94 protein-coding genes (1 of these 94 running past the window's edge) are annotated in these 115,343 nt (G+C 54.7%); 66 read left to right on the top strand and 28 right to left on the bottom strand.

Features of this window, described 5'->3' with window-relative positions; all coding sequences use genetic code 11:
- On the top strand, positions 1-326 hold the 3' end of the coding sequence (locus ABVN44_RS18830) for a transketolase family protein (RefSeq protein WP_000593026.1). 628 nt of this gene lie to the left of the window's left edge; the window shows 326 of its 954 coding nt (coding positions 629-954); the start codon falls outside the window, past its left edge; its stop codon occupies positions 324-326.
- 48 nt (positions 327-374) lie between these two features.
- On the opposite strand, the gene yfcC is transcribed toward ABVN44_RS18830, so the two are convergent.
- The 3 genes from yfcC to ackA form a co-directional block, all read right to left on the bottom strand.
- Positions 375-1,895 (bottom strand): putative basic amino acid antiporter YfcC, encoded by a 1,521-nt coding sequence (gene yfcC, locus ABVN44_RS18825; RefSeq protein WP_000117932.1) that lies wholly within the window; start codon positions 1,893-1,895, stop codon positions 375-377.
- A 213-nt stretch (positions 1,896-2,108) separates the two neighbouring features.
- Positions 2,109-4,253 (bottom strand): phosphate acetyltransferase, encoded by a 2,145-nt coding sequence (pta, locus tag ABVN44_RS18820; RefSeq protein ID WP_000086692.1) that lies wholly within the window; start codon positions 4,251-4,253, stop codon positions 2,109-2,111.
- A 76-nt stretch (positions 4,254-4,329) separates the two neighbouring features.
- On the bottom strand, positions 4,330-5,532 hold the full coding sequence (gene ackA, locus ABVN44_RS18815; protein WP_000095692.1) for an acetate kinase: 1,203 nt from the start codon (positions 5,530-5,532) through the stop codon (positions 4,330-4,332).
- A gap of 339 nt (positions 5,533-5,871) precedes the next feature.
- Here ackA and yfbV point away from each other — a divergent pair, with 339 nt between their 5' ends.
- The 4 genes from yfbV to ABVN44_RS18795 all read left to right on the top strand — a co-directional run bounded on the left by yfbV (position 5,872) and on the right by ABVN44_RS18795 (position 9,477).
- Positions 5,872-6,327 carry a terminus macrodomain insulation protein YfbV gene (gene yfbV / locus ABVN44_RS18810; RefSeq protein ID WP_000106617.1) on the top strand — a complete coding sequence of 152 codons (456 nt, stop codon included), beginning with the start codon at positions 5,872-5,874 and terminating at the stop codon, positions 6,325-6,327.
- An 82-nt stretch (positions 6,328-6,409) separates the two neighbouring features.
- On the top strand, positions 6,410-6,904 hold the full coding sequence (locus ABVN44_RS18805) for a YfbU family protein (RefSeq protein WP_000426135.1): 495 nt from the start codon (positions 6,410-6,412) through the stop codon (positions 6,902-6,904).
- Positions 6,897-7,574, top strand: a complete 678-nt coding sequence (locus ABVN44_RS18800) for a sugar phosphatase (protein ID WP_001555201.1) — start codon at positions 6,897-6,899, stop codon at positions 7,572-7,574. The genes ABVN44_RS18805 and ABVN44_RS18800 overlap by 8 nt, the downstream gene beginning before the upstream one ends.
- Positions 7,575-7,650: 76 nt before the next feature.
- The gene (locus ABVN44_RS18795; RefSeq protein WP_001012857.1) at positions 7,651-9,477 is read left to right on the top strand and encodes an SLC13 family permease; all 1,827 of its coding nucleotides are present in this window, start codon (positions 7,651-7,653) and stop codon (positions 9,475-9,477) included.
- 90 nt (positions 9,478-9,567) lie between these two features.
- Here the strand turns inward: ABVN44_RS18795 and yfbR are convergent, their stop codons facing one another.
- Both yfbR and alaA read right to left on the bottom strand, forming a co-directional pair.
- Positions 9,568-10,167, bottom strand: a complete 600-nt coding sequence (yfbR, locus tag ABVN44_RS18790) for a 5'-deoxynucleotidase (protein ID WP_000813882.1) — start codon at positions 10,165-10,167, stop codon at positions 9,568-9,570.
- A 93-nt stretch (positions 10,168-10,260) separates the two neighbouring features.
- Positions 10,261-11,475, bottom strand: a complete 1,215-nt coding sequence (gene alaA, locus ABVN44_RS18785) for an alanine transaminase AlaA (protein WP_000074540.1) — start codon at positions 11,473-11,475, stop codon at positions 10,261-10,263.
- Positions 11,476-12,406: 931 nt separating this feature from the next.
- On the opposite strand from alaA, the gene lrhA reads away from it, so the two are divergent.
- From lrhA to ABVN44_RS18700, 17 genes are all read left to right on the top strand, one after another.
- Positions 12,407-13,345 carry a transcriptional regulator LrhA gene (lrhA, locus tag ABVN44_RS18780; protein ID WP_000606288.1) on the top strand — a complete coding sequence of 313 codons (939 nt, stop codon included), beginning with the start codon at positions 12,407-12,409 and terminating at the stop codon, positions 13,343-13,345.
- A gap of 79 nt (positions 13,346-13,424) precedes the next feature.
- Positions 13,425-13,577, top strand: coding sequence for a hypothetical protein (locus ABVN44_RS18775; RefSeq protein WP_001121022.1), 153 nt, complete (start codon positions 13,425-13,427; stop codon positions 13,575-13,577).
- A 394-nt stretch (positions 13,578-13,971) separates the two neighbouring features.
- On the top strand, positions 13,972-14,415 hold the full coding sequence (gene nuoA, locus ABVN44_RS18770) for an NADH-quinone oxidoreductase subunit NuoA (protein ID WP_000062993.1): 444 nt from the start codon (positions 13,972-13,974) through the stop codon (positions 14,413-14,415).
- A 15-nt stretch (positions 14,416-14,430) separates the two neighbouring features.
- The gene (gene nuoB, locus ABVN44_RS18765; protein ID WP_000386728.1) at positions 14,431-15,093 is read left to right on the top strand and encodes an NADH-quinone oxidoreductase subunit NuoB; all 663 of its coding nucleotides are present in this window, start codon (positions 14,431-14,433) and stop codon (positions 15,091-15,093) included.
- Positions 15,094-15,179: 86 nt separating this feature from the next.
- The gene (gene nuoC / locus ABVN44_RS18760) at positions 15,180-16,982 is read left to right on the top strand and encodes an NADH-quinone oxidoreductase subunit C/D (protein WP_000247855.1); all 1,803 of its coding nucleotides are present in this window, start codon (positions 15,180-15,182) and stop codon (positions 16,980-16,982) included.
- A gap of 2 nt (positions 16,983-16,984) precedes the next feature.
- Entirely contained in the window at positions 16,985-17,485 is a 501-nt protein-coding gene (nuoE, locus tag ABVN44_RS18755) for an NADH-quinone oxidoreductase subunit NuoE (RefSeq protein ID WP_000545038.1), read from the top strand.
- Positions 17,482-18,819 (top strand): NADH-quinone oxidoreductase subunit NuoF, encoded by a 1,338-nt coding sequence (gene nuoF / locus ABVN44_RS18750; protein WP_000800048.1) that lies wholly within the window; start codon positions 17,482-17,484, stop codon positions 18,817-18,819. Before nuoE ends, nuoF begins: the two co-directional genes overlap by 4 nt.
- A 30-nt stretch (positions 18,820-18,849) precedes the next feature.
- Entirely contained in the window at positions 18,850-21,576 is a 2,727-nt protein-coding gene (nuoG, locus tag ABVN44_RS18745; protein ID WP_001728014.1) for an NADH-quinone oxidoreductase subunit NuoG, read from the top strand.
- Positions 21,573-22,550 (top strand): NADH-quinone oxidoreductase subunit NuoH, encoded by a 978-nt coding sequence (nuoH, locus tag ABVN44_RS18740; RefSeq protein ID WP_000118515.1) that lies wholly within the window; start codon positions 21,573-21,575, stop codon positions 22,548-22,550. Before nuoG ends, nuoH begins: the two co-directional genes overlap by 4 nt.
- A 14-nt stretch (positions 22,551-22,564) precedes the next feature.
- Positions 22,565-23,107 (top strand): NADH-quinone oxidoreductase subunit NuoI, encoded by a 543-nt coding sequence (gene nuoI / locus ABVN44_RS18735; protein WP_000172747.1) that lies wholly within the window; start codon positions 22,565-22,567, stop codon positions 23,105-23,107.
- Between the two features lie 10 nt (positions 23,108-23,117).
- Positions 23,118-23,672, top strand: a complete 555-nt coding sequence (gene nuoJ, locus ABVN44_RS18730) for an NADH-quinone oxidoreductase subunit J (protein WP_000393522.1) — start codon at positions 23,118-23,120, stop codon at positions 23,670-23,672.
- Positions 23,669-23,971: an NADH-quinone oxidoreductase subunit NuoK gene (gene nuoK, locus ABVN44_RS18725; protein ID WP_000612687.1), complete on the top strand. Its 303-nt coding sequence runs from the start codon at positions 23,669-23,671 to the stop codon at positions 23,969-23,971. The genes nuoJ and nuoK overlap by 4 nt, the downstream gene beginning before the upstream one ends.
- Positions 23,968-25,809, top strand: a complete 1,842-nt coding sequence (nuoL, locus tag ABVN44_RS18720) for an NADH-quinone oxidoreductase subunit L (protein WP_001056582.1) — start codon at positions 23,968-23,970, stop codon at positions 25,807-25,809. Before nuoK ends, nuoL begins: the two co-directional genes overlap by 4 nt.
- A 76-nt stretch (positions 25,810-25,885) precedes the next feature.
- A complete protein-coding gene (gene nuoM / locus ABVN44_RS18715) occupies positions 25,886-27,415 on the top strand; it encodes an NADH-quinone oxidoreductase subunit M (RefSeq protein WP_023232196.1) in 1,530 nt (509 codons plus the stop codon).
- A gap of 6 nt (positions 27,416-27,421) precedes the next feature.
- On the top strand, positions 27,422-28,879 hold the full coding sequence (nuoN, locus tag ABVN44_RS18710; RefSeq protein WP_000156667.1) for an NADH-quinone oxidoreductase subunit NuoN: 1,458 nt from the start codon (positions 27,422-27,424) through the stop codon (positions 28,877-28,879).
- Positions 28,880-29,487: 608 nt separating this feature from the next.
- A complete protein-coding gene (locus ABVN44_RS18705) occupies positions 29,488-38,418 on the top strand; it encodes an autotransporter-associated beta strand repeat-containing protein (RefSeq protein ID WP_140044783.1) in 8,931 nt (2,976 codons plus the stop codon).
- Between the two features lie 718 nt (positions 38,419-39,136).
- Positions 39,137-40,927, top strand: coding sequence for a VWA domain-containing protein (locus ABVN44_RS18700; protein ID WP_023232214.1), 1,791 nt, complete (start codon positions 39,137-39,139; stop codon positions 40,925-40,927).
- Positions 40,928-40,967: 40 nt separating this feature from the next.
- On the opposite strand, the gene ABVN44_RS18695 is transcribed toward ABVN44_RS18700, so the two are convergent.
- Positions 40,968-41,969 (bottom strand): chemotaxis protein, encoded by a 1,002-nt coding sequence (locus ABVN44_RS18695; RefSeq protein WP_000368560.1) that lies wholly within the window; start codon positions 41,967-41,969, stop codon positions 40,968-40,970.
- Positions 41,970-42,034: 65 nt separating this feature from the next.
- Positions 42,035-42,952, bottom strand: coding sequence for a ribonuclease BN (gene rbn, locus ABVN44_RS18690; RefSeq protein ID WP_000419093.1), 918 nt, complete (start codon positions 42,950-42,952; stop codon positions 42,035-42,037).
- Positions 42,953-43,012: 60 nt separating this feature from the next.
- Here rbn and ABVN44_RS18685 point away from each other — a divergent pair, with 60 nt between their 5' ends.
- The 9 genes from ABVN44_RS18685 (at position 43,013) to pmrD (ending at position 51,294) form a co-directional block, all read left to right on the top strand.
- A complete protein-coding gene (locus ABVN44_RS18685; protein WP_000568155.1) occupies positions 43,013-43,474 on the top strand; it encodes a GNAT family N-acetyltransferase in 462 nt (153 codons plus the stop codon).
- Positions 43,475-43,528: 54 nt separating this feature from the next.
- Positions 43,529-43,834 (top strand): stress response protein ElaB, encoded by a 306-nt coding sequence (gene elaB / locus ABVN44_RS18680; protein ID WP_001519663.1) that lies wholly within the window; start codon positions 43,529-43,531, stop codon positions 43,832-43,834.
- Positions 43,835-43,934: 100 nt separating this feature from the next.
- A complete protein-coding gene (menF, locus tag ABVN44_RS18675) occupies positions 43,935-45,230 on the top strand; it encodes an isochorismate synthase MenF (RefSeq protein ID WP_000555674.1) in 1,296 nt (431 codons plus the stop codon).
- 85 nt (positions 45,231-45,315) lie between these two features.
- A complete protein-coding gene (gene menD, locus ABVN44_RS18670) occupies positions 45,316-46,986 on the top strand; it encodes a 2-succinyl-5-enolpyruvyl-6-hydroxy-3-cyclohexene-1-carboxylic-acid synthase (RefSeq protein ID WP_000116395.1) in 1,671 nt (556 codons plus the stop codon).
- The gene (menH, locus tag ABVN44_RS18665; RefSeq protein WP_000979144.1) at positions 46,983-47,741 is read left to right on the top strand and encodes a 2-succinyl-6-hydroxy-2,4-cyclohexadiene-1-carboxylate synthase; all 759 of its coding nucleotides are present in this window, start codon (positions 46,983-46,985) and stop codon (positions 47,739-47,741) included. The genes menD and menH overlap by 4 nt, the downstream gene beginning before the upstream one ends.
- A 14-nt stretch (positions 47,742-47,755) precedes the next feature.
- A complete protein-coding gene (gene menB, locus ABVN44_RS18660; RefSeq protein ID WP_000640013.1) occupies positions 47,756-48,613 on the top strand; it encodes a 1,4-dihydroxy-2-naphthoyl-CoA synthase in 858 nt (285 codons plus the stop codon).
- Positions 48,613-49,575, top strand: a complete 963-nt coding sequence (menC, locus tag ABVN44_RS18655) for an o-succinylbenzoate synthase (protein ID WP_023232213.1) — start codon at positions 48,613-48,615, stop codon at positions 49,573-49,575. Before menB ends, menC begins: the two co-directional genes overlap by 1 nt.
- Positions 49,572-50,939: an o-succinylbenzoate--CoA ligase gene (gene menE, locus ABVN44_RS18650; RefSeq protein ID WP_048348908.1), complete on the top strand. Its 1,368-nt coding sequence runs from the start codon at positions 49,572-49,574 to the stop codon at positions 50,937-50,939. Before menC ends, menE begins: the two co-directional genes overlap by 4 nt.
- A 97-nt stretch (positions 50,940-51,036) precedes the next feature.
- Positions 51,037-51,294 (top strand): signal transduction protein PmrD, encoded by a 258-nt coding sequence (pmrD, locus tag ABVN44_RS18645; protein WP_000455132.1) that lies wholly within the window; start codon positions 51,037-51,039, stop codon positions 51,292-51,294.
- On the opposite strand, the gene arnF is transcribed toward pmrD, so the two are convergent.
- The 7 genes from arnF to arnB are packed head-to-tail and all read right to left on the bottom strand — an operon-like array spanning position 51,289 to position 58,641.
- A complete protein-coding gene (arnF, locus tag ABVN44_RS18640; RefSeq protein WP_000538694.1) occupies positions 51,289-51,666 on the bottom strand; it encodes a 4-amino-4-deoxy-L-arabinose-phosphoundecaprenol flippase subunit ArnF in 378 nt (125 codons plus the stop codon). The genes pmrD and arnF overlap by 6 nt on opposite strands.
- Positions 51,666-52,001, bottom strand: a complete 336-nt coding sequence (arnE, locus tag ABVN44_RS18635; RefSeq protein WP_000579484.1) for a 4-amino-4-deoxy-L-arabinose-phosphoundecaprenol flippase subunit ArnE — start codon at positions 51,999-52,001, stop codon at positions 51,666-51,668. Before arnE ends, arnF begins: the two co-directional genes overlap by 1 nt.
- Entirely contained in the window at positions 51,998-53,644 is a 1,647-nt protein-coding gene (gene arnT, locus ABVN44_RS18630; protein ID WP_052908332.1) for a lipid IV(A) 4-amino-4-deoxy-L-arabinosyltransferase, read from the bottom strand. Before arnT ends, arnE begins: the two co-directional genes overlap by 4 nt.
- Entirely contained in the window at positions 53,641-54,540 is a 900-nt protein-coding gene (gene arnD / locus ABVN44_RS18625) for a 4-deoxy-4-formamido-L-arabinose-phosphoundecaprenol deformylase (protein ID WP_023232118.1), read from the bottom strand. The genes arnT and arnD overlap by 4 nt, the downstream gene beginning before the upstream one ends.
- Positions 54,537-56,519 carry a bifunctional UDP-4-amino-4-deoxy-L-arabinose formyltransferase/UDP-glucuronic acid oxidase ArnA gene (gene arnA / locus ABVN44_RS18620; protein ID WP_000648764.1) on the bottom strand — a complete coding sequence of 661 codons (1,983 nt, stop codon included), beginning with the start codon at positions 56,517-56,519 and terminating at the stop codon, positions 54,537-54,539. The genes arnD and arnA overlap by 4 nt, the downstream gene beginning before the upstream one ends.
- Complete coding sequence (gene arnC, locus ABVN44_RS18615) at positions 56,516-57,499, bottom strand: undecaprenyl-phosphate 4-deoxy-4-formamido-L-arabinose transferase (RefSeq protein ID WP_023232117.1); 984 nt, start codon at positions 57,497-57,499, stop codon at positions 56,516-56,518. Before arnC ends, arnA begins: the two co-directional genes overlap by 4 nt.
- Positions 57,500-57,501: 2 nt before the next feature.
- Positions 57,502-58,641 (bottom strand): UDP-4-amino-4-deoxy-L-arabinose aminotransferase, encoded by a 1,140-nt coding sequence (gene arnB / locus ABVN44_RS18610; protein ID WP_001279284.1) that lies wholly within the window; start codon positions 58,639-58,641, stop codon positions 57,502-57,504.
- A gap of 298 nt (positions 58,642-58,939) precedes the next feature.
- Between arnB and pmrG the strand changes: the two genes are divergently transcribed.
- Positions 58,940-59,545, top strand: a complete 606-nt coding sequence (pmrG, locus tag ABVN44_RS18605) for a lipopolysaccharide core heptose(II)-phosphate phosphatase PmrG (protein ID WP_000879258.1) — start codon at positions 58,940-58,942, stop codon at positions 59,543-59,545.
- A gap of 44 nt (positions 59,546-59,589) precedes the next feature.
- On the opposite strand, the gene nudI is transcribed toward pmrG, so the two are convergent.
- Complete coding sequence (gene nudI / locus ABVN44_RS18600) at positions 59,590-60,015, bottom strand: nucleoside triphosphatase NudI (protein ID WP_001249902.1); 426 nt, start codon at positions 60,013-60,015, stop codon at positions 59,590-59,592.
- Between the two features lie 278 nt (positions 60,016-60,293).
- On the opposite strand from nudI, the gene ABVN44_RS18595 reads away from it, so the two are divergent.
- The 7 genes from ABVN44_RS18595 to ABVN44_RS18565 all read left to right on the top strand — a co-directional run bounded on the left by ABVN44_RS18595 (position 60,294) and on the right by ABVN44_RS18565 (position 66,754).
- Complete coding sequence (locus ABVN44_RS18595; RefSeq protein WP_001670658.1) at positions 60,294-60,836, top strand: YfaZ family protein; 543 nt, start codon at positions 60,294-60,296, stop codon at positions 60,834-60,836.
- Positions 60,837-60,950: 114 nt separating this feature from the next.
- Positions 60,951-62,147 carry a nicotinamide mononucleotide deamidase-related protein YfaY gene (locus ABVN44_RS18590; RefSeq protein WP_023232116.1) on the top strand — a complete coding sequence of 399 codons (1,197 nt, stop codon included), beginning with the start codon at positions 60,951-60,953 and terminating at the stop codon, positions 62,145-62,147.
- 249 nt (positions 62,148-62,396) lie between these two features.
- Positions 62,397-63,179 (top strand): IclR family transcriptional regulator, encoded by a 783-nt coding sequence (locus tag ABVN44_RS18585; RefSeq protein WP_021000541.1) that lies wholly within the window; start codon positions 62,397-62,399, stop codon positions 63,177-63,179.
- 13 nt (positions 63,180-63,192) lie between these two features.
- Entirely contained in the window at positions 63,193-64,398 is a 1,206-nt protein-coding gene (gene rhmD, locus ABVN44_RS18580) for an L-rhamnonate dehydratase (protein ID WP_001530644.1), read from the top strand.
- Between the two features lie 55 nt (positions 64,399-64,453).
- Positions 64,454-65,743 (top strand): MFS transporter, encoded by a 1,290-nt coding sequence (locus ABVN44_RS18575; RefSeq protein WP_052908333.1) that lies wholly within the window; start codon positions 64,454-64,456, stop codon positions 65,741-65,743.
- A gap of 25 nt (positions 65,744-65,768) precedes the next feature.
- Complete coding sequence (gene yfaU / locus ABVN44_RS18570) at positions 65,769-66,572, top strand: 2-keto-3-deoxy-L-rhamnonate aldolase (protein ID WP_000992941.1); 804 nt, start codon at positions 65,769-65,771, stop codon at positions 66,570-66,572.
- Positions 66,573-66,577: 5 nt separating this feature from the next.
- Positions 66,578-66,754 (top strand): hypothetical protein, encoded by a 177-nt coding sequence (locus ABVN44_RS18565; protein ID WP_001112766.1) that lies wholly within the window; start codon positions 66,578-66,580, stop codon positions 66,752-66,754.
- A 233-nt stretch (positions 66,755-66,987) separates the two neighbouring features.
- On the opposite strand, the gene sseL is transcribed toward ABVN44_RS18565, so the two are convergent.
- The 4 genes from sseL to glpA all read right to left on the bottom strand — a co-directional run bounded on the left by sseL (position 66,988) and on the right by glpA (position 72,500).
- Positions 66,988-68,010: an SPI-2 type III secretion system effector deubiquitinase SseL gene (sseL, locus tag ABVN44_RS18560; protein WP_023232115.1), complete on the bottom strand. Its 1,023-nt coding sequence runs from the start codon at positions 68,008-68,010 to the stop codon at positions 66,988-66,990.
- A 425-nt stretch (positions 68,011-68,435) separates the two neighbouring features.
- Positions 68,436-69,626, bottom strand: coding sequence for an anaerobic glycerol-3-phosphate dehydrogenase subunit GlpC (gene glpC, locus ABVN44_RS18555; protein WP_048348907.1), 1,191 nt, complete (start codon positions 69,624-69,626; stop codon positions 68,436-68,438).
- A complete protein-coding gene (gene glpB, locus ABVN44_RS18550; protein WP_000667152.1) occupies positions 69,623-70,882 on the bottom strand; it encodes a glycerol-3-phosphate dehydrogenase subunit GlpB in 1,260 nt (419 codons plus the stop codon). Before glpB ends, glpC begins: the two co-directional genes overlap by 4 nt.
- The gene (gene glpA / locus ABVN44_RS18545; RefSeq protein WP_000857207.1) at positions 70,872-72,500 is read right to left on the bottom strand and encodes an anaerobic glycerol-3-phosphate dehydrogenase subunit A; all 1,629 of its coding nucleotides are present in this window, start codon (positions 72,498-72,500) and stop codon (positions 70,872-70,874) included. The genes glpB and glpA overlap by 11 nt, the downstream gene beginning before the upstream one ends.
- A gap of 272 nt (positions 72,501-72,772) precedes the next feature.
- Here glpA and glpT point away from each other — a divergent pair, with 272 nt between their 5' ends.
- The gene (glpT, locus tag ABVN44_RS18540; protein WP_000948739.1) at positions 72,773-74,131 is read left to right on the top strand and encodes a glycerol-3-phosphate transporter; all 1,359 of its coding nucleotides are present in this window, start codon (positions 72,773-72,775) and stop codon (positions 74,129-74,131) included.
- A 4-nt stretch (positions 74,132-74,135) separates the two neighbouring features.
- Complete coding sequence (gene glpQ / locus ABVN44_RS18535; RefSeq protein WP_000858952.1) at positions 74,136-75,206, top strand: glycerophosphodiester phosphodiesterase; 1,071 nt, start codon at positions 74,136-74,138, stop codon at positions 75,204-75,206.
- Between the two features lie 115 nt (positions 75,207-75,321).
- Here the strand turns inward: glpQ and ABVN44_RS18530 are convergent, their stop codons facing one another.
- Positions 75,322-76,200, bottom strand: a complete 879-nt coding sequence (locus ABVN44_RS18530; protein ID WP_000176719.1) for a LysR family transcriptional regulator — start codon at positions 76,198-76,200, stop codon at positions 75,322-75,324.
- Between the two features lie 161 nt (positions 76,201-76,361).
- On the opposite strand from ABVN44_RS18530, the gene ABVN44_RS18525 reads away from it, so the two are divergent.
- Complete coding sequence (locus tag ABVN44_RS18525; protein ID WP_000660247.1) at positions 76,362-77,552, top strand: MFS transporter; 1,191 nt, start codon at positions 76,362-76,364, stop codon at positions 77,550-77,552.
- 1 nt (position 77,553) lies between these two features.
- Here ABVN44_RS18525 and yfaE read toward each other — a convergent pair whose 3' ends face one another.
- The 5 genes from yfaE to ABVN44_RS18500 form a co-directional block, all read right to left on the bottom strand.
- Positions 77,554-77,808 carry a ferredoxin-like diferric-tyrosyl radical cofactor maintenance protein YfaE gene (gene yfaE, locus ABVN44_RS18520; protein WP_000533921.1) on the bottom strand — a complete coding sequence of 85 codons (255 nt, stop codon included), beginning with the start codon at positions 77,806-77,808 and terminating at the stop codon, positions 77,554-77,556.
- Positions 77,808-78,938, bottom strand: coding sequence for a class Ia ribonucleoside-diphosphate reductase subunit beta (nrdB, locus tag ABVN44_RS18515; RefSeq protein WP_000332026.1), 1,131 nt, complete (start codon positions 78,936-78,938; stop codon positions 77,808-77,810). Before nrdB ends, yfaE begins: the two co-directional genes overlap by 1 nt.
- A gap of 112 nt (positions 78,939-79,050) precedes the next feature.
- A complete protein-coding gene (gene nrdA, locus ABVN44_RS18510; RefSeq protein ID WP_001076494.1) occupies positions 79,051-81,336 on the bottom strand; it encodes a class 1a ribonucleoside-diphosphate reductase subunit alpha in 2,286 nt (761 codons plus the stop codon).
- A 355-nt stretch (positions 81,337-81,691) separates the two neighbouring features.
- On the bottom strand, positions 81,692-82,420 hold the full coding sequence (ubiG, locus tag ABVN44_RS18505; RefSeq protein ID WP_001091009.1) for a bifunctional 2-polyprenyl-6-hydroxyphenol methylase/3-demethylubiquinol 3-O-methyltransferase UbiG: 729 nt from the start codon (positions 82,418-82,420) through the stop codon (positions 81,692-81,694).
- A gap of 82 nt (positions 82,421-82,502) precedes the next feature.
- Positions 82,503-83,387, bottom strand: coding sequence for a GntR family transcriptional regulator (locus ABVN44_RS18500; RefSeq protein WP_000944714.1), 885 nt, complete (start codon positions 83,385-83,387; stop codon positions 82,503-82,505).
- A gap of 49 nt (positions 83,388-83,436) precedes the next feature.
- Between ABVN44_RS18500 and ABVN44_RS18495 the strand changes: the two genes are divergently transcribed.
- From ABVN44_RS18495 to rcsC, 4 genes are all read left to right on the top strand, one after another.
- A complete protein-coding gene (locus ABVN44_RS18495; protein ID WP_000098078.1) occupies positions 83,437-84,762 on the top strand; it encodes an MFS transporter in 1,326 nt (441 codons plus the stop codon).
- 14 nt (positions 84,763-84,776) lie between these two features.
- Positions 84,777-85,979 (top strand): mandelate racemase/muconate lactonizing enzyme family protein, encoded by a 1,203-nt coding sequence (locus ABVN44_RS18490; protein ID WP_000705581.1) that lies wholly within the window; start codon positions 84,777-84,779, stop codon positions 85,977-85,979.
- A gap of 409 nt (positions 85,980-86,388) precedes the next feature.
- Positions 86,389-89,025, top strand: a complete 2,637-nt coding sequence (gyrA, locus tag ABVN44_RS18485; protein WP_001281271.1) for a DNA topoisomerase (ATP-hydrolyzing) subunit A — start codon at positions 86,389-86,391, stop codon at positions 89,023-89,025.
- A 117-nt stretch (positions 89,026-89,142) separates the two neighbouring features.
- Entirely contained in the window at positions 89,143-91,989 is a 2,847-nt protein-coding gene (rcsC, locus tag ABVN44_RS18480; protein WP_000876084.1) for a two-component system sensor histidine kinase RcsC, read from the top strand.
- A gap of 102 nt (positions 91,990-92,091) precedes the next feature.
- Here the strand turns inward: rcsC and rcsB are convergent, their stop codons facing one another.
- Both rcsB and rcsD read right to left on the bottom strand, forming a co-directional pair.
- Entirely contained in the window at positions 92,092-92,742 is a 651-nt protein-coding gene (rcsB, locus tag ABVN44_RS18475) for a response regulator transcription factor RcsB (protein WP_001061919.1), read from the bottom strand.
- Positions 92,743-92,758: 16 nt separating this feature from the next.
- Positions 92,759-95,428: a phosphotransferase RcsD gene (gene rcsD, locus ABVN44_RS18470; protein ID WP_023232546.1), complete on the bottom strand. Its 2,670-nt coding sequence runs from the start codon at positions 95,426-95,428 to the stop codon at positions 92,759-92,761.
- 728 nt (positions 95,429-96,156) lie between these two features.
- Between rcsD and ABVN44_RS18465 the strand changes: the two genes are divergently transcribed.
- The 5 genes from ABVN44_RS18465 (at position 96,157) to ABVN44_RS18445 (ending at position 101,974) form a co-directional block, all read left to right on the top strand.
- A complete protein-coding gene (locus ABVN44_RS18465) occupies positions 96,157-97,293 on the top strand; it encodes a porin OmpC (protein WP_000865526.1) in 1,137 nt (378 codons plus the stop codon).
- 114 nt (positions 97,294-97,407) lie between these two features.
- On the top strand, positions 97,408-98,460 hold the full coding sequence (gene apbE, locus ABVN44_RS18460; protein ID WP_000784307.1) for an FAD:protein FMN transferase ApbE: 1,053 nt from the start codon (positions 97,408-97,410) through the stop codon (positions 98,458-98,460).
- Positions 98,461-98,540: 80 nt separating this feature from the next.
- Entirely contained in the window at positions 98,541-99,602 is a 1,062-nt protein-coding gene (gene ada / locus ABVN44_RS18455) for a bifunctional DNA-binding transcriptional regulator/O6-methylguanine-DNA methyltransferase Ada (protein ID WP_048348906.1), read from the top strand.
- A 2-nt stretch (positions 99,603-99,604) separates the two neighbouring features.
- Positions 99,605-100,255 (top strand): DNA oxidative demethylase AlkB, encoded by a 651-nt coding sequence (gene alkB, locus ABVN44_RS18450; protein ID WP_023232547.1) that lies wholly within the window; start codon positions 99,605-99,607, stop codon positions 100,253-100,255.
- 75 nt (positions 100,256-100,330) lie between these two features.
- Positions 100,331-101,974, top strand: a complete 1,644-nt coding sequence (locus tag ABVN44_RS18445; RefSeq protein WP_000421589.1) for a multidrug ABC transporter permease/ATP-binding protein — start codon at positions 100,331-100,333, stop codon at positions 101,972-101,974.
- A gap of 208 nt (positions 101,975-102,182) precedes the next feature.
- Here ABVN44_RS18445 and eco read toward each other — a convergent pair whose 3' ends face one another.
- A complete protein-coding gene (eco, locus tag ABVN44_RS18440) occupies positions 102,183-102,677 on the bottom strand; it encodes a serine protease inhibitor ecotin (RefSeq protein ID WP_023232548.1) in 495 nt (164 codons plus the stop codon).
- 413 nt (positions 102,678-103,090) lie between these two features.
- Here eco and napF point away from each other — a divergent pair, with 413 nt between their 5' ends.
- From napF to ABVN44_RS18365, 15 genes are all read left to right on the top strand, one after another.
- The gene (napF, locus tag ABVN44_RS18435) at positions 103,091-103,582 is read left to right on the top strand and encodes a ferredoxin-type protein NapF (RefSeq protein WP_000228069.1); all 492 of its coding nucleotides are present in this window, start codon (positions 103,091-103,093) and stop codon (positions 103,580-103,582) included.
- Complete coding sequence (gene napD, locus ABVN44_RS18430; RefSeq protein WP_001260058.1) at positions 103,572-103,835, top strand: chaperone NapD; 264 nt, start codon at positions 103,572-103,574, stop codon at positions 103,833-103,835. Before napF ends, napD begins: the two co-directional genes overlap by 11 nt.
- The gene (gene napA, locus ABVN44_RS18425; protein ID WP_000778097.1) at positions 103,832-106,318 is read left to right on the top strand and encodes a nitrate reductase catalytic subunit NapA; all 2,487 of its coding nucleotides are present in this window, start codon (positions 103,832-103,834) and stop codon (positions 106,316-106,318) included. The genes napD and napA overlap by 4 nt, the downstream gene beginning before the upstream one ends.
- A 6-nt stretch (positions 106,319-106,324) precedes the next feature.
- Complete coding sequence (gene napG, locus ABVN44_RS18420) at positions 106,325-107,020, top strand: ferredoxin-type protein NapG (RefSeq protein WP_000091679.1); 696 nt, start codon at positions 106,325-106,327, stop codon at positions 107,018-107,020.
- The gene (gene napH / locus ABVN44_RS18415) at positions 107,007-107,876 is read left to right on the top strand and encodes a quinol dehydrogenase ferredoxin subunit NapH (RefSeq protein WP_000013528.1); all 870 of its coding nucleotides are present in this window, start codon (positions 107,007-107,009) and stop codon (positions 107,874-107,876) included. The genes napG and napH overlap by 14 nt, the downstream gene beginning before the upstream one ends.
- 115 nt (positions 107,877-107,991) lie before the next feature.
- Positions 107,992-108,441, top strand: coding sequence for a nitrate reductase cytochrome c-type subunit (gene napB, locus ABVN44_RS18410; RefSeq protein ID WP_000835182.1), 450 nt, complete (start codon positions 107,992-107,994; stop codon positions 108,439-108,441).
- Between the two features lie 9 nt (positions 108,442-108,450).
- Positions 108,451-109,053 carry a cytochrome c-type protein NapC gene (gene napC / locus ABVN44_RS18405; RefSeq protein ID WP_000431778.1) on the top strand — a complete coding sequence of 201 codons (603 nt, stop codon included), beginning with the start codon at positions 108,451-108,453 and terminating at the stop codon, positions 109,051-109,053.
- A 20-nt stretch (positions 109,054-109,073) separates the two neighbouring features.
- Positions 109,074-109,691, top strand: a complete 618-nt coding sequence (gene ccmA, locus ABVN44_RS18400) for a cytochrome c biogenesis heme-transporting ATPase CcmA (RefSeq protein WP_000888530.1) — start codon at positions 109,074-109,076, stop codon at positions 109,689-109,691.
- Complete coding sequence (ccmB, locus tag ABVN44_RS18395) at positions 109,688-110,347, top strand: heme exporter protein CcmB (protein ID WP_000990033.1); 660 nt, start codon at positions 109,688-109,690, stop codon at positions 110,345-110,347. The genes ccmA and ccmB overlap by 4 nt, the downstream gene beginning before the upstream one ends.
- A 51-nt stretch (positions 110,348-110,398) precedes the next feature.
- Complete coding sequence (locus ABVN44_RS18390; RefSeq protein ID WP_000265997.1) at positions 110,399-111,136, top strand: heme ABC transporter permease; 738 nt, start codon at positions 110,399-110,401, stop codon at positions 111,134-111,136.
- Complete coding sequence (gene ccmD / locus ABVN44_RS18385; RefSeq protein ID WP_000074113.1) at positions 111,133-111,345, top strand: heme exporter protein CcmD; 213 nt, start codon at positions 111,133-111,135, stop codon at positions 111,343-111,345. Before ABVN44_RS18390 ends, ccmD begins: the two co-directional genes overlap by 4 nt.
- Positions 111,342-111,821: a cytochrome c maturation protein CcmE gene (gene ccmE / locus ABVN44_RS18380; RefSeq protein WP_001053607.1), complete on the top strand. Its 480-nt coding sequence runs from the start codon at positions 111,342-111,344 to the stop codon at positions 111,819-111,821. The genes ccmD and ccmE overlap by 4 nt, the downstream gene beginning before the upstream one ends.
- Positions 111,818-113,749 carry a heme lyase CcmF/NrfE family subunit gene (locus tag ABVN44_RS18375; RefSeq protein ID WP_001522061.1) on the top strand — a complete coding sequence of 644 codons (1,932 nt, stop codon included), beginning with the start codon at positions 111,818-111,820 and terminating at the stop codon, positions 113,747-113,749. Before ccmE ends, ABVN44_RS18375 begins: the two co-directional genes overlap by 4 nt.
- A complete protein-coding gene (gene dsbE, locus ABVN44_RS18370) occupies positions 113,746-114,303 on the top strand; it encodes a thiol:disulfide interchange protein DsbE (RefSeq protein ID WP_000828304.1) in 558 nt (185 codons plus the stop codon). Before ABVN44_RS18375 ends, dsbE begins: the two co-directional genes overlap by 4 nt.
- Positions 114,300-115,343: a cytochrome c-type biogenesis protein CcmH gene (locus tag ABVN44_RS18365; protein WP_052895192.1), complete on the top strand. Its 1,044-nt coding sequence runs from the start codon at positions 114,300-114,302 to the stop codon at positions 115,341-115,343. The genes dsbE and ABVN44_RS18365 overlap by 4 nt, the downstream gene beginning before the upstream one ends.

Genomic DNA, 115,343 nt, shown 5'->3' with positions numbered 1-115,343 from the left:
CGGAGGCGCTGGAGGCGGCGCGCCAACTGGAGCAGGAAGGTGTGAGCGCCGCGGTCATTGATATGTTCACCTTAAAGCCTATCGATCGTATGTTGGTGAAAAACTACGCGGAAAAAACGCGGCGTATCGTCACGTGTGAAAACCACAGCATCCATAATGGACTGGGGTCAGCGGTGGCGGAAGTGCTGGTGGAAAACTGTCCGGTGCCGATGCGCCGTGTTGGCGTCAAAGAGCGTTATGGGCAGGTAGGAACGCAGGATTTCTTACAACAAGAGTACGGACTCACCGCCGAAGCGATTGTAGAAGCCGCGAAATCACTGCTTTAATCATGGAGATATTGCCGGATGGCGCTGATGCTCATCCGGCATTTTGGATCAATGATATCCCATCATCTGCGCGCCAATGACGACCACGCTGGACATAATAAACAGTAGTCCCAGCAGTGACGCCCCCACTTTCAGCCAGTTGCGAAAATCGACCCGGCACACGCCCAGCGTGGCCATCAGCGAGGCCGATGTCGGATAGATAATATGGCTGAAGCCATCGCCAAACTGGAAGGCCAGAACAGTCACCTGACGGTTAACGCCGACCAGATCGCCGAGCGGCGCCAGTAATGGCATGGTTAACGCCGCCTGGCCCGAACCGGACGTGACAAAGAAATTAAATACCGCCTGGAAGAGCAGCATAAACCAGGCGGCGATAGCATTATTAAGCCCGCTGATGCCATGCGCGATACTGTTAAGCAACGTATTGAGCACGCTGGGTTCCCCAGCTTCGCCGTTGCCGACCAGCAGCAGAATTCCTTTGGCAAAACCCACCAGCAAGGCGGGCGCGATCATCATCCTCGCCCCTTCGGTGAATGAGGACGCCATCACGTTGACCGTCATACCGTTGAGGCGGAAGATAACGCCGATGAGGCCGATCACCACGCCCATGGTGAAAAACTGGCTGGCGATCTCCGGAATAAACCAGGCGTGGACAATCACGCCCCAGACGACCCAAATCATTACGCCGGTCAGGACCAGCAGTACCAGCCAGTCACCAAAGGTGAAAGGGCGCTGGACGACTTCATCCTGCTGTTCGCGGAAATAGCGATCGGATTCGTGGACGCGGGACAGCAGCGGATTCTTTTTCACGCGTGAGGCGTAGACCAGCGTAAAAACCAGCCCAATCAGCGTGGCGACAATCCAGACCACAATACGCAGCCCGGAGCCGGAAAGTACCGGCACGCCGGCAATCCCCTGGGCGACGACTACGCAGAAAGGGTTCATCCACGAACTGGCAAAGCCAATTTGGGTGGCGATATAGGTCACCAGGACGGTGGTAATGCTGTCATAGCCCAGCCTGACCATCAGCGGGGCTATGATAATTGCAAAGGCGACCGCCTCTTCGCCCATGCCAAATACGGCGCCCCCTAACGAAAAGAGGACAAATAGCACCGGAATAAACAGGACTTCGTTGCCCCGCGTGTGGCGAATAAGCGCCAGAATGCCGTTATCCACGGTGCCGGTACGCATCACGATGCCGAATGCGCCGCCAATCACCAACATAAACATAATGATGCCGACGGCAGTGCCAAATTTCGATCCGGATGTTAACCCTTCAAACGGAAAATTCATCAGCCCTGGTCTTTCATCGCCGGTAGTGAAAAATTGTACGCGATGATACTGCGCTTCCCCGGCCTCATTGGTCACAATGCGAAAAGAGTGCGGGTCGACGACTTTGCGGGTTTTTGTCTGACCATCGACCTGATACTGCACTTCCTGGCTATCAAACATCCCAACGGGTACGACCCAGGTGGCGATACTGGTTAAAATGGCGACAAAAAAGATGATGACCAGCGTATCGGGCATTGCCCATTTTCTGGCTGTTTTTGATTCTGTAACGACAGACATGACAGACTATCCCTGTTGCAAAGCAAAGAGGCTAAGTATGAGAAGAAGGGAATAGTTATTCATTGATGCAGCGCAGTTAAGCAAAAAATTCCGCTTTGCAGGGTAAATAGCAGAATGCCGGATGGCGATGCTAACGCCTTGTCCGGCCTACAACGGTATCTCACCTGTAGGCCGGACAAGGCGTTCACGCCGATCCGGCATTAGCTTTTACTGTTACTGCTGCTGTTGGGAAGCCTGGATCGCCGTCAGGGCGATGGTATAGACGATATCGTCAACCAGCGCGCCACGGGACAGGTCGTTCACCGGCTTGCGCATACCCTGCAGCATCGGCCCGATGGAGATCAGGTCGGCAGAACGCTGTACCGCTTTGTAGGTGGTGTTACCGGTGTTCAGATCCGGGAAAATGAACACGGTAGCGCGACCCGCAACCGGCGAGTTCGGCGCTTTGGATTTCGCTACGTCAGCCATGACCGCGGCGTCGTACTGCAACGGACCGTCGATCATCAGGTCAGGACGTTTTTCCTGCGCCAGACGCGTCGCTTCACGTACTTTCTCTACGTCGCTGCCCGCGCCAGAGGTGCCGGTGGAGTAGGAGAGCATTGCCACACGTGGTTCGATGCCGAAGGCAATGGCGGAATCCGCAGACTGAATCGCGATTTCTGCCAGCTGCTCTGCAGTCGGGTCTGGGTTGATTGCGCAGTCGCCGTAAACGTAAACCTGCTCCGGCAGTAGCATAAAGAACACAGAAGAGACCAGGGAGCTACCCGGCGCCGTTTTAATAAGCTGCAGCGGCGGACGGATGGTGTTGGCGGTGGTATGAACCGCGCCGGAAACCAGGCCGTCGACTTCGTCTTGCTCCAGCATCAGCGTGCCGAGCACCACGTTGTCTTCCAGCTGCTCGCGGGCAACCGGTTCGGTCATGCCTTTGCTCTTACGCAGCTCAACCAGGCGAGCGACATAGCTTTCACGCACCACTTCCGGATCGACGATTTCAATACCTGCGCCAAGCTCAACGCCCTGAGATGCCGCGACGCGGTTGATTTCATCCGGGTTGCCCAGCAGAACGCAAGTGGCGATGCCGCGTTCAGCGCAGATTGCCGCCGCTTTGACGGTACGCGGTTCGTCGCCTTCCGGCAGCACTACGCGTTTACCGGCTTTACGCGCCAGCTCGGTCAGTTGGTAGCGGAACGCCGGCGGAGAGAGACGACGGCTACGCTCGGAAGTGGCGGTCAGCGACTCGATCCACTCAGCGTTAACGTAGTTCGCGACGTATTCCTGAACTTTCTCGATGCGCTCATGGTCATCAACCGGGACTTCCAGATTGAAGCTTTGCAGGCTCAGCGAAGTCTGCCAGGTGTTGGTGTTCACCATAAAGACCGGCAGACCGGTAGCGAATGCGCGTTCGCACAGTTTAGAAATGCGCGCGTCCATTTCATAGCCGCCGGTCAGCAGCAGGGCGCCGATTTCTACGCCGTTCATCGCGGCCAGGCAAGCTGCGACCAGTACGTCCGGACGGTCAGCGGAGGTCACTAACAACGAGCCTGCGCGGAAATGTTCCAGCATATGCGGAATACTACGCGCGCAGAACGTAACGGATTTAACGCGGCGGGTTTTGATATCGCCTTCGTTAATGATGGTGGCGTTCAGGTGACGCGCCATATCGATAGCGCGGGTCGCAATCAGATCGAAGCTCCACGGCACCGCGCCCAGAACCGGCAGCGGGCTGGATTCCTGCAGTTTAGCAGGATCGATTTTGATCACCTGCGCTTTGGAAGAGTCGTCAAAGATCTCCGACAGATCCGGGCGAGTACGGCCTTGTTCATCAACCGGCGCATTCAGTTTGTTGATGATAACGCCGGTGATGTTGGTGTTTTTCGCGCCGCCGAAGCTGCTGCGCGTCAGTTCGATACGTTCGTTCAGCTGTTCTGGCGTGTCGGTACCCTGAGACATGACAAAAACGATTTCCGCATTCAGCGTTTTCGCGATTTCATAGTTCAGAGACTGAGCGAACTGATGTTTACGGGTCGGAACCAGACCTTCAACCAGCACCACTTCCGCGTCTTTGGTATTCGCATGGTAGTTCGCGATGATCTCTTCCATCAGCACGTCTTTCTGGTTGCTGGAGAGCAGAGATTCAACGTGGCTCATCTTCAGCGGTTCAGCCGCCGGCAGGGTAGAGTTCGCGCGAACGATAGTGGTGGTCTGGTCAGGCGCATCGCCGCCAGCGCGAGGCTGGGCGATAGGCTTAAAGACGCTCAGACGAACGCCTTTGCGTTCCATAGCACGGATGACGCCGAGGCTGACGCTGGTCAGGCCGACGCTGGTTCCGGTAGGGATCAGCATAATAATACGGGACACGGTTTATCCTCTTTCGTTACCGTCTTTTGGGGACGGGTTACAAAACAGCACCGCCAGCGAGGCTGGCGGTGTGAAATCAGGCAGTCAGACGGCTCGCGTCCTGCGCGATAACCAGTTCTTCGTTGGTTGGGATCACCACCGCCGGACGGGTACCTTCTTTGTTGATGAAACCAGATTTGCCGAAGCGGGCCGCCAGGTTACGTTCGTGGTCGACTTCAAAGCCCAGTACGCCCAGTTTGCCCAGAGACAGTTCGCGAACCATCGCGGCGTTTTCACCGATACCGCCGGTGAACACGACTGCATCCAGACGACCGTCCATCAGAGCGGTGTAAGAACCGATGTATTTCGCCAGGCGGTGGCAGTAAACGTCCATCGCACGTTTAGCGTCTTCTTTGGTGGTGTAGTTGTCTTCAACATAACGGCAGTCGCTGGTCACTTCAGTCAGACCCAGCAGACCGGACTCTTTGGTCAGCATTTTGTTGATCTGATCCACGCTCATGCCCAGAGTGTCGTGCAGGTGGAAGATAATCGCAGGGTCGATATCGCCGGAACGGGTACCCATGACCAGGCCTTCCAGCGGGGTCAGACCCATAGAGGTATCCACGCATTTACCGTTACGGATAGCGGAAACAGAACCGCCGTTGCCCAGGTGGCAGGTGATAATGTTCAGTTCTTCTACCGGCTTGTTCAGCATTTTTGCCGCTTCCTGAGTTACATAGAAGTGGCTGGTGCCGTGTGCGCCATAGCGACGAACGCCGTGTTCTTTATACAGGCTGTACGGCAGGGCATACAGGTAAGATTCTTCCGGCATGGTCTGATGGAAGGCGGTGTCGAATACTGCAACGTTTTTATCTTTCAGCTGCGGGAAAGATTTCAGCGCTTCGGCGATACCAATCAGGTGAGCCGGGTTATGCAGCGGTGCGAAAGAGGCGGAATCTTTGATGCCCTGAATGACGGACTCATCAATGACTACGGAGCTGGTATACTTCTCGCCGCCGTGTACGATACGGTGACCAATTGCAGTTAACTGCGCAGACAGTTCTGGTTTTTGTGCCAGAATAGTGTTAACGATAAAGTTCAGCGCTTCACTGTGAGCGGCGCCTGCACCTAAAGCCGCTTCTTGTTTACTGCCGTCCATTTTCCATTTGATGCGTGCTTCTGGCAGATGGAAACATTCGGCTAAACCAGAAAGGTATTCATCACCATTAACTGCATCAATAATTGCAAATTTCAGTGAAGAACTACCGCAGTTCAGAACCAGTACTAACTTACTCGACATGGAAGTACCTATTTATGATACGTGGCTAAAAAAACGTCAGTGAGCCATAGAGCGTAGCGCATGATAGCCCTGACATTTATGATTAACATCATGCGCAGGAGTTTTTTTGGGCATGATGGAAGAAATACCTTTGAGTCTATGCCATTTTGCGTATTTTTCAGCCAATGGCATACTATGTGTAATATTGACGACTCAATGATTTTAAACTACCGGCCTTTGACAGGCCGACACAGGATACCTGATAGTGGGTATCGAAGACAAAATGTTTTGAACGTTGTCCCTCGCAGTTGTTGTTTTGCACAAATTTTTTAAATTTTATATGTGAAGTTGAGGTAGGCCATGTCGACACCGGATAATCGCTCCGTAAATTTTTTTAGCTTATTTCGCCGGGGGCAGCACTACGCGAAGACGTGGCCGATGGAAAAACGGCTGGCGCCCGTTTTCGTCGAAAACCGCGTCATTCGTATGACGCGCTATGCCATACGATTTATGCCGCCTGTCGCCGTCTTTACATTATGCTGGCAGATAGCGCTGGGCGGTCAGTTAGGTCCGGCCGTGGCGACCGCCCTGTTCGCCCTGAGCTTGCCCATGCAGGGATTATGGTGGTTAGGGAAACGTTCCGTGACGCCATTGCCGCCTTCAATCCTCAACTGGTTTTACGAAGTTCGCGGTAAATTGCAGGAGGCTGGACAAGCGCTGGCGCCGGTAGAAGGAAAGCCGGATTACCAGGCATTAGCTGACACGCTTAAGCGCGCCTTCAAACAACTGGATAAAACTTTCCTGGATGATTTGTAATTGACCCCGGATTACGCATATAAAAGAAGGCATACCAATGCCTTCTTTTTTTCATCGCCATAGCGTGATACAGGAGTTCAAAATGGAAATGACCAACGCGCAACGTCTGATTTTGTCTAACCAGTACAAAATGATGACGATGCTCGATCCCACCAACGCCGAGCGTTACCGTCGCTTACAAACAATTATTGAACGCGGCTACGGCCTGCAGATGCGCGAGCTGGATCGCGAGTTTGGCGAGCTGACGGAAGAGACCTGCCGTACCATCATCGATATTATGGAGATGTACCATGCGCTGCACGTCTCCTGGACCAACCTCAAAGATACGCAAGCCATCGACGAACGTCGCGTCACCTTCCTGGGGTTTGACGCCGCGACGGAAGCGCGCTACCTCGGCTATGTCCGTTTTATGGTGAATATAGAAGGACGCTACACTCACTTTGACGCCGGGACACACGGCTTTAATGCCCAGACGCCGATGTGGGAAAAATACCAGCGGATGTTGAATGTCTGGCATGCCTGCCCGCGTCAGTACCACCTGAGCGCGAATGAAATCAATCAAATCATTAATGCCTGAGGAGGCTCGCGTGCAGTGTAAAGGTTTTCTGTTTGATCTGGATGGAACGTTGGTTGACTCATTACCTGCTGTCGAACGCGCGTGGTGTAGCTGGGCCGATCGTTTTAACCTTGCTCATGATGAGGTGCTGGGCTTTATTCATGGCAAACAGGCGATCACCTCGTTGCGGCATTTTATGGCGGGTAAATCGGAGGCGGAAATTGCCGCTGAGTTTACGCGCCTGGAGCAAATAGAAGCCACTGAAACCGCAGGGATCACCGCGTTGCCGGGGGCAGTCGATTTACTCAATCACCTGAATAAAGCGGGCATTCCGTGGGCTATCGTCACCTCCGGTTCAATGCCGGTCGCGCGTGCGCGCCATCAGGTCGCGGGCCTTCCAGCGCCAGAGGTGTTTGTCACCGCCGAACGAGTCAAACGCGGCAAACCGGAGCCGGATGCGTATTTGCTGGGCGCACAACTGCTTGGCCTGGCCCCTCAGGAGTGCGTCGTAGTAGAAGATGCCCCGGCTGGCGTGCTGTCCGGGCTGGCTGCGGGTTGCCACGTCATTGCGGTCAATGCGCCGGCCGACACGCCGCGTCTGGCGGATGTTGATTTTGCGTTGGATAGCCTGACGCAATTATCGGTCGCTAAACAACCAAACGGCGATGTGGTAGTGTTAAGAAAGACCTGATCATGATATCGCCCCGCTTTGGCGGGGCATATTTATGGCAGAATCGCGTTATCTTCTCATCTGACAAGGATATGTTGTGAACGGTGAATTGATTTGGGTTCTCTCTTTACTGGCGATTGCCGTCGTGTTGTTTGCGACGGGCAAAGTACGTATGGATGCGGTGGCTTTATTCGTCATTGTTGCTTTTGTCCTTAGCGGTACCTTGACCCTTCCGGAAGCCTTCTCCGGCTTTAGCGATCCGAATGTCATTCTTATCGCCGCCTTATTTATTATTGGCGACGGCCTCGTGCGCACCGGCGTTGCGACGGTGGTCGGTACCTGGCTGGTTAAAATGGCGGGCAGCAGTGAAATCAAAATGCTGGTTTTACTGATGATCACCGTCGCCGGACTTGGCGCTTTCATGAGTTCAACCGGCGTGGTGGCGATCTTTATCCCCGTTGTTCTTAGCGTTTCTATGCATATGCAGACCTCGCCTTCGCGCCTGATGATGCCGCTGAGTTTTGCCGGGCTTATCAGCGGAATGATGACGCTGGTGGCGACGCCGCCGAACCTGGTGGTTAACAGTGAACTGCTGCGTGAAGGCCTGCACGGGTTCAACTTTTTTAGCGTGACGCCGCTGGGGATAGTGGTGTTGGCGCTCGGCATTGTTTATATGCTGGTGATGCGCTTCATGCTAAAAGGCGATGCGCCCGGACAACAGGCCGGTAAGCGGCGCACTTTCCGCGATCTTATCCGCGAGTACCGTCTGACGGGGCGCGCTCGTCGTCTGGCGATTCGCCCCGGTTCGCCAATGGTGGGACAGCGGCTGGACGACCTTAAACTGCGCGAACGTTACGGCGCCAATGTCATCGGCGTTGAACGCTGGCGGCGCTTTCGGCGGGTTATCGTCAATGTGAACGGCGTATCGGAGTTTCGCGCTCGCGACGTTCTGCTGATTGATATGTCGGCGGCGGAGGTCGACCTCAGAGAGTTCTGCGCCGAGCAACTGCTGGAACCGATGGTATTGCGTGGAGAATATTTTTCCGATCAGGCGTTGGATGTCGGGATGGCGGAAATTTCGCTTATTCCGGAGTCTGAACTGATTGGCAAGTCGGTGCGTGAAATCGCTTTCCGTACACGTTACGGGCTGAATGTGGTCGGCCTGAAACGCGACGGCGTCGCGCTGGAAGGGTCGCTGGCCGATGAGCCGTTATTGATGGGCGATATCATTCTGGTCGTGGGGAACTGGAAGTTAATCAGCCTGCTGGGGCAAAAAGGCCGCGACTTTGTGGTGCTGAATATGCCGGTCGAGGTCAGCGAAGCCTCTCCTGCGCACAGCCAGGCGCCGCACGCCATTTTCTGCCTGGTACTGATGGTGGCGCTGATGTTGACCGATGAAATTCCCAACCCGATCGCGGCGATTATCGCCTGCCTGCTGATGGGAAAATTTCGCTGTATTGATGCTGAAAGCGCGTATAAAGCGATCCACTGGCCGAGTATTATCTTGATTGTGGGTATGATGCCGTTTGCGCAGGCGTTGCAAAAAACCGGCGGCGTCTCTCTGGTCGTGCAAGGGTTAATGAATATCGGCGGCGGCTATGGGCCATATATGATGCTGGGATGCCTGTTCGTGCTGTGTGCCGTCATAGGACTGTTCATTTCTAACACGGCAACGGCGGTGCTGATGGCGCCGATTGCGCTGGCGGCGGCGAAATCGATGGGGGTGTCGCCCTATCCGTTTGCGATGGCGGTGGCGATGGCGGCATCCGCCGCCTTTATGACGCCGGTTTCATCGCCGGTCAATACTCTGGTTCTGGGGCCGGGAAACTATAGCTTTAGCGATTTTGTGAAGCTTGGCGTGCCGTTCACGCTTATTGTGATGGCGGTTTGTATTGTGATGATTCCGATGTTGTTTCCGTTTTAACCCAGGCTGGAAAAGGCCTGATGGCGCTACGCTTATCAGGCCTACGGGAAGAACGGTAGGCCGGATAAGGCGTTAGCCGCCATCCGGCAACTAAAGCGGTGAATCCTGGCTTATCTCGTCAAGAGAAAGATGGAAACTTGGTACGAACACCGCCATAAAATAGTCCATCTCCTGGCTGCGACGTAATTCCAGCGTTTTTTCCAGCCGCGTTTTTGCCAGTCCAAACTCATTGTTTCCCGCCGATAGCTCCTCCAGGCATTTCAGGTAGGCGCAAAGCGCATCGGCCTGTTTTACGATTGCCTGTTCTTCTTCGCTCCAGGCATTCTCATCAATAAGCGGTGCGAAAATATCGCGTAATTCATCCGGCGCCATATCAACCAGCTTTTGCTGGGCGATTTTTTCGATCGCTTTATATTCCTGGGCTATCTGGGAATTAAAATATTTTACCGGCGTCGGCAGATCGCCGGTCAGTACTTCCGAGGCATCATGATACATCGCCAGAAGCGCGATGCGTTCAGCATTGAGCTGACCGCCAAATTTACGGTTTTTTATCGCCGCCAACGCATGGGCGACCATCGCCACCTGCAGACTATGTTCGGAGACGTTTTCCGTACGCACGTTACGCATCAGCGGCCAGCGGTTAATCAACTTCATGCGGGAGAGATGGGCGAAAAAATGGCTCTGCTTCATAGATTACCTTTTGTTTTCACTGCGGCAGACTTCATTGTGCGGGGAGGGGGATGAAGATGCAATTCAGGCTACCGAAGTAGCCTGAATTTAAGATTATTGATGGTAACCTGAGAGGAAACGCCCAAAACGGTTGATGGCCATCTCCAGGTCATCTTCACGCGGTAGCGTCACAATGCGGAAGTGATCCGGCCACGGCCAGTTAAAGGCGGTACCTTGCACCAGCAGCACCTTTTCCTGTAGCAGGAAGTCCAGCACCATCTTCTGGTCGTCGTGAATATTAAAACGTTTAGCGTCGATCCTGGGGAACATGTACAACGCGCCGCGCGGTTTTACGCAGGAAACGCCGGGAATATCGTTAATCAACTCCCAGGCGCGGTTACGCTGTTCATACAGTCGACCGCCCGGCAGAATAAATTCACTAATGCTTTGATAGCCGCCGAGCGCGGTCTGAATAGCATGTTGCGCCGGGACGTTGGCGCACAGGCGCATTGAGGCTAACATCTCCAGCCCTTCAATATAGCCCTTCGCATGTTTTTTCGGCCCGTTCAGCACCATCCAGCCCTGGCGGAAGCCGGCGACGCGATAGGTTTTAGACAACCCATTAAAGGTGATGGTCAGCAGATCAGGCGCCAGTGCGGCGATAGAGTGATGCTCGGCATCGTCATAGAGAATCTTGTCATAAATTTCATCGGCGAAGATGATGAGATTATGCTCGCGCGCAATGTTGACAATTTCCATCAACAATTCTTTAGAATAGACGGCGCCAGTAGGGTTGTTTGGATTAATAATGACAATACCACGCGTACGTGGGGTGATTTTGGCGCGGATATCGTCAAGGTCCGGGAACCAGTCGGAAGATTCATCGCAAAGATAATGTACCGCCTTGCCGCTGGAGAGCGATACCGCCGCTGTCCATAACGGATAATCGGGCGCGGGAACCAGCATTTCATCGCCACTGTTAAGCAACGCCTGCATCGCCTGAACGATCAGCTCGGAAACGCCGTTACCGATATAGATATCTTCCACGGTTACATCGCGCATTCCACGGGCCTGATAATGCTGCATAATCGCTTTACGGGCGGAATAAAGCCCTTTCGAGTCGCAATATCCTTGCGCCGTCGGCAAATTACGAATGACATCGACCAGAATTTCGTCCGGCGCTTCGAATCCGAAGGGGGCGGGGTTGCCGATATTCAGTTTAAGAACTTTATTACCTTCTTCCTCAAGGCGTTTCGCTTCTTTCAGAACGGGGCCACGAATGTCATAACAGACATTTTCGAGTTTGCTGGATTTTTCAATGGGGGACATGAATCTTGACCTTTTAGCTGTTATTGCCACTCCCTGCCGTGGAAGTCAGCACGAAACAATGTACTCCCACGACGGTGAGTTTTGAAGAGTGAACAGAAGAAGATTTTGTTTATTTTTAACGCGCTTTCGTACTGTTTAAAACTTCATAAAATCACTTAGTTAGATGCATTTTCTATTTTTGTCTCTATGTATAGTGTTTTGTTCTATGTGATTGCGCGTAATGTGGTTTTTTATGTTGTCAGAAATTATCTGTTTTATGAGAGATAAGCATTCATCATTAGTGTCGCGCTGGCTATTTCGGAAATACTGAGTATTAAAGGTAAAATGAGAAGGTTAGACCTTTCCGGCGGCGGGGGGTGTGAAACTATTGTTAAGTATAATTAATGAATGGTAGAAATCTTAATTAATTATTATTTAATATTTAAAAAGCATTTACTAAAGTCGTAATAATATCTTTCTGGTCCGATTAGTATAACATATCCCAGGTTAAGATTATTCGTAATAATACTTATAAATATAGCGGTTTTAGGTTAAGATAATGATCCGAAACGGGGGCGTAGTCTGCGTTGTCTGCTAATTATCATGACGCGATTTTATACATAACCTATTGTTCAATATATTGTTTTTGTATCTGTGCGTCTTGGGAAACTATTTGACGCTGTTACAAGATTTACACGTCCATCATTAGCAGAAATCTGTAGACGCCTAAAGGTATGACACATTCTCTTTGATATATCCCGATCAGTTGCATTTGGTATTATATCAGTAAGTAAGAGAAGTGTTTTGGTCGTATTTTCAATTACATTCTAACATTTACCTGGGTAACCAGGCGGTACTGCGAAGGATGCACATTACAAATGGAATTGCTTGTTTCTGAATGCACAGCATTAACCAGGTCAGCCCGATATGACCCGCCAGTAAGTGAAAAATTATGATAAATGCAAATCGTCCGATAATTAACCTCGATCTCGATCTGCTGAGAACGTTCGTGGCCGTTGCCGATCTGAACACCTTCGCCGCGGCGGCGGCGGCGGTATGTCGTACTCAGTCTGCGGTCAGTCAGCAAATGCAGCGTCTTGAGCAACTCGTGGGAAAGGAATTGTTCGCCCGCCATGGCCGTAACAAACTTTTGACCGAACACGGTATCCAGCTTCTGGGGTACGCCAGAAAAATCCTGCGTTTTAATGATGAGGCGTGTTCATCATTAATGTTCAGTAATCTTCAGGGAGTGTTAACAATCGGCGCTTCTGATGAATCAGCTGATACTATCCTGCCTTTTTTGCTTAGCCGAATCAGCTCGGTTTATCCAAAACTCGCGCTTGATGTACGGGTAAAACGCAACGCCTATATGGTGGACATGGTTAAATCGCAGGAAGTAGATTTGGTGGTGACGACTAACCAACCTCATTCGCTGGACTGTCTGAATTTGCGGACCTCGCCCACCCATTGGTATTGTGCGGCTGAGTATGTTTTGCAAAGGGGAGAGCCCGTACCATTAGTCCTGCTGGACGATCCCAGCCCATTCCGCGATATGGTGCTGGAGACGCTAAATGCAGCGGGTATTCCCTGGCGGCTGGCCTATGTGGCGTCTACATTACCGGCGGTACGCGCGGCCGTTAAAGCCGGTCTTGGCGTAACGGCTCGACCTGTCGAAATGATGAGTCCCGACCTTCGCGTGCTGGGCGCCGCAGACGGATTACCGCCTTTGCCGGATACGGAATATCTGTTGTGCCGCGATCCCAATAGCCAGAACGAGCTGGCGATGGTGATTTTCCATGCGATGGAAAGCTATCAAAACCCATGGCATTACAACCAGTTTTCTGCAGAGGGCGGAGATGATCCGCTGATGGTGGAAGGGGGTTTTGAGTAGCTCGCAGGCAAAAGGCGCTAAGTCGTAAATGTAAAAAAGAGCCGCTGGCGATGAAAAAACGCTCAGTGGCTCTTTTTTTGTGCCCATCTGTACGCGCTTAACCGCACAAATTGTAAAAGTTGCGGTAAATCAGCCAGTAGCGATTCGCAGTTCAATGTGGGTAAAAAATAACCAGAACATCCATTTTATGAATTTGCATGTTAAAAAACTAGAGAAATTGTTGCTGTTTTAGGGGGTGAATTAACAAAAGCGTGTCACAGATCAAGAAAATACTCCCATTTAGGGGGAGGCATCTTCACAAATTCCTGTCAAAATAGGTGTGTGTTATTTCTTTTGCTTCACAACGGACACGATTCAACAACATAAAATCCCCCCTGGCCGAAGAGTCATTTTCTCCAGGATGGCACTTAATGTTAATGGTGATGAATTGATGTAAATTAATGTGAAGGAACTTTTGTTAAAGTTGACAAAAGGTTATAGAAAGGAGTAAAAAACCACATCAATTAGCTGTTTTTATCATTTTCTACAGTAATTGTAGGGTTTTTTTTATTCCTCCCCATGAATCGATGTGGCGCCCATCTGCCGTAAAGAGCAGAGAAACTGGCGCTACTTTTGATGAGTAAGCAATGAGTATGTCAACATCCACTGAAGTCATCGCTCATCACTGGGCATTCGCTATCTTTCTTATCGTTGCCATTGGCCTGTGCTGCCTGATGCTGGTAGGCGGTTGGTTTTTGGGCGGTCGCGCACGCGCGAGGCACAAGAACGTTCCGTTTGAATCAGGTATCGACTCGGTCGGCACCGCCCGCTTACGCCTGTCTGCCAAGTTTTACCTGGTAGCCATGTTCTTCGTTATCTTCGACGTTGAAGCGCTGTATCTGTTCGCATGGTCAACTTCTATCCGCGAAAGCGGCTGGGTTGGCTTTGTGGAAGCTGCAATTTTTATTTTTGTGTTACTGGCTGGTCTGGTTTATCTGGCGCGTATTGGCGCGTTGGACTGGACGCCCGCGCGTTCACGCCGCGAGCGTATGAACCCGGAAACGAACAGTATCGCTAATCGTCAACGCTAACCGCGAGGCATTAAGATGGATTATACGCTCACCCGCATAGATCCTAACGGTGAGAATGACCGTTACCCCCTGCAAAAACAGGAGATCGTAACCGACCCCCTGGAGCAGGAAGTTAACAAAAACGTGTTCATGGGCAAACTGCATGACATGGTTAACTGGGGCCGTAAAAACTCAATTTGGCCCTACAACTTCGGCCTTTCTTGCTGCTATGTAGAGATGGTGACCTCTTTTACCGCAGTGCATGACGTTGCCCGTTTCGGCGCGGAAGTGCTGCGTGCGTCGCCACGTCAGGCTGACCTGATGGTGGTGGCCGGTACCTGCTTTACCAAAATGGCCCCGGTTATTCAGCGTCTGTATGACCAAATGCTGGAGCCAAAATGGGTCATTTCTATGGGCGCCTGCGCCAACTCCGGCGGCATGTACGATATTTATTCGGTAGTGCAGGGCGTTGATAAGTTCATCCCGGTGGATGTGTATATCCCTGGCTGTCCGCCGCGTCCGGAAGCGTATATGCAGGCGTTGATGCTGCTGCAAGAATCGATTGGCAAAGAGCGCCGTCCGCTCTCATGGGTGGTGGGCGATCAGGGCGTGTATCGCGCCAATATGCAGCCAGAACGCGAACGTAAACGCGGCGAGCGTATTGCCGTCACGAACCTGCGTACCCCGGACGAGATTTAATTTGCGCCTGTCGGCAGCAGCACTTCACTTCGCTAACCACTATTTTAATAGCGCGAAGCACTGCCGACCACCACGGACCATTTGCAATGGTGAACAATATGACCGACTTAACCGCGCAAGACGCTGCATGGAGTACCCGCGATCATCTTGATGATCCGGTTATCGGCGAACTGCGCAACCGTTTTGGGCCGGATGCCTTTACCGTTCAGGCGACCCGCACCGGTATCCCCGTTGTTTGGGTCAAGCGTGAACAACTACTGGAGGTTGGCGATTTCTTAAAGAAACTGCCGAAACCTTACGTCATGCTGTTTGACTTACACGGCATGGATGAACGCCTGCGTACGCACCGTGACGGGTTACCCGCCGCGGATTTTTCCGTTTTCTACCACCTGATTTCCATTGAGCGTAATCGCGATATCATGCTCAAGGTGGCGTTGTCTGAAAACGACCTGCGCGTGCCGACCTTCACTAAACTTTTCCCTAACGCCAACTGGTACGAGCGTGAGACCTGGGAGATGTTTGGTATTGATATCGAAGGCCACCCGCACCTGACGCGCATCATGATGCCGCAAACCTGGGAAGGCCATCCGCTGCGTAAAGATTATCCGGCGCGCGCGACCGAATTCGACCCGTTTGAGCTGACCAAAGCCAAGCAGGATCTGGAGATGGAAGCGCTGACCTTTAAGCCGGAAGACTGGGGGATGAAGCGCGGGACTGACAACGAGGACTTTATGTTCCTCAACCTCGGCCCGAACCACCCGTCTGCGCACGGTGCGTTTCGTATTATCCTGCAACTTGACGGTGAAGAAATCGTCGACTGCGTGCCGGATATCGGCTATCACCACCGCGGCGCCGAAAAAATGGGCGAGCGCCAGTCCTGGCATAGCTACATTCCCTATACCGACCGTATCGAATACCTCGGTGGTTGCGTCAATGAAATGCCGTACGTGCTGGCGGTAGAAAAGTTGGCAGGGATCACCGTCCCGGATCGGGTGAACGTCATCCGCGTGATGCTCTCCGAACTGTTCCGCATTAACAGTCATCTGCTGTACATCTCGACCTTTATTCAGGACGTCGGCGCGATGACGCCGGTCTTCTTTGCCTTTACCGACCGGCAGAAAATTTATGACCTGGTGGAAGCCATTACCGGTTTCCGTATGCACCCGGCCTGGTTCCGTATCGGCGGCGTCGCGCACGACTTGCCGCGCGGTTGGGATCGCCTGCTGCGAGAGTTCCTTGAGTGGATGCCGAAGCGTCTGGATTCTTACGAGAAAGCCGCGCTGCGTAACACCATTCTGAAAGGGCGTTCGCAGGGCGTTGCCGCTTACGGCGCGAAAGAGGCGCTGGAGTGGGGCACCACCGGCGCAGGGCTGCGCGCGACCGGGATCGACTTCGACGTACGTAAATGGCGTCCATACTCTGGCTACGAAAACTTTGACTTTGAAGTGCCGGTGGGCGGCGGCGTTTCCGACTGCTATACCCGCGTGATGCTGAAAGTGGAAGAGCTGCGCCAGAGTCTGCGCATTCTTCAGCAGTGCCTCGATAACATGCCGGAAGGCCCGTTCAAAGCGGATCACCCGCTGACCACGCCGCCGCCGAAAGAGCGCACGCTGCAACATATCGAAACCCTGATCACCCACTTCCTGCAGGTCTCCTGGGGCCCGGTGATGCCGGCGCAGGAGTCCTTCCAGATGGTGGAAGCGACGAAGGGGATTAACAGTTACTACCTGACCAGCGACGGCAGCACCATGAGCTACCGTACCCGCGTGCGCACGCCGAGCTTTGCGCACCTGCAGCAGATTCCCTCGGCGATCCGCGGTAGCCTGGTCTCCGACCTGATTGTCTATCTGGGTAGTATCGATTTTGTTATGTCAGATGTGGACCGCTAATTATGCACGAGAATCAACAACCACAAACCGAGGCTTTTGAGCTGAGTGCGGCAGAGCGTGAAGCGATAGAGCACGAGAAGCACCACTACGAAGACCCGCGTGCGGCGTCCATTGAAGCGCTGAAAATCGTTCAAAAGCAGCGTGGCTGGGTGCCGGACGGCGCGATCTACGCTATTGCCGATGTGCTGGGTATTCCGGCGAGCGACGTCGAAGGCGTCGCCACATTCTACAGCCAGATCTTCCGTCAGCCGGTCGGTCGCCACGTGATTCGCTACTGCGACAGCGTGGTGTGCCATATCACCGGCTATCAGGGGATTCAGGCCGCGCTGGAAAAAAATCTCAACATCAAACCGGGGCAGACGACCTTTGATGGTCGCTTTACGCTGCTGCCGACCTGCTGCCTGGGGAATTGCGATAAAGGGCCGAACATGATGATTGATGAGGATACTCACAGCCATCTGACCCCGGAAGCCATTCCTGAACTACTGGAGCGGTATAAATGAAAAACGTTATCCGTACTCCCGAAACCCATCCGCTGACCTGGCGTCTGCGCGATGACAAACAGCCGGTCTGGCTGGATGAATATCGTAGCAAAAACGGCTACGAAGGCGCGCGTAAGGCGCTGACCGGCCTGTCTCCGGATGAAATCGTCAGCCAGGTAAAAGACGCCGGTCTGAAAGGGCGCGGCGGCGCGGGCTTTTCCACCGGTCTCAAGTGGAGCCTGATGCCGAAAGATGAATCCATGAACATCCGTTACCTGCTGTGTAACGCCGATGAAATGGAACCGGGCACCTATAAAGACCGTCTGCTGATGGAACAGCTGCCGCACCTGCTGGTGGAAGGCATGCTGATCTCCGCGTTCGCGCTGAAAGCGTATCGTGGTTACATCTTCCTGCGCGGCGAATATATCGAAGCGGCTGTACATCTGCGCCGTGCGATTGCTGAAGCAACCGAGGCCGGGCTGCTTGGCAAAAATATCATGGGCACCGGGTTCGACTTTGAACTGTTTGTCCACACCGGGGCAGGGCGTTACATCTGTGGTGAAGAAACGGCGCTGATTAACTCCCTCGAAGGCCGCCGCGCGAACCCACGCTCCAAGCCGCCCTTCCCGGCGACCTCCGGCGTATGGGGCAAACCGACCTGTGTGAATAACGTCGAAACGTTGTGCAACGTCCCGGCAATCCTCGCCAACGGCGTGGAGTGGTACCAGAACATCTCGAAAAGCAAAGATGCGGGTACCAAGCTGATGGGCTTCTCAGGCCGCGTGAAGAATCCGGGCCTGTGGGAATTACCGTTCGGCACCACCGCGCGCGAGATCCTCGAAGACTACGCGGGCGGTATGCGCGATGGCCTGAAATTCAAAGCCTGGCAGCCGGGCGGGGCGGGAACCGACTTCCTGACCGAGGCGCATCTTGACCTGCCGATGGAGTTCGAAAGCATCGGTAAAGCAGGCAGCCGTCTGGGCACCGCGCTGGCGATGGCGGTAGACCACGAAATCGGCATGGTGTCGCTGGTGCGTAACCTGGAAGAGTTCTTTGCCCGCGAATCCTGCGGCTGGTGTACGCCATGCCGCGACGGGTTGCCGTGGAGCGTGAAAATTCTGCGCGCGCTGGAGCGTGGCGAAGGCCAGCCGGGGGATATCGAGACACTTGAGCAACTGTGTCGTTTCCTCGGACCGGGTAAAACCTTCTGCGCGCATGCACCGGGCGCGGTTGAGCCACTGCAAAGCGCAATTAAGTATTTCCGCGAAGAATTCGAAGCTGGCATCAAGCAGCCGTTCAGCAATACCCATTTAATCAATGGTATTCAGCCGAACCTGCTCAAAGAGCGCTGGTGAGTTAACGATTTTTAATTTGGAAGCATGCTAATGGCTACGATTCATGTAGACGGCAAAGAATACGAGGTCAACGGCGCGGACAACCTGCTACAGGCATGTCTGTCCCTCGGCCTTGATATTCCGTATTTTTGCTGGCACCCGGCGCTGGGAAGCGTCGGTGCTTGCCGCCAGTGTGCGGTGAAGCAATACCAAAACGCGGAAGATACGCGTGGTCGCCTGGTGATGTCCTGTATGACGCCAGCCACCGACGGTACCTTTATCTCTATTGACGACGAAGAAGCGAAACAGTTCCGTGAAAGCGTGGTGGAGTGGCTGATGACTAACCACCCGCACGACTGTCCGGTCTGTGAAGAGGGCGGTAACTGCCATCTTCAGGATATGACCGTGATGACGGGTCACAGTTTCCGCCGCTACCGTTTCACCAAACGTACCCACCGCAACCAGGATCTGGGGCCGTTCATCTCGCACGAAATGAACCGCTGTATCGCCTGCTACCGTTGTGTGCGTTACTACAAAGATTATGCCGACGGCACCGATCTGGGCGTCTATGGCGCGCATGACAACGTCTACTTCGGGCGTCCGGAAGACGGTACGCTGGAAAGCGAATTCTCCGGTAACCTGGTCGAGATTTGCCCGACCGGCGTCTTCACCGATAAAACGCACTCCGAGCGTTACAACCGTAAATGGGACATGCAGTTTGCGCCGAGCATCTGCCAGCAGTGTTCCATCGGCTGTAACATCAGCCCGGGCGAGCGCTATGGCGAATTACGCCGTATCGAAAACCGTTACAACGGTACCGTTAACCACTACTTCCTCTGCGACCGCGGTCGTTTCGGCTATGGCTATGTGAACCTGAAAGACCGTCCGCGTCAGCCGGTTCAGCGCCGCGGCGATGACTTTATTACTCTCAACGCCGAGCAGGCGATGCAGGGCGCGGCGGATATTCTGCGCCAGTCGAAGAAAGTGATCGGTATCGGTTCGCCACGCGCCAGCATTGAGAGCAACTTTGCGCTGCGTGAGCTGGTTGGTGCGGAAAACTTCTACACCGGTATCGCGCGCGGCGAGCAGGAACGTCTGCAACTGGCGCTGAAAGTGCTGCGTGAAGGCGGCATTTACACCCCGGCGCTGCGGGAGATCGAATCTTATGACGCGGTACTGGTACTGGGCGAAGACGTTACCCAGACCGGCGCGCGCGTTGCGCTGGCGGTACGCCAGGCGGTGAAAGGTAAAGCGCGTGAAATGGCGGCGGCGCAGAAAGTGGCCGACTGGCAGATTGCGGCCATTCTTAACATCGGCCAGCGTGCCAAACATCCGCTGTTCGTGACCAACGTGGACGACACCCGTCTGGATGATATCGCCGCCTGGACCTATCGCGCGCCGGTGGAAGATCAGGCGCGCCTGGGCTTTGCGATTGCTCATGCGCTGGACAATACAGCGCCTGCGGTTGACGGTATCGACAGCGACTTACAAAACAAAATTGATGTCATTGTGCAGGCGTTGGCCGGCGCGAAAAAACCGCTGATTATCTCCGGCACTAACGCCGGTAGCAGTGAGGTGATTCAGGCGGCCGCCAACGTGGCGAAAGCGCTGAAAGGCCGTGGCGCCGACGTCGGTATTACTATGATTGCTCGCTCCGTGAACAGCATGGGGCTGGGAATGATGGGCGGCGGTTCGCTTGACGATGCGTTGGGCGAGCTGGAAACCGGCAACGCGGACGCGGTGGTGGTGCTGGAAAACGATCTCCACCGTCATGCAAGCGCTACGCGCGTGAACGCCGCGCTCGCCAAAGCGCCGCTGGTGATGGTGGTTGACCATCAGCGCACGGCGATTATGGAAAACGCGCATCTGGTGCTTTCCGCGGCAAGCTTCGCCGAAAGCGATGGTACGGTCATCAACAACGAAGGCCGCGCGCAGCGCTTCTTCCAGGTTTATGATCCGGCCTACTACGATAACAAGACGATTATGTTGGAAAGCTGGCGCTGGCTGCATTCGCTGCACAGCACCGTCGAAAACCGCGAAGTGGACTGGACTCAGCTTGACCACGTGATCGACGCGGTCATTGCCGCCATGCCGCAATTTGCCGGCATTAAAGACGCCGCGCCGGATGCGACCTTCCGCATTCGTGGGCAGAAGCTGGCGCGCGAACCGCATCGTTACAGCGGTCGTACGGCGATGCGCGCCAATATCAGCGTGCATGAACCACGTCAGCCGCAGGATAAAGACACCATGTTCGCCTTCTCGATGGAAGGGAATAACCAACCGACTGCCCCGCGATCTGAAATTCCGTTCGCCTGGGCGCCGGGCTGGAACTCCCCGCAGGCGTGGAACAAATTCCAGGATGAAGTGGGCGGCAAACTGCGTCACGGCGATCCGGGCGTGCGTTTGATTGAAGCGACTGAGGGCGGTCTGGATTATTTCACTACCGTGCCGGCAAGCTTCCAGGCGCAGGACGGTCAGTGGCGTATTGCGCCGTATTACCACCTGTTTGGCAGCGACGAATTGTCTCAGCGTTCTCCGGTCTTCCAGAGCCGTATGCCGCAGCCGTATATCAAACTTAACCCGGCGGATGCCGCGAAGTTGGGCGTCAATGCCGGGACGCGCGTCTCCTTTAGCTACGATGGCAATACGGTGACGCTGCCGGTTGAAATCTCTGAAGGGTTAGCGGCAGGGCAGGTAGGGCTGCCGATGGGTATGCCTGGCATCGCGCCGGTTCTGGCTGGCGCGCGTCTTGAGGATCTGCGGGAGGCGCAACAATGAGTTGGATTACACCGGATCTGATTGAGATCCTGCTGAGCATTCTCAAAGCGGTGGTGATTCTGCTGGTGGTTGTCACCTGCGGGGCCTTCATGAGCTTTGGCGAACGTCGTCTGCTGGGTCTGTTCCAGAACCGTTATGGACCAAACCGCGTTGGCTGGGGCGGCTCGCTCCAGCTGGTCGCGGATATGATCAAGATGTTCTTTAAAGAAGACTGGATCCCGAAATTCTCGGATCGCGTCATCTTTACCCTGGCGCCGATGATCGCGTTTACTTCGCTGCTGCTCTCCTTCGCCATTGTGCCGGTTAGCCCTAATTGGGTGGTGGCCGATTTAAACATCGGGATTTTGTTCTTCCTGATGATGGCCGGTCTGGCGGTTTACGCGGTACTGTTCGCCGGGTGGTCGAGCAACAACAAATACTCGCTGCTGGGCGCGATGCGCGCGTCTGCCCAGACGGTGAGCTACGAAGTGTTTCTTGGTCTTTCCCTGATGGGCGTGGTGGCGCAGGCCGGTTCATTTAATATGACCGATATCGTCAATAACCAGGCGCATCTGTGGAACGTGATTCCGCAATTCTTTGGGTTTGTTACTTTCGCCATCGCGGGCGTAGCGGTCTGTCACCGTCACCCGTTTGACCAGCCGGAAGCCGAGCAGGAACTGGCGGACGGTTACCACATCGAATATTCCGGTATGAAATTCGGTCTGTTCTTCGTGGGGGAGTACATCGGTATCGTCACCGTTTCCGCGTTGATGGTAACGCTGTTCTTCGGTGGCTGGCATGGCCCGTTCTTACCGCCATTCGTCTGGTTCGCGCTGAAAACCGCGTTCTTCATGATGATGTTCATTTTGATTCGTGCGTCGTTACCGCGTCCGCGTTATGACCAGGTAATGTCCTTCGGCTGGAAAGTTTGCCTGCCGCTGACGCTCATCAACTTGCTGGTAACGGCGGCTGTCATTCTGTGGCAGGCGCAATAAGGGACACAAAGACCATGACCTTAAAAGAATTATTAGTGGGTTTCGGCACTCAGGTACGCAGTATCTGGATGATCGGCCTGCATGCGTTCGCCAAACGCGAAACGCGGATGTATCCGGAAGAGCCGGTCTATTTACCGCCCCGTTACCGTGGTCGTATCGTGCTCACGCGCGACCCGGACGGTGAAGAGCGCTGCGTTGCCTGTAACCTGTGCGCGGTAGCCTGTCCGGTAGGCTGTATCTCTCTGCAAAAAGCAGAGACCAAAGACGGCCGCTGGTATCCGGAATTTTTCCGCATTAACTTCTCACGCTGCATCTTCTGCGGCCTGTGCGAAGAAGCGTGCCCGACCACGGCGATTCAGTTGACCCCGGACTTCGAACTGGGCGAATACAAACGTCAGGATCTGGTGTACGAAAAAGAGGATCTGCTGATTTCCGGTCCGGGCAAATACCCGGAATATAACTTCTACCGGATGGCGGGTATGGCAATCGACGGCAAAGATAAAGGCGAAGCAGAGAACGAAGCCAAGCCTATCGACGTCAAGAGCCTGTTACCGTAAGGAGAGGGCAATGGAATTCGCTTTTTATATCTGTGGCCTGATAGCCATCCTCGCGACCCTGCGAGTGATCACCCATACCAATCCGGTACACGCGCTGTTGTATCTGGTGATATCGCTACTGGCGATTTCCGGGGTGTTCTTTTCGCTGGGCGCTTATTTTGCCGGTGCGCTGGAAATTATCGTCTACGCAGGCGCCATCATGGTGCTGTTTGTGTTCGTGGTGATGATGCTCAACCTCGGCGGCAGCGAAATCGAACAGGAACGCCAGTGGCTGAAGCCGCAGGTGTGGATTGGTCCGGCGGTTTTGTCGGCCATTATGCTGGCGGTCATTGTGTACGCCATTCTGGGCGTTAACGACCAGGGCATCGACGGCACGCCGATTAGCGCGAAAGCGGTGGGCATTACGCTGTTCGGGCCTTATGTTCTGGCGGTCGAACTGGCGTCGATGCTGCTGCTGGCAGGCCTGGTGGTGGCGTTCCACGTCGGTCGTGAAGAGCGTGCGGGCGAAGTGCTAAGCAACCGCGCCGATGACCGCGCGAAAAGAAAAACGGAGGAGCGCGCATGATCCCCTTAACACACGGACTGATCCTCGCTGCGATTTTATTCGTCCTGGGTTTAACCGGTCTGGTTATCCGCCGCAATCTGCTGTTTATGCTGATCGGGCTGGAAATCATGATTAACGCCTCCGCGCTGGCCTTTGTGGTCGCCGGGAGCTACTGGGGCCAGACCGATGGTCAGGTGATGTACATTCTCGCCATCAGCCTTGCGGCTGCGGAAGCGAGTATTGGACTTGCGCTGTTGCTGCAACTCCATCGCCGTCGCCAGAACCTGAACATCGATTCAGTAAGTGAGATGCGTGGATGAACATGCTTGCCTTAACCATTATTCTGCCATTGATTGGCTTTGTACTGCTGGCGTTCTCTCGCGGACGCTGGTCGGAAAATCTCTCCGCGACCATTGGCGTGGGTTCCGTTGGTCTGGCGGCGTTGGTGACAGCGTTTGTCGGAATGGATTTCTTCGCCAACGGCAAACAGGCGTTCAGCCAGCCGCTGTGGACGTGGATGTCGGTCGGTAACTTCAACATCGGTTTTAACCTGGTGCTGGACGGCCTGTCGCTGACCATGCTCTCTGTGGTCACCGGCGTCGGCTTCCTGATCCACATGTTCGCGTCCTGGTACATGCGTGGAGAAGAGGGTTACTCCCGCTTCTTCGCTTATACCAACCTGTTTATCGCCAGCATGGTTGTTCTGGTGCTGTCCGATAACCTGCTGTTGATGTACCTCGGCTGGGAAGGCGTGGGCCTGTGCTCTTATCTGTTGATCGGCTTCTATTACAGCGATCCGAAGAATGGCGCGGCGGCAATGAAAGCCTTCGTGGTGACCCGTGTCGGTGACGTATTCCTCGCCTTCGCGCTGTTCATCCTCTACAACGAACTGGGCACGCTGAACTTCCGCGAAATGGTCGAGCTGGCGCCAGCGCACTTTGCTGACGGCAACAACATGCTGATGTGGGCGACGCTGATGCTGCTGGGCGGCGCGGTCGGTAAATCTGCGCAGCTACCGTTGCAGACCTGGCTTGCCGACGCGATGGCCGGTCCGACGCCGGTCTCCGCGCTGATCCACGCCGCTACCATGGTCACCGCCGGTGTCTACCTGATCGCTCGTACCCATGGTCTGTTCCTGATGACCCCGGAAATTCTGCATCTGGTGGGCATTATCGGGGCGATTACGCTGGTCATGGCGGGTTTCGCCGCGCTGGTGCAGACCGACATCAAACGCGTGCTGGCCTATTCCACCATGAGCCAGATTGGCTACATGTTCCTGGCGCTGGGCGTACAGGCGTGGGATGCGGCGATTTTCCACCTGATGACGCACGCCTTCTTTAAAGCGCTGCTGTTCCTGGCCTCCGGCTCGGTGATTCTGGCCTGCCATCACGAACAGAACATCTTTAAGATGGGCGGTCTGCGTAAGTCCATTCCACTGGTGTATGCCTGCTTCCTGGTGGGGGGCGCGGCGCTGTCGGCGCTGCCGCTGGTCACTGCGGGCTTCTTCAGTAAGGATGAGATCCTGGCCGGGGCGATGGCTAACGGTCATATCAACCTGATGGTGGCGGGTCTGGTCGGCGCGTTCATGACCTCCTTGTACACCTTCCGGATGATTTTCATCGTATTCCACGGGAAAGAACAAATTCATGCTCATGCAGGGAAGGGGATTACCCACCATCTGCCGCTGATTGTCCTGATGATTCTGTCTACCTTTGTTGGCGCGCTGATTGTGCCGCCATTGCAGGGGGTGCTGCCGCAGACAACTGAACTAGCGCATGGGCGCGTCATGACGCTGGAAATTACCTCTGGCGTAGTGGCGATTGCCGGCATCCTGATTGCCGCATGGCTGTGGCTGGGTAAACGCACGCTGGTGACGTCGATCGCCAACAGCGCGCCGGGCCGTCTGCTGGGTACCTGGTGGTATAACGCCTGGGGCTTTGACTGGCTGTACGACAAAGTATTCGTCAAGCCATTCCTCGGTATCGCCTGGCTGCTGAAGCGCGACCCGCTTAATGCGTTGATGAACATTCCGGCTATCCTTTCCCGTTTTGCAGGCAAAGGCCTGGTACTGAGCGAGAACGGTTATTTGCGCTGGTATGTGGCATCCATGAGCATCGGCGCGGTTGTGGTGCTGGCGCTGCTGATGGTACTGCGTTGATCGTAAAGTGAATTTTATCCAAATTCGTTGAAAATCAGGCCTCTGTCAGAGGCCTTAAAAAGGAATAAAAATCGCCATGTTACTACCCTGGCTAATATTGATTCCCTTTATCGGCGGCTTTCTGTGCTGGCAGACCGAACGCTTTGGCGTGAAGGTGCCGCGCTGGATAGCGCTGATTACCATGGGGCTGACGCTGGCGCTCGGTCTGCAATTGTGGTTGCAGGGCGGCTATTCACTGACGCAATCCGCCGGTATTCCGCAGTGGCAATCTGAATTTGTCCTGCCGTGGATCCCGCGTTTTGGCATCTCTATCCATCTGGCGCTCGACGGACTGTCGCTGCTAATGGTGGTGCTGACCGGCCTGCTCGGCGTTCTGGCGGTGCTTTGCTCCTGGCGAGAAATCGAAAAATATCAGGGCTTCTTCCACCTGAACCTGATGTGGATCTTAGGCGGCGTTATCGGCGTGTTCCTGGCCATCGACATGTTCCTGTTCTTCTTCTTCTGGGAAATGATGCTGGTGCCGATGTACTTCCTGATCGCGCTGTGGGGGCATAAAGCTTCTGACGGTAAAACGCGTATCACTGCGGCGACCAAGTTCTTCATTTATACCCAGGCGAGTGGTCTGGTGATGTTGATTGCCATCCTGGCGCTGGTGTTTGTGCACTATAAAGCGACCGGCGTCTGGACCTTCAACTATGAAGAGCTGCTGAATACGCCGATGTCCCACGGTGTGGAATATCTGCTGATGCTGGGCTTCTTCATCGCCTTCGCGGTGAAAATGCCGGTGGTTCCGCTGCACGGGTGGTTGCCGGATGCGCACTCCCAGGCACCGACCGCGGGTTCCGTTGACCTGGCGGGGATCCTGCTGAAAACCGCAGCCTACGGTCTGCTGCGTTTCTCTCTGCCGCTGTTCCCGAACGCGTCGGCGGAGTTTGCGCCTATCGCCATGTGGCTTGGCGTTATCGGTATCTTCTACGGCGCGTGGATGGCCTTTAATCAGTACGATATCAAACGTCTGATCGCTTACACCTCCGTATCGCACATGGGCTTCGTACTGATTGCTATCTACACCGGCAGCCAACTGGCTTACCAGGGGGCGGTGATCCAGATGATTGCGCACGGTTTGTCCGCAGCCGGTCTGTTCATTCTGTGTGGCCAGTTGTACGAACGTCTGCATACGCGTGACATGCGTATGATGGGCGGCCTGTGGGGCAAAATGAAATGGTTGCCTGCGCTGTCTATGTTCTTTGCGGTGGCGACGCTCGGGATGCCGGGCACCGGTAACTTTGTCGGCGAATTTATGATTCTGTTCGGCAGCTACCAGGTGGTGCCGATGATTACCGTGATCTCCACCTTTGGGCTGGTATTCGCCTCTGTATACTCGCTGGCGATGCTGCATCGCGCTTACTTTGGTAAAGCGAAGAGCCAGATTGCCAGTGTAGAACTGCCAGGGATGTCGCTGCGCGAGCTGTTTATCATTCTGTTGCTGGTGGTGCTTCTGGTACTGCTTGGCTTCTATCCGCAGCCGATTCTGGATACCTCGCATTCTGCGATGAGCAACATCCAGCAGTGGTTTGTTAATTCCGTTACTACTACAAGGCCGTAAATCGCCATGACAATAACTCCACAACACCTGATTGCGCTGCTACCGCTGCTGATCGTCGGCTTGACGGTGGTGGTTGTGATGCTCTCCATTGCGTGGCGACGCAATCACTTCCTCAATGCCACGCTGTCGGTCATTGGGCTTAACGCTGCTCTGGTTTCGCTTTGGTTTGTCGGCCAGGCCGGGGCAATGGACGTCACGCCGCTGATGCGCGTTGACGGCTTTGCGATGCTCTACACCGGGCTGGTGCTGCTGGCGAGCCTCGCCACCTGTACCTTTGCCTACCCGTGGCTGGAAGGCTATAACGATAACCAGGAAGAGTTCTACCTGCTGGTGTTAATCGCCAGCCTGGGCGGAATTCTGCTGGCGAACGCCAACCATCTGGCGGCGCTGTTCCTCGGTATTGAACTGATCTCACTGCCGCTGTTCGGCCTGATTGGTTATGCTTTCCGCCAGAAACGCTCGCTGGAAGCCAGTATCAAATACACCATCCTCTCCGCCGCCGCCTCGTCTTTCCTGCTGTTCGGGATGGCGCTGGTCTATGCGCAGTCCGGCAACCTGTCTTTCGAAGCGCTCGGTAAGAGCCTCGGCGATGGTATGCTGCACGAGCCGTTGCTGCTGGCGGGCTTTGGCCTGATGATTGTCGGTCTGGGCTTTAAACTCTCTCTGGTGCCGTTCCACCTGTGGACGCCAGACGTTTACCAGGGCGCGCCTGCGCCGGTTTCCACCTTCCTGGCGACGGCGAGCAAAATCGCTATCTTCGGCGTGGTGATGCGTCTGTTCCTCTATGCGCCGGTAGGCGACAGCGAAGCGGTACGCGTGGTGCTGGGCATTATCGCCTTTGCCTCTATCATCTTCGGTAACCTGATGGCGCTGAGCCAGACCAACATCAAACGTCTGCTCGGTTACTCTTCTATCTCTCACCTCGGCTATCTGCTGGTGGCGCTGATTGCCCTGCAGAGCGGCGAGATGTCGATGGAAGCGGTAGGCGTTTATCTGGCCGGTTATCTGTTCAGCAGCCTCGGCGCGTTTGGCGTGGTCAGCCTGATGTCCAGCCCGTTCCGCGGCCCGGATGCGGATTCTCTGTACTCTTACCGTGGTCTATTCTGGCACCGCCCGGTTCTTGCCGCGGTGATGACGGTGATGATGCTGTCGCTGGCAGGTATCCCGATGACGCTGGGCTTTATCGGCAAATTCTACGTGCTGGCGGTCGGCGTTCAGGCCAGCCTGTGGTGGCTGGTCGCCGCCGTGGTGGTGGGTTCCGCGATTGGTTTGTACTACTACCTGCGTGTTGCGGTGAGTCTCTACCTGCACGCGCCGCAGCAACCGGGACGCGACGCGCCGACAAACTGGCAGTACAGCGCAGGCGGTATCGTGGTGCTGATCTCCGCGTTGCTGGTGTTGGTACTGGGCGTCTGGCCGCAGCCGCTGATTAGCCTTGTGCAACTGGCGATGCCACTGATGTAATGCCGCGTTGATGATGTCAATAACCGCCGATTTATCGGCGGTTGAGGCTGATGACCAACACCGGAGCCTCTAAATGTTGGATTGCATCCAACTTATGAAAACCTGTGACGCATAGAGACCATAGACTCGTTGGGTGAGGCGTAGCCGAAACCCAACACTTTTCCAACGAACACAGAACCAGATGCCGGATAAGGCGTAGTCGCCATCCGGCATCAACGTTGTATTCCCCTTTGTCAGCAATCCGACAGCGCCGCCAGGCGCTATTATATTCACATCTCCTCTATATTCCCCCTGAATAATAGACTGAAGCGATAAAATTCAAAACCAGTCAGCTTTGTTAATATAATTCGCAGTAATGTTATTTTGATTTATTTAATTTACATGAATCCAAACGGTAGAATTACTAATTATTACTGCAACCTCTAAGTGCATATAATCGTTAAATAAATTTATTTACATATCATGTCATGCTAATGTTCATTTATAAATTTTAATAAAATGACAAATTACGATTTATTATGCCGTAAACGTTACTCCGATATAGCCGGGTTTTGTGCTGCTTCACGGAGGTAAACAGAAAGGACAAAAAGAACATAAGGACATCGTAAGTGAACAAAACCTACAATATTATATGGAACGCCGCCCGCGGCATGTATATTGTCACCTCCGAACTGGCGCGCAGCGGTAGCCGCGCTATCGTCAGCGTCAGCGCCTCGTGCGCGGTAACTCTGCTGGCGATGGATGCTGCCCCCGCCGTCGCAGAGGAAACGCGAGTTTCCATTCCCTCCCAGACCACCACCTACACCCTGTCAGGCGCTACGCCGTTTGTCGTGGAAGCGGGCAATACCATCGCCACCGACACAGCGGCCAGCGCCGCCATCGTCGGCGATAACAGCAACGACTGGGATCTGCTGATTGAAAGCGGCGCTGTCGTGGGGAGCAGCCTGATCGACAGCCAGGCGATGAACCTGGATTCGTTAACGGGCGCCACCAGCGTACATAACCAGGGGACGATCACCGGTTCCAGCGCGGATGGAACGATATTGCTTCAAAACGGCGGCAGCGTGATCAATGATGGCCGGATCGAGAACAGCGCAATCTACGTTCATAATCTCGACCTCGGCGCCCCCGAAATAGATGCCGCCATTTATATGCTCAACGGCGGCAGTTATGTCAGCAGCGAAAACGGTGTGTTGAAAGGCGTTTCCGGGGTGATCGTCCAGAGCGGCGAGGTCCACATCACCAACGGCGGGACGATTAACTCCGATGGCTCCTGGCGCTCTTATGGCGTCGAGCTTCGGGGCGGCGCTTACGGTACGATTGTCAATACCGGCACCATTATCACCACGGCCAGCGATGGTTCAGGCGAGATTGAGGATGCGGCGATTTATGCCCATACCTTTGATGATATCGCGGCGGGCGATTATGTTTCTGTTGATAATAGCGGTCTTTTGCAGTCTGATTTTATTGCCGTTGCGCTCTATCACGGCGCGCATTTTGAAGTGATCAACCGCGCCGGCGGGGTGATCACGGCGGGAAACAGCAGCCTCGTCGGCATCCAGTCCGCCGCCATGGAACTTAAAGCGGGCGCCAACAACCTCGTCACCAATGACGGCACGATTTCCGCGTATGGCACCGCCAATACTTACGGCATCCATTATGGCGAAAGTACCTCCGGCGGCGTTATCACCAATACCGGCTCCATTACCACCACGGGCGGCGGCGCAGGAGACGCCAGCGTTTATGTCCACGGCAACGGCGACGGCACCGTCGTCAACAACAGCGGAACCATGAGTTCCACCGTCTATGGCGTCTATCTCGACTCGGCACGTTCCAAAGGCCATACGCTCAATAACCAGGCTGGGGGCGCAATTTCGGCCAACACGGCGGTGGCGATTAATGGCAACGGCAATACCATCACCAACCAGGGGAAGATGACCGGCGTAAGCGACGGCCTCCTTATCAGCGGCAATAACAATATCGTCACCACCTCAGGCGGTGAAATTTCAGGCAAAAATGGTATCCGCGTCAGTAAAGGCAGCGGCAACCAGATCACGGCCAAAAGTGGAAGTAAGATCACCACCACCAGCACCGGCATCAGTATCGCTGGCGGCAATAACCAGATAACGACCGAAAGCGGAAGCGCTATCGTCGCCAAAGACAACGGCATCCTGATTAACAGCGGCGCCAACAACGTCACCAATGGCGGCAGCATCACGGCGACCGGCTCCAGTATCTCTTACGGCATCCATTACTATAGCGGCACCAGCGGCACTATCACCAACACCGGCACCATTACCACAACGGGTAAAGGCGCCGGGGACGCGAGCGTCTATGCCCACGGCGGCGCCGTCACGATTAACAACAGCGGCACGATGGACTCCTCGGTATTCGGCGTCTACGTCACCACGGGCCACACGCTCAATAACCTGGCGGGCGGCTCCATCACGGCAAATACCGCCGTTCAGTTCCACGGCAATAACAATACGCTCGCCAATGCGGGAGCAATCCTGGGCGACACCAATGGCGTAACCATTAGCGGCTCCGGCAACACCCTGACCAATCAGGGGAAAATAACCGGCGGAACCAACGCCATTCTCATCAATAGCGGCAGCAAGAACAACACCCTCACCCTCAATACCGGTACGGAGATATCCGGCAGCATTACCGACGACAACAACAGCGCCAGCGCCAACAATAATCTGATTCTGGACGGAGAGGGTACACTGGGCAGCAGCATCAGCGGCCTGAACAGCGTGACCAGCAGCGGCGACTGGACGCTGTCGGGCGCGACGATGAACCTCTCGGGAACGACCAACAGCGCGCTTTGGGTAAAATCCGGCACGCTGATACTGAACGGCGCGATGACCGCCAAAGGCGCGACCGTCGATAGCGGCACGACGCTACAGATTGGCAACAGCGGCACGCTGGGCACGTTTAACGGCGACATCGTTGATAATGGCACGCTGACGTTTAACCGCAGCGATGCCGCCGCCTACGGCAGCGTCATCAGCGGTAGCGGCAACGTGGTAAAACAGGGCGGCGGCGAGCTGACGCTCAGTAACAACAACAGCTACAGCGGCGGCACCACCATTGCAGAGGGAACGCTGACCGCCACCGCTGGCGGCGCGCTGGGCAGCGGCAATATCGACAACCGCGCTTACCTCAAACTGGACGCGGCAAGCGCCAGCGATCCCTTTATCGTGGCGGATCTCACCACCCACAGCGGCGCCACCGTTGAAATCGGCGCGGGCAGCACGCTACAGGCCAATACCCTGACCCAGCAGGACGGCAGCACGCTGACGGCCGATTTGACGGCGACCAGCGGCCCCGCCATCCGCGCAAAAAACGTTAATCTGGACGGCACGCTGAATGTCGCCTCGCCAGCCAGCCAGGAGCCGATACGCAGCACCGACGATCTGATCTCCCTGGCGCTTATCGAATCGGACAACGCCATTAGCGGCGATTTTGACGGCATCACTATCAACGGCAACGCCATGAACCCGGACGCGTTCATTACCGTCGTGGGGCAGAAAAACGTCAATGACACACACTATGATCTGGTCGAGACGTTGACGTGGTATGCCGATCGCTACAACGCCGCCATCGACGCCCACGGCACCTTCAACCTGGCGGATGCCGACGACAGCTTTACGGTCAACACGGTGCTGGAAAATGTTGACGCTAACAGCGGCTGGAACGGCCAGTCGCTTACCAAAACCGGCGCAGGCACGCTGATCCTGAATGCGGAAAACACCTATACCGGCGGCACCACCATCAGCGAGGGTACGCTGGTCGCCAACAACGTTGAGGCGCTGGGTACCGGCAATGTCACCGACAACGCCACGCTGGAGCTGAACACCGGCGGCGATTTTGACAACGCCATCAGCGGCAGCGGCCAGGTGGTGAAATCCGGCGACAAGACGCTCACGCTCTCCGGCGCCAATTCTTATACCGGCGGCACCACCATCAGCGGCGGCACGCTGGTCGCCACCAACGTTGAGGCGCTGGGCAGCGGCGACGTCACCGACAACGCCACGCTGGAGCTGAACACCGGCGGCACGTTCGACAACGTCATCAGCGGCAGCGGCCAGGTGGTGAAATCCGGCGACGAGATGCTCACTCTCTCCGGCGCCAATTCTTACACCGGCGGCACCACCATCAGCGGCGGCACGCTGGTCGCCAGCAACGTTGAGGCGCTGGGCAGCGGCGACGTCACCGACAACGCCACGCTGGAGCTGAACACCGGCGGTGATTTTGACAACGCCATCAGCGGCAGCGGCCAGGTGGTGAAATCCGGCGACGACGCGCTCACGCTTTCTGGCAACAACAGCTACACCGGCGGCACCCTTATCAGCGACGGTACGCTGGTCGCCAGCAACGTTGAGGCGCTGGGCAGCGGCGACGTTACCAACGACGCCGTGCTGGAACTGAACACCGGCGGTGATTTTGACAACGCCATCAGCGGCAGCGGCCAGGTGGTGAAATCCGGCGACAAGACGCTCACGCTCTCCGGAGCCAATTCTTATACCGGCGGCACCACCATCAGCGGCGGCACGCTGGTCGCCAGCAACGTTGAGGCGCTGGGCAGCGGCGACATTACCGACAACGCCACGCTGGAACTGAACACCGGCGGTGATTTTGACAACGCCATCAGCGGCAGCGGGCAGGTGGTGAAATCCGGCGACGAGACGCTCACGCTTTCCGGCACCAATACTTATACCGGCGGCACCACCATCAGCGGCGGCACGCTGATTGCCACTCACGTCAACGCGCTGGGTACGGGCGCTATCGACAACCGCGCCAGCCTGTTGCTGGACGCCAGCGGCCAGTTTGCGGTAACGGATCTCACCACCGAAAGCGGCGGCAACACCGAAATCGGCGCAGGCAGCACGTTACAGGCGACCACGCTGACGCAAAAAAGCGATAGCACGCTGACCATCAACCTGAACAGCAACACCGCCGATCCTGTTATCCACGCCGCTTCTCAGGTCTCGCTGGCCGGTACGCTGGATATCACCGGCGTCGGCGATGTGCTGGACAGCGATCCCGCCAGCACGGACGATCTGGATACCTTCACCCTGATCGCGTCAGACAAAACCATTGCGGGCGATTTTGAAAAGCTTACCGTCGCCGGAATGGACGCCGATCTGGCCGACTTTATCACCGTCGATGGCCGCATTGATGACACGGGCAAGCAGTACGAACTGACCACCGCCCTGACATGGTATGCCGACCGCGACGACGCCGTTACCGACGCCCACGGCACGTTTAACCTGACCAATGCCGACGGCAGTTTTGCGGTCAATACGGTGCTGGAAAACGTTGACGCCACGCTCGATCCCGACAGCGCCACCGGCTGGGACGGCACATCGCTGATCAAACAGGGCGCAGGCACGCTGATCCTGAATGCGGAAAACACCTATACCGTCGGCACCACCATCAGCGGCGGCACGCTGGTCGCCACTAACGTTGACGCGCTGGGCAGCGGCGACGTCACCGACGACGCTACGCTGGAGCTGAACACCGGCGGCACGTTCGACAACGCCATCAGCGGCAGCGGTCAGGTGGTCAAATCCGGCGACAAGATGCTCACGCTTTCCGGCACCAACAGCTACAGCGGCGGCACGCTCATCAGCGGCGGCACGCTGGTCGCCACTAACGTTGACGCGCTGGGCAGTGGCGACGTCACCGACGACGCCACGCTGGAGCTGAACACCGGCGGCACGTTCGACAACGCCATCAGCGGCAGCGGCCAGGTGGTCAAATCCGGCGACGACACGCTCACGCTTTCCGGCAGCAATACTTACACTGGCGGCACCATCATCAGTGGCGGCACGCTGGTCGCCAGCAACGTTGAGGCGCTGGGTACCGGCGACGTCACCAACGACGCCGTGCTGGAACTGAACACCGGCGGCGATTTTGACAACGCCATCAGCGGCAGCGGGCAGGTGGTGAAATCCGGCGACGAGACGCTCACGCTTTCCGGCAGCAATACTTATACCGGCGGTACCCTTATCAGCGGCGGCACGCTGGTCGCCAGCAACGTTGAGGCGCTGGGCAGCGGCGACGTCACTAACGACGCCGTGCTGGAACTGAACACCGGCGGTGACTTTACCAACGCCATCAGCGGCAGCGGGCAGGTGGTGAAATCCGGCGACGAGACGCTCACGCTTTCCGGTGCCAATTCTTACACCGGCGGCACCCTTATCAGCGGCGGCACGCTGATCGCCAGCAACGTTGAGGCGCTGGGTACCGGCGATGTCACCGACAACGCCGTGCTGGAGCTGAACACCGGTGGTGATTTTGACAACGCCATCAGCGGCAGCGGGCAGGTGGAAAAATCCGGCGACGAGACGCTCACACTCTCCGGTGCCAATTCTTACACCGGCGGCACCCTTATCAGCAGCGGCACGCTGGTCGCCAACGATGTAAACGCGCTGGGCACTGGCGACGTCACCGACAACGCCGTGCTGGAACTGAACACCGGCGGCACGTTCGACAACGCCATCAGCGGCAGCGGGCAGGTGGTGAAATCCGGCGACGAGACGCTCACGCTTTCCGGCAGCAATACTTATACCGGCGGCACCACCATCAACGACGGCACGCTGATTGCCACTAGCGTTGATGCGCTGGGAAGTGGCGACGTCACCGACAACGCCGTGCTGGAACTGAACACCGGCGGCGATTTTGACAACGCCATCAGCGGCAGCGGGCAGGTGGTGAAATCCGGCGACGAGACGCTCACGCTTTCCGGCACCAATTCTTACACCGATGGCACCCTTATCAGCGGCGGCACGCTGGTTGCCACTAACCTTGAGGCGCTGGGCACCGGCGATGTTACCAACAACGCCACTCTGGAGCTGAACACCGGCGGCACGTTCGACAACGCCATCAGTGGCAGCGGCCAGGTGGTGAAATCCGGCGACGACGCGCTCACACTCTCCGGCAGCAATACTTATACCGGCGGCACCACCATCAGCGGCGGCACGCTGATTGCCACTAGCGTTGATGCGCTGGGAAGTGGCGACGTCACCGACAACGCCGTGCTGGAACTGAACACCGGCGGCACGTTCGACAACGCCATCAGCGGTAGCGGGCAGGTGGTGAAATCCGGCGACAAGACGCTCACGCTCTCCGGCAGCAATACTTATACCGGCGGCACCACCATCAGCGGCGGCACGCTGATCGCCAGCAACGTTGAGGCGCTGGGTAGCGGCAATATCGACAATTACGCCAGCCTGCAACTGAACGCCAGCGGCCAGTTCGTTACGGCAAATCTCACCACTCACGATAACGCCACCACCGCAATTGGCGCAGGCAGCACATTGCGGGCAAATACGCTAACGCAGGAGGCGAACAGCACCCTGGCCGTACACCTGACCGACAGCAACAGCGGCGCCATTGTCACCGCCGACCACGCCAACCTGGGCGGTACGCTGGATATTACCGGCATCGGCAACGTGGCGAAATCCTGGACCCGCGACGCGTACGCCTACACGCTGATTGACACGGACAGCGCCATCAATAGCGATTTTGCGCAATTCACCGTAGCCGGTATGGACGCCAAACAGGTGGATTTTCTTACCGTCGATGGGCGCGTGAACGCCGCCGACGACACCCGCTATGACGTAACCGCCTCGTTGTCCTGGTATGCCGACAGCGACAACGCCGCCACCGACGCCCACGGTACCTTCACCCTGAGCGAGCAAGGTCACAGCTTCACGCTGAACACCGCGCTGACGGACGTTGACGCCACGCTCAATCCCGACAGCGCCACCGACTGGGACGGCAAATCGCTCATCAAACGGGGCGCTGGCACGCTGATCCTGGGGGCGCAAAACACCTACAGCGGCGACACCGACGTGCAGGAGGGCGCGCTATGGCTGGCCGAAACGGCGACTATCGGCTCTGCGGGGAGCGCGCAGGCGGTTAATATCGCCGCGAACGCCGCCTTTGGCGGCCACAACGCCACGGTGAACGGCCATGTTAACAATCTGGGCAGCCTGTACTTTGTCGATACGTTCACTGTCAACGGCGATGTCGTCAACAGCAGCGCGATGATAAGCGGCAGCGACCAGCCCAACAATACGCTGACGATCGCGGGAAACTATACCGGCAACGACGGTCATCTCTATCTCAATACCCAACTGGGCGATGACAGCTCGCCCACCGATAAACTGATCGTCACCGGCGACACCGCCGGCAGCACCACGCTGCATATCACCAACGTCAATGGCCTGGGCGCACAAACGGTTAACGGTATTGAAGTCATTGAGGTGGGCGGTCAGTCCGACGGTGATTTTACGCTCTACAAAGGGCATGTTGATATTAACGCATGGACCTACACGCTGAAACAAGACGGCGGCGACTGGTACTTGCGCTCCGAGTCTGATGACGTGCCGGACGACGGCGGTGACGTCACTCCGCCGGACGACGGCGGCGATGTCACCCCGCCTGACGACGGCGGCGATGTCACCCCGCCGGACGATGGCGGCGATGTCACTCCGCCGGACGATGGCGGCGATGTCACCCCGCCGGACGATGACGGCGATATCACTCCGCCTGACGGCGGCGACGTCACGCCCGTGGCACCGCAGTACCGCGCCGACATTGGCGTTTATCTCGGCAACCAGTGGATGGCGCGCAACCTGCAAATGCAGACCCTCTACGACCGGGAAGGCAGCCAGTACCGTTCCGCCGACGGCAGCGTCTGGATGCGTTTTAAGGCCGGTAAAGCCGAATCGCAGGCGGTTAACGGCAATGTAGATATCGACAGCGACTACTCGCAGTTCCAGCTCGGCGGCGACATCCTGACCTGGAGCGACGGCGCGCAGAGCGTCACCGTCGGCCTGATGGGCAGCTACATCAACGCCAGCACCGACAGCACCGGCAACCGGGGGGCGGACGGCAGTCAGTTCTCCGCCAACGGTAGCGTGGACGGCTACAACCTCGGCCTCTACGCCACCTGGTTTGCCGATGCGCAAAGCCATCGCGGGGCTTACATCGATAGCTGGTATCAGTACGGCGCTTACAACAACAGCGTGGATAACGACGGACTCAGCGCCAGCCGTTACGACTCCGCCGCGCACGCCGTCTCGCTGGAAACGGGTTATCGTTATGATATTGCGTTAAGCAACCGCAACACGGTCAGCCTGACACCGCAGGCGCAGGTCACCTGGCAGCGCTACAGCGCCGACACGGTTATTGACGATGGCGGTACCCGCATCAGCGGCCAGAACGATGATAGCTGGACGACGCGCTTAGGCATGCGTGTGGACGGTAAACTGTACAAAGAGAGCGGCAGGATCCAGCCGTTTATGGAGGTCAACTGGCTGCACGCCAGCGACAATGCCTCGGCCACCTTTGGCGACACGAAGGTATCGCAGGATTTGCCGAACGACCGCGTGGAAGTGAAAGTGGGGATTCAGGCAAACGTCAGCGAACGGCTAAGCGTCTACGCCCAGGCCGCCGGTCAGAAGGGAAAGAACGACTACGGCGACGCCAGCTTTAGCCTGAACATGCGCTATAACTGGTAAGTTGCTGACCAGGCATAGTACAACATTTATGCCGGATGGCGGCTACGCCTTATCCGGCCTGCAGGGTTATCAATATAGGATAATTCGTAGGCCTGATAAGCGAAGCGCCATCAGGCGTTGGGTGAGGCGTAGGTTGGGTAGAGCGCAACGCAACATTCGGTATCCGGTTCCGCAAGCAGGCAGTGGAACAACTCTCCCAACTGTTTTCGTGACCCGTTTCCCGGATAAATGTTTATTCATCGACTTCAATGGGAAAAATTTGATCTGAAGCGTATTTCTGTCAGCGTTTTTCAGGGCGTCCGATCGCGCTCACTTCATTATTTCATGTGACGGCGGCATATAATATCTTTCCATCAATAACGTGAGTGTCGGCACGACTTAATGGATTGCTGTCTGGTGGGTTGTAAAAGGAAGTATCGGCGAGGGCACAGTGCAGATAGTCCCCCATCTTATATATTCAATTTTGGTAAATCGGTCACCTGTAAATAGTGTTCTTCACGCAGAATCTGTGGGTCGAACGCCAGCAACTGATTAAGCCGTTCATCTTAAACGTAAATATTATTTGCCTCAAAAATATAATTATCTTTTTTATTATGGGTGGTTATTAACGCAGATAATATTATTTTCTACTTTCGCCATGCAGATAATAAAAGTAAAGCGGAATATAATGCAGGACATCTGCAGAGAGTTACCCGAATATAATTGAAAAGGAATTTGTATGCTTAATGGAAAAACATTAATGCTGTTGTTGGGCGGAGTTGTTCTCTCGGGTTGTGGGCCGGAGCCCTCCGACCCGCAGGGAAATAATCCGGCTGAGTTAAAACAGGAGCAGGCTATCCAGAAAGAAAATAGCGCTCAGGCCGGGGATGACACTGTCCAGAAAAGACAAGCCGAGGCCGCCCAACAGGCTGCGAAAAAAGCAGCCGAATATAAAGCGAAAGCTGAAGCCAAAGCCCTGGCAGATGCCAAAGCGGGATCTCTGGCAACAGCCGAAGCACCGCAACATGAAATGCGGACACGTGCTGCGGCATCAAAAGCGTTCGCTGCACAAGGCGGTAATGTAATGGGGACCGCGCGTTACGAACACTACGATGAAAATCCGATTAAACAGGTAAGTCAGGCGCCGCTCGCCACGTTTAGTCTGGATGTAGACACTGGCAGCTACGCTAACGTGCGGCGCTTTCTGAATCAGGGACAACTGCCGCCGCCGGAAGCCGTGCGGGTAGAAGAGATGCTCAACTATTTTCCCGCGCCTCAGCCCGTTGCGGATAAGCAGGATAACACTAAACCCATTGCGGCCTGTATACCGATGCCATTTGCGGTTAAATACGAACTGGCTCCCTCGCCGTGGAACGCGCAGCGTACGCTATTAAAAGTTGATGTTCAGGCCCGGGACATGCAGACCAGTGAACTGCCACCTGCCAACCTGGTTTTTCTCATTGATACTTCCGGCTCTATGCAGCCAGCGGAACGCCTGCCGTTGATCCGGTCGGCGCTAAAACTGTTGGTGAACGATCTGCGTGCGCAGGATAACATCACGATTGTGACCTACGCGGGCGGCACTCACGTCGCGCTGGCGTCTACAGCGGGAAATAACACAACCGCGATTAAAGCGGCAATTGATAATCTGGATGCTTACGGGAGTACCGGTGGTGAAGCGGGATTACGACTAGCCTACGAGCAGGCCGAAAAAGGGTTTATCAAAGGCGGCGTTAACCGCATTTTGTTGACCACCGACGGTGATTTTAACCTCGGTATTACCGATCCCAAAGACATCGAAGCGCTGGTAAAAAAAGAGCGCGAGAAAGGTATTACCTTATCTACGCTGGGCGTCGGCGATGACAATTTCAACGAAGCCATGATGGTAAGAATTGCTGATGTGGGTAACGGCAATTACAGCTACATCGACTCCCTCTCCGAGGCGCAAAAAGTCCTCAAGGATGAGATGCATCAAACGCTGGTCACCGTTGCCAAAGATGTAAAATCGCAAATCGAATTTAATCCGCAGTGGGTGACTGAGTACCGGCAGATTGGTTATGAAAAACGCCAACTGCGCGACGAGGATTTCAATAACGATAAGGTTGATGCCGGTGATATCGGCGCGGGTAAACACGTCACGCTATTCTTTGAACTGACGCTTAACGGGCAGAAAGCCTCGGTGGATAAACTGCGCTACGCTCAGGACAAAGCCGCCTCAAAGCCAACAAAATCAAGCGAGCTGGCGTGGATCAAATTGCGCTGGAAAGCGCCGCAGGCCAGCGAAAGTACATTAGCCGAGTTCCCGGTCGTTATGGGAAAGATGCCGATCTTTGCTGACGCCTCTGAAGATTTTCGTTTCCGCGCGGCGGTAGCGGCTTTCGGGCAAAAACTGCGTGGCTCAGAAACGCTGGCAGATACGAGCTGGCCGCAAATTATTAAATGGGGTGAACAGGCGCGCGGGGAAGATAGACAAGGCTATCGCGCGGAGTTTATTAAACTGGTAAAACTGGCGGAAGGCTTGTCTCACTAAGCGTCAGGGGATGCCTGTACTGTAGGCATCCCCTGTTACGTCAGGCGCTTTTGCGGCTGATCAGTGGTCCCTGGCTGTTTGTTGCTGCGCGCTCCAGCACTTCCTGAATGACCGAAGAGAGTTCGTTAATCTCAAACTTGGCCACGTAGCCGTCGGCCTGCACTTTACGTATATGATCTTCGTTGGCGCTGCCGGAAAGGGAAGAGTGAATAACGACCGGGATCTTTTTCAGCCGTTCATCGGTTTTAATTTTACGCGTTAACGTAAAGCCATCCATCTCCGGCATCTCAAGATCTGTCAGGACCAGCGCGATTTTCTCGCTAATTGGCTTACCTTCGGCCTCCGCTTCCTGCGCCAGTTGCTGGATTCTCTCCCATGCATCCTTGCCGGTCACATGCATCTGGTGCGGAATTCCCATCGCGTTCAGCCCTTTTTCCAGCATCGCGCGGGCGACTTTGGAATCTTCCGCCACAATGGCTACCGCGCCAGGGGTAATATAAAATTTATTGGTCTTCAGATTGGTGGCGCGCAGATCGTGGCTGGAGGGGACAATATCATAAAGGATCTGCTCAACGTCGAGCACCAGCGCCAGGTTGTTGGTTTCTTTGTTGTCATCCAGGCAGGCAATACTGGTGATGTAGCGACCGTTGACGGCTTTCTCGGCGGTATGCACCTGTTGCCAGTCAAGACGCATAATATTTTCCACCGACTCGACGGCAAATGCCTGTACGCTGCGCGCATATTCGGTGATCAGCAAAATATTCAGCCCGGTTTCCGGCTTGCAGCCCGCTACCGCTGGCAAATCAATCACCGGAATGACCTGATCCCGAATATTGACCATGCCCAATAGCGGCGCTTTCATGCCTGCCGGGCGCGTAAAGGCGGGCATTGGTACGATTTCGCGCAGCTTAAATACATTGATGCCGAACAGCTCTGACTTCTGTTCATGCAGCGATGTACCAAGACGGAATAACAGCAGCTCAAAACGGTTGGACAGGGTTAAATTGGCCCTGTCATCAATATCTTTCTGAAAATTGTCCATCCTAACCTCATTATGAAAGCCTGCCTTTTTTAGTGTTATCGGCAATGAGGACAAAAAATGGAGCGCTAAACCGGGAAAACAGAAAAATCGTAAGCCAGTTCCGTCGCCGGGAAAATAGCGCGGCATTCCGCCAGTAAGCGCTGACAGCCTTTATCGTCATAGCGTGAGCTAATATGGGTCATGATCAGCCGACCAACGGCAGCTTCCCGCGCCAGCGTCGCGGTTTGACGGGTGGAGCTGTGTCCGCGAGCGTTGGCTTTCTCCTCCATTGACGCATCCAGCGTGGTTTCATGAACCATCACATCTACACCCTGCGCCAGCGCGAGGGCGGCCTCGCAGGGCGCGGTATCGCCGAAAATCGCCACTGATTTCCCGGCCACGGCGGGAGCAAGGTAGTCGGCGCCATTGATCTGCCTTCCATCGGCAAGTGTGACGGTTTTTCCTGCCTTCAACGCCTGAAACAGCGGGCCGGGCGTAACGCCTGCGGCTTTTAACGCCCTGGCATTCAGCGCGCCAGGCTTGTCATGTTCAACAACGCGATATCCGTAGCACTCCAGTGGATGCTCCAGCCTGAACGCGGTCACTTTACGCAGACCGTCGTCAAGAATATCGCCCGCGCTAATTTCTTCAATTTGCAACGGAAAATCGGTCCATGAACCGCTAAGGCGCAGTGTGGTTGCAATAAACTCACGCACGCCTTGAGGTCCGTATACGGTTAGCGGATGGGGATTCCCCGCCATCGACCGGCTGCATAGCAGACCCGGCAGGCCAAACAGATGATCGCCGTGAAGATGACTGATAAAAATGCGCTCAAGCTTACCGGGATGAAACGCGGTATTAAGCATTTGATGCTGTGTCCCTTCGCCGCAATCAAAAAGCCACACTCCCGGCTGCGTTGGATGTTGCAGATGTAATAAAATTGCCGTTACATTGCGTGAGCGCGTGGGAACGCCTGCGGACGTACCTAAAAAAATTAATTCCATCTTGTCCATACACGTTTGGTTATCGTTTAACCCAAGATTACCACAACACAGGAGCGCATCATGATTGACTGGCAGGATCTCCACCATAGCGAACTTACCGTTCCTCAACTTTACGCGTTACTCAAATTGCGCTGCGCGGTCTTTGTGGTAGAACAGCGCTGTCCTTACCTGGATGTGGATGGCGATGATTTAGTTGGCGACAATCGTCATATTTTGGGCTGGCATCAGGATGAGCTGGTGGCGTATGCGAGGATTCTGAAAAGTGATAACGAATCAGACCCGGTTGTTATTGGCCGGGTGATCGTCAGCGATGCCTGGCGAGGGGCGAAACTGGGCCAGCAATTAATGGCGAAAACGCTGGAATCTTGTGGGCGGCACTGGCCGGATAAGCCGCTATATCTGGGGGCGCAGGCGCATCTGCAACCTTTTTATGCGCGGTTTGGTTTTATTCCGGTTACCGATGTTTATGACGAAGACGGCATTCCGCACCGGGGAATGGCGCGGGAGGTTCATCAGGCATAAACCGAAACCGTTGACTATAGTTAGGAGCAGGTGTTAACACAACGGAGAATGAGAATGTCATATCAATTTGGTGAATCACGTGTTGATGATGATCTGACTTTGCTCAGCGAAACGCTGGAAGAGATTTTACGTTCCTCAGGCGATCCCGCCGATCAAAAATACATTGAGCTGAAGGCCCGCGCGGAACAAGCGCTGGAAGAGGTGAAAAACCGCGTAAGCCATGCGTCGGATAGCTATTATTACCGGGCAAAGCAGGCCGTTTATAAAGCGGATGACTACGTTCATGAAAAACCCTGGCAGGGTATTGGCGTAGGCGCGGCGGTAGGACTGGTACTTGGACTGCTGCTGGCGCGGCGCTAAATCCCCCTACTGAACAGAATTGCAACCCTCCCTAAATGAGGTACTGCTTTTTTAGGGCAGTACCCCGTATAATGTGGGGTTTTTAACAGGGAGGGTCCGCGTGCATTCTATTACTACTGCGCTGGAAAATCTGACGCGTCAGCTATCGCAAGAGATACCGGCGACGCCAGGGCTTTGCGTTTTCGATGCGCCTTTCCCTTTAAACGATGCCTTCGATGCATTGAGCTGGCTGGCCAGCCAGTCATCCTTTCCGCAATTCTACTGGCAACAGCGCAATGGCGACGAAGAAGCTGCCGTTCTCGGGGCAATCACCGTTTTTTCATCGCTCGATCTGGCGCAACGGTTTTTACGTCAGCACGCGCAGCCTGACCTGCGTATTTGGGGGCTGAATGCGTTCGAGCCGAAAGAGGGCTACTTATTGCTGCCGCGGCTGGAGTGGCGACGTAGCGGGGGTACGGCGACCTTACGCTTACATCTGCACAGTGACGTTTCGCTACGCGATGATGCGCGCCAGGCGAAAGCGTTTCTCGCTTCTCTGGTCGGTATTAAGCCTGTTCCGGCGCTACGCCTTTCGCTCACGAGCGAACAGCACTGGCCGGACAAAGACGGTTGGGTGAAGCTGATTCAGCAGGCCACCCACACCATTGCGCAAGAGGCGTTTGATAAAGTTGTGCTGGCGCGGGCCACCGACTTACAATTCTCCCGTCCGGTCAATGCCGCCGCGATGATGGCGTCCAGTCGTCGTTTAAATCTCAACTGCTACCACTTTTTTATGGCCTTTTCCGCCGATACCGCCTTTCTGGGATCATCGCCGGAGCGGCTCTGGCGGCGGCGTGAAACGGCGCTGCGTACCGAAGCGCTGGCCGGGACGGTGGCGAACCATCCGGATAACCATAAAGCCTGGCAGCTTGGCGAATGGTTAATGAAAGACGATAAAAATCAGCGAGAAAATATGCTGGTTGTCGAAGACATCTGCCAGCGACTGCAAAACTGCACCCACTCGCTGGATGTGCTGCCGCCGCAGGTGCTCAGACTGCGCAAGGTACAGCATTTGCGCCGCTGTATCTGGACGGCGCTTAATCAGGCGGACGACACGCTCTGCCTGCACCAGTTACAGCCTACCGCAGCGGTCGCCGGGATCCCTCGTGAACCCGCGCGTTGTTTTATAGAACAACATGAGCCGTTCGAACGTGAATGGTATGCCGGGTCGGCAGGCTATCTCTCCACGCGGCAAAGTGAGTTTTGCGTGACGTTACGTTCAGCCAAAGTGACGGCCAATGTGGTGCGATTGTATGCCGGCGCGGGAATCGTCCGCGGCTCCGATCCGGAACAGGAATGGCAGGAAATAGATAATAAAGCGGCCGGGTTACGTACCTTATTGCAGATGGATGCGTAATGAGTCACATATTCCCGACCCATATCAATAATCCATTTTTGCAGCTCTTTATACTTAGTCCCAATGATTGATACCGGACAAACTCATGTCAGTAAGTGCATTTAACCGGCGCTGGGCGGCGGTCATCCTGGAAGCCTTAACCCGTCATGGCGTCAGGCATGTTTGTATCGCCCCTGGTTCCCGTTCCACGCCGCTCACGTTGGCGGCGGCAGAGAATCCTGCTTTTATTCACCATACGCACTTTGATGAGCGTGGGCTTGGTCATCTGGCGTTAGGGCTGGCGAAAGTCAGCCAACAGCCGGTTGCCGTTATTGTCACTTCAGGTACCGCCGTGGCGAACCTCTATCCGGCGCTGATTGAGGCGGGTCTGACGGGCGAGAAGCTCATTTTACTTACCGCCGATCGCCCGCCGGAGCTGATTGACTGCGGCGCCAACCAGGCGATCCGTCAGGCGGGGATGTTTGCCTCGCACCCCTCCCAAACTCTGTCGTTGCCGCGTCCCACGCAGGATATTCCGGCGCGCTGGCTGGTGTCGACCATCGACAATGCGCTCGCCATGCTTCATGCGGGCGCGCTGCACATTAACTGTCCTTTTGCCGAACCGCTGTATGGCGATATGAATGACACCGGTCTGGTCTGGCAGCAGCGTCTCGGCGACTGGTGGCAGGATGAAAAACCCTGGCTGCGCGAAGCGCGTCGACTGGAAAGCGACAAACAGCGCGACTGGTTCTTCTGGCGACAAAAACGCGGCGTTGTCGTCGCCGGGCGTATGAGCGCGGAAGAAGGCAAAAAAGTGGCGCAGTGGGCGCAAACTCTGGGATGGCCATTAATTGGCGACGTATTGTCGCAAACCGGGCAGCCGCTGCCGTGCGCCGACCTGTGGCTCGGCAACGCCAAAGCGGTGACCGAACTGCAGCAGGCGCAGATTGTCGTCCAGCTTGGCAGTAGCCTTACCGGAAAACGCTTACTGCAATGGCAGGCAACCTGCGAGCCGGAAGAGTATTGGGTAATCGACAATATTGAAGGTCGTCTGGACCCGGCGCACCATCGTGGACGCAGACTGGTAGCGAAAATCGCCGACTGGCTGGAGATGCATCCGGCGGAAAAACGTAAACCGTGGTGTGTAGAGATCCCGCGTCTGGCGGAACTGGCGTGGCAACGGGTGGTCGCGCAGCGAGACACCTTTGGCGAAGCGCAGCTGGCGCACCGTATCCGCGACTATCTGCCGGAGCAGGGGCAATTGTTCGTGGGCAATAGTCTGGTGGTACGTCTGATCGACGCGCTGTCACAGTTGCCGGCCGGCTATCCGGTATACAGCAATCGCGGGGCAAGCGGCATTGACGGCCTGCTTTCCACGGCGGCGGGCGTGCAGCGCGCCAGCGCCAAATCGACGCTGGCTATCGTCGGCGATTTATCCGCGCTGTACGATCTTAACGCGCTGGCGTTACTACGTCAGGTATCCGCGCCGTTTGTGTTGATTGTGGTCAACAATAACGGCGGGCAGATCTTTTCCCTGCTGCCGACGCCGCAAAGCAAACGTGAGCGCTTTTATTTGATGCCGCAAAACGTCCATTTTGACCATGCGGCTGCCATGTTTAACCTGCGCTATCATCGCCCGGAAAACTGGGAAGAACTGGAGTCTGCGCTGGCTGGCGCGTGGCGAACCCCGGCGACAACGGTGATTGAGCTGGTGGTAAACGATACGGATGGCGCGCAGACGCTGCAGCAACTTTTGGCTCAGGTAAGCCATCTGTGATGTTGCACGCGCAGCACATGCCCGGACAGCCTGGGGCGCCCTCGCTGGTTTTCCTGCACGGTTTTTCTGGCGATTGCCGCGAATGGCAGCCGGTTGGCGAACAGTTTCACGGCTGTTCGCGGCTTTATATTGACTTACCGGGACATGGCGGATCTACGGCTATTCCGGTCGGCGGCTTTGCCGATGTCATCAGATTACTGCGCGCTACGTTAATTAGTTACAACATACTAAAGTTTTGGTTGGTGGGATACTCTCTTGGCGGCCGGGTGGCGATGATGGCAGCCTGCCAGGGAATACCAGGCCTGTGCGGCCTGGTGGTCGAAGGCGGTCATCCGGGGCTGCAAAATGAACAGGCGCGCGCTGAAAGACGGTTGTCTGACGGGCGCTGGGCAGAGCGTTTTCGTCGTGAACCCCTGACTGAGGTTTTTCACGACTGGTATCAGCAGCCGGTGTTCGCCTCGCTGACGGCGCAGCAAAGGCAGACGTTGACGGCGCTGCGTAGCCAGAATAACGGCGAAACGCTGGCTGCGATGCTGGAGGCGACATCGCTTGCCGCCCAGCCGGATTTACGCGAGGCGCTCAACGCGCTGGCATTTCCGTTTTATTATTTATGTGGCGAACGCGACAGCAAATTCCGCGCCCTGGCGCAGGAAGTGGCGGCGACATGCCATGTTATTCGTAACGCCGGACACAACGCGCATCGGGAAAACCCCGCTGGCGTGGTAGACAGTCTGGCTCAGATTCTGCGTCTCTGACTAAAGGACACACTATGATCTATCCTGATGAAACAATGCTTTACGCACCGGTAGAATGGCACGACTGCTCGGAGGGTTACACCGACATTCGTTATGAAAAATCCACCGACGGTATTGCAAAAATCACCATTAATCGTCCGCAGGTGCGCAATGCATTTCGTCCGTTGACCGTCAAAGAGATGATTCAGGCGCTGGCGGATGCCCGTTACGACGACAACGTGGGCGTGATTATTCTGACCGGCGAAGGCGATAAAGCGTTTTGCGCGGGCGGCGACCAGAAGGTGCGCGGCGATTACGGCGGTTATCAGGATGACTCCGGCGTGCATCACCTGAACGTGCTGGACTTCCAGCGCCAGATTCGCACCTGTCCAAAACCGGTTGTCGCGATGGTCGCGGGTTACTCCATCGGCGGTGGTCATGTGCTGCACATGATGTGTGACCTGACCATCGCGGCGGAAAACGCCATCTTCGGCCAGACCGGTCCGAAAGTCGGCTCCTTTGACGGCGGCTGGGGCGCTTCGTATATGGCGCGTATCGTTGGTCAGAAGAAAGCGCGTGAAATCTGGTTCCTGTGCCGCCAGTACGATGCGCAACAGGCGCTGGACATGGGGCTGGTTAACACCGTCGTTCCGCTGGCGGATCTGGAAAAAGAGACCGTGCGCTGGTGCCGCGAAATGTTGCAAAACAGTCCGATGGCGCTGCGTTGCCTGAAAGCGGCGCTGAATGCCGATTGTGACGGTCAGGCCGGGCTGCAGGAGCTGGCGGGCAACGCTACCATGCTGTTCTACATGACGGAAGAAGGGCAGGAAGGCCGTAACGCCTTTAACCAGAAGCGTCAGCCTGACTTCAGCAAATTCAAACGGAACCCATAATGCGTAGCGCGCAGGTATACCGCTGGCAGATCCCCATGGACGCGGGGGTGGTTCTGCGCGACAGGCGGTTAAAAACTCGCGACGGGCTGTATGTTTGTCTGCGTGACGGCGAGCGTGAAGGGTGGGGAGAGATCTCCCCGCTGCCGGGGTTCAGTCAGGAAACGTGGGAAGAGGCGCAGACGGCGCTTCTGACGTGGGTGAACGACTGGCTTCAGGGGAGCGAGGGATTACCCGAGATGCCTTCGGTCGCGTTTGGCGCAAGCTGCGCGCTGGCGGAACTGACTGGCGTCTTGCCGGAGGCGGCGGACTATCGCGCTGCGCCGTTATGCACTGGCGATCCTGACGATTTGGTGCTGCGGCTTGCCGATATGCCCGGCGAGAAAATCGCTAAGGTCAAAGTAGGTCTCTATGAAGCGGTACGCGACGGCATGGTGGTTAATTTGCTGCTGGAGGCGATCCCGGATCTGCATCTGCGTCTGGATGCGAATCGCGCCTGGACGCCGCTAAAAGCCCAACAGTTCGCAAAGTATGTTAATCCAGACTACCGCGCTCGTATCGCCTTTCTCGAAGAACCGTGTAAGACGCGGGATGATTCCCGCGCCTTTGCCCGTGAAACCGGCATCGCGATTGCCTGGGACGAAAGTCTGCGCGAAGCGGATTTCACCTTTGAAGCCGAAGAGGGCGTCAGGGCTGTGGTTATCAAACCTACGCTGACCGGATCGCTTGATAAAGTGCGTGAGCAAGTCGCTGCCGCCCATGCGTTGGGACTGACGGCGGTCATCAGCTCTTCGATCGAGTCCAGCCTCGGCCTGACGCAACTGGCGCGGATTGCCGCCTGGTTGACGCCGGGAACGCTGCCTGGACTGGATACCTTGCATCTGATGCAGGTGCAACAGATTCGCCCCTGGCCCGGTAGCGCGTTGCCTTGTCTGAAGCGTGAGGAGCTGGAACGACTGTTATGACATTCACGGATTGGCCGTGGCGCCACTGGCGTCAGGTTCGCAGCCAGGCGCCCGCTCTGCGCCTGAACGATGAAGTGCTAAGCTGGCACGCCCTCTGTGAGCGTATTGATGCGCTGGCGGGCGGGTTTGCCGCGCAGGGCGTACGCGAGGGCGACGGTGTCCTGCTGCGCGCCGGGAATCAGCCGCGCACTCTGTTGGCATGGCTTGCGCTGATGCAGTGCGGTGCGCGGGTTCTGCCCGTCAACCCGCAGTTGCCCCAGACATTGCTGGAGGCGCTGGTGCCGAAGTTAACGCTGCGTTTTGCGCTGACACTGGAAGGCGAAAACGCGTTTTCCGGATTAACCGCGTTGCAGATACAAAAGAGCACAGCGGCGTATGCTGTGGCCTGGCAACCGCAGCGTCTGGTTTCCATGACGCTGACATCGGGTTCCACAGGATTGCCAAAAGCGGCCGTACATACGTGCCAGGCGCATCTTGCCAGCGCGCAGGGGGTGCTTTCGCTAATGTCGTTTGGCCCTCAGGATGACTGGCTGCTATCGCTGCCGCTGTTTCATGTATCCGGGCAGGGTATTATGTGGCGTTGGCTCTTCGCTGGGGCGCGCATGACGGTACGTGATAAGCAACCGCTGGAGCAGATGCTGGCAGGGTGTACTCATGCTTCGCTGGTGCCGACGCAGCTATGGCGGCTGCTGGCGAATCGGGCGGCGGTGACGCTGAAAGCCGTTTTGCTCGGCGGCGCGGTGATTCCGGTTGAACTCACCGACCAGGCCAGCAAACAAGGGATTCGCTGCTGGTGCGGGTATGGGCTCACGGAGTTCGCGTCTACGGTATGCGCCAAAGAGGCCGATGGTTCGGATGATGTGGGCGCGCCGCTTCCCGGCAGAGAGATCAGAATCGTCGATAATGAAGTCTGGCTGCGCGCCGCCAGTATGGCGGAAGGTTACTGGCGTGATGACAAACTGATCCCGCTGGTTAATGACGAGGGTTGGTTTGCCACGCGCGATCGCGGCGAGCTGAACCACGGCAGGCTAACCATCGCCGGGCGGCTGGACAACCTGTTCTTTAGCGGCGGCGAAGGCATTCAGCCGGAGGAAGTCGAACGCGTTATTAACGCGCATCCGCTGGTGCAACAAGCCTTCGTCGTGCCGGTAGAAGATAAAGAGTTTGGCCATCGTCCCGTTGCGGTTGTGGAGTATGTATCGCAGGCCGGAGACGTGAACCTCGCTGAATGGGTTCGCGATAAGTTGGCGCGTTTTCAGCAGCCGGTTCGCTGGTTGACGCTGCCGTCAGAACTGAAAAACGGAGGGATTAAAATATCTCGCCGTGCGCTCCAGCAGTGGGTGTGTGAGAGCTGTAAAAATTAATGTTAGGTTAATATACAACCATTCCATCGCTATTGCCGTTTTGTTTATCCGTTGATGTGTAACGTGTTATGAACAATCAGCGTGAAACGGGGGCGCTATGGAATGGTTGGTTAAGAAATCGCATTATGTCAAAAAGAGGGCGTGCCATGTTCTGGTGCTGTGCGATAGCGGCGGTTCGCTAAAAATGATCGCCGAGGCGAATTCCATGATATTACTGAGTCCCGGCGATATCCTGTCGCCTTTACAGGATGCGCAGTATTGTATTAATCGGGAAAAACACCAGACCTTAAAAATCGTTGATGCACGCTGTTATTCCTGCGACGAATGGCAGCGGTTGACGCGCAAGCCATCATGATCTGGCGGGCAGAAAAATCAGCATTACCCCCGCCATAATACACAATACGCCGAGCATCGCTTTTAGGCTGAAAGCGCCTTGCAAACCGGGTAACAGCATTGAGGCTACCCAGACAAGCACATAGCTGAGACTCAGTAGCGCATAGGCTTTGCTGAGCGCGAGCGTGTGTAATGTTTTCTGCCAGCAGAAGACGGAAACCAGATACCCCGCCAAACCGGCGAATAGCGCCAGGGTCGCGGCATTAAATGCGCCCAGTCCGGAAATAAACGCCAGTGGATGCGCTATCGATGGCAGCCGCATCATGGCGAATCCTAAACTCAACTGGGCGAGGGAGGCAATCGCAACGCTTATCAGTCCCCACATTACGCCCATTATGCCGCACTCCCCAGAATGATAATGCCGCTGATAATTAATGCGACGCCCAACCAGTGGCGGGGCGGAACCTGTTCATGCCAGATTTTCCAGGCCGCCAGCGTGACCCAGACAAAATTCAGACTCAACATCGGGTAAGCAATTCCCACCGGCAGGGTTTGTAGCACCAGCAGCCACAGCACCATCGCTGCACCCATGCATATCAGCGCCAGGCCCAGCCACAGCATCAGGTGACGGCGGCGTCCGCCCGTCGTCAATGGCCGTGTCGCTTGCTTCTGGCAGAGCTGACCGCCAACGCTGAGCAGACTGGCAAGCACCAGAACGATGCCGATCATTTAGGCCGATACTGAATTAACACCAGACGCCCCTGATAATCAACATTGTCCGCAGGGGGAAGGGAAAGAGCGCTGATGTCTTCGTCTTTGGCTATTGAAAGTACTAGCGTAATAATGCCCTCCTGACGATGCTGGTTGAGCCAGGCGTTAAAATCGTCGGCTTTAACGAATTTATCCTGCACATCAGGATAGCTAAGACCATACCTGAGTTCGCCCGCGTGTCCGTAGAGCATAATATCGTCTCGTTTCAGACTCCAGGCCAGACCGGCGGCGACGCCGACGTTGTCGGCAAGAATATAGCGGCTTGATGCCAAAGGCGCCTGGGTCATTTCGACAAAAAACTGTGGCTGTTTGGATTCCATCACCCTGTCGGGGACGGAAAAGCCGAACAGCAGCGCCAGTCCCAGCGGACAAAACGCGGGTAATAGGTATTTTTGGCTATGACAGAGGCTATACCAGCCCACAAACGCCCAAACAGTAAAGACGCCCCAGACGCAAAACACTTTATAGGTTTCGATATGCGTCCACACCGGCGATTTCAGCGGGCCCCATGAGGAGACGACAAACGCCGCGACGATCCCGATTATCCCGAACACCAGGTTGATCCCGCCGTTGACACGTAGCGCGGCGACGCCTTCTTTTACGTTATGCAGGACGAAGCGCGCCATGAGTATCGCTATCGGTGCGAAACAGGAAAGAACATAGGTGGGCAGTTTCCCTTTCGCAATGCTGAAAAAGAGAAGCGGCATGATCGTCCATCCGAGCAAATAGAATGCGCCGTTTCGCTCGCGCCAGCCCAGTTTAAGCGCGCCAGGCAGTAACCCCAGCCACGGTAAACTTCCCGCGAGCAGTACCGGCAGATAGTACCAGAAAGGGGCTTTATGCTGGGCATCGCTCATGGCGAATCGCTGGATATGTTCCACCCAGAAAAAGTAATGCCAGAAATCGGCTTCGCGTCGCGCAATGGCGATCGCCCAGGGAAGGACAACCACAAAGCAGCTCAAGACCGCCAGCCAGCCGTAAAGCAAAAAGTTCTTCCAGCGTTTCTGAACAATGACCCACGGCAACACGCTCACCACCGGTACGGCCAGGGCGAGGAAGCCTTTAGTTAATACACCCAGACCGCAGGTTGCGCCCAGTAGCAAAAACATCCCAATCTTGCCCATTCGGGTCGTGGCCTGCATCCCCTGCCAGAAACAACACATCCCGGCCGTAAGCCAAAGCGCGATCATCGGGTCGAGTACCGCATACGTCCCGATACTGTAAACGGCAAAGAGGGAGAGAAAGATAACGGAGGCGAGCAACGCGGTACGTTTATCCCGCCATAAGCGGAACGTCAGCCACGCCACCAGCGCTGCGGCCAGTAATGTCGTCAAAATAGCGCCAGCCCGCACGCCAAAATTGGTAGCGCCAAAAAGCCACTGACCCAGACTGTTTATCCAGTAACCGGCTATCGGTTTTTCAAAATAACGTAATCCCAGAAAATGCGGCACGATCCAGTCGCCAGACGCCAGCATCTCCCGACTTATTTCGGCATAGCGCGTTTCATCCGGCTGCCAGAGCAGGCGGCTATTGACAGGAATAACATAGTAGAGCGCGATAAATGCGGCGAAAGCCAGATAATAGCGTATCGATTTCATCATGAGGCGCTCGCTGCCTGTTGGCACCCCAGCCAACCTTCACGGCCAGGGATGTGTCCACGTACAATTTGCCCCAACGGCAGAGACTCAGGCGATGTCGGCAGCAGTTCGCCCAGAGGACAAAAGGTGATCCCCGCGTCACGTGCACGAACGAGCAAATCTTCAAACAGCGGCTGATGGACAATACCTTCGACTTCCGCATGGATGGTATATACCGGCGTGCCTTTGTCCTGCAACATACGGGAGATAATCCAGGTATTGAACGACTGCGCCTGAACGGCGGGGCCGATAACCTCATCCCACGTGGGTAAGGTGACGGGGATTTGCGGCGTCCCGGTCTGGCCCGGCATCAGTAGCGGACGGAATAAGGTGGTTCCACGGCAATCGCTGTTATACCGCAGGTTGAACGGTTCTTTCGCACGAACAACGCGCCCATCCGCTCGCCAGCCGGCCGCGGCTGAGCAGGTGACGGGTTTTCCGATAATGGCCTCAAGCGCCGTTATGCCGCGCGCAATATCTTCTTCAAGCTGGCGGATACTCCAGTGGCCGCTGTGAGTCTGCCACGCATGGTGATCCCAGGCATGTAGTCCCGTCTCATGGTATGTTGCCGTTTCACGAATAATCCCGACATTGGCGTTGCCGATATTTTTTCCCGGCCAGGCGGTACCGGCCAGCAGAATATCCCACCCGTAGAGCGAAGCGGCGTTTGAACGTAGCATTTTCCATAAAAATCGCGGTTTTATCAGACGCCAAAGATGGCGTCCCATATTGTCCGGCCCGACGCTGAAGAAAAAGCTGGCCTGAACGCCGTGGCGATGCAATGTCGCCAGCAGCCGGGGAACACCTTCACGCGTTCCTCGCAAGGTATCAACATCAATGCGTAAACCGACTTTCGTCATGATGCGCGTTCCGCGACATCTACGCTGCGCAGGAAGAAGTCCAGCGTTTCTTCAACCGTATCACGCATCGCAATCGACGGTTCCCAGCCCAGACAGCGCCTGGCATTGTCGATACTGGGTTTCCGGTGTGCGACATCCTGATAACCCTTGCCGTAATAACTACGGCTTTCGACGACCTGGAAACCGGCAAACGGTGGGAAATGGCAGCGCAGCGGATGCTTATCAAAACTGTCGAGCAACAGCGTCGCCAGTTCCTGAATACTGGCTTCGTTGTCAGGATTGCCGATATTAATGATTTTGCCATCGCACCGATCGCCATCATTCACAATAATGCGGAATAATGCTTCGATACCATCGCGAATATCGGTGAAACAGCGCTTCTGCTGACCACCGTCGATAAGCTTGATCGGCGTCCCTTCTACCAGGTTCAGAATCAACTGCGTTATCGCGCGTGAACTGCCGATACGCGCCGCGTTCAGGCTATCCAGCCGCGGCCCCATCCAGTTAAAGGGACGGAAAAGCGTGAAGCGCAATCCCTCTTTTTCGCCATAAGCCCAAATCACCCGGTCGAGAAGCTGTTTGGAAACGGAGTAAATCCAGCGCGGCTTATTCACCGGCCCGACGATCAGATTCGATTTGTCTTCGTCAAAAGAGGCGTCCGTACACATGCCGTACACTTCAGAGGTAGACGGGAAAACCACGCGTTTACGGTATTTCACGCAATAACGGATAATCCGCAGGTTTTCTTCAAAATCAAGTTCAAAGACGCGCAGCGGGTTGCGGGTGTATTCAATCGGGGTTGCAATTGCTACCAGCGGCAGTACGACATCGCATTTTTTGACATGATATTCGATCCATTCTGAGTGGATGCTGATATCTCCCTCCACGAAATGAAAGCGTGGGTGGAGCAGGAATCGGCTAATGGCGTTGCTGCCGATATCCATACCGTAGACCTCGTAATTCTCTTCATTCAGTAACCGTTCGGTCAAATGATTGCCGATAAAACCGTTGACGCCGAGGATGAGAACGCGAATGCGACGTTTACCGCTGGTCGCTGGTGGACGGTTCAAACGCGCGCCCGCCACCAGACCAAGCGTCTGTGCAAGCTGCGAGCCCTGTACAGTAATACCGTCTCCGGCCTGGCCGGTAATAATCTCCAGCGCGCCATCGGCGCAGGCGACCCGCAGCGGAGAGACCGAAATTACCGAGCCGGGAAGCGCGCCCTGCGCATCCGGACAAATTCGGGAAGACCAGATAGTGAATTTTTGCGAGCCGTTATAGCTGAACGCGCCGGGCCAGGGGGCGGCTACCGCCCGCACCAGGTTATGCACCGTGGAAACCGGTTTGTGCCAGTCGATAAGGCCATCTTCCGGCCTGCGGCGACCATAATACGTAGCGTCAGACTCACGCTGGGGAACAGAAGGTATATCGCCGCATTTCATGGTGGGCAGGATGCTATTAAGCAACTGGCGCGCGGCCTGGCATAGCTTATGATGCAGGGTAAGCGCAACATCGTCCTGCGCAATAGCAACGCGTTGACTGGCGACAATCTCTCCGGCGTCGGCACGTTTGACCATACGATGCAGCGTTACGCCCGTTTCGCTTTCGCCGTTAACCAGAACCCAGTTTAGCGGCGCACGGCCACGATAGGCAGGCAATAGAGAACCGTGCAGATTGAACGCGCCAGCCGGGGCGAGGTGCAGAATTTCTTCGCTTAACAGGTTACGGTAATAGAACGAAAAAATAATATCCGGCGCAAGTTCAGCGATGCGGTCGACCCAGATAGGATGGTTTACGTTATCCGGTGCATAAACCGGAATCCCTAATTCTGCCGCCAGCCGGGAGACGGAGCCAAAAAAGGTGTTTTCCGCAGGATTGTCGGCATGAGTAAAAATCGCGGCAATCTCATACCCGGCATCCAGTACGGCCTGCACGCCCTGACATCCCATATCGTGATAGGCAAAAATAACGGCTTTCATTGGTGACTTTCCTCAGTAAACGACGTGCTTTCCGGGTAGATAACTTGTTGAACAAAATAGCGGGGGCGGGCGCGGACATCGTTATAAATGCGACCGATGTATTCGCCCAGCAGTCCCATACCGATGAATTGCGCGCCGATGAAGGTAAACAGGACGGCAAAGAGCATAAATACGCCTTCCGCCGCCCACTGCGGCCCCAGCGCCATGCGAAGTACAATAAGCAATACCGACAGGCTAAACCCGCCGATGGCGATAACGCTGCCCAGCAGACTCAACAGGCGCAGCGGCGTCGTCGTCAGGCAGGTCACCAGGTCATACATCAGGTTAATGAGACGCATAAAACTGTATTTAGAGTCGCCAAATTCACGTTCAGCGTGATGCACCGGGATCTCGGTAGCCCGACGAGCGAAAATGTTGGCCAGAATAGGGATAAAGGTGCTGCGTTCATGGCAGCGCAACATAGTATCGATAATAGGGCGGCGATAGGCACGTAACATGCAGCCGTAATCGCCCATCGCTTTGCCCGTTGTGCGCTGGATCAGTAGATTAATGATTTTTGACGCCGATTTGCGAAACAGGCTGTCCTGTCGGTTCTGGCGCACGGTGCCTACCACATCGAACCCTTCATCGGCTTTCGCCACCAGACGTGGGATCTCTTCCGGCGGGTTTTGCAGATCGGCATCCAGCGTAATGATAAGATCGCCGCTTACATGGCTAAACCCCGCCATAATTGCTGCATGTTGACCGTAGTTACGGTTGAGTAAAATAGAGATGATATGGCTATCGGCCTCCTGGGACGCCTTAACCATCAGCTCCGCCGAGCTATCGCTGCTACCATCATCTATCAATAAAATCTCCCACGCTTTGCCCAGGCTCTCGCAGGCGGTGGTGGTGCGTCTTATCAATTCCGGCAGGCTTTCCTGTTCGTTATAGACAGGAATAACCACCGAGACTTTTTTTATGGGGGCGGCGTCAAACATGCTTATTGTCCTGCTATCTGATGAAGGGCGGTAATGACCCGATCAAAGTCACTCTCGGTCATGTCCGGGAAGAGCGGCAGTGAGCAGATCCGCTCGCTGTTCCACTCGGTGTCAGGCAGCGTGAGCGTTGGGAAACGTTCGCGATAATATTTTTGCGTATGCGCGGCGCGGAAATGCAGCCCTGTGCCGATGCCTTTCGTTTTCAGCGATGCCATCAGAGCATCCCGGGTAATACCGCAGCGGGCTTCATCGACCCGGATAATGAATAAATGCCAGGCGTGAATATGCTCCCACGACGGAAGGCTCAGAGGCTGAAAAGGCAGGTCTGCCATTGCCTGGTGGTACTGCGCTGCGATGGCGGCGCGGCGAGCGTTAAGCGCATCCAGTTTCTGTAACTGAGCAAGCGCGATAGCGGCGTTGAGGTCGGGCAAATTATATTTGTAGCCCGGCGCCAGGACTTCCGCTTGTGGCGCGCGTCCTCCGCTCTGTCGATCCCAGGCATCAACGCCAAGCCCGTGAAACTTGAGACTGCGCAGTTTATCGGCGAATTGCGGGTTATCCGTGACGACGATACCGCCTTCAGCGCAGGTAATGTTCTTAATGGCGTGGAAGGAGAAAATCGCGGTGCCCCGGGCGCCAATGTGGCGACCTTTGTAGCTGGTTCCTGTCGCGTGCGCCGCGTCTTCAATCACCGGGATGCCATAACGCTCGCCAAGAGCGTAAATAGCGTCCAGATCGGCGGGCGCGCCAGCGTAGTGGACGGGGATAATTGCTTTGGTTTGTGGCGTAATCGCGGCTTCGATATGTTCAGGCGTGACCATCAGCGTATCGCGATCGACATCGACCATGACGGGGTTCGCGCCGAGTAAAACGATCATATTTAGCGTAGAAACCCACGTCATTGACGGTGTAATGACCTCGTCGCCTTCACCAATGCCCAGCGCCATCAACGCGATGTGCATACCGGCAGTGGCTGAACTGACGGCAACGGCATATTGATTGCCTGTTAGCCGACAAAACGCCGCTTCCAGTTCCTGATTTTTCGGGCCGGTTGTTATCCAACCTGAGTCCAGTACGGTCTTAACGGCAGCAAGCTCTTCCGCGCCCATCGCCGGACGGGAGAAAGGCAAAAAGTCCGACATCATTTTTCCTTCAGCCATTGAAAGCCGCTTTTCAAATATTTCGGCAATAGAAAAGGGCTTATTTTTTAACGCATTTAGCTGAACCCTACTGGATGAATATTAAATTAACATTAAGAAATTAAGGTGAAGTAAAAAGATAATTTTTAACGGAATTATGCTTTGCTTTCGCCGAAAGTTTAAGGCATTTTATGCATGCCCAAAAGCTGTTTTTATGTTTCTGGCCTGGTCTTCCGTTGCGGAATTTCATTTTAATCGTATTGCTATTAAGTTAGCTGCACTGTCTGCCTGAGAGGTTAATGTGCTGGCATTTACCCTACGCTTTATTAAAAACAAACGCTATCTCGCGACTCTGGCGGGGGCGTTGGTTATTATCGCCGGGTTGACCTCACAACATGCCTGGAGTGGTAACGGTCTACCGCAGATTAACGGTAAAGCGCTGGCGGCGCTGGCGAAGCAGCATCCGGTAGTCGTGTTATTCCGCCATGCCGAGCGGTGCGATCGTTCCGATAATACCTGCCTGTCAGACAGCACGGGGATTACGGTCAACGGTGCGCAAGATGCCAGAGCGCTGGGTAAAGCCTTCAGTGCCGATATACAAAATTACAATCTCTATTCCAGTAATACGGTGCGCACCATCCAGTCGGCAACCTGGTTTTCTGCGGGCAGGTCGCTTACGGTGGATAAAAAAATGATGGATTGCGGCAGCGGTATTTATGCTTCAATCAATACGTTACTGAAAAAGTCGCAGAATAAAAATATAGTCATTTTTACCCATAATCATTGTTTGACGTATATTGCAAAAAATAAGCGCGGCGTAAAGTTTGATCCGGACTATCTTAATGCGCTCGTTATGCATGCGGAAAACGGAAAACTCTTTTTAGATGGTGAATTTGTTCCCGGCTAGCCGCATGTTAAAAGCGTAAAGACAGCCTGAAGCGGCTGTCGTCATTATAATAACCCTTTCAATGCTAATGTGTGGCGTGTCGCTACATTCAAATCATACAGCGCCAGTTCTTCTGGCTTGACCCAGGCGTAGTCCTGAAATTCGTCGTTAATACATATATCGCGATTAGCGGAAACACAGTCGAAGATGAGATAAATCATATAAATCTCTTCTTGTCTGCCATCAGCGTAGGTTTTAACGCGGATATCGTCGCGGAAGGTCCACGGCGTAATATCGCTCAGAATTAGTTGTTCGCCGAGTTCCTCCCGAATCTCCCGACGCAGCGCCTCTTCAATGCGTTCGCCCGGCTCGACCCCGCCGCCCGACAGCGCCCACTGACCGGGAAAGACGCCGCGGTTGTCGGCCATTTTGCACAGCAGATAACAGCCATCATTTTGAATTAATGGGCAAACTATAGTTCGTTGACGCATAAGTCGCTTCCTTAAACCACCAGGTCATCAGCTTAACAAATCATTCTGCGAAATTCTTTGTGAAAAATGGAAGCGATAACGCAGACTGCGTTTTTTGTTAATCCTGTTGATGCAGGCGTCGCCATGTGATGGCGCAATGATGCGGCATGGCGAAAGTAGTATTTCGTTACAATATGTTTTTGGAATGGTTTTTTAGTGCATTGATTCCTCAGCGTCTGGCAGTACAATTCTGCCGTTTTGGGGAGTTTTTCTTTATGTGCTTGCTGGAAAGGGTAAAAATGAAAAAAAGCATATTATTAGGTTTTGCCGGAATGCTGTTCGTTTCTGCATCGGCGCAGGCCATCAGTATTAGCGGCCAGGCGGGCGAAGATTACACCAACATTGGCGTGGGTTTTGGTACGGAATCGACGGGACTGGCGCTAAGCGGCAACTGGATGCACAACGATGATGATGGCGATGCTGCGGGCGTGGGTCTGGGGCTGAACATTCCGGTGGGACCGCTGCTGGCGACGGTCGGCGGTAAAGGTATTTATACCAATCCGAAAGACAGCGATGAAGGCTATGCGGCGGCTGTCGGCGGTGGGCTACAATGGAAAATCGGCAACAGCTTCCGTCTGTTCGGCGAGTATTATTATTCACCAGATTCGCTGTCCAGCGGTATCGACAGTTATGAAGAAGCGAATGCAGGCGCGCGTTTCACCATTATGCGCCCGCTGAGCATTGAAGCCGGTTATCGTTACCTGAACCTGGCGGGTAAAGACGGCAACCGCGATAATGCGATTGCTGACGGCCCTTATGTTGGCGTAAACGCCAGCTTTTGATGCTAACGGCGCGGCAATCGTCGCGCCATATTCCTCCTTTTCCCGTCATTCTTCTTTCCACGTCCTATTCCTCTTTGCGTTATAGTGTTTTCATCATAAGAGCAGGAGAACACAATGCTAAATGTGGAAATGCTATCCACCGGGGATGAGGTGTTGCACGGACAAATCGTTGACACCAATGCCGCCTGGCTGGCTGATTTTTTCTTTCATCAGGGCGTTCCGTTATCACGGCGAAATACGGTAGGCGATAATCTGGACAGTCTGGTCGCTATCTTGCGTGAACGCAGTCAACATGCTGATGTTTTGATTGTTAATGGCGGGTTAGGGCCGACCAGCGATGATTTAAGCGCGCTCGCCGCGGCAACGGCAAAAGGCGAAGGATTAGTACTGCACCAGGCGTGGCTGACCGAAATGGAACGTTACTTTCAGCAGCGCGGTCGCGTGATGGCGCCGAGCAACCGTAAACAGGCGGAACTGCCTGCCAGCGCGGAGTTTATTAATAATCCGGTCGGCACTGCCTGTGGATTTGCGCTACAGCTCAACCGCTGCCTGATGTTTTTCACCCCCGGCGTACCGTCGGAATTTAAGGTTATGGTGGAGAAGGAAATCTTACCGCGGTTACGCGCGCGTTTTTCACTGCCGGAGCCGCCGCTTTGCCTGCGGTTAACGACTTTTGGACGTTCAGAAAGTGACCTCGCGCAGCGTCTCGATTCACTGCCGTTGCCGCCCGGCGTGACGATGGGGTATCGCTCATCAATGCCGATCATTGAACTGAAGTTGACCGGCCCGGCGACGCAACGGGAGGCGATGCTGGCGTTATGGCCAGAGGTCAAACTGGTTGCCGGGCAGAGTCTGATTTTCGAAGGTACGGAGAATCTGCCGGCGCAAATAGCCCGCCGCCTGCAGGAAAGGCAGTTGAGTCTGACGTTGAGCGAGCAATACACCAGCGGTTTACTGGCGCTACAGCTTTCCCGCGCCGGGGCGCCTGTTCTTGCCAGCGAAGTCGTTCCTTCTCAGGAAGAGACGCTGGCGCAAACGGCGCACTGGACGACAGAACGGCGCAGCAATCATTATGCCGGTCTGGCGCTGGCCGTGTCGGGGCTGGAAAACGAACATCTTAATTTCGCGCTGGCGACGCCGGATGGCACGTATGCCTTACGCGTGCGTTTTAGCGCCAATCGGTATAGCCTGGCAATACGTCAGGAGGTCTGCGCGATGATGGCGCTAAATATGCTGCGCCGTTGGCTTAATGGCGAGGACATTACCAGCGAGCATGGCTGGATAGACGTGGTTGAATCATTGACATCATAATCCCTTTCTCTTATCTGCGATGGGAACGACATCGTGAGCCGGATAAGGCCGCTATGCCATTATCCGGCAATATTATCTGCTTTTTTGTCCAGCCAATTGTACTGAATACAAAGTAATACGTGCGTTAATTCACATTTATATGGTTAACCCTTCCACTCCGTTGGAAGGCGGATAAGCTTTGACGCGCTTCACAATTTTTTCCCTGCTGACCTTTCACACTGATTCCAGTGTCTCAGACTGGAGTCCAATATGTTGGAATCAAGTAAAGTCCCGGCTCTTACTCGCGCAATCGACATCCTCAATTTGATCGCGCGTATTGGCCCATGCAGCGCGGCAATCATTATTGAAACGTTGCGTATTCCAAAAAGCACCGCGTACCTGCTGTTGAATGAATTAAAACGTCAGCGATTTATTAGCCTCGATCATCAGGATAACTACTGCCTGTGGACTAAGCTCGTTGAATTGTCGGGTCATGCGCTCAGCAAGATGGATCTGAGGGAGCTGGCGCGTCCTCGTCTAACACAACTGATGGATGAAACCGGGCTGCTGTGTCACTTGGGGATCATCGACCACGAAAATGCGTATTACATACTGAAAGTGGAATCCTCATCCACTATCAGCGTGCGCTCGCATGAGGGGAAAAGCCTATCTCTTTATCGTTCCGGCATCGGCAAATGCCTGCTGGCATGGCAGCCGGCCGCCGTACGCAAAGCCATTATTGAAAAAATGGTATGGGAGCGAGCCACGCTGACCACCATCACCGAGCCGCAACAATTGAATGATGAGCTGGAACGCATTCGCCAGCGTGGATGGAGCTTTGATAACGGGGAGGATTATCCGGATGTCCGCTGCGTTGCCGCACCGGTATTTAATGCCAGAAACGAACTGACCGCGGCAATTTCAGTGGTCGGCACGCGCCTGCAAATCAACGAAGAGAATCTTGATTATTTGGCCGGTAAAGCTATTGCCTGTGCCAAAGATATTTCACGCCTGTTGGGATGGAAAAGTCCCTTCGACTCACTCGCATCTTAAAATGGAGAATATTATGACTCTTCCTAAAATTAAACACGTTCGAGCCTGGTTTATTGGGGGCGCTACCGCAGAGAAAGGGGCTGGCGGCGGGGATTATCACGACCAGGGAGGAAATCACTGGATTGATGACCATATCGCCACTCCCATGAGCAAATATCGCGACTATGAGCAGTCTCGTCAGTCTTTTGGGATCAACGTGTTAGGGACGCTGATTGTCGAAGTAGAGGCGGAAAATGGACAGACGGGGTTCGCCGTTTCGACAGCAGGGGAGATGGGCTGTTTTATCGTAGAAAAACATCTTAACCGGTTTATTGAAGGCAAATGCGTAAGCGATATCAAACTTATTCACGATCAGATGCTCGGCGCGACCATGTACTACTCCGGTTCCGGCGGTCTGGTGATGAACACGATTTCCTGTGTGGATCTGGCGCTGTGGGATCTGTTTGGCAAGGTGGTTGGGCTGCCGGTTTATAAATTGCTGGGCGGAGCGGTGCGCGATGAAATTCAGTTTTACGCCACCGGCGCACGCCCGGATCTGGCTAAAGAAATGGGCTTTATCGGCGGTAAAATGCCGACTCACTGGGGACCGCACGATGGTGATGCGGGGATCCGTAAAGATGCCGCGATGGTGGCGGATATGCGTGAAAAGTGCGGGCCGGATTTCTGGCTGATGCTCGACTGCTGGATGAGTCAGGATGTGAACTACGCGACTAAACTGGCTCACGCCTGTGCGCCATTTAATCTCAAATGGATTGAAGAGTGTCTGCCGCCGCAGCAGTATGAAGGCTATCGCGAATTAAAACGCAACGCGCCTGCAGGGATGATGGTTACCAGCGGCGAACACCATGGTACGCTGCAATCCTTCCGCACTCTGGCAGAAACCGGCATTGATATTATGCAGCCGGATGTTGGCTGGTGCGGCGGATTAACCACGCTGGTTGAGATCGCCGCGCTTGCCAAATCGCGCGGGCAACTGGTGGTGCCGCACGGTTCGTCTGTCTATTCGCACCATGCAGTTATTACTTTCACTAATACCCCTTTCAGCGAGTTCCTGATGACCAGCCCGGACTGCTCCACCCTGCGTCCGCAATTTGACCCGATTCTCCTGGATGAGCCGGTACCGGTGAATGGACGCATCCATAAATCAGTGCTGGATAAGCCGGGCTTCGGCGTCGAGCTTAACCGTGACTGTCACTTGAAACGCCCTTATAGCCACTAATAACTCGTGCGTTGCCTTTGTACGGCAACGCCCTCATCCTGTTGAGGATATTGCTATGAGCATCACTTTACTTGACGGCGTAGTGAAGAAAAACCGCGCACGTTTAATTCCTTTTATGTTGGCACTGTATGTACTGGCGTTTCTGGATCGTTCAAATATTGGTTTTGCCAAAGAGACCTATCAGATAGATACCGGGCTAAGTAATGAAGCCTACGCGCTAGGGGCCGGTATTTTCTTTGTGGTTTACGCTTTCCTTGGCGTACCGGCTAACCTGCTGATGCGCAAATTTGGCGCAAGAACCTGGATCGGCACGACTACCCTGCTGTGGGGCTTTCTCTCTGCTGCGATGGCCTGGGCGGATAGTGAAGCAAAATTTCTGATAATCCGCACGCTATTGGGCGCGGCGGAGGCTGGATTTTTCCCCGGCATGATCTATCTAACTTCACAATGGTTCCCGCAGCGTAACCGTGCCAGCATTATGGGGCTATTTTATATGGGCGCGCCGCTGGCGTTAACGTTGGGTTCGCCGCTCTCCGGCGCTCTGCTGGAGATGCATGGTTTTATGGGGCACCCGGGATGGTTCTGGATGTTCGTTATCGAAGGCCTACTGGCGATTGGCGCAGGGATATTCACCTTTTTCTGGCTTGATGACACTCCGCAGCAGGCGCGTTTTCTTAGCCTGGAAGAAAAGAACGCGCTTATCAGGCTACTGGCGAGCGAAGAAGAGAAAAAGGTCACGTCAAGGCTTGCGGATGCGCTGCGTAATGGACGCGTCTGGCAACTGGCTATTATTTATCTGACGATTCAGGTGGCGGTATACGGACTCATCTTTTTCCTGCCGACCCAGGTTGCCGCGCTATTGGGCACTAAAGTGGGCTTTACCGCTTCGGTGGTAACAGCGGTTCCCTGGGTGGCGGCTTTGCTTGGCACATGGCTTATTCCTCGCTACTCCGACCGTACCGGCGATCGCCGTAACGTTGCGGCAGTGACGCTACTGGCTGCGGGCATTGGCATTGGCCTGTCAGGTCTGGTTTCTCCGGTGCTCGCTATTCTGGCGCTCTGTGTTGCAGCAGTAGGATTTATTGCCGTTCAGCCCGTATTCTGGACTATGCCGACGCAGCTACTTTCCGGTACGGCTCTGGCGGCAGGAATTGGTTTCGTTAATCTGTTTGGCGCTGTGGGCGGTTTTATTGCCCCAATTCTGCGCGTAAAAGCGGAAACGTTGTTTGCCAGCGATGCGGCGGGCCTGCTGACGCTGGCCGGAGTCGCCATCATTGGCTCATTAATTATCTTCACGCTGAGCGTTAATCGTCCGGTGGCGCAATCCGGCGCTGCGCATCATTAATCTTATCTACGTTGTAAGGATCGCTATGAACGCATTGTTATCAAATCCTTTTAAAGAAGGATTACGTAAAGGGGATACGCAAATTGGTTTGTGGCTCAGTTCAACCACCTCTTATATGGCGGAGATTGCGGCGACGTCGGGTTATGACTGGTTGTTAATAGATGGCGAGCACGCGCCTAATACGGTGCAGGACTTGTATCATCAGTTACAGGCCATCGCCCCATACGCCAGCCAGCCGGTGATTCGCCCGATCGAGGGAAGTAAAGCGCTCATTAAACAGGTACTGGACATCGGGGCGCAAACGCTACTGATCCCGATGGTTGACACCGCAGAACAGGCGCGCCAGGTCGTTTCCGCTACCCGATACCCGCCGTTGGGGCAACGAGGCGTTGGCGCGAGCGTGGCGCGTGCGGCGCGCTGGGGGAGAATCGACAACTATATGGCACAGGCCAATGAGTCGCTCTGCCTGTTGGTGCAGGTTGAAAGCAAAGTGGCGCTGGAAAACCTTGACGCGATTCTGGAGGTTGAAGGCATTGATGGCGTCTTTATCGGTCCGGCAGATCTCTCTGCTTCATTGGGTTACCCCGATAATGCCGGACACCCGGAAGTGCAGCGGATCATTGAAGCGTGTATTTATCGTATTCGCGCCGCCGGAAAAGCGGCGGGTTTTTTGGCGGTCGATCCGGCAATGGCGCAGAAATGTCTGGCGTGGGGCGCGAATTTTGTCGCGGTCGGGGTAGATACGATGCTCTACACCGAGGCGCTGGACAGCAGGTTGGCGATGTTTAAATCTGTTCAGTCAGTAAGCACGGCAAAACGTAGTTATTGAGAAAAATGCCGGATGGCACGTATGCCTTACGCGTGCGTTTTAGCGCCAATCGGTATAGTCTGGCAATACGTCAGGAGGTCTGCGCGATGATGGCGCTAAATATGCTGCGCCGCTGGCTTAATGGCGAGGACATTACCAGCGAGCATGGCTGGATAGACGTGGTTGAATCATTGACGGCATAGAACTTTTAGTGGGAAGGCCTGGCCTTCCCACCCTTATATACTTATAAATTCTTCGCAGGGCATCATTTCAGGATAAGAGCCTATCCCACCAGGCGTAATTGTTGAAGCCAGTTTGGGGCCGGCCAGCGCGCAGAAACCGGAGCGTACACGTAGTACGTGAGGATTTTGAGCACTGCCCGGTCCCAAAATGGCGAATAAAATAGCCTAATGGGATAGGCTCTAAGTACTCACCATTACTGGAGACTGTATTCATATATTTGTCGCCGGGTTTGGGTGTTAAATAGTGTTTGTTCCTCTACTGGAAGCGTTAAGAAATTTTCCGCAAATTCTCGTAGTGTGGTAACAGGATCGTTTTGTCCGGCATTCGATAAGAGTTGAATTGCACGGTAACAAAATAGACCACAGCCGTTGGGTACATCATTTTGTAAATTCATTTCAATAAAATCAACATCTTCGTTTTCTGATATACCTGCAATTTTTGCTGCTTCTATAATCTCTTGCTTAGTATTTTCATTTAAATCATGATAACTGTTAAATATAAGGCATTTTATTTTTTCTGCAAGTTTATAAAATAAACAGAGAAGCCAGTGATCTCCTGTATTTATCAGAAAGATTTCATTTTCACATAATCCTGATTGAGCAATCTTTTCAAGTAGCTGAGTGCTTAATATATTTTCTTTGGTGGTAGGATGAATAAGCCCAATGGGATAGTTTACCGAGAGAAGAGGTGATTCTTGAACCAGACCTAGCGTTGCGGTTGCCAGCTCATCTGACGACAACATTCGCGCACTACACCAAAGATTTTCAACTCCTACCTGTTCTTGATCTGTCTGAGCGAACTGGTCGCCCATAATTTTATGTGCTATTCCTATTTTTTTAGAAAGGTCGGTTGTCGCGGAGCCGGCCATATAAAGTAATCTGGAAGGGGCATGTAGCTTTTTCCACTCAGTATTATCTTTTGTTATATCGTTATTGGCGATTTGATGTAATACAAGGCAAGCCTGATTGATTTTTTTGTCTATGTCTGGTGATCCCGATCTTTTTCCGCTAAAGAGATCAAAAAGAAATTTCTCAACTCTATGTCCCAGGTTATCATTGCGTAACGCAAGATTGCATAACAGATCAATACAATTCTGATCACCGTTCTCTACTGCGCTAAACAACAACGCAAGCGTCTCATCGCTCACCTCTTCTGCATATAAGCTGTAAAATTGCGGTATGCTCAATCGGTAAAGTGAATTTACACATATATTCATTTTGCTCTGTTTCCTGGTAGGTGAAAGTAGCGAATATGATGTAATGTATAATTATTTGTAAAAATATTATTATTAGTGGAGGATATATTAAATCAGGCATAGACCTGATTTTCTTATTATTCACATAACTCTCAATTATTATTGGGGATATTCAGTTATCCCCCTCTTTAAAGGGGGCTGGTAACGCGTCGATACAAGAGATATTGCTCTATAAACAGTAACGTCGTTATCTGTCATGACCCCGTGGGTTAGCGGTCATGGTTGACCAAATAGGGCAGGTTATTGCAAAGAGACATCCGCGTTTATACCCAAAATAATCCGTAGCCAACACATAAGCAACTTGAAGTATGAAGGGTATATGTCTGATGGAAAATCGGCCCTGGTGAGTAGGGTAATGGCGCCGGAGGGGCTCCGGCGCTTTTTACTTAGCCGAGCGCTTGGGCGAGTAGCGTAATGGGGTGTTCGCAGCGTTTGCTTGTAGACATCTCAATTTGCCACTTACAGGTTTCACAATCGGTGACGACAATGTCGGCGCCGCTCTCTTCAATCTGGCGGAACAGCGGCGCGCCGATGGACTGTGATGTCGGATAGTTTTCCTTTTTAAATCCATACGTACCGGCAATGCCGCAGCACTGTGAATCAAGTACCGTCAATTCAAGCCCCGGAATTTGCCGCAACAGTTCAAGCGTGTAAAGCGTCCAGCCCATTTTTTCCATATGACACGGCGTATGGTAGACCACTTTCAGCGGCAAAGGATTAAGCGGCAGCGTTTTCCCGGTATCCAGTTTGCGCCATAGCCAGCGGGTGGCCAGCTCGATATGTTCGCGCAGCCCGGCGTTGTCCACGTCCAGCACTTCAGGATATTCATCGCGCAACGCAAACGTACAGGTGGATGACGTGGCGATGACCGGAATACCTTTGACGGCAATCGCCTCGCGTAGCGACTCCACATTGCTGATAGCCTGTTTGCGAGCTTTATCCGTAAAACCGTTAGCGATCAGCGGTACGCCGCAACACTTCTCTTTACTCAGTAACTGTACGCCAGTACCCATTGCGTTCAGCACCTTAATCAGATCTTTTCCGAGCTGCGGATGGTTGTAATTCACAAAACAGCCATGGAAAAAGGCGACCTGATCTTTGTATTTAGCCTGCTGCGCCGCCACGCTACGATACCAGCGGCGGAAGGTGCCGAAAGAGTATTTTGGTAAGGTGCGGCGATGATCGATTTTGAGCGCATAATCAAGCAACTGGCGCACTGGCTTTAATGCGGTGGCGGTATTGACCACCGGCGCGAACGGCGTTGAAACGCTGCCCATCAGATCGGTATGGCTAAGAATAAAATTACGCAATGACGGGCGCGTCGTATCGTATTTCGCGCGGGCGCGCTGGATGATATCGCCAATCTTCACGTCCGACGGACAGGCGACCTCACACCGTTTGCAGTTAATGCAATATTTCAGCGCCTCATCATACAGCGCGCCGTCTTTCAGACGCAGGCGTTCGCCATCCGGTCCGGCCTGTTTAGGGCCAGGGTAGCCTGGATTAACGCGGCTGACCGGGCACGCGGTGGTGCACACCGTACATTTAATACAACTTTCAAAACGTGTGTCGCTCATTGCTGTTCTCCTGCACGCTCAGCGATATGGTGCGCGGCCTGGAGGGCGCTGACTGCGCAGACGCCGCCGCCGCATCCCTCAGCTATAGGATCGAATCCCGCCAGCACAGAACCTATTGCATACAGATTTTCTACCGTGTTGCCCGCAAGAGAGGGGCGGAAGGCGTCATCCGTCACGACGCCAAACTGCTGCCAGGGCTGTGGGTCGAAGAAATGTTGTTGATACCATTCGGCGCGGGTGGCCGTTTGCTGTACGTCGAGCCCTAAAATAGGTTCGCGGATCCCTTCGCGCTCGGCAACCAGACCGCTACTAAAGAAGCTACCGCTGGCAAGTACGGCAAAACGCGGGCGCAGTGGGATATCGGCATGGTTGCGGGTCCATATTTCGCTCACGGTACCGCGACGGCAGGTGACTTTCTTCACTTCATCGCCCGGCATCCAGATGCCGCCCTGACGGACAAACTGGCGCTGGAGCTGATTGTGCAGACGAATACCGAGCACCGATGGCGGCAGCGTCGGCAGCAGCGTAAGCGCGCAGGGCAGACGTTCGTTAAGCCAGCGCCACAGCGTATCGTTCGCCAGCCCGAAACAGGCGGGCATGATGATCATGTCGCAGTTTGTCGCTATTGGCGACAGCGCGTCGTACAGCAGTGGCCATTTTTCTTCGTTATCAAGTAGACGCGCAATATTGACCGCGCGAAATTCCGTCGGGTTATCACGCAGTACGTCCAGTTCCGGAAGGTCGATTTCTGCGGTTTCCACGTTGAGGTCGCGTTGGCGCAGCGACGCTGCCGCAAGGTGCGCCTGGAAATCCAGTAATCCGCTAACGCCGACGACGCAAATTCGCTGTGCGGATAACGGCCAGACCGGTACTTCCGGCGAGCTAAGCCAGGTTGAACGCAATGTGCCAAGCGGCGTGACACGCTGGTGCGCCTGCTGTACGTCGCCGTATAACTGCGCGCCGCTGGCGTTAAGTAGCGTTTGCGCCTGTTGCGCCAGCGTGAGGACTTTTTGCGCGCCTAAACGCGAATAAGGATGTTCAGGCGCCTGGCGGCGCAGAGCATCAAGCCCGGCGGTAATGTCGGTCACCGGTTGGCCGTCGGGCAGGGCGCTGAGTAGATCCAGCGAGCCGGAGGAAAAATGCAGCGCGCTTTGTCCGCGGGTGACGATGGCGCAGCGTAATCCATGCTGCTGGAGTTGCAGTCCGCACAGCAAACCGGCGAGACCGCCGCCCATAATAACCGTATCAAATTTCATCCTGGTGCTCCTTCTCCAGACCGCATAATCCCTGATAAACCCAGCGCGTGAATTCGCTTTCGCGCAGCGCGTCTCCCCAGGCGACAGGTTGTACGCCTTTCCAGCGCTCATTCAGAAATTCAGAGAGTTGCGTAATAGATTGCGCCGCGGTCGTCACATTAAAACGCTGCAATAGCCCGGCTGCGCGGCAGGCGCATAGCTCGCCCTGGCAAGTGCCCATCCCTACGCGGGTGCGACGGCGCAGATCCAGCAGGCTATTCACGGTTAAGTTTTCGACGGCATACTGCACTTCCCCCGCCGTGACGGCCTCGCATTCACAGACCAGGCTACGGTGTTGGCGGCCTTCACTCAGCCACCCCGGCGTGCGATCGCCATGCCGATAAACCGCCGATCCGCGTAGCGGCGCGGGAAGCGAGATAATGCGTTTCAGCGTATGTTCTGTAGACTCTTTTGAGCCAGGCAACGGCGTATCCGCCGTGATGCAGGGGCGAGTATTGCCCAACTTGCGGCACACGGCATCGGTCGCCCATTCCGCCATCAGGCGGTAAGTCATTAGCTTCCCGCCGGTAATGGTAATGAAGCCTTCAAGCCCGTCGCGCTCGGCGTGGTCGAACAACACAATACCGCGGCTGACGTTACGACCGCTGGGATCGTCATCGCTGGCCACCAGCGGGCGGACGCCGGAATACGCGCGCAGAATACGCGTCTTCGCCATGACAGGGGCCAGTTTTTCCCCTTCACGCAGCAGGATATCGACTTCATCTGCGGTGACGCGGTTGCTGTCTATCTCATTGTAATCAATATGGGTAGAGGTGGTGCCGATCAGTGAAATCGTATCGCCAGGTACCAGAATGTCGGCATCCGATGGTTTCCGGCAGCGGTTAATGACATGCTGGTTGATCCGATGGTCCATGATCAACAGCGAGCCTTTCGCCGGGAACATGCGAATACTCAGGTCGGCGTATTCGGCGATCCGTTGTCCCCAGATACCTGCCGCATTGACCACCACCGGCGCGTGAAGCGTCTGGGTTTCGCCAGTGAGATGGTTGCGCACATGGACGCCGCAGACCGTTGCGCCTTCACGAATGAGCCCGGTCACTTCATGCGCGGTTAACACGATTGCGCCATGTTCTCTGGCATCCAGCATATTGGCGGCGGTAAGGCGGAAAGGGTCCACGGTGCCATCCGGCACTTTTACCGCACCGATGAGCGCAGGGTTAACGGAAGGTTCGATGATGCGAGCCTGCTGCGGATCGATGGCTTCAGCGCGAATGCCTGCCGCTTCACAGGCGCGAATAAAGGTGGCCTGAAACGCAAGATCATCTTCCGGCAACGTAATAAACAGACCATCCGTCGGTTCGACGCAATGGCGGGCGATCCGTTTTAAAATCTGGTTTTCACTAATGCACTCGCGCGCGGATTCCGCGTCGGTAACCGCATAACGAGCGCCGCTGTGCAGCAGTCCGTGGTTACGCCCGGTCGCGCCGGTCGCTATATCATGCCGTTCCACCAGAATGACACGTAAACCGCGCAGCGCGCAGTCGCGGGCGATCCCTGCGCCTGTTGCTCCACCGCCAATGATAATCACGTCACTTGCTTGCGAGTCGCGAGTTTTCATTGTTTTTCCTCACAGTTCGTTTTTTATCATTTAGCCATACAAATCATATGGAATGTTTGATTTCGCGCATAATCGCTCACTATTCGAAAATGAAACGTGATTTCGTGCGCCTTTCTGAACATTGGTCATAAAACTGTAACAATATGTGCTGTAATTCACATTAACGTGACGTATCTTTACTTAACATCGCGGCCACACTGGGAGCAGCGGGGTTGTTTGAACAAACTGCGGTGTTTACCTCTAAATAAAATACGGGCCACGGAGGCTACAATATGTTGAGTATTTTTAAACCAGCGCCGCATAAAGCGCGCTTGCCAGCGGCGGAGATTGATCCGACCTATCGCCGATTACGCTGGCAGATTTTCCTGGGGATATTCTTTGGCTATGCCGCGTATTATCTGGTGCGCAAGAACTTTGCCCTCGCGATGCCCTACCTGGTAGAACAGGGTTTTTCACGCGGCGATCTGGGCTTTGCGCTGTCCGGGATTTCCATCGCTTATGGTTTTTCGAAATTTATAATGGGTTCGGTGTCCGATCGCTCGAATCCGCGCGTTTTCCTGCCGGCAGGGTTGATTCTGGCCGCAGCAGTCATGTTGTTTATGGGCTTTGTACCGTGGGCGACATCCAGCATCGCCGTGATGTTTGTGCTGTTGTTCCTTTGCGGCTGGTTCCAGGGGATGGGGTGGCCGCCGTGCGGACGTACGATGGTTCACTGGTGGTCGCAGAAAGAGCGCGGCGGCATTGTGTCGGTCTGGAACTGTGCGCATAACGTCGGCGGCGGGATCCCGCCACTGCTGTTCCTGCTGGGGATGGCGTGGTTTAACGACTGGAAAGCGGCGCTCTATATGCCAGCCTTTGGCGCGATTGTGGTGGCGCTGTTCGCTTTCGCAATGATGCGCGATACGCCGCAATCCTGCGGTCTGCCGCCTATCGAAGAGTATAAAAACGACTATCCGGACGACTACAACGAAAAAGCGGAAGAAGAGCTGACTGCGAAGCAGATCTTCATGCAGTACGTACTGCCAAACAAACTGTTGTGGTACATCGCTATCGCCAACGTGTTTGTTTATCTGCTGCGCTACGGCATCCTCGACTGGTCGCCGACCTACCTGAAAGAAGTGAAGCATTTCGCACTGGATAAATCCTCCTGGGCCTACTTCCTGTATGAATACGCGGGTATTCCGGGCACGCTGCTGTGTGGCTGGATGTCGGATAAAGTCTTCCGCGGCAACCGTGGCGCGACCGGCGTATTCTTTATGACCCTGGTGACTATCGCGACCATCGTTTACTGGATGAACCCGGCAGGGAACCCGAACGTTGATATGGCTTGTATGATTATCATCGGCTTCCTGATCTACGGCCCGGTAATGTTGATCGGTCTGCACGCGCTGGAACTGGCGCCGAAAAAAGCGGCGGGTACGGCGGCGGGCTTTACCGGTCTGTTTGGTTACCTGGGCGGTTCTGTCGCTGCAAGCGCCATTGTGGGTTATACCGTTGACTTCTTCGGTTGGGATGGCGGTTTTATGGTGATGATTGGCGGCAGCATTCTGGCGGTAATCCTGCTGGTGGTCGTGATGATTGGTGAAAAACGCCATCATGATGAGCTGCAGTTAAAACGCAACGGAGGCTAATAACATGAAAACCACACTGAAAAACCTTAGCGTGGCGTTAATGTTGGCAGGAATGACCATCGGAAGCGGCGCCGTGGCGGCTGAAAAAGTCGTTATCGCCCACCGTGGCGCCAGCGGTTATCTGCCGGAGCATACGCTACCGGCGAAAGCGATGGCGTATGCGCAAGGGGCAGATTATCTGGAACAGGATTTAGTGATGACAAAGGACGACCATCTGGTCGTCCTCCATGACCACTACCTTGACCGGGTGACTGACGTCGCTGACCGTTTTCCGGACCGGGCGCGTAAAGATGGGCGCTATTACGCTATCGATTTTACGCTGGATGAAATTAAATCCCTGAAGTTCACCGAAGGGTTTGATATTGAAAACGGCAAAAAAGTACAAACTTATCCGGGCCGTTTCCCGATGGGAAAATCTGATTTCCGCATTCATACCTTTGAAGAGGAAATTGAATTCGTTCAGGGATTAAATCACTCTACCGGTAAAAATATCGGTATTTATCCGGAAATTAAAGCGCCGTGGTTCCATCATCAGGAAGGGAAAGATATTGCCGCGAAAACGCTGGAAGTGCTGAAGAAGTATGGTTACACCGGCAAGCAGGACAATGTCTATTTGCAGTGTTTTGATGTCGCTGAGCTGAAACGTATTAAGAATGAACTGGAACCCAAAATGGGGATGGATCTCAATCTGGTTCAACTTATTGCGTATACCGACTGGAATGAAACACAGCAGAAACAGCCGGACGGTCGTTGGGTAAATTACAACTACGACTGGATGTTTAAGCCGGGCGCCATGAAGCAGGTGGCGGAATATGCGGACGGTATTGGTCCGGATTACCATATGCTGGTCGCGGAAGGCTCAACGAAAGGGAATATCAAGCTGACTGGAATGGTGCAAGACGCGCATCAGAATAAGATGGTAGTGCATCCTTACACTGTGCGTGCCGATCAATTGCCGGACTATGCCACAGACGTCAATCAGTTGTACGACATCCTGTATAACAAGGCGGGTGTCGACGGGCTGTTCACTGACTTCCCGGATAAGGCGGTCATGTTCCTGCAAAAAAATGACTAAAGGCTTGCCATAGTAGAAGTGACGCGCCGGATGAGGGCATAAACGCCTCATCCGGCCTGGCGCAACGTTTGCCAGCGTAAGTCTGGTAAACGCAATACCATCAGGCGGGGTTGTTTTATAGCAACCCCTCATCGGTCAGTGTTTCCATACATTTTTGTAATAAAAATAGCGGACTTCCTTCTACCGGCGGTTCTTTTGCTAACAGGGAAATTTGTCGATAAAAGGTGGGTTCCAGCGCCACGGAGCATAATTTTCCTGTCGTGGCTTTTAAGGTTAATTCTGGCAATAAGGCGATACCTAATCCCTGGCGAATAAAATTCAGCGCAGTATCGGGATGGTTAAATTCATATTTAAATATCGGCTCAATACCCTTTTCTTTAAACAACGCCATAATGCTTAATTCATAACGACCTTTACTGACAATAAGTGGTTCGTCCATCAGTTCTTCGACCGTTACTGTACTATTGGCCGCCAGGGGATGATTTTCAGGCACCACTACGGTGAATTTATCCCGGTAAATGGGGACGCAATACATACCGTTGACCGGAAAAGGAACGAAACCGGCATCAATACTTCCGTCCTGCAGCGAATCAATAATAGCCGTACTGTTCTCTTCATAGGGGATAATTTTTACATTTGGATGATGGCTTTCAAAATAGCGAATGACGCCGGGTAAAATGCAGGCGCAGGCGCTGGGAAAACAGCCAATCCGTAGCGTACGGGCCGGGTTCTTTTTTTCTTGTTCGGCAATCTCTTTTACCGCGTTGACGTCGCGCTGGATCGCGCGTAAGTGCCTGACGATGCGGCTACCGGCGGCGGTAAGCTCAATCTCTTTACGACGCTCACGAATCAATATGTCAACGCCGAGCTCCTCCTCAAGCGCGGAGATGGCCTGGCTGACGGCGGATTGCGTCATGTATAGCCGTTTGCTGGCTTCGGTAAATCCGCCGTACTCCAGTACGGCAAGCAGGGCATGGATTTGGGTTAGCGTCATTAGTAAAACCTAATCAATATAATTAAAACGATTAATTTTTCTAATAGAGTGCACTTGTTTATACTGCGATTCTATCGAATACATCACATTTTGACGCACCTGATAGGTGTTCAGTTGAGCTGAGCGTTGCCTGCGTGCGCCATCTGAGCGGGTCGTTAAGAATGAAAGAAAAATTATGGACGAAGGATTTTTGGGCAATCACCATAGTCAGTTTTATTATCTTTTTTGTTTTTTATGTACTGCTAACTTTATTACCCATTTATATCGCTGACCGCCTGCATGCTTCTGCAGATAAGGCCGGGCTGTTAGTGACATGTTTCCTGGCCGCGGCAATTGTTATTCGGCCGTTTGCCGGGCAGTGGGTGGGAAAATATTCGAATAAAAAGATTCTGGTGCTCTCTTCTCTGGCTTTTTTGGTGATTACTGCGCTGTATCCGGTTTGCCATTCTATCGAGTCGCTGCTCTTTATCCGCGTACTTCATGGGATTACGTTTGGTGTTATTACCACGGTAAAAGGAACTATTTCAGCGCGGTTAATTCCGGCCTCCCGACGTGGAGAGGGCATCAGCTTTTTCTCTTTAGCGATGGGCCTGGCGATGGTCGTAGGACCGTGGATCGGTTTGAATATGGCCCGCTGGAACGCGTTCACTGCCGCATTCTGGCTTTGTTCCGCTGTAGCGGCGTTAGGGATTGTACTTTCCCTGATTGTGACGGTCCCTCCGGTAATTCGTCATGCCGATGGTTCGAAACCGAATCTGGGTTTTGCCGCGATGTTTGACCGCGCCGCCTTGCCTTTTGCGCTGGTCACCTTTTTTATGACTTTCTCCTATGCCGGCGTATCGGCTTTCCTGGCGCTGTATGCGCGTGAGCTGGATTTAATGGCGGCGGCCAGTAATTTCCTGCTGTGCTACGCGATTTTCCTGATGATATGCCGTACCTTCACCGGGAATATTTGTGATAAAAAAGGGCCGAAATATGTTGTTTTCCCATGCCTGTTGGCTTTTACCATCGGTCTGGTGGCGCTGGGCTACACCAATGGCAGCATCATGATGATTATTTCCGGCGGTCTCATCGGTATCGGCTACGGTTCGGTCACGCCGGTTTTCCAGACGCAAATTATCAGCTCGGTTGAACCGCATAAAATCGGCGTGGCGAATTCACTGTTCTTTAACGCGATGGATGCCGGAATGGCGATTGGCGCCTTTATCATGGGAATGATGGTTGAGTCGGTTGGCTATCGTATGATTTATGTCGCTGGCGCGGTGCTGGTGGTACTCGCTGGCGCACTGTATGCCGTGCAGATGAAAAAACGTGGCGTGATGCCTTTGGTTTCCACCAGCGAGTTGCACTGAGTTACATCTCGATTTCGATATCGCCTTTTGCCCTGCAGCAGCAGGGCAAAATCTCTCCCGGCTGGATAAACGCTAAAGGTTCCGTAATCCAGTCAACCTGACCGGCAACCAGTCGGGTACGACAGGAGCCGCAATAACCTTCGCGGCACTGATACTCCACCTCAACGTTATGCGATTCCAGCGCGGCCAGCAGAGAAGGGTGTTCATCCTGGCACAGCAGCTGTGTGCCAGTGATACGCAGCGTGACGCGTCCCATCAGAGCTGGAAATTACTCAGATCGTCGGTATCGACTTCCGAATCGATTTGTCCGACCAGATAAGAGCTAACTTCCACTTCCTGTGGCGCGACCTGAACGTTATCGGACACCAGCCAGGTATTGATCCACGGGATTGGGTTGGAGCGGGTCTGGAACGGCAGATCCAGCCCCACCGCCTGCATACGAATATTAGTAATATATTCAACGTATTGGCACAGGATATCTTTATTCAGGCCGATCATCGAACCGTCGCGGAACAGATAGTCCGCCCACTCTTTTTCCTGCTGCGCCGCCTGCACGAACAGGTCATAACATTCCTGTTTACACTCTTCGGCGATTTCCGCCATCTCCGGGTCGTCCACGCCGCTACGCAACAGGTTCAGCATATGTTGCGTGCCGGTCAGATGCAGAGCTTCGTCACGAGCGATCAGACGGATAATTTTGGCGTTGCCTTCCATCAGTTCACGCTCGGCAAATGCGAAAGAGCAGGCGAAGCTGACGTAGAAGCGGATGGCTTCCAGCGCGTTCACACTCATCAGGCACAGATACAGTTTTTTCTTCAGCTCACGCAGATTCACGACAACCGTTTTGCCATTAACGGTATGGGTGCCTTCACCGAGCAGATGCCAGTAGCTGGTCATCTCAATAAGTTCGTCGTAGTAGGCGGAGATCCCTTCGGCGCGCTTCTGAATTTGCTCATTGGTCACGATATCGTCAAACACGACCGCCGGATCGTTGACGATGTTACGAATAATGTGGGTGTAGGATCGTGAGTGAATCGTCTCAGAAAACGCCCAGGTCTCTACCCACGTCTCCAGCTCCGGGATGGAAATGAGCGGCAGCAGGGCGACGTTCGGGCTACGTCCCTGAATGGAATCCAGCAGCGTCTGGTATTTGAGGTTGCTGATGAAGATATGTTTTTCGTGCTCCGGCAACGCCTGATAATCGATACGATCGCGGGAGACGTCGACCTCTTCCGGACGCCAGAAGAAAGAGAGCTGTTTTTCGATCAGTTTTTCGAAGATGTCATATTTCTGCTGGTCATAGCGTGCAACGTTGACCGGCTGGCCAAAGAACATGGGTTCCTTGAGCTGATCGTTTTTCGTCTGTGAAAAAGTGGTGTATGCCATTGAAGTGAATCCTTTATGGGATGAGCGCCGGATGGCGGCGCAAGCGCCTTATCCGGCCTACAAACCGTACAATCGTAGGCCGGGTAAGCATAGCGCTACCCGGCACTATTCATCAGATCTTACAAGCGCCGCTTTCGCAGCCATCGTCCTGAATAGAAGGCGCCAAATCGTCCTGCGCATCTTCCGCGCCGTCGCGGGTATTTTGATAGTACAGCGTTTTCACGCCAAACTTATACGCGGTGAGCAAATCTTTCAGCAGTTGCTGCATCGGCACTTTTCCTGACGGGAAACGTGACGGATCGTAGTTGGTATTGGCGGAAATCGACTGATCGATAAACTTCTGCATGATACCCACCAGTTGCAGATAACCGTCGTTGTTCGGCATCTCCCACAACAGTTCGTAAGCGTCTTTCAGATGCTCATAATCCGGCACGACCTGACGCAAAATACCGTCTTTCGAGGCCTTGATGCTGACGTAGCCGCGCGGCGGCTCAATGCCGTTGGTGGCGTTGGAGATCTGGGACGACGTTTCCGACGGCATTAGCGCCGATAGCGTGGAGTTACGCAGACCGTGGGTTTTGATCGACTCACGCAGCTGTTCCCAGTCGTAGTGCAGCGGTTCGTTGACGATCGCATCCAGATCTTTTTTGTAGGTGTCGATCGGCAAAATGCCTTTTGCATAGGTGGTTTCGTTGAACCATGGGCAGGCGCCTTGCTCTTTCGCCAGTTCGTTGGACGCTTTAAGCAGATAGTACTGAATGGCTTCGAAGGTTTTATGCGTCAGATTATTGGCGCTGCCGTCGGAATAACGTTTACCGTTTTTCGCCAGCCAGTAGGCGAAGTTAATCACGCCAATGCCCAGCGTACGACGGCCCATTGCGCCGCGTTTGGCAGCCGGAATCGGGTAATCCTGATAATCGAGCAGAGCATCCAAAGCGCGTACTGCCAGAATAGCCAGTTCTTCCAGCTCGTCCAGAGTTTTAATGGCGCCCAGGTTGAATGCAGACAACGTACACAACGCAATTTCGCCGTTTTCATCGTTGACATCGTTCAGCGGTTTGGTCGGCAGGGCAATCTCCAGACACAGGTTAGACTGGCGTACCGGGGCGACAACCGGATCGAACGGACTGTGAGTATTGCAGTGGTCAACGTTCTGGATATAGATACGACCGGTAGAGGCGCGTTCCTGCATCATCAGCGAGAACAGTTCGACCGCTTTCACACGCTGTTTGCGGATGCTGTCGTCGTTTTCATATTTCACGTACAGGCGTTCGAATTCGTCCTGGTCGGCGAAGAACGCATCGTATAGCCCGGGTACATCGGACGGACTGAACAGCGTAATGTCGCCGCCCTTCAGCAGGCGGGTGTACATCAGTTTGTTGATCTGTACGCCGTAGTCCATGTGACGTACGCGGTTACCTTCCACGCCACGGTTGTTTTTCAGTACCAGCAGGCTTTCCACTTCCAGGTGCCACATCGGGTAGAACAGTGTCGCCGCGCCGCCGCGCACGCCGCCCTGCGAGCAGGATTTCACCGCCGTCTGGAAGTGCTTGTAGAACGGAATACAGCCGGTGTGGAACGCTTCGCCGCCACGAATCGGGCTACCCAGCGCACGAATGCGTCCCGCGTTGATGCCGATACCGGCGCGCTGAGAAACGTATTTCACAATCGCGCTGGAGGTGGCGTTGATGGAATCCAGACTGTCGCCACACTCGATCAGTACGCAGGAGCTGAACTGACGGGTCGGGGTACGCACGCCGGACATGATGGGCGTCGGCAGCGAGATTTTGAACGTAGAGACCGCATCGTAAAAACGTTTTACATAGTCAAGACGCGTTTCACGCGGGTAGTTCGAGAACAGGCAGGCCGCTACCAGAATGTAGAGGAACTGCGCGCTTTCATAGATTTCACCGGTCACGCGGTTTTGCACCAGATATTTCCCTTCCAGCTGCTTAACGGCAGCGTAGGAGAAGGTCATATCGCGATCGTGAACGATAAACGAATCCATCTGCTTGAACTCTTCTTCCGTGTAGTCTTCCAGCAGATGATTGTCGTATTTGCCAAGCTCAACCATTTTTACCACATGGTGGTAAAGTGCGGGCGGCTCAAACTGGCCGAAGGCTTTCTTACGCAGGTGGAAAATCGCCAGACGCGCAGCCAGGTATTGATAATCCGGCGCATCGCGAGAGATCAGGTCTGCGGCGGCCTTAATGATAGTTTCATGGATATCGGAGGTCTTAATCCCATCATAAAACTGAATATGCGAGCGTAGCTCGACCTGAGAAACCGATACGTTATTCAGTCCTTCTGCCGCCCAATCAAGCACGCGATGAATTTTGTCGAGATTGATGCGCTCAGTACGGCCGTCACGCTTTGTCACCAGCAGACTCTGATTCATGTGGTTTTCTACCTGTTTACCTGTCCGTGAAAGAAAAATATCCCCCCGCTTATCCACAACGCCACGTTGTGACTAACTCTGTGGATAAATACTATATATAGGGGGTAATCGATAAGTGAAACGCTATATGGTGAGTATTCTAGTAGGGATTCTTTTGAGTACAAGAGTTGATTTTGGCGTTAAATTGCGGTTGCAAAAGCGTAAGAATCGCTAAATGCGCGTCTGATAAGGCCTGGAGAGGATGTCAACAATTCATAAAAAAAAATCAAAATTTGATCGAATGCTGATTTCTTCATCGAAGGGAAAGGTTGCGCCCGATGATCTAACGCAACCCTTATAGGAAAATTCTTTGATGTCAGGCTTTTTTAGCGCGGGTATGCAACATGTAGTTAACGTCTACTCCGGGACCGAGTTTGAAAGTATTGGTTATCGGGTTGTAGTGCAGCCCGGTGATATGTTGCTCTTTCAGGACGGTTTCATCTACCCAGCTTAACAGTTCAGCAGGCTTAATGAATTTCTTCACGTCGTGCGTGCCTTTTGGCACCATGCGCAGAATATACTCAGCGCCGACGACCGCCATCAGCCAGGATTTCCCATTGCGGTTCAACGTTGAGAAGAACACCTCGCCGCCGGGTTTAACCAGTTGGGCGCAGGCGTGGACGACCGATTGCGGATCGGGAACGTGCTCCAGCATTTCCATACAGGTGACGACGTCGTATTGCTGGGCGTGTTTTGCCGCATGTTCCTCAACCGTCTCCTGCACGTACTCTACCTCGATGCCGCTTTCCAGCGCATGCAGTTTGGCGACCTGCAAAGGCTCAAAGCCCATATCCAGCCCGGTGACGGTTGCGCCTTCGCGTGCCATACTTTCCGCCAGAATGCCGCCGCCGCAGCCGACGTCGAGTACCTTTTTACCAAACAGGCCGCCTGAGCGCTCAGTAATGTAGCCAAGGCGTAGAGGGTTGATGCGATGCAATGGCTTGAATTCGCCCTCCAGATCCCACCAGCGCGACGCGACGGCTTCGAATTTGGCGATTTCATTATGGTCAACGTTGTGAGCTACCGACGGTTTTTCAGTGTTCATGAGTACATGAGATTCCGCTATTGATCTATCGGGGCAGTATAGCAGGTGCAAAGTCGCTGCGTTATATCTACTGCCGTCTTTATTACGCTTTCAGCGCAAGAAGTTTTCTTGCGCGTTCTGTAAAACCGCTACCGATGTGGTGCGTGATAAAATTACAGACGCCCTCGACGTTGTTGTTTTTTAACATATCCAAAATAGTGGCATGTCCACGGTTAGAGCTGGTGATATATTCAGCGGTAAAATCCAGTCTGTAGCGAATTGCCAATAAACGTGCTGAGATCAACAGGTGTGCTTGTGAAATGTATTTATTATCGGCATATTTCACAAAAACATAATGAAAATCATGATCCAGTTTGAGGTAAGCTTGCGTATCTCGCTCTGCATTAATTTTTGCTGACTTCGATAAAATATTGCTTAATTCGACTATGACATTGTTAGCATTTTTCTCCATCGCTTCACGAATTGCGCCCTGTTCAAGGATAACCCTCATTTTGATGAGATCATTGATATCCTCGTCGGTGACAGAAAAAACAAATGTCCCACTGCGGGGAATGATGTTGACTAAGTTTTCATTATAGCTCAGCCAAATAAAAGCTTCACGAATTGGTGTTTTACTTACCATCAGAATATTTGATAGTTCATTTTCACTGATCGCTTGCCCAAGATCGAAATCGCCATGGATAATCATCTCCCTTATTTTCTCTTTAATCACCTGGGTGATGGATTTGGGTATTTCAATTGATATGTGACTAAAGTCACGCTTTAATCTATTTTTCATTTTCTTCTCCTCCATGGTTAAACCCGGCTCCATTGTAATTAATTTATTCAAAATTAACGGATCTAATATATCAGATATAAGAAAATTTACATACTTTATTGTTGTTATTGTATATTTCATTAAGTTTGCTTGCTGATATATCAGATATGACACATTAGCTTTTGAATTGTATTGTTTTTTACGTAACATCGATTCCGGTCAATACCCTTATTCATTGAATCATAAAAGGTGATGCAAAATGAGTAGTCCACAAGAAAATTTATACGATGCAATTCGTATTGTAAAAAGGAAAATCATTCCTTTGGCCTTTATTCTTTACTTTTTTAACTATATGGATCGTGTCAATATTGGGTTTGCTGCATTACGCATGAATGAATCTCTCGGTATTACGCCTGAGGATTTCGCTAATATTTCTTCTATATTCTTCATATCATATTTAATCTTTCAAATTCCGAGTAGCATTGGCTTGCAAAAGCTTGGTGCAAGAAAATGGATTAGTTCCATTATTATCGGCTGGGGAGCGGTAACTGGGCTGATTTTTTTTGCTAAAGATACTCAACATATTTTGCTGGCTCGCATTTTTTTGGGGGTATTTGAAGCTGGCTTTTTCCCGGGCATGGTTTATTATCTTGCATGCTGGTTCCCGGCTCGTGAGCGCGGAAAAGTCAATAGTTTCTTCATGTTATCTATTGCTGTTGCATCGGTATTGGCTGCACCGATGTCTGGTTGGATCATCGAGCATTTAAATACCCCGGATTATGAAGGCTGGCGCTGGCTTTTTGCTATTGAAGGGATCCCTACCGTATTCCTTGGCATCCTGACATTTTATTTACTGCCTGACAGTCCAGAAAAGGCTAAATGGCTTACGCCACAGCAGATATCGGCCTTAGTTAATAAATTACGCACTGACAATGAAACCGCAGCTGCATTAAATAAAAATACCAACTCATCCTTTCTTTCAGTAATCAAAAATCCAGTTTTGCTTCAGCTTTCTTTCGCCTACATGTTGATTCAGGCGGCTGCTCTGGCGGCAAACTACTGGTTGCCGGGGTTGGTGAAGGGATTTTCAGCTGATTTTACGGATACTGACGTCGGTTTAATCATGAGTATTCCGTTTATTTTCGCTATGTTCAGCATGCCCTGGTGGGGCTGGCATTCCGATAAAAAGAATGAACGAAAATGGCATGCTGCATTACCCATGTTTCTGGCAGGCTGTGGTTTTCTGATGATTGCTCTTGTCCCCTCAATGTCGTTGAGAATGCTGGGGCTAACGTTCTATGGTGTTGGGATCCTCAGCTATTACGGACCTTACTGGGCGCTGCCTTCTGCATTATTGTCGCCGTCAGGGTTGGCTATCAGCATTGCGTTTATTAACTCATGTTCAAGTCTTGGCGGATTCCTGATTAATAAATCACTGGGATTCGTTTCTACTCATTATGGTGCGACAGGAATATTTATTGTAGAGGCAATACTTTGCTTCGCTGCGGTAGCCGTTTTGGCGTTAATGAAAATTGATGTGAAAAAAGAAAAAAGCCAACAAACAAATGTTGTATCACGAACCTGATAAATGGAGAAATTATGAAAATTACGTCTATTGAAGTTTTTGACTGTGAATTAAAAAAAAGAGATCAAACGATGTCATCCTATAATCCAGTACTTATCCGGGTGAATACCGACTCAGGATTAAGTGGTATTGGCGAAGTAGGACTGGCCTATGGCGCAGGCGCTAAAGCTGGCGTAGGGATCATCAGAGATCTGGCGCCATTGATTGTGGGTGAAGATCCACTAAATATCGAAAAAATTTGGGAGTTCTTTTTCAGAAAGACTTTTTGGGGGATGGGGGGCGGGAACGTTTTTTATGCCGGAATGAGCGCTATTGATATTGCTCTTTGGGATATCAAAGGTAAATATTTAGGTGTACCTGTTTATCAGCTCCTTGGCGGGAAAACTAATGAAAAATTAAGAACCTATGCTAGTCAGTTACAATTTGGTTGGGGGGATAAACGCCAGATATTAGTGACACCTGATGAATATGCTGAGGCGGCGCGTGCGGCTCTTGACGATGGATATGATGCGATTAAAGTGGATCCACTCGAAATCGATCGTAATGGCGATGACTGTGTTTTTCAGAATAAAAATCGTAACTATTCAGGATTGTTACTGGCCGATCAATTAAAAATGGGGGAAGCGCGAATTGCCGCTATGCGTGAAGCAATGGGGGATGATGCTGATATTATCGTGGAAATCCATTCTCTTCTTGGTACAAACTCAGCTATTCAATTTGCGAAGGCGATAGAAAAGTATCGTATCTTTCTTTATGAAGAACCGATTCATCCATTAAATTCTGATAATATGCAGAAAGTTTCCCGTTCAACAACGATTCCAATCGCCACTGGCGAGCGTTCCTACACAAGATGGGGATACAGGGAATTACTGGAGAAGCAGTCTATTGCCGTAGCGCAACCTGATTTGTGTCTCTGCGGCGGAATTACCGAAGGAAAGAAAATCTGTGACTATGCTAATATTTATGACACCACTGTACAGGTGCATGTTTGCGGCGGTCCTGTTTCCACGGTAGCCGCGCTGCATATGGAAACAGCAATTCCCAACTTTATTATTCATGAGCATCATACCAATGCGATGAAAGCATCTATTCGGGAACTTTGTACCCACGATTATCAACCGGAAAATGGCTATTATGTCGCGCCGGAACAGCCCGGATTGGGTCAGGAATTAAACGATGAGGTAGTGAAAGAATACCTGGCCTATGTGATTAAATAGCATCTGGTGATACTGATTATGGTTTATGCCTCCCGGCATATCCCCTAAATAATTCGAGTTGCAGGATAAAATGGTTAACCGTCTTGAACAGCGCTTGCGCTAACCGCGACGGGGGGAGGCCCAGGGATGGGCCGAGTAACTCGCCGCCAACGCACATGAAACTTGAAGTATGACGGGTATACACGGGAGGTATTGATTTTCTAACCTCTTGCTGGCCAGGCCCCGATCTCCCCTGTGTCGCCTCTGAAGCCGATCGCCAATAAACGCCGAGGCCACGCTTATAAATGAAGAGAGCATGCGGCACCCGAATAAAGCATTGTCTGGCTGCATTCCGTTTACCAGTACGTGGGCGAATGTGTTATAATTTGCGACCTTTGAATCCGGGATACAGTAGAGGGATAGCGGTTAGATGAGCGACCTTGCGAGAGAAATTACACCGGTCAACATTGAGGAAGAGCTGAAGAGCTCCTATCTGGATTATGCGATGTCGGTCATTGTTGGCCGTGCGCTGCCGGATGTCCGAGATGGCCTGAAGCCGGTACACCGTCGCGTACTTTACGCCATGAACGTATTGGGCAATGACTGGAACAAAGCCTATAAAAAATCTGCCCGTGTCGTTGGTGACGTAATCGGTAAATACCATCCCCACGGCGATTCTGCAGTGTATGACACCATCGTTCGTATGGCGCAGCCATTCTCGCTGCGTTACATGCTGGTGGATGGTCAGGGTAACTTCGGTTCTATTGACGGCGACTCCGCGGCGGCAATGCGTTATACGGAGATCCGTCTGGCGAAAATCGCCCACGAACTGATGGCCGATCTCGAAAAAGAGACGGTGGATTTCGTGGATAACTATGACGGTACGGAAAAAATTCCGGACGTCATGCCGACCAAAATTCCGAATCTGCTGGTGAACGGTTCTTCCGGTATCGCAGTAGGTATGGCGACGAATATCCCGCCGCACAACCTGACGGAAGTGATTAACGGCTGCCTGGCGTATATCGACAACGAAGACATCAGCATTGAAGGGCTGATGGAACATATTCCGGGTCCGGACTTCCCGACCGCCGCGATCATCAACGGTCGTCGTGGTATCGAAGAAGCCTACCGTACCGGTCGTGGCAAAGTGTACATTCGCGCCCGCGCGGAAGTCGAAGCTGACGCCAAAACGGGCCGTGAAACCATCATCGTCCATGAAATTCCCTATCAGGTGAACAAAGCGCGCCTGATCGAGAAAATCGCCGAGCTGGTGAAAGATAAACGCGTGGAAGGCATCAGCGCGCTGCGTGACGAATCCGACAAAGACGGGATGCGCATCGTGATTGAAGTGAAACGCGATGCGGTGGGCGAGGTGGTGCTTAATAATCTCTACTCCCAGACCCAGCTACAGGTTTCCTTCGGTATTAACATGGTGGCGCTGCATCACGGCCAGCCGAAGATCATGAACCTGAAAGACATCATTTCAGCGTTCGTGCGCCACCGCCGTGAAGTGGTGACGCGTCGTACTATTTTTGAACTGCGTAAAGCCCGTGACCGCGCGCATATCCTTGAAGCTCTGGCGATTGCGCTGGCCAACATCGACCCGATTATCGAACTGATTCGCCGCGCGCCAACGCCGGCAGAAGCAAAAGCGGCGCTGATTTCGCGTCCGTGGGATCTGGGCAACGTTGCTGCGATGCTCGAGCGCGCTGGTGATGACGCTGCGCGTCCGGAATGGCTGGAGCCAGAATTTGGCGTGCGTGACGGTCAGTATTACCTGACTGAGCAGCAGGCGCAGGCGATTCTGGATCTGCGTTTGCAGAAACTGACCGGCCTGGAGCATGAAAAACTGCTCGACGAATACAAAGAGCTGCTGGAGCAGATTGCTGAACTGCTGCACATTCTGGGCAGCGCCGATCGCCTGATGGAAGTGATCCGCGAAGAGATGGAGTTAATTCGCGATCAGTTCGGCGATGAGCGTCGTACCGAAATCACCGCCAACAGCGCCGATATTAATATCGAAGATCTGATTAGCCAGGAAGATGTTGTCGTGACGCTGTCTCACCAGGGTTACGTCAAGTATCAACCGCTGACGGATTACGAAGCGCAACGTCGTGGTGGGAAAGGTAAATCTGCCGCGCGTATTAAAGAAGAAGACTTTATCGACCGCCTGCTGGTAGCCAACACCCATGACACCATCCTCTGCTTCTCCAGCCGGGGCCGTCTGTACTGGATGAAGGTCTATCAGTTGCCGGAAGCCAGCCGTGGCGCGCGCGGTCGTCCGATCGTCAATCTACTGCCGCTGGAAGCCAACGAACGTATCACCGCGATTCTGCCGGTTCGTGAGTACGAAGAAGGCGTCAACGTCTTTATGGCGACCGCCAGCGGTACCGTGAAGAAAACGGCGCTGACCGAATTCAGCCGTCCGCGTTCCGCCGGTATTATCGCGGTGAACCTCAACGACGGCGACGAGCTGATTGGCGTTGACCTGACTTCTGGTTCTGACGAAGTCATGCTGTTCTCGGCCGCGGGCAAAGTGGTGCGCTTCAAAGAAGACGCCGTCCGTGCGATGGGGCGTACCGCGACCGGTGTGCGCGGTATTAAGCTGGCGGGAGACGATAAAGTCGTCTCTCTGATCATCCCACGCGGCGAAGGCGCTATTCTGACCGTAACGCAAAACGGCTACGGGAAGCGTACCGCAGCGGACGAGTACCCGACCAAGTCTCGTGCGACGCAGGGCGTTATCTCTATCAAAGTGACCGAGCGCAACGGTTCCGTTGTCGGTGCGGTACAGGTAGACGATTGCGACCAGATCATGATGATCACGGATGCCGGTACTCTGGTGCGTACCCGTGTGTCCGAGATCAGCGTAGTGGGACGTAATACCCAGGGCGTTATCCTTATCCGCACGGCGGAAGATGAAAACGTGGTGGGTCTGCAACGCGTTGCTGAACCGGTAGATGACGAAGAACTCGACGCTATCGACGGCAGCGTGGCGGAAGGGGATGAGGATATCGCCCCGGAAGCGGAAAGCGATGACGACGTTGCGGATGACGCTGACGAGTAATGTTATTGCTGTGCGAGGGCCGGATATCCGGCCCTTTTTCTTTGCCGTTGCGGGCTACGTCATTTACCGCTACCTTAGTCACACTCTATTTACATCCTGAGGCGGAGCTTCGCCCCTTTGAAATACCTTGCTTCCTTTCGAACTACGCTGAAAGTCTCGCGCTACTTATTCAGAGCGTTAGCGTTACTCATTTGGCTTTTAATCGCCTTTGTTTCGGTGTTTTACATCGTCAATGCCCTGCACCAGCGGGAATCTGAAATTCGTCAGGAGTTCAACCTTAGCTCCGATCAGGCGCAGCGTTTTATCCAGCGCACATCGGACGTGATGAAAGAGCTCAAATATATCGCCGAGAACCGTTTAACGGCGGAAAACGGCGTCATGTCGTCGCGTGCGCGTGATGACAAAATGGTGGTGCCGGACTTTGAACCGCTATTCGCCGACTCAGACTGTGCGGCGATGGGCTCCGCCTGGCGCGGTTCGCTGGAGTCGCTGGCCTGGTTTATGCGTTACTGGCGCGACAACTTTTCAGCGGCGTATGATCTTAACCGCGTTTTCCTGATTGGCAGCGATAACCTCTGTATGGCGAATTTCGGCCTGCGTGAAATGCCCGTGGAGCGCGATGATGCGTTAAAAGCGTTACATGAGCGGATTATGAAATACCGCAACGCGCCGCAGGAAGAAAGTGGGAATAACCTTTTCTGGATAAGCCAGGGCGCGCGTCAGGGCGTGGGCTACTTTTATGCGCTGACGCCGGTGTATCTGGCCAATCGTCTGCAGGCGCTGCTGGGCGTTGAGCAGTCCATCCGTATGGAAAATTTTTTCACGCCCGGCAGTTTGCCGATGGGCGTCACTATTATTGATGAGAACGGCCATTCGCTGATTTCGTTGACCGGTCCTGACGGCAATATTAAAGCGGAGCCGCGCTGGATGCAGGAGCGCTCCTGGTTTGGTTATACGCCAGGTTTTCGCGAACTGGTACTCAAAAAAAGCCTGCCGCCATCCTCGCTCAGTATTGTCTATTCTGTGCCTGTAGATTTAGTCCTGGAGCGTATTCGTATTCTTATCCTGAATGCTATCCTGCTGAACGTGCTGGTGGGCGCAGGGCTGTTTACGCTTGCGCGGATGTATGAGCGGCGAATTTTCATTCCGGCGGAGAGCGATGCCCAGCGTCTGGAAGAGCATGAACAGTTCAACCGTAAAATCGTCGCCTCCGCGCCGGTGGGGATCTGTATTCTGCGCACTATCGATGGTGTCAATATTCTGAGTAACGAACTGGCGCACACCTACCTGAACATGCTCACGCATGAAGACAGACAGCGCCTGACGCAAATCATTTGCGGCCAGCAGGTCAACTTTGTTGATGTATTGACCAGCAATAATACCAATTTGCAAATTAGCTTCGTCCATTCCCGCTATCGCAATGAAAACGTCGCGATTTGCGTGTTGGTAGATGTGAGTACGCGCGTCAAAATGGAAGAGTCGCTGCAGGAGATGGCGCAGGCGGCGGAGCAGGCAAGCCAGTCTAAATCCATGTTCCTTGCGACGGTCAGCCATGAATTGCGCACACCGCTGTACGGTATCATTGGCAATCTCGATCTGCTGCAAACCAAAGAGTTGCCAAAAGGCGTGGATCGTCTGGTCACGGCGATGAATAACTCCTCCAGTCTGTTGCTGAAAATTATCAGCGACATTCTCGACTTCTCGAAAATTGAGTCGGAACAGCTAAAGATTGAGCCGCGCGAATTTTCACCGCGAGAGGTGATGAACCATATCACCGCCAATTATCTGCCGCTGGTGGTGCGTAAGCAGCTCGGCCTGTATTGTTTTATTGAGCCTGACGTGCCGGTATCGCTGAACGGCGACCCGATGCGTTTACAGCAGGTCATTTCAAACCTGTTGAGCAACGCCATTAAGTTTACCGATATTGGCTGCATCGTGCTGCATGTGCGCTGTGATGGGGATTATCTCAGCATTCGCGTGCGGGATACCGGCGTCGGTATTCCGGCAAAAGAGGTGGTTCGCCTGTTCGATCCCTTCTTCCAGGTGGGAACCGGCGTACAGCGTAACTTTCAGGGGACCGGTCTGGGGCTGGCGATTTGCGAAAAATTGATCAGCATGATGGACGGCGATATTTCCGTCGATTCGGAGCCGGGCATGGGAAGCCAGTTTACGCTGCGCATCCCGCTTTATGGCGCGCAATACCCTGTGAAAAAGAGCGTGGAAGGACTCGCCGGAACCTGCTGTTGGCTGGCGGTGCGCAATACTTCTTTGTGCCAGTTTATTGAGACCAGTCTGGCGCGTAGCGGCGTTCATACGCAGCGTTATGAAGGGCAAGAACCCGCCGCAGACGATATTTTGATTGTCGATGACGCGCTGGAGCATACCTGGCAGGGGAGGGCGGCGGTCGTCTTTTGCCGCCGTCATATCGGGATTCCATTGGAAAGAGCGCCTGGCGAGTGGGTGCATAGTGTGGCGTCGGTGCATGAGTTGCCCGCGCTGTTGGCGCGTATCTATAGTATTGAGCTGGATAGTGAAGCGCTTTCCAGCGCATTGCCGACGACGGATAAAACCGCAGATTCAAATGACGACATGATGATTCTGGTCGTTGACGATCATCCGATCAATCGCCGTCTGCTGGCCGATCAACTGGGATCGCTGGGGTATCAGTGTAAGACAGCCAATGATGGCGTGGACGCTCTGAATGTGCTGAGTAAAAATGCTATCGATATTGTTCTGAGCGATGTGAACATGCCGAACATGGACGGCTATCGCCTGACGCAGCGTATCCGTCAGCTTGGGCTGACGCTGCCGGTCGTCGGCGTGACGGCGAACGCGCTGGCGGAAGAGAAACAACGTTGCCTGGAGTCCGGTATGGACAGCTGTTTGTCGAAGCCTGTGACGCTGGATGTGTTGAAACAGACGCTGGCGGTGTATGCCGAACGAGTACGTAAAACGCGGGCATAAAAAATGCCGGATGGCGGCGTCGCCTGTCCGGCCTGTAAAAGATGAGTCGACTGGTAGGCCTGATAAGCGTAGCGCCATCAGGCTGGGTAACATAAAAGCGATTTATTCTTTGTCTGTCGGACTCAGGGTGACGGAAGAGAGATAGTTGAGCAGCGCGATATCATTCTCTACGCCCAGTTTCATCATCGCCGATTTCTTCTGGCTGCTGATGGTCTTAATGCTGCGGTTGAGCTTCTTGGCGATTTCGGTGACCAAAAAGCCCTCGGCGAACAGGCGTAATACTTCGCTCTCTTTTGGCGACAGGCGCTTATCGCCGTAACCGCCTGCGCTGATTTTCTCCAGCAGACGAGAAACGCTTTCTGGGGTGAATTTTTTGCCTTTTTGCAGCGCGGCCAGCGCCTTAGGCAGATCGGTTGGCGCACCCTGCTTGAGTACGATCCCTTCAATATCAAGATCCAACACGGCGCTCAGGATCGCCGGATTGTTGTTCATGGTCAGAACGATAATAGACAGGCTCGGAAAATGACGCTTGATGTACTTGATCAAGGTGATCCCATCGCCGTATTTATCTCCCGGCATGGAGAGGTCAGTGATCAACACATGCGCATCTAATTTCGGCAGGTTGTTGATCAATGCTGTGGAATCTTCAAATTCGCCGACAACATTCACCCACTCGATTTGTTCAAGTGATTTGCGAATACCGAACAGTACAATCGGGTGGTCATCGGCAATAATTACGTTCATATTGTTCATGTATTGGGCTACCTTGCTACAGCAAGCTTTTGACGTAGGCGTCAATGTCGCTGATATATTTTTCTATACCTGGAGCATCTTTCTCACGAATCAGATGTTCCAGCGTTTCACATAACTGCTTGCCGGGTACCAGATTAAGCATGGCAAACACCCCTTTCAGGCGGTGGGCCGTTTGGGCCAGCGCAGCGAAATCGCTGGTTGCCGCCTCAGTATACAACCTCTTAACATCATCCGGTACTGTGTCTACAAATAGCGCATAATAGCCGCTGGCATGAAGCTCGGCATTTTCATCTCCGCCGAGCGGGGAGGCGGGAATCTCTTCCTGCGCCAGCTGCTCTTCGATAAGTTGTAGTACAGCTTCCTGCATAGCATTGCTCATATTAAAGTTGACGCGCAACTGACCCGGGCCAATTTTCCGCACGCCTGACTCATCATCGCTTAAAAGCAAGCCCGAGGCAGTAAGATTAGACGGATTATCCGTTAAAAAGAGATCATATTCTTGACTTATCTGCCTTTCATCCGGCGTGATGCAGGTGGCGCCCCAGTTTTCTAACTGACGCAGCACAATCGCGCGAACCTCGTTGGACGTCACATCGACCATCACGCTCACGTCGTCCAGCAGGCGCTCTTCGACCTGGGTATGCTGATCGTGAGGAAGCATTTTGACATGAACGGTATAGCGCGTGCCCAGCGTTTCTCGCGCTTTAATGTTGAGATGACCGCCCAGTTTGCGCGCCAGTTGATTGCACAGCCAGAAGGTGAGCGGATTCGCTTTGCCGTAATGATCGCCCTGCGTTTCATTCATATACGGGAAATGCAGATTATCAATCTCGTTTAACGTTACGCCTTCGCCCGTATCCAGAATACGGAAAGTCAGACGCTCCGCGATAGATTCATCCTGCTCGACTTCAAGCGTAATTTTACCCATAGCGGTCGTTGTGACGGCATACTGAATCAACAGCAGCAAAATCCGACGCAGGGCGTCGCGATCGCCCCAGCGTTCATCGTTGCCGCTAAGATGGTTATTAATCAGCAGTTGCAGCCCTTTACGCTTAATGGCGGGCAGCACTTCCGGCACGACTTCGTCAATAAGATCCTGCAGGGAGAACAGCGTGGCTTCGCTCTTCCATGCGTCATTTTCCAGCATATTCGCCAGTTGGATTTCATCGATCATACGTACCAATACATCCGCCTGATCCGCCAGTTTCAGGCTTTCCGGCGTGGTGACTGCCGCGGCGTTAACCGCCAGTTGGCGTACGGGCTCTTTAAGCGTGTTGCTGATATTTTGCATAAAGGCGGCGCGACCCTGCTGATTCTTCTCATACAAACGCTGCGCCTGTTTAAGCTTCTTATTCACCAGCACTTCCCGGTCCTGATCGCGAATAATAAAGATCTGCGTGCGGGGAGCGATCTGGCTGCGAAACAGACGGATCTCATACAGTTCGTTATTAATTGTCGCCTGAATCACGCCCTGATGCTGTTCCGCCATGCTGGTAATATTTTGCAGGTTAAGATGCGGCAACAGATGATCGGCGATTTTATTGCTGATCACGGTGCGGTTGCCTTCCTGATCGTAGACCAGCAGACCCAGCGGCAGCAGAGAAACGATCTCTTCATTAATGGCGCGTAAGACGCGAAGCTCGTTATTCGCCGCGTTGCCGGATGTCGATTCCGTCGTCCGTCCCGGCTGATGACGGAACGTGGCGTAGCCAAATAACGCCAACGCCAGCAGCCCGATGTTCAGCAGTAAAGGCAGCAAAATATTTTGCAGCGTATCAAGCAAAAGCGTACCGAACGGTACCTGCCAGATCAGGCGCATTCCGGTAGAGTTAAGCGCTGAGGAGATCTCAATTTTTGAACCGTTAAAGCTAATCGTGACGCTATCAGGCGCTTCCTTTTCACTGCTTCGCCCCGTCGCCTGGGTTGCGTCAGGCTCTATCCGAAAACTGTCCAGCGGCATTCCCGGCGGGATTAAATCATTAATGGGCAGATCAAACGCCACCACGGTCGCCAGATGTCCTGGCTGATTGAAGGTCGTGCGCAGCGTAAAATAGTGACCGTTTTGCCAGGCCAGTTTTCGCAATGAGGAGAAACTTTCGCGCTCATCCAGCGCATTCGCCTGCTGCAACATCTCTGCCCGGCGGGAATCGACGATATTGCCAATAGTGGACTCTTTAAAGCCGGAAGAGAGATCTTTCAACGGTAGGGTAGAGATAAGAATCAGGCTGTTATCCTGTCCGTTGAGGTAATACATGGACCACGGCACGTTTTCCGCGCCCCACAGCGTATCCAGATAAGTTGACATACGCTGCGTCATTTCCAGCGTGGCGCTGTCATGGGAACCGAAAATCAGCGCTTCAGTTTTACGTCGCGGCTTTTCAAGATAATACACATCCTGCTTCAGACGCGTTTCCTGAAGTCCTTCACCTGTCGATGGCGTAGTGGTCGCGGCGATGTTGTCATAAATTTGCCAGGTAACATACCGCCAGGTATCCACGCGTTTATGAATAGCATGGGTGATATCGACAATTTGATAGCTTTTGTCTTTCAACCAGGCGTTGACGGCGCTCTGTACCATAACGCCCATCGTTACCAGCAGCACAATGATCAGCAATAAGAAGAAACGGGTAATGCTTCCCGGTAGAAGGGAGAATCGGGTAGAGACCGTTGTGTCAGACTGACTCATTTATGTTTACGACCTGTAAAAGCAACGCTGAAGGTGAAGGGCAGTATAAAGGGTAATGAATGAATTTCCAGACTCTTACGTCATGCCGGGCAACTTAACACGCGCTCCGTCGGCGGGACGGGAAAAGCGTACAACCTTCGCAGAACGGTACAAATATAAAGACTACTTATAAATGTTTAGCACTAAATATCAAGAAATTATTTGCTAATGTCTTACGAACGGTCGAGCAGGGGAGTGTAGTGAATAACCGTGATAGTTTTAGGCAGGTAGCATAAATCAGCCGGGTGTGCCTGAAAAAGGGTAAAAAAAACCGAATGCGAAGCATCCGGTTGAAATAGGGGTAAACAGACATTCAGAAGTGAATGACGGTAATAAATAAAGTTAATGATGATAGCGGTCACTATTTTAGTTGCGAATGAAGATTCTGTTTTATCATTCAGTGCTATGAATTTCATCAATTTAACCCGTTGATTTTAAAAGTTTCGTGAATATATTTTGTCTATTTGTGCTTATTTTTACTTGATTTTTGCTTTAAAAAAGTTCCGTAAAATTCATATTTTGAAACATCTATGTAGATAACTGTAACATCTTAAAAGTTTTAGTATCATATTCGTGTTGGATTATTCTGTATTTTTGCGGAGAATGGACTTGCCGACTGGTTAATGAGGGTTAACCAGTAAGCAGTGGCATAAAAAAGCAATAAAGGCATATAACAGAGGGTTAATAACATGAAAGTTAAAGTACTGTCCCTCCTGGTACCAGCTCTGCTGGTGGCGGGCGCAGCGAATGCGGCTGAAATTTATAATAAAGACGGCAACAAATTAGACCTGTTTGGTAAAGTTGATGGCCTGCACTACTTCTCTGACGACAAAGGCAGCGACGGCGACCAGACCTACATGCGTATCGGCTTCAAAGGCGAAACGCAGGTTAACGATCAGCTGACCGGTTATGGCCAGTGGGAATATCAGATTCAGGGCAACCAGACTGAAGGCAGCAACGACTCCTGGACGCGTGTGGCGTTTGCGGGTCTGAAATTCGCTGACGCAGGCTCCTTCGATTATGGTCGTAACTACGGCGTAACCTATGATGTGACCTCCTGGACCGACGTTCTGCCGGAGTTCGGCGGCGACACCTACGGCGCTGACAACTTTATGCAGCAGCGTGGTAACGGCTATGCCACCTACCGTAACACCGACTTCTTCGGCCTGGTGGATGGCCTGGACTTCGCGTTGCAGTATCAGGGCAAAAACGGCAGCGTGAGCGGTGAAAACACCAACGGTCGCAGCCTGCTGAACCAGAACGGCGACGGTTACGGCGGATCGCTGACTTATGCAATCGGCGAAGGCTTCTCTGTCGGTGGCGCTATCACCACGTCTAAACGTACTGCCGATCAGAACAACACCGCTAACGCTCGCCTGTATGGTAACGGCGATCGCGCCACGGTTTACACCGGCGGCCTGAAATACGATGCGAACAACATCTATCTGGCAGCGCAGTATTCTCAGACCTATAACGCAACCCGTTTTGGTACCTCTAACGGTAGCAACCCGTCCACCTCTTACGGTTTTGCCAACAAAGCGCAGAACTTTGAAGTGGTTGCTCAGTACCAGTTCGACTTTGGTCTGCGTCCGTCTGTGGCTTACCTGCAGTCTAAAGGTAAGGACATCAGCAACGGCTACGGCGCCAGCTATGGCGACCAGGACATCGTAAAATATGTTGATGTCGGCGCGACTTACTACTTCAACAAAAACATGTCCACCTATGTTGATTACAAAATCAACCTGCTGGATAAAAACGACTTTACCCGCGATGCGGGCATCAACACCGACGACATCGTAGCGCTGGGTCTGGTTTACCAGTTCTAATCAGCAAAAGATGTTGCTAAAGGGCCTGCGGGCCCTTTTTTCATGCCTTATTCCGGCGTACAAATACGACGTTTTGATATACGCTTGCGTCCATTCGAATGAGGATAAACAGCGATGAAAATGACTTTTTGCCGGGCCGTGTGTCTGGCGGCGGCTTTTTTACTTATGGGCTGCGATGAGGCTCCCGAAACGACAACAGCGTCACCTGCCGCTCAGGTGCTGGAAGGTAAAACGATGGGGACCCTCTGGCGGGTGAGCGTGGTTGGTATCGATGCGAAACGCGCCGCAGAGTTACAGACTAAAATCCAGACTCAGCTTGATGCTGATGATTGGTTGCTTTCTACCTATAAAAATGACTCCGCGCTGATGCGTTTTAACCATTCACGCAGCCTTGCGCCCTGGCCGGTCAGCGAAGCCATGGCGGATATCGTGACCTCGGCGCTGCGTATTGGCGCGAAGACGGATGGCGCGATGGATATCACCGTGGGCCCGCTGGTCAATCTGTGGGGGTTTGGGCCGGATCGGCAGCCGCTGCATATCCCAACACCAGCACAAATCGATGCGGCAAAAGCGAAAACAGGCCTGCAACATTTGCAGGTTATCGACAGGGCTGGACATCAGTTTTTGCAAAAAGATCTGCCGGATCTTTATGTTGATCTCTCCACGGTCGGGGAGGGCTATGCGGCGGATCACCTGGCGCGTCTGATGGAGCAGGAGGGCATTGCGCGTTATCTGGTCTCGGTGGGCGGCGCATTAAGCAGTCGCGGGATGAATGCGCAGGGGCAGCCGTGGCGCGTCGCGATTCAGAAGCCGACCGACCGGGAAAACGCGGTGCAGGCGATTGTGGATATCAACGGGCATGGCATCAGCACCTCCGGCAGCTACCGTAACTATTATGAGCTGGATGGCAAGCGCGTCTCGCACGTTATCGATCCGCAAACGGGGCGCCCCATTGAACACAACCTGGTATCGGTTACGGTCATTGCGCCAACGGCGCTGGAAGCGGACGGCTGGGACACCGGCCTGATGGTGCTTGGTACGCAAAAGGCGCAAGAGGTCGTGCGGCGGGAAGGGCTGGCGGTCTTTATGATCATGAAAGAAGGTGAAGGCTTTAAAACCTGGATGTCGCCGCAGTTCAAAACGTTCCTGGTGAGCGATAAGAATTAAAACGCAAGATTACGGGTTTTTGTGGGCGGATTTACGGACACACTGCATGTAAGCAAGCACTATGCTTAATGAAGGAGTCTATGATGAAAAAAGCGTTACTTACCGATGATGAATGCTGGCTGCGGGTGCAGGCGCGCGATGCCAGCGCGGATGGGCGTTTCGTTTTTGCGGTGCGAACTACCGGCGTTTTTTGCCGCCCTTCTTGTCGCTCGAAGCGGGCATTACGTAAAAATGTTCGCTTTTTTGCCAACGCGCAGCAGGCGCTGGACGCCGGTTTTCGCCCCTGCAAGCGCTGTCAGCCGGATAATGCGCGCGCGCAGCAACGGCGGTTGGATAAGATTGCCTGCGCCTGCCGTTTACTTGAGCAGGAGACGCCGGTAACGCTGGCGTCTCTGGCGCAGGCGGTGGCGATGAGCCCGTTTCATCTGCACCGTTTGTTTAAAGCGAGCACCGGTATGACGCCGAAAGGGTGGCAGCAGGCGTGGCGCGCCCGGCGGCTGCGTGAGGCGTTGGCGAAAGGAGAGCCGATCACGGCGGCTATTTATCGCGCCGGCTTCCCGGATAGCAGTAGCTACTATCGTCATGCCGACCAGACGCTGGGCATGACGGCAAAACAGTTTCGCAAAGGCGGCGATAATGTCTCCGTTCGCTATGCGCTGACGGACTGGGTTTACGGACGGTGCCTGGTGGCGGAGAGCGAGCGGGGGATTTGCGCGATTCTCCCCGGTGATAGCGACGAGGCGCTACTGGCTGAATTACACACCCTTTTCCCGACGGCCCGCCACGAACCTGCTGACGCGCTTTTTCAGCAACGGGTGCGGCAGGTTGTCGCGGCTATCAACACACGCGATGTGCTGCTCTCGTTGCCGCTGGATATCCAGGGAACCGCGTTTCAACAGCAGGTCTGGCAGGCGTTATGCGCAATTCCCTGCGGCGAAACCGTAAGCTATCAACAGCTTGCCGCGACTATCGGCAAACCCACGGCGGTACGCGCGGTCGCCAGCGCGTGCGGCGCGAATAAACTGGCGATGGTGATCCCGTGTCATCGGGTCGTGCGTCGCGATGGCGCGCTCTCCGGTTATCGTTGGGGCGTGCGTCGAAAAGCGCAGCTATTAAAGCGAGAAGCGCAAAAAGAGGAGTAGCAATGCTGGATCTATTTGCTGATGAAGCGCCCTGGCAAGAGCCCCTGGCGCCTGGCGCGGTGGTGTTGCGCTGCTTTGCGTTTCGCGCGGCGCAGTCGCTATTAGACGATATCGGTTTTGTCGCCAGTCAGTCTCCGTTTCGTCAGATGGTGACGCCGGGCGGCTACACCATGTCGGTGGCGATGACCAACTGCGGCGCGTTAGGGTGGACCACCGATCGTCACGGTTATTGTTATGCCGTGCGCGATCCGTTGACCGATAAACCCTGGCCTGCGCTGCCGTTATCGTTTGCCAGCGTATGTCGTCAGGCGGCAATCGCGGCAGGGTATGCGAGCTTCCAACCGGACGCCTGCCTGATCAATCGCTACGCGCCCGGCGCTAAACTGTCGCTGCATCAGGATAAAGACGAGCCGGATCTGCGCGCGCCTATCGTCTCAGTTTCGTTGGGGGTGCCGGCGGTTTTTCAGTTTGGCGGCCTGCGTCGCAGCGATCCGCTCCAGCGGATCTTACTGGAGCATGGCGATATCGTGGTCTGGGGCGGCGAGTCCCGGCTGTTTTATCATGGTATCCAGCCGCTTAAAGCGGGCTTTCATCCCATGACCGGTGAATTTCGTTACAATCTCACCTTCCGTCAGGCGGCTGAAAAAGAATAAAAATAAGAATTATTATTGCTGTGCAGGTGGAGTTAGTTAAACTGCGGGCTGTTATTATCGGTCCGGGTTGTATGCATGGAACTTCTTATTCTTGTCTGGCGGCAGTACCGCTGGCCATTTATTAGCGTGATGGCGCTGAGCCTCGCCAGCGCGGCGCTGGGGATTGGCCTGATCGCGTTTATCAATCAGCGCCTGATTGAAACGGTGGACACCACCGTCATGGTGCTGCCGGAATTTCTCGGTCTGCTCCTGTTGCTAATGGTCGTCACATTAGGTTCCCAACTGGCGCTCACCACTCTGGGACACCATTTCGTTTACCGCCTGCGCAGCGAATTTATCAAGCGCATTCTGGATACGCACGTTGAACGCATTGAGCAACTGGGCAGCGCCTCTTTACTGGCCGGTCTGACCAGCGATATTCGCAATATTACTATCGCCTTTGTGCGTCTGCCTGAGCTGGTGCAGGGCATTATCCTCACCGTCGGCTCGGCGGCGTATCTGGCGATGCTATCGACAAAAATGCTGCTGGTTACGGCTATCTGGATGGCGGTCACTATCTGGGGCGGATTCGTGCTGGTGGCGCGGGTTTACCAGCATATGGCGACCCTGCGCGAGACCGAAGATAAGCTGTACAACGACTATCAGACGGTGCTGGAAGGACGCAAAGAGCTGACGCTAAACCGCGAGCGTGCGGAGCAGATTTTTCAGCAATGCTATACCCCGGACGCCAAAGAGTACCGTCATCACATTATCCGTGCCGATACTTTTCATCTGAGCGCCGTCAACTGGTCGAATATCATGATGCTGGGAGCGATAGGCCTGGTCTTCTGGATGGCGAATAGTCTCGGCTGGGCGGATACTAACGTCGCGGCGACTTATTCACTGACGTTGCTGTTCCTGCGCACGCCGCTGCTGTCTGCGGTGGGGGCGTTGCCAACGCTACTGACCGCCCAGGTGGCGTTTAATAAACTGAATAAATTCGCGCTCGCCCCGTATAAGCCTGATTTTCCGCAGCCGAAAGCCTTTCCCGACTGGAAGACGCTGGAGCTGCGCAACGTGGTTTTCCACTATCAGGATAACGCGTTTTCCGTGGGGCCCATCAACCTGACGATTCACCGCGGCGAACTGCTGTTTTTAATTGGCGGCAACGGTAGCGGGAAATCGACGCTGGCCATGTTATTGACCGGATTATACCAGCCGCAATCGGGAACGATTTTACTTGATGGTCAACCTATTGCCGCCGGGCAGCCGGAAGATTATCGCAAACTGTTTTCTGCGGTGTTCACCGATGTGTGGTTATTCGACCGCCTGCTGGGGCCGCAGGGGAAACCCGCCAATCCCGCTCTGGTCGAAAAGTGGCTTGAGCACCTGAAAATGACGCACAAGCTGGAGCTAAACGATGGGCGCATTTTGAATCTTAAACTGTCGAAAGGGCAAAAAAAGCGCATTGCGCTGCTGCTGGCGCTGGCGGAAGAGCGCGATATTATTTTGCTGGATGAGTGGGCCGCCGATCAGGACCCGCATTTCCGCCGGGAGTTTTATCAGGTGCTGTTGCCGTTAATGCAGGAAATGGGCAAAACCATTTTCGCCATCAGCCATGATGATCACTATTTTATTCACGCCGATCGTCTGCTTGAAATGCGTAACGGACAGCTAACCGAACTCACCGGCGACGAACGTGACGCCGCCTCGCGTGATGCGGTTGCGCGTACTGCGTAATGGACTATGGCGCCGGATGAACCACCTGATAGCAGCCCTACGTCCGCACGCGGGTAGGCCTGATAAGATGCCACGCGTCGCCACCAGGCATCGGGTTATTTCTTGCGGCGGGCGAGCGGGTTTCCAGACGTGTTTTAAAAAGAACCCCGGAGCGCTGCGTGAGTCGACATGTTCAGATGCCCGGTAAGTGTGACCGGGCAGCGTAACATTATCGCGTGACGGCGTTCTGTACGTTAGCGTCCGCTTTCCAGATGCGGTATTTCACGTCCACATTCGCCGGGGTATACACCACGATCGGCAGCTTGCTGTTGTAGCGCAGCATCCCGTCTTCACCCAGCCAGGCGGTGACGAATTTTTGCTCTTTCTTACCGTCAGGGCAGGCCATCATGGTTGATACCGGAGAGGTGACGTTATCAAAGACATAATAGTCATAGCCCCAGCCTTCCAGCGTTTTTGTTTCCAGCGTGCCGCCGAGGCGATGCTGGTTACAATCCACATTCAGCGTTTGACCAATCAACAGTTCCACTTTGAGGGTAGATTCATCCTGCTGAGGGGTAAGGGTTATCACTTGCCGCTTCATTCCTTTTTCCGCCTGCGGATAGGGGGCGATTTTTTCCAGCGGCTGGGCGGTATCGCTATTGTTAGCCCAGGCAGAGGCGCTGGCGAGGGCGGCGAAGACGACGGCAGGGACAAACATCTTCATTTGATTGTTCACAGTATTTCCTTTCTGCTGTTTTCGGTATGCACGGGCAACAGATTAACACATTCATATTATCTATTAATCTGTATTTACTCATATTTTCAAGATTATTAATAAAATAGCGTCTTTTTATATAGTGGAATATTCCGATATTGATAATGTAAATGAAATTATCAACTATTAGTGATTTTCGTTATATAAGCATCTATATAACTCATTGAAATGTGAGAAAAAGCACGTTTACGGGTCTTTACCTGGCACTCTTTTGATCCGGCAACAGCATTTACCTCTATCGGGGTATGCATCTCTTACACATCCTGAAATATCTTATTTACAAAAACAACTACTCATAAATTGTACGGTTTTTATTGGTATTCACTCCCTATGGAAGCGTGTCGTTATGGAAGGGCGATATCATGGTTGATTTATCCCGTCGAAGCATGTTGACCGGCAGTTGGCGCAACGCCAGCAATGGGATTCTTCCGCCGTGGGCCAGAGAAACAACCTATTTTCTCGCACATTGTCTGCGTTGCGACGCCTGCATCCAGGCGTGTGAGGCCGACATCCTGCAGCGAGGGGCGGGGGGATATCCGAGCGTAGATTTCAAACGGGGCGAGTGCAGCTTTTGTTATGCCTGTGCGCAGGCCTGTACTGAATCGCTTTTTCTTCCGCGCCACACCAGGGCCTGGGATCTGATTTTTACGCTCACGGAAAACTGCCTCGCCAGGCAATCGGTTGAATGCCATCGCTGCCAGGACAGTTGTGAACCTATGGCCATTACCTTTCGTCCCACGCTATCCGGCATTTACCAGCCGCAGCTTGACTCGCAGGCCTGTAACGGATGCGGGGCGTGTGTGGCTATCTGTCCCGTGTCAGCCATCAAAGCGGAGAACCACCATGCGCACTAACTGGCAGGTCTGTAGCCTGGTCGTGCAGGCCAAAAGTCAGAACATCGCCGCCATTGGCACACAGTTGAACACGTTGCCGGGTTGCGAAGTCGCGTTAAGCGACGTTGAAAGCGGGCAACTGATCGTGGTGGCGGAAGCAGATCAGAGTGAAACGCTGATGCAAACAATTGAGTCAGTACGCAATGTTGAGGGCGTGCTGGCGGTGTCGCTGGTTTATCACCAGCAGGATGAGCAAGGTGAGGAAACACCATGAAACTCAGTCGTCGTAGCTTTATGAAAGCTAACGCCGTTGCGGCCGCTGCGGCGGCTGCCGGTCTGAGCGTGCCGGGCGTCGCCCGCGCCGTTGTCGGGCAGCAGGAAGCCATCAAATGGGATAAAGCGCCGTGCCGTTTTTGCGGAACGGGTTGCGGTGTGTTGGTGGGAACGCAGCAGGGCCGTGTGGTCGCCTGCCAGGGCGACCCCGACGCGCCGGTCAACCGTGGTCTGAACTGCATTAAAGGCTACTTCCTGCCCAAAATCATGTACGGCAAAGATCGTCTGACGCAGCCGATGCTGCGCATGAAAGACGGCAGCTATCACAAAGACGGCGAGTTTACGCCGGTGAGCTGGGAACAGGCCTTCGATGTGATGGAGGAGAAGTTTAAAACCTCCCTGAAAGAGAAAGGACCAGAAGCGATCGGCATGTTTGGGTCGGGTCAATGGACCATCTGGGAAGGCTATGCCGCCGCAAAACTGTTCAAGGCTGGTTTCCGCTCTAACAACATCGACCCGAACGCGCGTCACTGCATGGCCTCGGCGGTGGTGGGCTTTATGCGCACCTTTGGCATGGATGAACCGATGGGCTGCTACGACGATATCGAGCAGGCCGATGCGTTTGTGCTGTGGGGGTCCAACATGGCGGAGATGCACCCGATTTTATGGTCGCGCATCACTAACCGTCGTTTGTCCGACCCGAATGTGAAGGTCGCTGTCCTCTCCACCTTCCAGCACCGTAGCTTTGAGCTGGCGGACAACGGTATTGTCTTTACCCCGCAAAGCGATCTGGTGATCCTTAACTATATCGCGAATTACATTATTCAGAACAACGCGGTAAATCAGGATTTCTTCACAAAGCATGTGAATCTGCGTAAAGGGGCGACGGATATCGGCTACGGCTTACGCCCGACGCACCCGCTGGAAAAAGCGGCGAAGAATCCGGGCTCCGACGCTTCCGAACCGATGAGCTTCGACGAGTATAAAGCCTTCGTGGCGGAATATACGCTGGACAAGACCGCTGAAATGACCGGCGTGCCGAAAGATCAGCTGGAACAGTTGGCGCAGCTCTACGCCGATCCGAATAAGCGCGTGATCTCTTACTGGACGATGGGTTTTAACCAGCATACCCGCGGCGTGTGGGCGAATAACCTGGTTTACAACCTCCATCTGCTGACCGGAAAAATCTCCCAGCCTGGCTGCGGTCCTTTCTCGCTGACCGGCCAGCCTTCCGCCTGCGGTACGGCGCGTGAAGTGGGAACCTTCTCACACCGTCTACCCGCAGACATGGTCGTGACGAACGAAAAACACCGTGATATCTGCGAAAAACACTGGCAGATCCCCGCTGGCACTATCCCGGCAAAAGTGGGTTTACATGCGGTGGCGCAGGATCGCGCGTTGAAAGACGGCAAGCTGAACGTCTACTGGGTAATGTGTAATAACAATATGCAGGCCGGGCCGAACATCAATGAAGATCGGATGCCGGGCTGGCGCGATCCGCGTAACTTTATCATTGTCTCCGATCCTTACCCGACGGTGAGCGCGCTGTCTGCGGATCTGATCCTGCCGACCGCCATGTGGGTTGAGAAAGAAGGCGCTTACGGCAACGCCGAACGCCGCACGCAGTTCTGGCGTCAGCAAATTAAAGCGCCGGGCGAAGCTAAATCCGACCTCTGGCAACTGGTGCAGTTCTCCCGTCGTTTTAAAACCGAGGAGGTCTGGCCGGAGGCGTTGCTGGCCCAGAAGCCGGAGCTGCGCGGTAAAACGCTGTATGACGTTCTGTTCGCCACGCCGGCGGTCAGCAAATTCCCGCTGAGCGAGCTGAAAGAGGATCAGTTAAACGATGAGTCTCGTGAGCTGGGCTTCTATCTGCAAAAAGGGCTGTTTGAAGAATACGCCTGGTTTGGACGTGGCCACGGGCACGATCTGGCGCCGTTCGACGATTACCACAACGCGCGCGGTCTGCGCTGGCCGGTCGTCGAAGGCAAAGAGACGCAATGGCGTTACAGCGAAGGCAACGACCCGTATGTAAAAGCGGGGGAAGGGTACAAATTCTACGGTAAACCGGATGGCAAAGCGGTGATCTTCGCGCTGCCATTTGAACCCGCGGCGGAGTCGCCGGACAACGAGTACGATCTGTGGCTTTCCACCGGTCGCGTGCTGGAACACTGGCATACCGGCAGTATGACGCGCCGCGTGCCTGAATTGCATCGCGCCTTCCCGGAAGCGGTGGTCTTTATTCACCCGCTGGATGCGAAAGCGCGCGATCTGCGTCGTGGGGATAAGGTTAAAGTGTCATCCCGCCGCGGCGAAGTGATTTCGATTGTCGAAACGCGTGGACGTAACCGTCCGCCGCAGGGACTGGTGTATATGCCGTTCTTCGATGCCGCTCAGCTAGTGAACAACCTGACGCTGGATGCGACGGACCCGCTCTCTAAAGAGACGGACTTCAAGAAGTGCGCCGTTAAGCTGGCGAAGGTGTAACGCGTTATGTCCCGTACAGCGAAACCCCAAAATGGCCGCCGCCGCTTTCTGCGTGATGTTGTGCGCACTGCGGGCGGGCTGGCGGCGGTTGGCGTGGCGCTGGGCTTGCAACAGCAAACCGCGCGCGCAACGGGCGTGCGGCTGCGTCCGCCTGGCGCGCTGAATGAAAATGTCTTCGCCAGCGCCTGTGTGCGCTGCGGGCAGTGCGTTCAGGCGTGTCCATACGACACGCTAAAACTGGCGACGCTGGCCTCCGGGCTATCGGCAGGCACGCCCTATTTCGTCGCTCGCGACATCCCCTGCGAAATGTGTGAAGACATTCCGTGCGCCAAAGTCTGCCCCAGTGGGGCGCTGAATAAAGATATCGCCTCCATTGATGACTCGCGCATGGGGCTGGCGGTGCTGCTGGATCAGGAAAACTGCCTCAACTTTCAGGGGCTGCGCTGCGACGTTTGTTACCGCGAATGCCCGAAAATCGATGAGGCCATCACGCTGGAGCTGGATCGCAACATGCGCACCGGCAAACATGCGCGCTTTCTGCCCACCGTACACAGCGACGCCTGTACCGGCTGCGGCAAATGCGAAAAAGTCTGCGTACTGGAGCAACCAGCGATAAAAGTGTTGCCGTTGTCATTGGCGAAAGGGGAGTTAGGACACCATTACCGCTTCGGCTGGCTGGAGGGGAAAGATGGCAAATCGTAAACGCGACGCCGGGCGAGAAGCGCGGGCGAAAAAAGGCTGGTGGCGTAGCCACCGCTGGCTGGTGTTACGCCGTATCAGCCAGTTTATGGTGCTGGGGATGTTTCTCAGCGGCCCGTGGCTGGGCTTTTGGGTTTTGCATGGCAACTACAGCAGTAGTTTGCTGTTCGATACCCTCCCGTTGACCGATCCGCTGATTACCCTGGAAAGTCTCGCCAGTGGACATCTTCCCGCTACCGTGGCGCTGACGGGAGCAGTGATTATCGCTGTGCTGTATGCGCTGGCGGGAAAGCGATTATTTTGCAGTTGGGTTTGCCCGCTAAACCCCGTTACCGATTTGGCTAACTGGATGCGCAGGAAATTTGACCTGAACCAGTCTGCGACGATTCCACGCCATATACGGTACGTCCTTCTGGTGGTGGTGTTAATCGGTTCGGCGTTGACCGGCACGCTGCTGTGGGAATGGATTAATCCCGTGTCGCTGTTAGGTCGTAGTCTGATTATGGGATTTAGTAGCGGCGCGTTGCTAATTATTGCTTTGTTTTTATTTGATTTATTAGTCGTTGAGCACGGTTGGTGCGGGCATATTTGCCCGATGGGCGCGCTGTATGGCGTGTTGGGCAGTAAAGGCGTAGTGACCGTGACGGCCAAAAAACGTGAGAAATGTAATCGCTGTATGGATTGTTTTCATGTTTGCCCGGAACCGCATGTGCTACGTGCGCCGGTGCTGGATGAGCAAAGCCCGGCGCAGGTCACTCACCGCGACTGCATGACCTGCGGTCGCTGCGTGGATGTCTGTTCTGAGGATGTTTTTACAATAACGATACACAACATCATTCGGGATGCATCGCGGCGGTAAGCGAGGAAATCCCCGGGAGCATAGATAACGATGTGACTGGGATTTTCGAGCGCAGCCAACAAAGAGGCAGCTCGAAGGATGAAGTGTAAATGCGATGGAGTTCGGGAGCGAAACAATGAAAAGCCATGACCTGATGAAAGCGCTGTGTCAATGGATGGCCACGCTTGCCCTGGTGGTAAGTGGTGCGGTTTGGGCGGCAAACGGAGTGGATCTGAGCCAGTCGCCGGAAGTATCCGGGACGCAGGAAGGGGCGATTCGTATGCCGAAAGAGCAGGAACGTATGCCGCTAAATTACGTCAACCAGCCGCCGATGATCCCGCACAGCGTCGAGGGCTACCAGGTGACGACCAATACCAACCGCTGTCTGCAATGCCACGGCGTGGAAAGTTATCGTACGACGGGCGCGCCGCGTATCAGTCCGACGCACTTTATGGACAGCGACGGTAAAGTGTCGGGCAACGTCGCGCCGCGTCGTTATTTCTGCCTGCAGTGCCACGTACCGCAGTCTGATACCGCGCCGATTATCGACAATACCTTTACCCCCTCGCAAGGTTACGGGAAATAAGAGGTCATTATGGAAAATTCTAACCGTAAACCTGGCTGGATAAAGCGCGTCTGGCGATGGTGGCGCAGCCCCAGCCGCCTGGCGTTGGGGACGCTGCTGTTAATCGGTTTTATCGGCGGCATCATCTTCTGGGGCGGCTTCAATACCGGAATGGAAAAGGCTAACACCGAAGAGTTTTGTATTAGCTGCCATGAAATGCGCAACACGGTGTATGAGGAGTATATGGAAACCGTCCACTACAACAACCGTAGCGGCGTTCGTGCCACCTGTCCTGACTGCCATGTGCCGCATGAGTGGGGGCCGAAGATGATCCGTAAGATCAAAGCCAGTAAAGAGCTGTACGCGAAGGTATTTGGGCTGATAGATACACCGCAGAAATTTGAAGCTCATCGCCTGACAATGGCACAAAATGAGTGGCGGCGCATGAAAGACAACAACTCGCAGGAATGCCGTAACTGCCACAATTTCGACTTTATGGATCTGACCGCGCAAAAAGGCGTCGCGGCGAAAATGCACGATCAGGCGGTAAAAGATGGACAGACCTGTATCGATTGCCACAAAGGGATCGCGCATAAACTGCCGGATATGCGTGATGTTAAACCAGGTTTCTGACAGGACGTTGATGAGTGGGAATGCTTGAAGCCAGAGATCTGTACTGCGAGCGGGACGAGAGGACGCTGTTTCGCGGGCTGTCGTTCACCGTGGACGCCGGGGAGTGGGTGCAGGTCACCGGCGGCAACGGCGCCGGAAAAACCACCCTGCTGCGCCTGCTGACCGGGCTGGCGCGCCCGGACGGCGGCGAGGTGTACTGGCAGGGCGAGCCCCTGCGCCGCGTGCGCGACAGCTTCCATCGCAGCCTGCTGTGGATAGGGCACCAGCCGGGGATTAAAACCCGCCTGACGGCGCGGGAGAACCTGCACTTCTTCCACCCCGGCGACGGCGCGCGTCTCCCGGAGGCGCTGGCGCAGGCCGGGCTGGCGGGATTTGAGGACGTGCCGGTCGCCCGGCTCTCGGCCGGGCAGCAGCGCCGGGTGGCGCTGGCCCGCCTGTGGCTGACCCGCGCCGCGCTGTGGGTGCTCGACGAACCGTTCACCGCCATTGATGTTAACGGCGTGGCGCGCCTCACCCGGCGGATGGCGGCGCACACGGCGCAGGGCGGGATGGTCATTCTCACCACCCACCAGCCGCTGCCGGGGGCCGCGGACACCGTCCGCCGTCTGGCGCTGACCGGCGGGGAGGCGGGGCTGTGATGTGGCGTGTCTTCTGTCTCGAGCTGCGCGTGGCGTTCCGCCACGGCGCGGACATCGCCGGCCCGCTGTGGTTCTTCCTGATGGTCATCACCCTGTTTCCGTTAAGCGTCGGGCCGCAGCCGCAGCTGCTGGCGCGTATCGCGCCGGGCATCATCCAGGTGGCGGCGCTGCTGGCCTCGCTGCTGGCGCTGGAGCGGCTGTTTCGCGACGACCTGCAGGACGGCAGCCTGGAGCAGCTGATGCTGCTGCCGGTGCCGCTGCCGGCGGTGGTGCTGGCGAAGGTGCTGGCCCACTGGGCGGTGACCGGCCTGCCGCTGATTATGCTCTCCCCGCTGGTGGCGCTGCTGCTGGGGATGGACGTGTACGGCTGGAAAATCATGGCGCTGACGCTGCTGCTCGGCACGCCGGCGCTGGGGTTTCTCGCCGCGCCGGGCGTCGGGCTGACGGCCGGCCTGCGGCGCGGCGGCGTCCTGCTGGGCATTCTGGTGCTGCCGCTGAGTGTCCCGGTGCTGATTTTCGCCGCCGCGGCGATGGACGCGGCATCGATGCATTTACCCGCTGACGGTTATCTGGCGGTGCTGGGGGCGCTGCTGGCGGGCAGCGCGACGTTAAGCCCCTTCGCCACTGCGGCGGCGCTGCGCCTCAGCGTGCAGTAGCGCCCCGGCGCGACGGACATTTTACTGGTTTCAGGAGGTCAGGTGACAACGATGTGGAAAACCCTTCATCAGCTGGCGGCGCCGCCCCGGCTGTATCAGATTTGCGGCAGGCTCGTGCCGTGGCTGGCGGCAGCCGGCATCATCGCGCTGGCCACCGGCTGGGTCCGGGGCTTTGGTTTCGCCCCGGCGGACTACCAGCAGGGGGAGGGCTACCGCATTATGTACCTGCATGTCCCGGCGGCCATCTGGTCAATGGGTATCTATGCGGCGATGGCGGTGGCGGCGTTTACCGGGCTGGTCTGGCAGATGAAAATGGCCAGCCTTGCCGTCGCGGCGATGGCGCCGGTGGGGGCGGTGTACACCTTCATCGCGCTGGTCACCGGCGCGGCGTGGGGCAAACCGATGTGGGGCACCTGGTGGGTGTGGGACGCGCGTCTGACCTCGGAGCTGGTGCTGCTGTTTCTCTACGCCGGGGTCATCGCCCTGTGGCACGCCTTTGACGACCGTAAAATGGCCGGGCGCGCGGCGGGCATTCTGGTGCTGGTCGGCGTGGTGAACCTGCCGGTTATCCACTATTCCGTCGAGTGGTGGAACACCCTGCACCAGGGCTCGACGCGGATGCAGCAGAGTATCGACCCGGCGATGCGCTCGCCGCTGCGCTGGGCCATCGCCGGCTACCTGCTGCTCTTTATGACGCTTTCGCTGATGCGGATGCGCAACCTGATTTTACTGATGGAAAAACGCCGCCCGTGGGTGAGCGAACTGATACTGAAAAGGGGGCACCGGTGAGTCCGGCATTTTCATCGTGGAGCGATTTTTTCGCCATGGGCGGGTACGCCTTTTTTGTCTGGCTGGCGGTGGCGATGACCGTGGCGCCGCTGGTGCTGCTGGCGCTGCACACGGTGCTGCAGCGCCGGGCCATTCTGCGCGGCGTGGCGCAGCAGCGGGCGCGAGAGGCGCGGATGCGTGCCGCACAGGCGCAACAGGAGGCGGCGTGAACCTGCGACGTAAAAACCGGCTATGGGTGGTCTGCGCGGTGCTGGCGGGCCTGGCGCTGACCACCGCCCTGGTCCTGTACGCGCTGCGCGCGAATATCGACCTGTTCTATACCCCCGGCGAAATCCTCTACGGCAAGCGCGAGACGCAGCAGCTGCCGGCGGTGGGCCAGCGCCTGCGCGTCGGCGGGATGGTGATGCCCGGCAGCGTCAGGCGCGACCCGGACTCGCTGAAGGTGAACTTCAGCCTTTACGACGCCGAAGGGTCGGTGACGGTGAGCTATGAGGGGATACTGCCGGACCTGTTCCGCGAGGGGCAGGGGGTGGTGGTGCAGGGCACCCTGGAGAAGGGCAACCACGTCCTGGCGCACGAGGTGCTGGCCAAGCATGACGAGAACTACACCCCGCCGGAAGTGGAAAAGGCGATGCAGGAAAACCACCGCCGCCCGCAACGCGCTGATAAGGACACCTCATCATGATGCCTGAATACGGCCACGCACTGCTGTGCCTGGCGCTCGGCGTGGCGCTGCTGCTGTCCGTTTACCCGCTGTGGGGCGTGGCGCGCGGCGACGCGCGGATGATGGCGTCGGCCGGGGTGTTCGCCTGGCTGCTGTTTATCTGCGTGGCGGGCGCGTTTTTCGTGCTGGTGCACGCCTTTGTGGTTAACGACTTCACCGTGGCCTATGTCGCCGGCAACTCGAACACGCAGCTGCCGGTGTGGTACCGGGTGGCCGCCACCTGGGGGGCGCACGAGGGCTCGCTGCTGCTGTGGGTGCTGCTGATGAGCGGCTGGACCCTGGCGGTGGCGGTGTTCAGCCGGCAGGTGCCGGCGGATATCGTCGCCCGGGTGCTGGCGGTGATGGGGATGGTCTGCGCCGGTTTTCTGGCGTTCATCCTGTTCACCTCCGGCCCGTTCGCCCGCACGCTGCCGGCCTTTCCGGTGGAGGGGCGCGACCTGAACCCGCTGCTGCAGGACCCGGGGCTGATTTTCCACCCGCCGCTGCTGTACATGGGCTATGTCGGCTTCTCGGTGGCCTTCGCCTTCGCCATCGCCGCGCTGCTGAGCGGGCGTCTGGACAGCGCGTTCACCCGTTTTGCCCGCCCGTGGACGCTGGCGGCGTGGGTGTTCCTGACGCTGGGCATCGTGCTCGGCTCGGCGTGGGCCTACTACGAGCTGGGCTGGGGCGGCTGGTGGTTCTGGGACCCGGTGGAGAACGCCTCCTTTATGCCGTGGCTGGCGGGCACCGCCCTGCTGCACTCGCTGGCGGTCACGGAACAGCGCGCCGGCTTTAAGGCGTGGACGCTGCTGCTGTCCATCTGCGCCTTCTCGCTGTGCCTGCTGGGCACCTTCCTGGTGCGCTCCGGGGTGCTGGTGTCGGTGCACGCCTTCGCCTCCGACCCGGCGCGCGGAATGTTTATCCTCGCCTTTATGGTGCTGGTCACCGGCGGCTCGCTGCTGCTGTTCGCCGTGCGCGGGCACAGGGTGCGTTCGCGGGTGAACAACACGCTGTGGTCGCGCGAGTCGCTGCTGCTCGGCAACAACGTCCTGCTGATGGCCGCCATGCTGGTGGTGCTGCTGGGTACCCTGCTGCCGCTGGTGCACAAACAGCTGGGGCTGGGCAGCATTTCGGTGGGGGAGCCGTTCTTTAACACCATGTTCACCTGGCTGATGGTCCCCTTTGCCCTGCTGCTGGGGGTGGGGCCTTTAGTGCGCTGGGGCCGGGACCGGCCGCGTAACATCAGGACGCTGCTGCTCACCGCCCTGGTCTCCACCCTGGTGCTGTCGGTACTTTTGCCATGGCTGCTGGAAGATAAAATCATCGCCATGACGGCGGTGGGGATGGCGATGGCCTGCTGGATTGCGGTGCTGGCGGTGGCCGAAGCCGTACAGCGCGTGTCCCGCGGCACGAAAACCTCTCTCAGCTACTGGGGAATGGTGGCGGCGCACCTCGGGCTGGCGGTGACGATTACCGGCATCGCCTTCAGCCAGAATTACAGCGTGGAGCGTGACGTGCGGATGCGGGCGGGCGACAGCGTGACCATTCACGACTACCGCTTCACCTTCCGGGAGGTGCGGGACATCACCGGCCCCAACTACCGCGGCGGGGTGGCCCTCATCGGGGTGACGCGCCACGGCGAGCCGGAGGCGGTGCTGCACGCGGAGAAACGGCTCTACAACACCAGCCGGATGGTGATGACCGAGGCGGCGATTGACGGCGGGCTGACCCGCGACCTGTACGCCGCGCTCGGGGAGGAGCTGGACAACGGCGCGTGGGCCGTGCGCCTGTACTACAAACCGTTTGTCCGCTGGATATGGGCCGGGGGACTGCTGATGGCGCTGGGCGGGCTGCTGTGCCTGGCGGACCCGCGCTACCGCCGCCGTAAACCATTGCCGGAGGCCGGATGAAACGCAACGTACTGTTATTACCGCTGCTGATTTTTCTGCTGATTGCCGCGGCGCTGCTGTGGCAGCTGACGCGCAACGCGCAGGGGGATGACCCGACGAATCTCGAATCGGCGCTGACCGGGAAGCCGGTGCCGGCGTTCCGCCTGGAATCGCTGGAGACGCCGGGTCAGTACTATGAGGCGGAGGTGCTGACGCAGGGGAAACCGGTGCTGCTTAACGTCTGGGCCACCTGGTGCCCGACCTGCCGCGCCGAGCATCAGTACCTGAACCAGCTTTCTGCGCAGGGTATCCGGGTGGTCGGGCTGAACTATAAGGACGACCGGGCGAAGGCGGTGGCCTGGTTAAAGGAACTGGGCAACCCGTATGCGCTGAGTTTATCGGACAGCGACGGGATGCTGGGGCTGGACCTGGGCGTGTACGGCGCGCCGGAAACCTTCCTCATCGACGGCAACGGGATTATCCGCTACCGCCATGCGGGCGATTTGAATGCCCGGGTATGGGAGAGTGAACTGAAACCACTGTGGGACAGATACAGCCGGGAGGCGGCGCAATGAGACTGTTACCGGGCATGGTGATGCTGATGCTGGTGCTGGTTATCTCCGGGTCAGCGCGGGCAACCACCGACGTGATGCCGTTTAAAGATGAAGCGCAGGAGCAGCAGTTCCGCCAGCTCACGGAGCAGCTGCGCTGCCCGAAATGCCAGAACAACAGCATTGCGGACTCGAACGCGATGATAGCCACTGACATGCGCCGCAGGGTGTATGACCTGATGCAGGAGGGGAAGAGCCGCCAGGAAATCATCGATTACATGGTGGCGCGCTACGGCAACTTTGTCACCTACGACCCGCCGCTGACCCCGCTGACGGTGCTGCTGTGGGTGCTGCCGCTGGCCGCCATCGTGGCGGGCGGGTGGATAATCGTCGCCCGCACGCGCCGGCGGGTGCGCCTGCGCCGGGAGCCGCTGCCGGCAGACACCCCGGTTTGCGGCGCGCGCGCCGGGTGGGGCGTTTACGTGCCGGGGGCCGTCATTGCGCTGGCGGTCGGCGCCGGCAGCTACGCCCTGACCGGCAGCTATCAGCAGGTCAGGGTCTGGCAGCAGGCGACGGCGCAGACGCCCGGGCTGCTGGCGCGGGCGCTGGACCCGCAGGCGCAGCCGCTGAATGAAGAGGAGATGGCGCGGCTGGCGCTGGGGCTGCGCACCCGCCTGCAGAATGATGCCGGCAATGTTGAGGGCTGGCTCATGCTGGGGCGCACCGGTATGGTACTGGGTAATGCCGGTACCGCCACCGGGGCGTATGCGAACGCCTACCGCCTGGACCCGAAAAACAGCGATGCGGCGCTGGGCTACGCGGAGGCGCTGACGCGCTCGTCCGACCCGGAGGATAACCGCCGCGGCGGGGAGCTGCTGCGCCGGCTGGTGAGCCGCGACCACACGGATATCCGGGTGTTAAGCCTGTATGCGTTTAACGCCTTTGAGCAGCAGCGCTTTGGCGAGGCGGTGGCGGCCTGGGAGATGATGCTGAAACTGCTGCCGGCGGGTGACGCCCGGCGGGCGGTGATAGAGCGCAGTATCCGGCTGGCGCAGGAGAAATAA

The sequence above is a fragment of the Salmonella sp. SJTUF15570 genome (assembly GCF_043357055.1).
Classification (GTDB): domain Bacteria; phylum Pseudomonadota; class Gammaproteobacteria; order Enterobacterales; family Enterobacteriaceae; genus Salmonella; species Salmonella enterica.
The sequence above is the reverse complement of the archived record's forward strand: the minus strand, read 5'-3'. Positions and strand labels throughout refer to the sequence as shown.

Excerpts from the sequence above, each read along its gene's own strand:
- yfcC (WP_000117932.1), bottom strand. The coding sequence starts at position 1,895 with ATGTCTGTCGTTACAGAATCAAAAACAGCCAGAAAATGGGCAATGCCC.
- ackA (WP_000095692.1), bottom strand. The coding sequence starts at position 5,532 with ATGTCGAGTAAGTTAGTACTGGTTCTGAACTGCGGTAGTTCTTCACTG.
- yfbV (WP_000106617.1), top strand. The coding sequence starts at position 5,872 with ATGTCGACACCGGATAATCGCTCCGTAAATTTTTTTAGCTTATTTCGC.
- ABVN44_RS18805 (WP_000426135.1), top strand. The coding sequence starts at position 6,410 with ATGGAAATGACCAACGCGCAACGTCTGATTTTGTCTAACCAGTACAAA.
- ABVN44_RS18800 (WP_001555201.1), top strand. The coding sequence starts at position 6,897 with ATGCCTGAGGAGGCTCGCGTGCAGTGTAAAGGTTTTCTGTTTGATCTG.
- yfbR (WP_000813882.1), bottom strand. The coding sequence starts at position 10,167 with ATGAAGCAGAGCCATTTTTTCGCCCATCTCTCCCGCATGAAGTTGATT.
- alaA (WP_000074540.1), bottom strand. The coding sequence starts at position 11,475 with ATGTCCCCCATTGAAAAATCCAGCAAACTCGAAAATGTCTGTTATGAC.
- lrhA (WP_000606288.1), top strand. The coding sequence starts at position 12,407 with ATGATAAATGCAAATCGTCCGATAATTAACCTCGATCTCGATCTGCTG.
- nuoA (WP_000062993.1), top strand. The coding sequence starts at position 13,972 with ATGAGTATGTCAACATCCACTGAAGTCATCGCTCATCACTGGGCATTC.
- nuoB (WP_000386728.1), top strand. The coding sequence starts at position 14,431 with ATGGATTATACGCTCACCCGCATAGATCCTAACGGTGAGAATGACCGT.
- nuoC (WP_000247855.1), top strand. The coding sequence starts at position 15,180 with ATGGTGAACAATATGACCGACTTAACCGCGCAAGACGCTGCATGGAGT.
- nuoE (WP_000545038.1), top strand. The coding sequence starts at position 16,985 with ATGCACGAGAATCAACAACCACAAACCGAGGCTTTTGAGCTGAGTGCG.
- nuoF (WP_000800048.1), top strand. The coding sequence starts at position 17,482 with ATGAAAAACGTTATCCGTACTCCCGAAACCCATCCGCTGACCTGGCGT.
- nuoG (WP_001728014.1), top strand. The coding sequence starts at position 18,850 with ATGGCTACGATTCATGTAGACGGCAAAGAATACGAGGTCAACGGCGCG.
- nuoH (WP_000118515.1), top strand. The coding sequence starts at position 21,573 with ATGAGTTGGATTACACCGGATCTGATTGAGATCCTGCTGAGCATTCTC.
- nuoI (WP_000172747.1), top strand. The coding sequence starts at position 22,565 with ATGACCTTAAAAGAATTATTAGTGGGTTTCGGCACTCAGGTACGCAGT.
- nuoJ (WP_000393522.1), top strand. The coding sequence starts at position 23,118 with ATGGAATTCGCTTTTTATATCTGTGGCCTGATAGCCATCCTCGCGACC.
- nuoK (WP_000612687.1), top strand. The coding sequence starts at position 23,669 with ATGATCCCCTTAACACACGGACTGATCCTCGCTGCGATTTTATTCGTC.
- nuoL (WP_001056582.1), top strand. The coding sequence starts at position 23,968 with ATGAACATGCTTGCCTTAACCATTATTCTGCCATTGATTGGCTTTGTA.
- nuoM (WP_023232196.1), top strand. The coding sequence starts at position 25,886 with ATGTTACTACCCTGGCTAATATTGATTCCCTTTATCGGCGGCTTTCTG.
- nuoN (WP_000156667.1), top strand. The coding sequence starts at position 27,422 with ATGACAATAACTCCACAACACCTGATTGCGCTGCTACCGCTGCTGATC.
- ABVN44_RS18700 (WP_023232214.1), top strand. The coding sequence starts at position 39,137 with ATGCTTAATGGAAAAACATTAATGCTGTTGTTGGGCGGAGTTGTTCTC.
- ABVN44_RS18695 (WP_000368560.1), bottom strand. The coding sequence starts at position 41,969 with ATGGACAATTTTCAGAAAGATATTGATGACAGGGCCAATTTAACCCTG.
- rbn (WP_000419093.1), bottom strand. The coding sequence starts at position 42,952 with ATGGAATTAATTTTTTTAGGTACGTCCGCAGGCGTTCCCACGCGCTCA.
- ABVN44_RS18685 (WP_000568155.1), top strand. The coding sequence starts at position 43,013 with ATGATTGACTGGCAGGATCTCCACCATAGCGAACTTACCGTTCCTCAA.
- elaB (WP_001519663.1), top strand. The coding sequence starts at position 43,529 with ATGTCATATCAATTTGGTGAATCACGTGTTGATGATGATCTGACTTTG.
- menD (WP_000116395.1), top strand. The coding sequence starts at position 45,316 with ATGTCAGTAAGTGCATTTAACCGGCGCTGGGCGGCGGTCATCCTGGAA.
- menB (WP_000640013.1), top strand. The coding sequence starts at position 47,756 with ATGATCTATCCTGATGAAACAATGCTTTACGCACCGGTAGAATGGCAC.
- menC (WP_023232213.1), top strand. The coding sequence starts at position 48,613 with ATGCGTAGCGCGCAGGTATACCGCTGGCAGATCCCCATGGACGCGGGG.
- menE (WP_048348908.1), top strand. The coding sequence starts at position 49,572 with ATGACATTCACGGATTGGCCGTGGCGCCACTGGCGTCAGGTTCGCAGC.
- pmrD (WP_000455132.1), top strand. The coding sequence starts at position 51,037 with ATGGAATGGTTGGTTAAGAAATCGCATTATGTCAAAAAGAGGGCGTGC.
- arnF (WP_000538694.1), bottom strand. The coding sequence starts at position 51,666 with ATGGGCGTAATGTGGGGACTGATAAGCGTTGCGATTGCCTCCCTCGCC.
- arnE (WP_000579484.1), bottom strand. The coding sequence starts at position 52,001 with ATGATCGGCATCGTTCTGGTGCTTGCCAGTCTGCTCAGCGTTGGCGGT.
- arnT (WP_052908332.1), bottom strand. The coding sequence starts at position 53,644 with ATGATGAAATCGATACGCTATTATCTGGCTTTCGCCGCATTTATCGCG.
- arnD (WP_023232118.1), bottom strand. The coding sequence starts at position 54,540 with ATGACGAAAGTCGGTTTACGCATTGATGTTGATACCTTGCGAGGAACG.
- arnA (WP_000648764.1), bottom strand. The coding sequence starts at position 56,519 with ATGAAAGCCGTTATTTTTGCCTATCACGATATGGGATGTCAGGGCGTG.
- arnC (WP_023232117.1), bottom strand. The coding sequence starts at position 57,499 with ATGTTTGACGCCGCCCCCATAAAAAAAGTCTCGGTGGTTATTCCTGTC.
- arnB (WP_001279284.1), bottom strand. The coding sequence starts at position 58,641 with ATGTCGGACTTTTTGCCTTTCTCCCGTCCGGCGATGGGCGCGGAAGAG.
- nudI (WP_001249902.1), bottom strand. The coding sequence starts at position 60,015 with ATGCGTCAACGAACTATAGTTTGCCCATTAATTCAAAATGATGGCTGT.
- ABVN44_RS18595 (WP_001670658.1), top strand. The coding sequence starts at position 60,294 with ATGAAAAAAAGCATATTATTAGGTTTTGCCGGAATGCTGTTCGTTTCT.
- ABVN44_RS18590 (WP_023232116.1), top strand. The coding sequence starts at position 60,951 with ATGCTAAATGTGGAAATGCTATCCACCGGGGATGAGGTGTTGCACGGA.
- ABVN44_RS18585 (WP_021000541.1), top strand. The coding sequence starts at position 62,397 with ATGTTGGAATCAAGTAAAGTCCCGGCTCTTACTCGCGCAATCGACATC.
- rhmD (WP_001530644.1), top strand. The coding sequence starts at position 63,193 with ATGACTCTTCCTAAAATTAAACACGTTCGAGCCTGGTTTATTGGGGGC.
- ABVN44_RS18575 (WP_052908333.1), top strand. The coding sequence starts at position 64,454 with ATGAGCATCACTTTACTTGACGGCGTAGTGAAGAAAAACCGCGCACGT.
- yfaU (WP_000992941.1), top strand. The coding sequence starts at position 65,769 with ATGAACGCATTGTTATCAAATCCTTTTAAAGAAGGATTACGTAAAGGG.
- ABVN44_RS18565 (WP_001112766.1), top strand. The coding sequence starts at position 66,578 with ATGCCGGATGGCACGTATGCCTTACGCGTGCGTTTTAGCGCCAATCGG.
- sseL (WP_023232115.1), bottom strand. The coding sequence starts at position 68,010 with ATGAATATATGTGTAAATTCACTTTACCGATTGAGCATACCGCAATTT.
- glpC (WP_048348907.1), bottom strand. The coding sequence starts at position 69,626 with ATGAGCGACACACGTTTTGAAAGTTGTATTAAATGTACGGTGTGCACC.
- glpB (WP_000667152.1), bottom strand. The coding sequence starts at position 70,882 with ATGAAATTTGATACGGTTATTATGGGCGGCGGTCTCGCCGGTTTGCTG.
- glpA (WP_000857207.1), bottom strand. The coding sequence starts at position 72,500 with ATGAAAACTCGCGACTCGCAAGCAAGTGACGTGATTATCATTGGCGGT.
- glpT (WP_000948739.1), top strand. The coding sequence starts at position 72,773 with ATGTTGAGTATTTTTAAACCAGCGCCGCATAAAGCGCGCTTGCCAGCG.
- glpQ (WP_000858952.1), top strand. The coding sequence starts at position 74,136 with ATGAAAACCACACTGAAAAACCTTAGCGTGGCGTTAATGTTGGCAGGA.
- ABVN44_RS18530 (WP_000176719.1), bottom strand. The coding sequence starts at position 76,200 with ATGACGCTAACCCAAATCCATGCCCTGCTTGCCGTACTGGAGTACGGC.
- ABVN44_RS18525 (WP_000660247.1), top strand. The coding sequence starts at position 76,362 with ATGAAAGAAAAATTATGGACGAAGGATTTTTGGGCAATCACCATAGTC.
- yfaE (WP_000533921.1), bottom strand. The coding sequence starts at position 77,808 with ATGGGACGCGTCACGCTGCGTATCACTGGCACACAGCTGCTGTGCCAG.
- nrdB (WP_000332026.1), bottom strand. The coding sequence starts at position 78,938 with ATGGCATACACCACTTTTTCACAGACGAAAAACGATCAGCTCAAGGAA.
- nrdA (WP_001076494.1), bottom strand. The coding sequence starts at position 81,336 with ATGAATCAGAGTCTGCTGGTGACAAAGCGTGACGGCCGTACTGAGCGC.
- ubiG (WP_001091009.1), bottom strand. The coding sequence starts at position 82,420 with ATGAACACTGAAAAACCGTCGGTAGCTCACAACGTTGACCATAATGAA.
- ABVN44_RS18500 (WP_000944714.1), bottom strand. The coding sequence starts at position 83,387 with ATGTTACGTAAAAAACAATACAATTCAAAAGCTAATGTGTCATATCTG.
- ABVN44_RS18495 (WP_000098078.1), top strand. The coding sequence starts at position 83,437 with ATGAGTAGTCCACAAGAAAATTTATACGATGCAATTCGTATTGTAAAA.
- ABVN44_RS18490 (WP_000705581.1), top strand. The coding sequence starts at position 84,777 with ATGAAAATTACGTCTATTGAAGTTTTTGACTGTGAATTAAAAAAAAGA.
- gyrA (WP_001281271.1), top strand. The coding sequence starts at position 86,389 with ATGAGCGACCTTGCGAGAGAAATTACACCGGTCAACATTGAGGAAGAG.
- rcsB (WP_001061919.1), bottom strand. The coding sequence starts at position 92,742 with ATGAACAATATGAACGTAATTATTGCCGATGACCACCCGATTGTACTG.
- rcsD (WP_023232546.1), bottom strand. The coding sequence starts at position 95,428 with ATGAGTCAGTCTGACACAACGGTCTCTACCCGATTCTCCCTTCTACCG.
- ABVN44_RS18465 (WP_000865526.1), top strand. The coding sequence starts at position 96,157 with ATGAAAGTTAAAGTACTGTCCCTCCTGGTACCAGCTCTGCTGGTGGCG.
- apbE (WP_000784307.1), top strand. The coding sequence starts at position 97,408 with ATGAAAATGACTTTTTGCCGGGCCGTGTGTCTGGCGGCGGCTTTTTTA.
- ada (WP_048348906.1), top strand. The coding sequence starts at position 98,541 with ATGATGAAAAAAGCGTTACTTACCGATGATGAATGCTGGCTGCGGGTG.
- alkB (WP_023232547.1), top strand. The coding sequence starts at position 99,605 with ATGCTGGATCTATTTGCTGATGAAGCGCCCTGGCAAGAGCCCCTGGCG.
- ABVN44_RS18445 (WP_000421589.1), top strand. The coding sequence starts at position 100,331 with ATGGAACTTCTTATTCTTGTCTGGCGGCAGTACCGCTGGCCATTTATT.
- eco (WP_023232548.1), bottom strand. The coding sequence starts at position 102,677 with ATGAAGATGTTTGTCCCTGCCGTCGTCTTCGCCGCCCTCGCCAGCGCC.
- napF (WP_000228069.1), top strand. The coding sequence starts at position 103,091 with ATGGTTGATTTATCCCGTCGAAGCATGTTGACCGGCAGTTGGCGCAAC.
- napD (WP_001260058.1), top strand. The coding sequence starts at position 103,572 with ATGCGCACTAACTGGCAGGTCTGTAGCCTGGTCGTGCAGGCCAAAAGT.
- napA (WP_000778097.1), top strand. The coding sequence starts at position 103,832 with ATGAAACTCAGTCGTCGTAGCTTTATGAAAGCTAACGCCGTTGCGGCC.
- napG (WP_000091679.1), top strand. The coding sequence starts at position 106,325 with ATGTCCCGTACAGCGAAACCCCAAAATGGCCGCCGCCGCTTTCTGCGT.
- napH (WP_000013528.1), top strand. The coding sequence starts at position 107,007 with ATGGCAAATCGTAAACGCGACGCCGGGCGAGAAGCGCGGGCGAAAAAA.
- napB (WP_000835182.1), top strand. The coding sequence starts at position 107,992 with ATGAAAAGCCATGACCTGATGAAAGCGCTGTGTCAATGGATGGCCACG.
- napC (WP_000431778.1), top strand. The coding sequence starts at position 108,451 with ATGGAAAATTCTAACCGTAAACCTGGCTGGATAAAGCGCGTCTGGCGA.
- ccmA (WP_000888530.1), top strand. The coding sequence starts at position 109,074 with ATGCTTGAAGCCAGAGATCTGTACTGCGAGCGGGACGAGAGGACGCTG.
- ABVN44_RS18390 (WP_000265997.1), top strand. The coding sequence starts at position 110,399 with ATGTGGAAAACCCTTCATCAGCTGGCGGCGCCGCCCCGGCTGTATCAG.
- ABVN44_RS18375 (WP_001522061.1), top strand. The coding sequence starts at position 111,818 with ATGATGCCTGAATACGGCCACGCACTGCTGTGCCTGGCGCTCGGCGTG.
- dsbE (WP_000828304.1), top strand. The coding sequence starts at position 113,746 with ATGAAACGCAACGTACTGTTATTACCGCTGCTGATTTTTCTGCTGATT.
- ABVN44_RS18365 (WP_052895192.1), top strand. The coding sequence starts at position 114,300 with ATGAGACTGTTACCGGGCATGGTGATGCTGATGCTGGTGCTGGTTATC.